The sequence below is a fragment of the Streptomyces sp. NPDC054842 genome (assembly GCF_053611025.1).
Genome location: NZ_JBSGZN010000032.1, coordinates 1 through 91047 on the forward strand (window position 1 = coordinate 1; position 91047 = coordinate 91047).

Consider the following 91047-nt stretch of genomic DNA (forward strand, 5'->3'; position numbering starts at 1 on the left):
GCCGACGGCCGCCCCGTCACCCCTTTTTCGTCACCCCTTTTTCGCTCATCAGGGTGACAACGCTCAAGATCCCTCCCGCCCCGTGCCCGCCGCAGGTCACAGTGGGTCAAGTCCTCCGCACGGCATGGGGGGCGAGCGGAGCTGCGGCGCGCCGCCGGCGGGGGGCGGCGCGCAGGCAGGTCTGCCGAGGGGGAACGGGGGTACCCGCACATCGAACCCGAACTGCCCAAGAGGGCTTGAGAGTTCAGGAGTTGATGATGGCGGGCTTCGGAAACGGCACGCGCAGGCACCCCCGTTCACGTGGCCGGACGTGGTCACGGACCGGGCCGGATCGCGCGACGCTGGGCATCATCGGACTCGTGTGCGCGGTCGCGGGATTCTTCGCACTGGGGATCGTCCTGGGGCCGGTGGCCATGGTCTGCGGCTGGCTCGCCATGGGCCGCAGCTGGGCCGGCGCCCGACCGCTGCCGGCACTGATCGCCGTCGTCCTGGGCGCGATCGACACGCTCCTCGCCCTCGTCTGGCTCATCGGCGCGGCAGGCCCCGGAAACGGCCTGCTCTGACCACCGGGCCGGAACCGTCACCCCCGCGGGCACGTCGTCCCGCGGGCGGCACGGGGGCACAGCCACCGGTGCCGGGCCCCTGACGCCAGGCGCCCCGGTACCGGGCTCACGCTTGCACGGCGAATCCGGGAATCCGGGGTCTTCACGAGGGCCGACGCGGCAGCCCCGCCGAAGGCCGACGCGGCAGCTCCAGCCGGCCCTGGGCCGGCTGTGCCGGCTCGGTCGGCGCCGGCACCGGATGCGCGGCCCGGGACAGGTCCGCGACCTGCGCCCGCAGCGCCCGCACCTCCTCCGTGAGCGCCTCGATCGCCGCGGTCTGCCGGCGCTCCTCCACGTCGTCCTTCTCGAAGCGCGCGATGAACCACGCCGCGATGTTCGCCGTGACCACACCGAGCAGCGCGATGCCCGAGAGCATCAGGCCGACCGCGAGGACCCGGCCGAGACCGGTGGTCGGGGCGTGGTCCCCGTACCCCACCGTCGTCATCGTGGTGAACGACCACCACACCGCGTCGCCCAGCGTTCTGATGTTCCCGTGCGGCGACTCCCGCTCCACCGACAGCACGGCGAGCGAACCGAACATCAGCAGGCCCACGACCGCGCCCACCACGTACGTCGTCAGCCGGATCTGCGAGGCCATCCGCGCCCGCCGCCCCACCAGCATCAGGGTCGAGACGAGCCGCAGCAGCCGCAGCGGCTGGAGCATCGGCAGGATCACCGCGCACAGGTCCATCCAGTGCCCGCGCACGAACTTCCGCCGGTCGCGGGCCAGTCCGAGCCGTACGAGGTAGTCGCCGGCGAAGGCGCCCCACACGACCCACTCGACCACCGTGCAGCCGAGCGTCAGGGTGCGGCTCGCGCCGCTGTCCACGATCGGCACCGCGTAGGCGAGGGCGAAGGCGACCGCCAGCGCCAGCAGCGGCCGTTGAGTGCGCCGCTCCCAGCGGGCCTGCGCCGATTCTTGCTTCATGTCGGCATCGTAGGAGCCCCGCTCGGGCGGACGTTCACGCGACGGCCCCGGAGGGCAGGCTGTGAGCCGGCGAAAAGGCGAGCGTGCGCGCACCGCGGTCACGTCCGCCGGTGAACCGGACGCGGACGACGGGACCGGCTGAGGCATGGAGCGGGGCGGCGGGATCCCCGATCCCGCCGCCCCGGAAGACGTCCGTGCTACGCGTCGCCCCCCGCGGCCCCCGGGTCCGCCGCCGTCACGTCGAGCAGCTGGTAGCGGTCGATCGCCTGCTTCAGGACCGAGCGGTCGACCTTGCCCTCGCGGGCCAGCTCCGTCAGCACCGCGACCACGATCGACTCGGCGTCGATGTGGAAGAAGCGCCGGGCCGCGCCGCGCGTGTCCGCGAAGCCGAAGCCGTCCGCGCCCAGGGACTGGTAGGTCCCCGGCACCCAGCGGGCGATCTGGTCCGGCACCGAGCGCATCCAGTCGGAGACCGCCACGAACGGGCCCTCGGCACCCGACAGCTTCCGCGTCACGTACGGGACGCGCTGCTCCTCCTCGGGGTGCAGCAGGTTGTGCCGCTCCACCTCGACGGCCTCGCGGCGCAGCTCGTTCCAGGAGGTCGCCGACCAGACGTCCGCCCGGACGTTCCAGTCCTCCGCGAGGACGCGCTGCGCCTCGACGGCCCACGGGACGGCGACGCCGGACGCCATGATCTGCGCCGGGATCGAGCCCGCGGTGCCCGCGCTGAAGCGGTGGATGCCCTTGAGGATGCCGTCGACGTCGACGCTCGAAGGCTCGGCCGGGTGCTGGATCGGCTCGTTGTAGACGGTGAGGTAGTAGAAGACGTCCTCGCCGTGCGGGTGCTCCTCGGTCGAGCCGTACATCCGGCGCAGGCCGTCCTGCACGATGTGCGCGATCTCGAAGCCGTACGCCGGGTCGTACGCGACACAGCCCGGGTTGGTCGAGGCGAGCAGCTGCGAGTGGCCGTCCGCGTGCTGGAGGCCCTCACCGGTCAGGGTCGTGCGGCCGGCGGTCGCGCCGAGCACGAAACCGCGCGCCAGCTGGTCGGCCATCTGCCAGAACTGGTCGCCGGTGCGCTGGAAACCGAACATCGAGTAGAAGACGTACACCGGGATCAGCGGCTCGCCGTGCGTCGCGTACGCCGAACCCGCGGCGATCAGCGAGGCCGTGCAGCCCGCCTCGGAGATGCCGTCGTGCAGCATCTGCCCGGTCGGCGACTCCTTGTAGGCGAGCAGCAGCTCGCGGTCCACGGCCTCGTACTGCTGGCCGAGCGGGTTGTAGATCTTCGCGCTCGGGAAGAACGAGTCCATGCCGAAGGTGCGGTACTCGTCGGGCGCGATCAGCACGAACCGCCTGCCGATCTCCTTGTCCCGCATGAGGTCCTTGAGCAGCCGCACGAAGGCCATGGTGGTGGCGATCGACTGCTGGCCGGAGCCCTTCTTCACACTCGCGTACGTCTTGTCCTCGGGAAGTGCCAGCGGCTTCGACCGCACGACCCGGGTCGGCACGTAACCGCCCAGGCCCTTGCGGCGGTCGTGCATGTACTGGATCTCCTCCGAGTCCCGGCCCGGGTGGTAGTACGGCGGGGCGCCGGACTCCAGCTCCCGGTCGGAGATCGGGATGTGCAGCCGGTCGCGGAAGCCCTTGAGGTCGTCGACCGTCAGCTTCTTCATCTGGTGGGTGGCGTTGCGGCCCTCGAAGTTCGGCCCGAGCGTCCAGCCCTTGACGGTCTGCGCGAGGACCACGGTCGGCTGGCCCTTGTGCGCCTTGGCCGCCGCGAACGCCGCGTACACCTTGCGGTGGTCGTGCCCGCCGCGGCCCAGGTGCAGGATCTGGTCGTCGCTCATGTTCTCGACCATGGCGCGCAGCCGGTGGTCGTCACCGAAGAAGTGCCGGCGGATGTAATCGCCGGTCTCGGTGGCGTACGTCTGGAACTGGCCGTCCGGCGTGGTGTTCAGCTTGTTGACCAGCACGCCGTCGCGGTCCTGCGCCAGCAGCGGGTCCCAGGTGCGGTCCCACACCAGCTTGACGACGTTCCAGCCGGCGCCGCGGAACTGCGACTCCAGCTCCTGGATGATCTTGCCGTTGCCGCGCACCGGGCCGTCGAGCCGCTGGAGGTTGCAGTTCACCACGAAGGTCAGGTTGTCCAGGCCCTCGCGCGCCGCGATCGACAGCTGGCCGAGCGACTCCGGCTCGTCCATCTCGCCGTCGCCGAGGAACGCCCACACGTGCGACTTGGAGGTGTCCGCGATGCCGCGCGCCTCCATGTAGCGGTTCATCCGCGCCTGGAAGATCGCGCCGAGCGGGCCGAGGCCCATCGACACGGTCGGGAACTCCCAGAAGTCCGGCATCAGCCGCGGGTGCGGGTACGACGACAGCCCGTACGGTGCCTTCGACTTCTCCTGCCGGAACGCGTCGAGCTGCTGCTCGCTCAGCCGGTCCAGCAGGAACGCGCGGGCGTAGATGCCCGGCGAGGCGTGCCCCTGGAAGAAGATCTGGTCGCCGCCGTCGCCCTCGTCCTTGCCGCGGAAGAAGTGGTTGAAGCCCACGTCGTACAGCGAGGCGGAGGAGGCGAAGGTGGCGATGTGCCCGCCCACGCCGATACCGGGGCGCTGCGCCCTGGACACCATCACGGCCGCGTTCCACCGGGTGGCGTTGAGGACTTTGCGCTCGATCTCCTCGTTGCCGGGGAAGAAGGGCTCGTCCTTGGTGGCGATCGTGTTGACGTAGTCCGTGCTGCGCATCTCGGGCACGGCCACGCGCTTCTCGCGCGCCCGCTCGATCAGCCGCAGCATCAGATAGCGGGCCCGCTCCCGGCCGCGCTCGTCGACGGCGGCGTCGAGGGAGTCGAGCCACTCCTGGGTCTCTTCGGGATCGAAGTCAGGTACCTGACTCGGAAGGCCGCCAATGATGATCGGGTTGCGATCGGATCCGGAAGCCACGCTGTTCCTTCACTGTCAGAGGGCCATTTTTCCCTGGGTTTCCAGGTGTCTGCACCGTTCCCCATCGTGTACCTCGGGAACGCGATCGTCATCTCTACCGAGAGGTAACCGTCACGTCCGTCCGGCCCGTTCGGGGCGGGTCGGGCCAAATCGCAACGATACGCCCAGCCGGTCACGCGTTCCGCAAAGCCATTCGACTCCCGTACCCTCGGAGGGTCCCGAATTCCGCAAACCGGGCAGAAGGGCGTGCTGTGCGTCACCGGCAGCTGTGATTCGATGCCAGGAGTTGCGTCGACACGGCCAGGGTCGTCACCGTTTCGGCGGTCTCGGCGGCCTGGTACTTGCGCGATCCGCCCGGCCCGTGTGGACTACGGCCAATGCTTCGCGCACGCGCGTGGCTGAAGACTCCTCCCAGCTCTCGAACGAGCAGGGGGGAGACCCCGACCGAAACATGATCAGGAGGCAACCCGTGAGCGCGACCGCGGACCACGCGGAGGAGAGGACGAACCCTGCCGCGAGGCTGGGGTTCCAGCCCGAGCAGGTGGTCCAGGAGATCGGCTACGACGACGACGTCGACCAGGAGCTCCGCGAGGCCATTGAGGAAGTCATCGGCAGCGAGCTCGTGGATGAGGAGTACGACGACGTCGCCGATGCCGTGGTGCTGTGGTTCCGCGACGAGGACGGCGACCTGACGGATGCGCTGGTGGACGCCACCACGTACATCGAAGAGGGCGGCACGATCCTGCTGCTGACGCCGAAGACCGGCCGCGACGGCTACGTCGAGGCGAGCGACATCGCCGAAGCCGCGACGACCGCGGGTCTGTCCCAGACGAAGACCGTCAGCGTGGGCAAGGACTGGAGCGGCAGCCGGCTGGCCACGCCGAAGGCGGCCAAGTCGAAGCGCTAGCTCCGCTTCTCCCTCCCCGGGGCGGTTCCCGTGAACCGCCCGCAGCAACGTGTGTGAGGCCCCCGCCGATCAGCCGCCGGCGGGGGCCTCACCCATGTGCGGCCACCCTTCCCGTGGATCACTGCGTAGGCTGGTCGTCACCCGAACAGCCCCCTGGAAGGGAAGCGTGTGACCATGGCGATCGAGGTCGGCACCAAGGCCCCGGATTTCGAGCTGAAGGACAACCACGGAGCCACCGTGCGGCTGTCCGACTTCCGCGGTGAGAAGAACGTGGTGCTGCTCTTCTACCCCTTCGCCTTCACCGGTGTGTGCACCGGTGAACTGTGCGCCCTGCGCGACGAGCTCCCGAGGTTCACGGACCGCGACACCCAGCTGCTCGCCGTCTCCAACGACTCCATCCACACCCTGCGCGTCTTCGGCGAGCAGGAGGGCCTGGACTACCCGCTGCTGTCGGACTTCTGGCCGCACGGCGAGGTCTCGCGCGCGTACGGCGTCTTCGCCGAGGACAAGGGCTGCGCCGTGCGCGGCACCTTCGTCATCGACAAGGAGGGCGTCGTCCGGTGGACCGTCGTCAACGCGCTGCCCGACGCGCGTGACCTGAACGAGTACATCGAGGCGCTCGACACCCTGTGATTCTTCGGTCGCAAGCCCTGCAGGGTACGGGAACCCGTCACTAGGATCGAGACGTTGATCCGAATACCGACGCACGACGGGGCTCCCCGCCCCTGGACACCATTTGGGAGGACTCGTGGGAGTCAGCCTCAGCAAGGGCGGCAACGTCTCGCTGTCGAAGGAGGCCCCCGGCCTGACCGCGGTCATCATCGGTCTGGGGTGGGACGTCCGCACCACCACCGGCACCGACTTCGACCTCGACGCCAGCGCCATCCTGACGAACGCGGAGGGCAAGGTCAGCAGTGACGCCAACTTCGTGTTCTTCAACAACCTGAAGAGCCCGGACGGCTCGGTCGAGCACACCGGCGACAACATCACCGGTGAGGGCGAGGGCGACGACGAGCAGATCAAGGTCAACCTCGCCGCCGTACCGGCCGACGTCGAGAAGATCGTGTTCCCGGTCTCCATCTACGACGCCGAGAACCGCCAGCAGTCGTTCGGCCAGGTCCGCAACGCGTTCATCCGCGTCGTGAACCAGGCGGGCGAGGCGGAGATCGCGCGCTACGACCTCTCCGAGGACGCCTCGACGGAGACCGCGATGGTCTTCGGCGAGCTCTACCGTCACGGCGCGGAGTGGAAGTTCCGCGCCATCGGCCAGGGGTACGCCTCGGGCCTGCGCGGCATCGCGCAGGACTTCGGCGTGAACGTCTGAGCCGAAGACGGGCCCCGCGGGGCCCCCTGGCTCACCCGTCCGGCGCCGCACACATCGAGTGCGGCGCCGGACGCGCTCGACGGCGGCGCCGGACCGCCGGACAACTGAAGTTCCATCTCGGGGAGGACCAGCATCATGGGCGTCACGCTCGCCAAGGGAGGCAATGTCTCCCTCTCCAAGGCCGCACCCAACCTCACGCAGGTGATGGTCGGGCTCGGCTGGGACGCGCGCTCCACCACCGGAGCCCCCTTCGACCTCGACGCCAGCGCCCTGCTGTGCAACGCGGGCCGGGTGCTCGGTGACGAGTGGTTCATCTTCTACAACCAGCTCAAGAGCCCCGACGGCTCGGTCGAGCACACCGGTGACAACCTCACGGGCGAGGGCGAGGGCGACGACGAGTCGATCCTGATCGACCTCTCCAAGGTGCCCGCCACCGTCGACAAGATCGTGTTCCCCGTCTCCATCCACGAGGCCGACAACCGCGGCCAGACCTTCGGCCAGGTCAGCAACGCCTTCATCCGCGTCGTCAACCAGGCCGACGGCCAGGAACTGGCGCGCTACGACCTCAGCGAGGACGCCTCCACCGAGACCGCGATGATTTTCGGCGAGGTCTACCGCTACAACGACGAGTGGAAGTTCCGCGCCGTCGGACAGGGGTACGCGTCCGGTCTGCGGGGCATCGCCCTGGACTTCGGGGTCAACGTCTCGTAGGCGGTATGCGGGGCCCGCCCGCGTCGCCCGGGGGGACCGCGCTCTACACTTCGAGGTCAATGTTAGGTAAAGCCGAGTACGGCGCGGGGAAAACCCTCCTCCGAGCTCCGCTTGGGGGGCGCCCCCAATACACGATTGGGTAGCCAGTGCTTCTGAAAACCTTCGGCTGGTCGTTTGCGGTCACCGCACTCGGCCTGGTCGCGGCGGTTCTCTACGGGGGGTGGACCGGCTTCGGCATCGTGGCGATCCTGTCCGTCCTCGAGATCTCGCTGTCCTTCGACAACGCGGTGGTCAACGCCGGAATCCTGAAGAAGATGAGTGCCTTCTGGCAGAAGATCTTCCTCACGATCGGCGTGCTGATCGCCGTCTTCGGCATGCGTCTGGTCTTCCCCGTCGTCATCGTGGCGGTGACCGCCAAGAAGAGCCCGATCGACGCGGTCAATCTCGCGCTGACCGACAAGGACCAGTACCAGCAGCTGGTGACCGACGCCCACCCGGCCATCGCCGCCTTCGGTGGCATGTTCCTCCTGATGATCTTCCTCGACTTCATCTTCGAGGACCGGGACATCAAGTGGCTCGGCTGGCTGGAGCGCCCGCTGGCCAAGCTAGGCAAGGTCGACATGCTGTCGGTCTGCATCGCGCTCGTCGCCCTGCTGATCACCTCCATGACCTTCGCGGCCCACGCCCACCAGCACGGCGGCGCGCACGCCGACAAGGCCGAGACCGTCCTGATCTCCGGCGTCGCGGGCCTGATCACCTACATGATCGTCGGTGGTCTCTCCGGCTACTTCGAGGACAAAATCGAGGAAGAGGAGGAGCGCGAGCACGAGGCCGAGGAGGAAGCCAAGAAGAGCGGTAAGAAGCCGTCGGCGGTGGTCCTCGCCGGCAAGGCCGCGTTCTTCATGTTCCTCTACCTCGAGGTGCTGGACGCGTCCTTCTCCTTCGACGGTGTGATCGGCGCCTTCGCCATCACCAACGACATCGTGCTGATGGCGCTCGGCCTCGGCATCGGCGCCATGTACGTCCGGTCGCTCACGGTCTACCTGGTCCGCCAGGGCACCCTCGACGACTACGTCTACCTGGAGCACGGCGCGCACTACGCGATCGGCGCCCTCGCCGTGATCCTCCTGGTCACCATCCAGTACGAGATCAACGAGGTCATCACCGGCCTCGTCGGCGTCATCCTGATCGCCTGGTCCTTCTGGTCCTCCGTACGCCGGAACAAGGCGCTCGCGGCGGCCGAGGGAAAAGGGGAGGGCTCGGACGACAGGACTGAGGTCTCGTCCGGGGTCTGACACGCACCGGGCCGGGGGGTTGGCACCCCGCCCGTTGAGGAACGCTCTGTGCGGGGCGGTCGTCGAGGACGAGTCCTCGGTGCCGCCCCGCACGGCTGTGCCCGCGACGACGTCACGGGCGCCGCACGCACCCGTGCCCGGGGCGGGGAACGGCACGGCCACGACGTAGGCAGCACGCACTGTGGGGGGCGCAATGAGTTTCTGGGAAGACCTGTGGCGCGGACGGTCGGCCGACTTCGACTCGGGCAGCGCCTCGACCAACTCCATCGAACTGACCAAGCGGCACCGGCAGGTGTCGCTCACCAAGCAGGGCGCGGCCACCGGCAACCTGCGCGTCAACCTGTCCTGGCGGATGCGCACCTCCGACATCGGCGGGCCCGAGCGCGGCAGCCTGCTGCGCCACCCCTTCCAGGCGTTCCGCCCGGAGGTGGTCCAGGCCCACACGCAGAGCATGGTCAACGTCGACCTGGACCTCGGCTGCATGTACGAGCTGACGGACGGTTCCAAGGGCGTGGTCCAGCCCCTGGGCGGCTTCTTCGGCGAACTCAACGCCCCGCCGTACGTCAAGCTCAGCGGCGACGACCGCTTCGGCTCCGGCTCCGGCGAGACGATCTTCGTCAACCTCGACCACCGCGACGACATCAAACGGCTGCTCGTCTTCGTCTACATATACGACCAGACCCCGGCCTTCGACCGTACGCACGCCATCGTCACCCTCTACCCGAGCAACGGCCCCCGGATCGAGATCGGCCTCGACGAGCGCCATCCGCAGGCCCGCTCCTGCGCGGTCGTGATGATCGAGAACATCAAGGGCGAGCTGACCGTGCGCCGCGAGGTGAGGTTCGTCTACGGCTTCCAGGCCGAACTGGACCGCCTGTACGGCTGGGGCCTCCAGTGGGGGCGCGGCTACAAGTCGAAGGTCGACCGCTGAGCGCCCTGTGCTGGCCTGCACCCGCCGCGGCGGGTGCCCGGGTCACCGGCCGATGAACTGAGGACCCTGCGGAGGCAGCTCGAAGTCCGGGTCGGGGCCGGGACCCACCGGCTGCGGATAGCCGTACGCGGGCGGCTCGGCGGACGCCGTCTGCTGCTGGGGATAGCCGTACGCGGGCGCCGGCGGGGCGGCGGTCTGCGGATAGCCGTACGCGGGCTGCCGGGCGGGCTCCGGCGGGTAGCCGTAGGCGGGCTGCGAGGCCTGCTGGGGCACCGGCGCGGGCTGCTCCGGGGGCAGCGGCACCGAGGTCTCCGGCGAGCCGGCGGGCGCCGCCCACGTCTCGTCCGTGGCACCGGCCGGCGCGGCCCAGGTGCCCTCGGACTCGCTGTCGGGCTCCGACTCGTCCACCGAGATGCCGAAGTCCGTCGCGAGCCCCTGCAACCCGTTCGAGTAGCCCTCGCCCAGCGCCCGGAACTTCCACCCGTCACCGCGCCGGTAGAGCTCCCCGCAGATCAGCGCCGTCTCCGCGCCGGTCTCCGGCTTGATGTCGAAGTACGCGAGCGGCTCACCGTCCCCGGCCGACGCGTCGTACAGCAGGATGCGCAGCTCGCGTACGCGGTCGAAGGTGACGCCGTCCGCCGAAGCGACCAGCAGAATCTGGCCGACCGCCGACTCGACCCCGGCCAGATCCGTCTGGATCGTGTCGGTGAGACCCTCGGCGACCCGCTTCTTGCCGAGCCGCCAGACCTTGGCCGAGGGGTGCCGGGGCTGGTTGTAGAAGACGAAGTCCTCGTCGGATCGCACACGACCGTCGGGGCCGAGGAGCAGCGCCGAGGCGTCGACGTCCGGCACGCCCTGCCCGGGCGCCCAGCGCAGCACGGCACGTACCGCCGTGGCGTCCAGCGGGACGTTCGACCCCTTCAGCATCGCGTGCGTCATGCGGTCATCCTGCCCCCTCGGGCCTGGTCACGACAACGCGGGGTACTCGGCTCCCGCACAGGAACAGCAGGCACCGGACACAGCCGAGTTACCAGAACTTCATGCTCGGCGGGAACTCTTGACATGGATATCTACGTACTATTACCGGCCACATCACGTCAGGCCGTCTAGCCACCACGGGGGAGTCTCATGCGTCATTTCGGGCACGTCGCCCCTGAGGTGCGCCAACGCCTCTTCCACCAGGAGCCCTGCGTCTTCGGCGCGGACTCCCCGGCCCCCGTCCTCGCCGCGGCCCTCGGAGCCACGCTCTACAGCCCCGCGACCCGGCCGCGCCTCGCCGACGACGTCGTCAAGCAGTCCGGGCGCGGCGTCGTCTCCATGGTCCTGTGCCTGGAGGACTCCATCGACGACGCCGAGGTCACCGACGCCGAGGAGAACCTGGTCGGCCAGTTCACCGACCTCGCCGCACGGCCCGGCGCCGAGCTCCCGCTGCTCTTCGTACGGGTCCGCGCCCCCGAGCAGATCCCGGACCTCGTCCGGCGGCTCGGCCCCGCCGCCCGCCTGCTGTCCGGATTCGTGCTGCCCAAGTTCACCGAGGAGCGCGGCACCCCCTTCCTGGAGGCCCTCACCGCCGCCGAGACGGCGAGCGGACGGCGCCTGTTCGCCATGCCCGTCCTCGAATCACCCGGCCTGCTCCACCTTGAAACCCGCCGGGAGACCCTGGAGGGCATCTACCGCACGGTCGACAAGTACCGCGACCGCGTCCTCGCGCTGCGCCTCGGCGTCACCGACTTCTGCTCCGCCTACGGACTGCGCAGAGCCCCCGACATGACGGCGTACGACGTCCAGATCGTCGCCTCCGTCATCGCCGACGTCGTGAACGTCCTCGGCCGGGCGGACGGCACGGGATTCACCGTCACCGGGCCCGTCTGGGAGTACTTCCGCCTCCAGGAGCGCATGTTCAAGCCGCAGCTGCGGCGCAGCCCCTTCACCGGAGCGGCCGAGGAACTGCGGACCACGCTCATCGAGCACGACATGGACGGACTGCTGCGCGAGATCGCCCTCGACCGCGCCAACGGACTCCTCGGCAAGACCTGCATCCACCCCTCGCACGTCCTGCCCGTGCACGCGCTGTCCGTCGTCAGCCACGAGGAGTACAGCGACGCCCAGGACATCCTGCGGCCCGACCGCCTGGGCGGCGGCGTGCTCCGCTCCGCGTACACGAACAAGATGAACGAGGTGAAGCCGCACCGCGCCTGGGCCGAGCGCACCCTCCAGCGCGCCGAGGTCTTCGGCGTGGCGAACGAGGACATCGGCTTCGTGGAGCTGCTCGCCGCCGGACTGCCCGCCTGAACCGGCCCGTACCGACCGGCCGACCGACCCAGCAAGGAATCGATGAACAACGTGGTGTGGACGGGAACCTGGGTCGCGCGGCGGCTCGGGGTCGAACTCGTCGGTGACGAGAAGCTGCCCGACCTGCTGGGGCTCGCGCTGCGGCGCAACCCCAAGCGGGCGCACCTCCTCGTGTCCAACGTGCTCGGCAAGCACGTCCCGCAGTCGCCCTCCGTGGTCCACGGCCACGGCTTCGCCCTCGGCGGGCGTGTCCGCGACCTGCTGGGCGACGAGGCGGCCACGGCCGTGGTCGTCGGCTACGCGGAGACCGCCACCGGCCTCGGGCACTGCGTCGCCGACGGCATCGGCGCCGCCCCCTACCTCCACTCCACCCGCCGCCCCGTCCCGGGCGTCGCCCAGGCGGGCGGCTTCGAGGAGTCCCACTCCCACGCCACCTCCCACCTGCTGCTCCCCGAGGACCCGGCGCTGCTCGCCGGTCCCGGCCCGCTGGTCCTCGTCGACGACGAGTTCTCCACCGGCAACACCGTCCTCAACACCCTGCGCGCCCTGCACGAGCGCTACCCGCGCGAGCGGTACGTCGTCGTGGCCCTGGTCGACATGCGCTCCGCCGCCGACCTCGGGCGCCTGGACGACCTCGCCCGCGAGCTCGGCGCCCGTGTCGACCTGGTCACCACGGCCTCCGGCACGGTCGTCCTGCCCGACGGCGTCCTGGAGAAGGGGCAGGCCCTCGTCGCCGCCCACGAGACCGACCCGCCCGGCCGCCCCGCACCCGGGCGCGCGGGCACCGTCGGCCGCGTCGCACTCGGCTGGCCGGCCGGCGTGCCCGACGGCGGACGGCACGGATTCACCCCCGAGCACCGAATACGGCTGGAGTCCGCGCTGCCCGCCATGGCCGCCCGGCTCGCCGACGCCCTGCCCGAAGGGGCGCGCCGCGGCCGCGTTCTCGTCCTCGGCTTCGAGGAACTGATGTACGCGCCGCTGCGCCTGGCGACGGAGCTGGAACGGACCCTGGACGCCGAGGTGCGTTTCTCCACCACCACCCGCTCACCCGTCCTCGCCCTGGACGACCCCGGCTACGCCATCCGCAGCCGGATCGTCTTCCCCGCCCACGACCACCCCGACGACGGACCCGGACCGCGCTACGCCTACAACGTCGCCGGTGCCGGATTCGACGCCGTCGTCGCCGTCGTCGACTCCACGGGCGACACCCCCGAGCTGCACGCCCCCGACGGACTGCTCGCCCAGCTCGCCGCCCACATCCCGGCCGTCGTGCTCGCCGTCGTCCCGTCCCACGTCCCGTCGCAGGCGCCCGTCCCCGGAGCCCCGCCGCACGCGGCCCCCCGGCCGACCGCCACCGAAAGGCCCTCCATGCTGTCCGAGCCCCTCCGCGGCCCCGCCTTCTCCTCGTACGCGCCCGACGAGGTCGGCTGGCTGCTCCAGGACCTCTCGGACGTCCGCCTGGAGGCCCCGACCGAGGAGCGCGAGGAGGCCATCCAGAGCGGCGGCGCCCACTACGCCGAGTCGCTGCCCGTGGAGTACCAGCCCAGCGAGCAGTACCAGGAGCTGTTCCACGCCGCGCTCGGCACCTCCGCCGCCCGCATCGCCGAGGCTGTCGGCGCCGTCACCGAGCTGGTGCTCGCCGAACGCTCACCCAGACCCGTCCTCGTCTCCCTGGCCCGCGCCGGCACCCCCGTCGGCGTCCTGATGCGCCGCTGGGCCCAGCACCGGCACGGCCTGGACCTCCCGCACTACGCCGTCTCCATCGTGCGCGGCCGGGGCATCGACGCCAACGCCCTGCGCTGGCTGGCCGCCCACCACGACCCCGCCGACGTCGTCTTCGTGGACGGCTGGACCGGCAAGGGCGCCATCACCCGCGAACTCGCCCAGGCCGTCGAGGAGTTCGAGGCCCAGGACGGCGTCACCGGCTTCGACCCGGAGATCGCCGTACTCGCCGACCCGGGCTCCTGCGTCCGCACCTACGGCACCCGCGAGGACTTCCTCATCCCCTCCGCCTGCCTCAACTCGACCGTCTCCGGCCTGATCTCCCGCACCGTCCTGCGCGCCGACCTGGTCGGCGAACACGACTACCACGGCGCCAAGTTCTACCGCGAACTCGCCGGCTCCGACGTCTCCGCCGACTTCCTCGACGCCGTCGCCGCGCACTTCCCCGACGTCACCGACGCGGTCGACGCCCGCGTCAAGGACCTGCTGTCCGCCGACCGAGCCCTCACCTGGGAGGGCTGGGCGGCCGTCGAGCGGATCAGCGAGGAGTACGCCATCCACGACGTCAACCTCGTCAAGCCCGGCGTCGGCGAGACCACCCGCGTCCTGCTGCGCCGCGTTCCGTGGAAGATCCTCGCCCGCGCCGGAGCGGGCGCCGACCTCGACCACGTACGCCTGCTCGCCGAACAGCGGGGCGTCCCCGTCGAGGAGGTCGCCGACCTCCCGTACACCTGCGTGGGACTGATCCACCCCAAGTTCACCCGAGGCGCCACCGGTGCCGACGGCAAGGCGGTGACGGCCTGATGACCACGCCCCGGGTGCTCGTCGCCAGCGACCTCGACCGCACACTCATCTACTCCTCCGCCGCGCTGGCCCTCGCCATGCCCGACGCGGAGGCCCCCCGGCTGCTCTGCGTCGAGGTCCACGAGAGCAAGCCGCTCTCCTACATGACCGAGACGGCCGCCGGACTGCTCACCGAACTCGGCGGCACCGCGGACTTCGTCCCGACCACCACCCGTACCCGCAAGCAGTACCAGCGCATCAGCCTCCCCGGCCCCGCCCCCAAGTACGCGATCTGTGCCAACGGCGGGCACCTGCTGGTCGACGGCGTCTCCGACCGCGACTGGCACGCGCGGGTGACCGCCCGCCTGGCGGACGAGTGCGCCTCCCTCACCGAGGTGCGCGAGCACATGGCCGCCACCTCCGACCCGCTCTGGGTCCGCAAGCACCGCGTCGCCGAGGACCTCTTCGTCTACCTCGTCGTCGAGCGCGAGCTGCTCCCCGAGGACTGGGTGAAGGAACTCGCCGTCTGGGCCGAGAACCGCGGCTGGACCGTCTCCCTCCAGGGCCGCAAGATCTACGCCGTCCCCAAACCGCTCACCAAGAGCGCCGCCGTGCGGGAGGTCGCCCGCCGCACCGGCACCGACCTCACCCTCGCCGCCGGCGACTCCCTCCTCGACGCCGACCTGCTGCTCGCCGCCGACCGGGGCTGGCGTCCCGGCCACGGCGAACTGGCCGAGGCCGGCTGGACCGCCCCCGCGGTCACCGCTCTTCCGGAACTCGGGGTCGCCGCGGGGGAGCGGATCCTGCGGGAGTTCCTCGCCGCCTGCGACCGCCCCCGCCCGGCCTGAGGACCCGGACCCCGACGAAGACCAGCACGGCGAGCACGGCGACCGCCAGCACCGCCTTCGAGTACGCGGAGACGACATCCGTGACGGCCGTCCAGTTGTCGCCCAGCAGATAGCCCGCTAGCACGAAGGCGGTGTTCCAGATCGCGCTGCCCAGCGTGGTCAGCCCCAGGAATACCGGCAGCGGCATGCGCTCCACACCCGCGGGCACGGAGACCAGGCTGCGGAACACGGGGATCATCCGCCCGAAGAACACCGCCTTCGTCCCGTGCCGCAGGAACCACGCCTCCGTCCTCTCGACGTCGCTCGCCTTCACCAGCGGCAGCCGGGCGGCCAGCGCGACCGTGCGGTCCCGGCCGAGCAGCGCCCCCACGCCGTACAGGGCGAGCGCGCCGATCACCGAGCCCAGCGTCGTCCACACCAGCACGGCCGGCAGGCTCATCCGGCCGCTGCTCGCCGCGAACCCGGCGAGCGGCAGGATCACCTCGCTCGGCAACGGCGGGAACAGGTTCTCCAACGCGATGGCGAGGCCCGCGCCCGGGGCGCCGAGCGTGGCCATGAGATCACTGATCCACTGGGGCGCGCCGCCCTGAGCCCGGCCGGCCGCCGTGGTCGCCGCTGCGATGGCTGTCATGGGGCCACGCTAGAGAGGCGAAGCTGAAGAGAGCCTGAGAGACGGGGCGGGAACGGGCGAGGAGGGTCAGGGCGGGGGGCAGGGCGGGGAGGGGCAGGGGGCGGGAGCTCAGGCGGGGGCGGGGGCAAAGCGGGGCTGTGAGCTGGGGCTGGGGGCAGGGGCTGCGGCTCGGTGAGGCCGGGGCTCATGCGGAAGCACCCGGGCCGGGCCCAGGCGCTTCGGACGGACATGGAGGGGCGCCCGGGGCCCGCACGCGGTGCCCGGGGCCCGTAGGCGGGAACCGCCGAGCGGTGAGGGCCGGCGGGCGTCCGGCCCCCTCACGCACGGTCAGCCGCAGCAACCCCCGCCGCAGCAGCCGCCCCCGCCGCCCGCGCGAGGTGCCGGCGCGGGAGCCGAGGAGGAACCGCCGACCGCGACGGTCGACAGGAGCTTCACGGTGTCGTCATGACCGGAGGGGCAGGCCGCGGGGGCGGAGGACTCCGCCATCGGGCGGCTCATCTCGAAGGTGTCGCCGCAGGTCCGGCAGCGGTACTCGTAGCGAGGCATGCGCACAGGCTAACGGGCTCCGCCCGCGACGGGGAGGCGCGCCCGGGCGCGGACCGGCCCGGTAGAGGACCGGTGCGCGCCGGGGTGCGGGGCCCTCAGCCGGTGTGGGAGCCGGAACCCGGCGGCTGCCGGCGGCTGTCGCCCGACGAGCTGCCGATACGCCGGATGCCCTTGGCCTGCTCGGCGGCCGCGATCCTGGCGCGCACCCGCTCCTCGTTCTCCGCCTCGTCGGGATGGCGGGAACGCCAGTACGGATTGTCGTGCGGCAGGGCCGAACCGACTCTCCCGTACATGCCGAAGAACATCAGCATCACGCCCACCACGAAGCTGAACAGCACGTTCGGCATGCGGAAGGCGAGGAAGTTGCTGTCGGTGTCGAGCAGGGACAGGTTCACGAAGCCGCTGAGGATGAACAGGACGCCGACGACCATGTTGACCGTGGAGGCGAAGTTCCCCCCGATCACCATGCCGACGAACAGCAGCAGGCCGACGCAGATCGAGATGACGCTCAGCGTGCCGTTGGTGCTCAGCCCGGCGACCTCGTCCCCGCGGGTGTCGAAGAACCCGACCTTGTCGATCAGGCCCAGGATGCCGAAGGCCAGCAGGACGAGACCCATCAGTCCGGCACCGACCCGGTAGAACTTGCTGAGGTGGTGGTCGACCGGCAGGTGCTCGTCGAACCGGATACGACGCTTGGACTCCGAGCGAAGAGCGTGTGTGGCCATGTTCGCCTCCCTCTGCCACCAGCGGAGGTGTACGTATCCCTCAGGATCCGCCCGATCCACCCCGACCGGCAACATCAGGCCGCACCGGCCACCGGCGTCGGGACCCCGCACCCCAGCGCCCGCACGGGAAAACCAGATCCGGCACCCTGACTCGGAGCGACAGGAACGGCCCTCACGCCGCCGGACCGGGACCGGTCACGCCGTGCCGGGACGGGAACCGGTCAGGGGCCAGCCCGGGACGGAGGCCGGTCATGCCTGGTGGGATGGAAGCCGGTCGCGCGCGGTGGGATGGAAGCCGGTCACGCTCCGCTGAAGCGGGCGACGGGTCATGCCGCGGTTGAAGGGGGGATCACTCACGCCCCGCCGCCGCTCCCCGCCGGAAGGGGGATCGCCCACGCCCAGCCGACGCTCCCCGCCGGAACGGGCACCGCTCACGCCCCGCCGCCGCGCTCCTCGCGGATCAGCCCGACCACTCCGGCCACCGTCCGCCGTACCGCCTCGGTCTCCATGAGGAAGTGCCAGTAGTCGGGGTGGCGGCCCTCCAGCGCGGCGACGGCGCGGTCCAGGCGGGCCACGGAGTCGTCCAGCGGGCGGGCGTGCCGCGGGTCGGGGGTGTTGCGGCCCGTCATGGCGAGGCGCTGGGCGTCACGGATCGCGAAACGGGTGCGGTCGATCTCGTGCTGCGGGTCCTTCGCCACGGCGTTCAGCCGCCGGAGCCGGTCACCTGCGGCCGACACGGCCTCGTCGGTGTGGTTCAGCAGGGCCCGCGCCGTGGACAGCAGCGAGGTCGCGTCCGGCCAGCGCTGGTCGTCGCGCGCCGCCTGCGCCTCCTTCAGCTTCAGCTCGGCCTGCCGTACGTCCTCCGCGGCCAGTTCCGGCACGTGCTGCAAGTCCTGCCAGCAGGCGACCGTGAAGCGCCGCCGCAGCTCGCTGAGCACCGGTTCGACCTGCCCGGAGCGGGTCGTCAGCGCCTCGGCACGGGTGCGCAGCGACACCAGTCGGTGGTCGATCTCCGCGGCCCGCTCGGGCAGCCGCTGCGCCTCGGCCCGTACGGCCTCGGCCTCGCGGGCGACCCGCTCGGCGCGCTGCAGCGTCTCCGCCACGCCGTGCTGACCGGCGCCCTGGTTGAGCCTGGTCAGCTCGGGCCCGAGGGCGGCGAGCCGGGCGGCGAGGTCGTCGGCCCGCAGCTTCGAGGCCCGTACGGCGTCGAGGGCGTTCGAGGCGGCGAGCAGGGACTGGCGGGCGCGCTCGACGGACGGGGCGAGCCGGGCCAGTTGCGTCTCGGCCTTGCCCAGCAGGGGAGTGAGGCCCTGGGTGAAGCGGTCGAGCTCCTGCCGGACCCGGTCCAGCTCGTCCTTGGCGGCGGTGAGCTCGGTGCGGGCGCGGGCGGCGACGGAGGCCTCCAGGTCGTCCCGGTCCAGGTCCTGGGCGTCCACCGCGTCGATGTACTGGTGGCTGGCCTCGTCGATGCGCCGGCCCAGCGCCTCGAAGTCGGAGACCGCGCGGCGGGCCGCGGGGGAGTCGTCCACGGCACGGATGGTCTCGATCGAGATCCGCAGGTCGCGCTGCGCGGTGTCGAGCTCGTAGAAGGCGGACGCGGCGGCGTCCTTCGCGGCCTGCGCCTCGGCGCGCTGGCTCTCGGAGCGCCCGCCGAACCAGCGCCGGGTGCCGCCGCCGGCGAACGCGGCCGGCAGCGCGAGGACGGCGAGCAGCGGCAGTGCCATGAGCGTGAGCGCGTCGCGGGCGGCCAGCGCTGTGCCGGCGGCGCGGCCGGCCCGGGGGCCCGGAGGGCGGCGACGTGTCTGCTCCGCACCTGGCACAAACGGCGTGTACGGCTGCGAAGGTGTCGCCGTCACATCCCTCTCCCGTGCTGTCATCCGCCCTACCCGGTGTCATTCTCCCACCCAGTAGAGACGAACACACGGGCTCATCAGTTCGCGGTTCGGACCGTGACCTTCCCGTCCCCGGTCCGGGCGGAGACGACGTGGGTGCTGGCGGCGTCGCGGGGCACGGACACGTGGACGGCGCCGTCGTCGCTCTCGGTCGTCACCCGGTACGTCTCCCGGGGCAGCGCGATCGTGATGGAACCGTCCTGGGTGCGCGACTCCACCAGCTGCGGCACGGAGCCCAGTTCGAGGTGCACGGAGCCGTCGTCGGAGGTGGCGCGAATCCGGCGCGAGCCGACATCGAGGGCGCTGATCGAACCGTCGGCGCTGTGCAGGTCCAGCGGGCCGGTGGAGTCCGTCACGCGGACGGAACCGTCGGACGTGCGGATACCGAGGGGCGTCGAGAAACCGCGTGCCGTGACGCGTCCGTCGCCGTCCTCGACCTTGACGGCGATCCCGCGCGGCACCTCGATCCGGTGCCGGGCGGAGCAGTCGGCGACGACGCCGGAGCACTTCATCCGCAGGACGAGCCGGTCGTCCTTCATGGCCCACGTCACCCTGGGTTCCCCGCCCATGACGACGCTCCCCTTGAACCACCGGGTGACCTCGACGTGGTCGGCGTCGCCGGACTCCGCGACCACCAGTTCCAGGGCGGAGTCGTCGGAGTCGACGGTGAGGGTGCGGCCGTGCAGGGCGAAGGAGCGGTGCTCGGGCTTGTCGTCGTCCCCGGCGTCGGCCCCGCAGGCCACGGCGCCGGCACAGAGGCCGACGACCACGACGGAGGCGGCCACACCTCGGACCGCCCTACGGGTGCGGCGGGTACTGCGGTCGGGCGCTGTGCGGGCCGTACGGGCCATGTGGATCTCCCCCTGAGAAGAACGCGGAAGCGCGCCGGGCCCTCGGGGCACACGCTCTTCCGACGCCTTACGACCGTACGGATCCAGGGGCCCCCGGAGGATCCGGCCCGCTCCCGGATCAGGGGTGGGGATAACCCCCGCCCGGGCCCGGTATACGGGTTTGCGGGACAGGCCCTCGGGCAATGTAGGCTGTCGACTCGTCCTGGGCGCGTAGCTCAGCGGTAGAGCGCCGCCCTTACAAGGCGGATGTCGGCGGTTCGAAACCGTCCGCGCCCACCAGGAAAAAAGGCCCCCAGCCGATCATGGCTGGGGGTCTTTGACATCCAGATCTGACATCAGTGCTGTGGCTACTCGCGCTGTAGCCGCCGCGTGAGCAGCCGGTCCATGTGGCTGACGGCCTCGCGCTGCGTGTCCTGGACGACGTGCGTGTACACATTCATCGTGACGGCGATCTGACTGTGTCCGAGGATCTCCATCACGACGCGAGGAGCGACACCGGCCGCGGTGAGCAGGGTCGCGCAGCCGTGCCGGACGTCGTGGAGCCGGATGACCCGAAGGCCGACGTTCCCGGCGACCCGCAGGGCGAGCCAGAGCGGATCCTGCACGGGTGTCTTTTCCACCTCCTATGCTCCTGCACATGAGTAACAGTGCCCAGGAAGGCGAGTCAACGCCGCTCCGCTCTGTGTCCGCAGGCGGAGTGGTGATTGGTGAGGACGGCCGGCTATCGGCGGTCCGCCGTGTGGACAACGGCACTTGGGAACTTCCCGGGGCGTGCTCGAACTCAAAGGCCGAGGTCTTCGCGATCGGGTTCTTGGACGCCTTGGACGGCAACGGGCCTCACGTGTGGAGCCATGACGGCAGGCAGTTGCTTCATGGCTAGGGCGCGCTGATGTCGGCATCTGAGGGAGCAGGGCAGAAACCGAGGCAGCTGACGCAGTTGGGGGACGTGCACGACTTCCTCGACGAGGTTCGGCTGCGCCCTGGGATGTGGCTGCGGGGCAGTTCCTTGCAGCACCTTGAGTCGATGCTCACCGGATACCGAGTCGCCCTGGGAGTGCACGGCATCCCGGAGGACTTCGACTTCTGGAGCCCTGGCAGTCAGGGGCCGTTTGCGGAGTGGCTCTGGCAGCGCCTCGGCCATAAGTACCCCAGTGCTCTGGGATGGGCGGTCGAGATCGAGCGCGAGGCCGAAGCGACGAACAAGCCCGCGGTGGAGCTGTTCTTCAGCTTGCTGGACGAGTACCGCGCGGAGCGCAGCGAAGCCAAGGGATAGAACTTTCTCTACTTCATCAAGGCCCGCGCACGGCGCGGGCGCGCGCCGCCTTTGCGGCGCGGCCTGCCTCCTGTCTGCGCCCCGGCTGGCCGCGCCCGGCGGCGCGCTCCGTGCAGCGGGCAGAAGCGTGGAAGTCACCCGCGGGTCAAAGAGGTGCCTCCGGCGGGGCGCTCTGGCTCTGAGATGGCGGGGGCGCCCTTCGCGAGTGCCGGCCGTGGGTGGCGTGCGCGGGGAGCTCCCATCCCGTCTGCCGTCGCCCCAGGCAGAGCCGAGCAGACGCGGCCCATGGCGTCCAGGTCGTTCGTACAGTGGCGCGCTCCACCTGGACGCCATGAACCACGCCCGCTCCACGGTGTGTGGGTCGACGGCAGACGGGATGGGAGCTGGGGTGAGTGGTGGTGGAGGTTGTCCGCGAGGCTTGAGGAGGGGGGTGGATGCCACGGCCTTACTGTCCCTAACAAAGCCGTTGGACGTGGCGGTGGATGATCAGGCAGACGGCGAGTCCGAGGAACGCTTCGTGGATGTCGTCGCGTCGTTCCCAGCGGATCCGCAGGCGGCGGAAGCCGTGGAGCCAGGCGATCGTGCGCTCGACGACATAGCGAAAGATGCCCAGGCCAGTGCGCGGCTCGCCTCGCTTCGCGATCACGGGGCGGATCCCTCGCTGCCAGAGCAGGCGACGGTACTTGTCGTGGTCGTAACCGCGGTCGGCCAGCAGCGCGTCGGGCCGTCGGCGCGGTCTGCCGGCCTGGCCCGCGACGGCCGGGATCTTGTCCAGCAAAGGCTCGAGTTGGGTGACGTCGTTGCGGTCTCGGCCGGTCAGCGACACCGCGAGCGGGATGCCCTGTCCGTCGACGATGAGGTGGTGCTTGCTGCCCGGACGTGCGCGGTCGACCGGTCTGGGTCCGCTTTTGGGCCCCGCCGGGCCGCGCGGACGTGCGAGGAGTCGATCACCGCCGTCGACCAGTCCAGCTGGTCTTTCGACCGCAGCTTCTCCAGCAACAGCACGTGCAGCTGGTCCCAGACGCCGGCCTCGTTCCAGGCCGCCAGGCGGCGCCAGCAGGTCGTCCCCGAGCCGAAGCCCAGCTCCTGGGGCAGGTACTCCCACTGGATCCCGGTATGCAGGACGAAGAGGATCCCGCACAGGGCCTGACGGTCCGGCACTCAAGGTGTGCCCTCGACCTGCTTCGGGCCCGGCTCGGGCAGCAACGGCTCGATGAGCGACCAGAGTTCATCCGACACGATCCACGGTCGCGACTGGCGTTTCCCCACGACCAGATCAACGAGTGGACAAGCCAACAGTCACATGATCAACAGCTTGTGTTAGAGCCAGTAAGGCCCAGGTCAACCGGTGCGAAGCCAGAGACCTGGGCCTTGATCTTTCTCCGCGACTTCTCGCCGCCGTGCCACTCACGTGCCAGATGGTCCGTGCGGGGGCCGCTTCACCTTCTTGATCTGACCGTCCACGTAGTCCGCGATCTGGTGGTCGCGGCCGTTGACGAGGTGCTGATAGATCAGCGCGGCCCGCACGGATGAGTGGCCCATGCGATGCATCAGCTCGCGGGTGGTGGCGCCGCCAGTCGCGGCGAGGGTGTTTCCGGTGTGCCGCAGATCGTGGAAGTGGACGTCACCGAGGCCGGTCGCCTCGAGGGCACGGAGCCAGATACGCCGGAAGTTGTTCCGTCGGATAGACCGTCTGCCAGCAAGAACACAGGCGGCAGTCGCCGCCAAGTGCAGTCAGAGGTGGCGACGAAGACGATCCCGGCCAAGATCTCGCGATCGTCGGCCCGCCTCTTCCCTCCACTCTGCGGACGGACCACCTCAGTCGGCGGCACCACACGCCGAAACAGTTCCCACAGTTTCTCCGGCACCAGCCGCTCTACGAGACCTGCCATACCCCGGCAACGAGACAGACCCGCCATCAGAAACGGCGTCTTTTAGGCAGCCACTTTAGGACGAGCCTCTAAGATCATGGCCCCACCGTCTTGCTTTACGGGCAGGTCCACTGACTACCCGACTCGCCGTCAACTTACGGGGCCATGATCACTCGCCCCAAAGCAGCTCCAGCCCAAAGCCGTTCCGCCGACCTTCGCTTTAGCGTCAACAGCTTTGATCGAGCTTCGTGACAATGTGCTCAATTGTGGTTATGGCGCCTAGTGCATCATCCGATGAAATTGACGTGATTGTACCGCCCGGCAAAGGATCGAGGTCACATTGATGCACAATTCGGTTTCGTCGACTTACAACCACACCCAAAGCTGTTTTCTGCGTGTGGGAATCGCCAGGAAAGGCCGTCGACCAAATTTTTTGAATTCCCACCATTGCGAGAGCAGAGGCCACGTCGTCTGGACGTTGGTACGTTTCCAGACCGAGACGCTCAGCCACATATGTGCGAGAGGCCAACTCGACAGCAGCACTTCCAGGCGGGCCTGCAGACATGATTTTCCCAATGGCCGAAAAGCTCAAGCCGACTCTCGATGGAGCGGCCACCGCAAGTCGCCCCATTAGGATATCGACAGCGCGGTCAAGTACCACTCCATGGACATATGAATCCAGAGCGGCTACAGCGTGCACCAGAGCTGATCTGAAGTGGTCTTCACCGCCTATCAGGCCGTTCGTGATCGATGACAGTGACTGCCCGATACCGACCAGATCGCGAGCACGCTTCACTTCTCTTTCGAATTCAGGGAAGCGGCGGGTCGCCATTAGGCTTCCTCGCCTGTCAACGATTCCACGCGACTGGCCAAACCATCGAAGGTGTCGCGGAACTTTTCGATATTGACAGCCGTCAGCTCCCATACGCTGCCACCCCGATTTACATCTTGCTTTGTAAGCTCGAAAACGGGCTTGCGGCTTTGCTGCGAGTTGGCAATCAGCGTGTTGAAATCGGGAATTGATGCAAGTCGGTACGGAGGTTCTTCGCCAACTCCGCGGTACAGCGACTCGTCCAACATCAGACCGCTGGACCTCAAGGCGGGGACCAACGTGTCCTTGATAGCACCGTCCAGGGCATTGAAGTACTCCTGAAAGGCGATTGTCGGGGCTCCATTCTTGAGGCGATAACGCTGCACGATGGTGCCCAAGAATTTCAACTTCGGATGCGGAAAAACGTAATCGGCCTTTGCCAGCGCGTCCAACTCCGCAGCCCTCTCTGCCCAGCGAATCCACTTCGGCAACACGCGAGCCAGAGAATCCATTGCCATGACAGAGAACACGTCCGGACTTGCTGGAACAATGAAGTAGTCGGAGATAGATACGAGGTTTTGATTAATCGAGCCAAGCCCTGGACTCAAATCGAGAATTACATAATCCGCCTTATACCTATCCGCCGTGATCTCAAAAAGGTGAGAAAAGCTTCCTGGCAGGTTCTTCAGAGCTTGGATCGATTCAGAAAGCTGCTGGGCAACTCCAAGTGAAACCTCGTCCTCAGCCAAGCCCACATGGCCAGGAATGAGGAACAAACCGTCTCTCCCGGAAACGGGTACGCACTCCACAGGGGCGAGAGGGCGAGGGCGTGATTGGAAGGCGGGATCCAAAGCGTCGCGAAGGTTCTGGTTTGGGTGTTCCGAGTAAAACTTATCCAGCGCGTCGACTTGAGTGAGATCCAAAACCATACCCGTGAGATTGCACTGCGGATCCGCATCCACCATAATCACGGTCTTTCCGCGCTGAGCAAGCATCCAGCCAAGGTTAAAGCATGTAGTCGTCTTGCTTACGCCACCCTTGTTGTTGAACATGGCGATGATCTTTGCCACGGGTCCCCCGTTAGTTGCGACTCATTCTGTGAGTCTTGCTGCGGCTCGTCCCGGTTATCCTAGCCCTGGTTGCACGTCCGCAGTCCAGCGAAGTCTGAAATCCGTTTGTCGGCATCGTTTTCATGACCGCTCTATATGACCCGGGGGGCGTGCCGCAGTCACGCCACATTGACGACGACTAGGTCGACAACCGCCGCCACGATGCGACCTCGCCCGCGAAGTCTGCCCCGAACGCACGAGCGCCCTTCCGGTCAGCAGCAGGTCAGGACGCTGATCGTTTAGGCGGCGGCAGGTCACGGCCGCCGGTGATCAGTTGTGGCTGAGCTGGCATCACCGTCCGCTGGCGTTCTCAGTTTTCTTCGTCTCCGACCAGGCCGATAGCAAAGGGGAACGACTGCAAGACCTCTTGCCGCGCCTGCTCTTCCTCCGCTTCGGCCAAGCCTGCGGGTGCCTGCAAGAGCCGTTCGCGCTGGGGTGCTGGCAGTCGCAGCAGCACCCCGCCCACGCTCTCCATGATCTTCACGGCCGAGTCGGGATCCACCTCCTCGTCCTCGCAGCTGTCCAGCCACCAAACGATGTCAACGAGCGGACCGGGAGTGTGGGCACGAGTGGATCCAAGTCAGTCATTCGTGCAAGCTAACCGACCCCTACGACATCACGTCCGGCGTCGGTGAGTGTCCACAACTTCAGGACATCGCCTGCGTGGTTCCACGAGACCAACGGCACGTCGCTTCCCTCACTGCCGCAGTCGAATGCGTCGAAGCTGGGGGCCGGCAGTTGTGCCACATCGTGCGGTCACCACGCTCAGCGACGGCTCGGCGTAGTCGAGACACCGTTCGCCTGGGGCGTCGCTACAGCCGATGCGATGGGAAGCTGCGCCACCGCCCACATCCGCCCTTACGGATGTCGGCGGTCCGGGGCCGTCCGTGCCTACCTACTCCAGGAGCCCAACGGGGCCCAGGTCGGCCGGTGTTGCTCCGGTAATCCGGGCATTCGTCCCTCTTCGGTCGGCGTGCCACTGACGTGCCGGATGGGGCGCGCGGAGGCCGTCGTGCCGCACCCGCACGGGGACATGCCGGCGCCGCCGATCGCGTACGGTCGCGCCCGCTGCCTGAGGGAACCCTGTGCGGCCGTGAACTCGGGGCGGGGCCGCGGGGAACAACGGGTGACACGCTCGACCCCCACCCGCTGACGGAGGACCCGTGATTGGACTTCACCGGCGCTCGACCTCGGCGACGAGCGCGACGGCCATGTCATCGCGCGGTCCCTGGAACATCCCGAGCTGTTCGCCCGGCTCTACGACCGGTACGCACCCGACATCCACCGGTACGCGGCTCGGCGCCTCGGCGACCACGCGGCGGACGACGTCGGCTGACACGTTCCTTACCGCCTTTCGGGTGCGTGCCCGCTACGACTCCTCGCGGGCCAGTGCCCGGCCCTGGCTGTACGGAATCGCCGCGAACCTCATCGGCAAGCAGCGCCGGAAGGAAGTACGCGGCCTGCGGGCGCTGGCCAGGACCGGCCAGGACCCCGTCGAGGCCGGCTGGGTCGAGGACACCGCGGACCTGGTCGCCGACCCCGCCCCGCTCGCGGATGCGCTCGCCGCGCTGTCCGCCGCCGACCGGCATGTCCTGCTGCTTGTGGCCTGGGCCGACCTGACCTACCAGGAGGTCGCCGAGGCGCTCGGCCTACCCGTCCGCGCCCGTCGGGTCGGTGATCTTGCGAGCGCGGCCGGCCTCTCGCGCCTGGCCAGCGCGTCCTTGTCCCACCGCCCGTCACCAGTGGTCGAGTTGGGCTGTGTGAGGATGCCTCCGTGTCGGTCGGCCCTGGGGAGGGTCGGGTGGGGAAGAAGGGTGGGGCCCGTCGTGGGCGAGGTCGGGGAGTCCATACCGGACGAGGAGTGGGAGCGCTTCCTTCGTGACGCTGAGGCGAGGGCTCAGGGTGCGCCCAAGGAGCCGTCGGCGCGGGCCCGGATGGTGGCGCGGCGGCTGCGCGAGGAGACCGCGCCTCCCACGCCGTGGCGGAGTCACCAGCCGGCCCGGCGTCGAAGGGGCAAGGGCTGGTACGTGGTCGGCGTGCTGGTCGCCGTCGCCCTGCTGCTCGTGGCGTTGAACCCCGGGCGGGTGGCCGGATGGTTCGGGGGCGGAAGCGGTGAGCGTACGCCGCTCGCCGCGGAGTCGGAGTATCCGGATCAGCCGCCGCCCACGGAAGCGGTGGCCCCGCGACCGACCCTGAAGGAGCCGTTCAGGGGGTCGCCCGCGGCGCAGTGGGACGACGGGACGGCCGGCATCGGTGTGCCCGAGGCGCGGGCGACCGGGTGGATGAACAAGGCGCAGGTCGCGCAGGCGCTCGACAGGACACGGGACTTCCTCGACGCGTCCAGTCTGCGCGGTGAGCGGCCGACGAAGGCGATCGCGTTGATCAACCCGCATCAGCGGGACGTCCAGGACTACCTGGCCACCGCGTTCCGCGCACCCAGCAGCGAGGACGACCCGCTGCTTCTCTTCAGCCGGTTCGAGAAGACGAAGGTCCGGCTCGTCGGGGACGTGGTCAAGACGCGGGGCCGGATGACCTACCTGGAGGGCAAGCGCGGTGCGGTCGAGGTGATCACCGACGTCACGTACGTGTATCCCGTCGTGCGCGCCGCGGCGGGAAGCGACGAGGTCGCGCGCACCGTCGTGCGCCGCGAGGTGGTGCTGAGCTGGGACGACCCGGCGAAGGTCGTCGTCGAGCCGGGTACGTTCTCCCTCGTCTCCTACAAGTCGGACACCGCCAACGGCGGCTGCGACAACGAGACCGGCTACTTCATCCCCGAGTTCGACGCGGAGCGCGCGCCCTCGCCCAATGGAGACGGCCGTGAGGTCGACCCGTACGACCGGAGCACGTCGATGGATACCCTTGTGCGGGCGGCCGACGAGGCGGGCTGCGGGACCGCCACGCGGTCGTGACCGCGGAGCCGGGTGGAGCTGAACAGTCGTCGGGCCAGGTCCTGATGAGCGCCTGACTGATGAGCGCCTGACAAGGGCCCTGGGCCGCTGCCGGTCTCCACGGCCCAGGGCAACTCCCCTTAGGGTTCCGGCATGGACAGGTCACCTCGGTTGGCGGAGATCACCCCGGACAACATCGACGCCCACTCGGTCTGCGGGTCCGGGCGGACCAGGAGCACCTCGTCGCGCCGGTCGTGAAGTCGCTCGCCGAGGCGTACGTGTATCCGGACATCGCCTGGCCCCGCCTCATCCTCGACGGTGACCGGCCTGTCGGCTTCCTCATGGGCTTCTTCGGCATCGACTGGAAGGGCGACGGCAGTGGTACGGACATCCGCTCCGGCCTCTGGCGTCTCAACGTCGCCGCCGGCGAGCAGGGCCGGGGCTACGGGCGTTTCGCCGTCGAGTCCGTGGCCGCCGAGATCCGCCGTCGCGGCGGCACCCTGCTGACGACCACCTGGCACCCGGGCGAGGACGGTCCCGAGCGTTTCTATCTGGGGCTCGGGTTCCGTCTCACGGGTGAGACGAGCGGCGGCCAGACGGTCGGCGCGCTGGAGCTGCGTCAGCGCCACCACCGATCCGTCGGCGCGCAGTGAGCGGGGGAGGGGCCTCGGGGCGGGCCCGGGGCTACGAGCGGCTCGCGTGAGGGGGGCTCCCCGGTCCGCGGGCCCGGGCGACCGTCGGCTCGTGTCCGGGGTGGGGCTCTCCGCTGTGCGGGGCCGGGCTAGGACCGGCTCGCGTCCGGGGCGGCGCTCTCCGGTGCGTGCTTCAGCTTGCTGCGGGCGTCGACCTTCTCCCCGGTCGCGACCTCGTCCCAGAAGCGGTGGCAGGTCACGAAGACGGCCAACTCCCTTTCGCGCTGCCGGAGTTTCTCCACCTCGGCCTGTTCGTCGGGCGTCCAGCCGGGGGACGCGGGGCGTTCCACCTTGCGCCAGCCGTGCCCGTCGCTGAAGCCGTCCAGTGGCTCCACCGACCAGGGAAGTCGCTTGAGCAGGGCCAGGAGCTCCGCCCGGACCTGATGCAGCTCCTCCTGGCCGGCCAGGAGGTCACTCGGGAAGTCATAGGGGGTCGCTGCCACACCGCAATGGTACGCCTGTTCGATTTAGGGATGCGAGTTCCTCCGGTGACTTCGCGCGTGACTTCACACGAACGGGTGGGCGCCGGGTTCCGGCCACCGTCCCCGGCGCCCCGAGTGTCGTTCCGTATCGCAGGTCCCGGGTGCCCCGAGCGCGGCTCATACGGCGACGAGCGCCGGTCCGCTCCGAGCGGCCCCAACCGCCCTGTCACGGCGCTGAGTTCACCTCGCCGCCATTTTACGCAACCCGACTGTGGAGTCTGAACTGTTCAGGTCAAACTGGACAGGCCAGCCTGATGGTTTTACCGTGGACGCATGATCGAGGAGGCGGGCGCATGACCGGCGAAGGCGCGGGGATCTCCGACTCCGCCGCCCGGGCCGCGCAGGATCTCCGCGTGGTCTTCAGCCGGCTGCGGCGGCGTATCCGTGAGGTCGCCGAGACCCAGGAGCTCACACCGTCCCAGGTGTCCGCGCTGACCCTGCTGGGCAAGAGCGGGGCCGCCACGGCCAGCGGGCTGGCCGCCGCCGAGGGGGTCCGCCCGCAGTCGATGGCCGCCACCCTCGCCGCGCTGGAGCGGCACGGGCTCATCACGCGCAATCCCGACCCCGGCGACGGGCGCCGTCAGCTGGTCACCCTCACCGACGCCGGTCGCGAGCACGTCGAGGGCAACCGGCAGGCTCGCGAGGAGTGGCTGGCCCGGGCGTTCCAGGACCGCTGCACCGAAGCCGAGCGGCAGACCGTCATCGAGGCGATCGCCCTGGTGGAACGGCTCACCCGGCCATGAGCCCGTAAGTCACCTCGCCCCCGATGCCCCCCACACCCGCCGATGCCCCCATGCCCGCCGTGGCTCCACACCCCCACACCCCCACACCCTTGCGGAAGGCCCCCATGTCTCTCACCACCCTCGACCCCCGTACCGCGCTCGTCGTGATCGACCTGCAGAACGGGATCGTCGCCGCGCCCACCGTGCCGCTCGGCGGGACCGAGGTGGTGGCCCGGGCCGCCGAGCTCGCCGGTGCCTTCCGGGCCCACGGGCTCCCCGTGGTGCTGGTGCGCGTCACCGCGGCCGCCGACGGAGCGGACGCCGTGCCCGGCCGTACCGACCAGGGACGCCCAGGCGGCAGCCGGCCGGAGGGCTGGGACGTCATCGTCGACGAACTCGCCGGCCACCCCGGGGACATCACCGTGACGAAGCGCAACTGGGGCGCCTTCCACGGCACCGACCTCGACCTCCAGCTGCGCCGCCGCGGCATCACGCAGATCGTGCTGACCGGCATCGCGACCAGCATCGGCGTGGAGTCCACCGCACGGGCGGCCCACGAGCACGGGTACCACGTCACCCTCGCCACCGACGCCATGTCCGACCTCGACGCCGAGGCCCACCGCAACAGCGTCGAGCGGATCTTCCCCCGCCTGGGCGAGAGGGGCACGACCGCCGAGGTCATCGAGCTGCTGGCCAAGACCCGCGTCTGACCGGCCTGCCGGTGACCCCCGGGGGCCGTGCCCCGGCCCCCGCTCAGCGCGTCCGGTCGGCCAACTCCCGTACCAGGCGCGCCGTCACGGGCACCGGCACCCCGTGCCGGTCGGCCGCCCGCAGCAACGCCCCGCCGATCGCGTCGAGTTCCAGGGCGCGGCCCGCCTCCGCGTCGCGCTGCATGGAGGACCGCATGCCCGGCGGGAAGGAGTCGTAGCGGGCGAGGGCCTGAGCCGGGTCCGCCGGGGCGCCGCTCGCGCTGCTGACCGCGGCCGTCTCCTCGACCAGCGCCGTCAGCTCCTCGCGGTGGCCCGTGCGCACCTCGCCCAGCGGCAGCGCGTACCGCGTCGTCAGCAGGGCGAAGGGCGCCAGGAACGACATCTTCGCCCACAGCGCGGCGACCTCGTCGTCCAGCACCCGCACCGTCGGTCCGGCCGCCGCGAGTGCCCCGGCGAGGGCGTCGAGGTCCTCGCGCGGAACGGCGTCCCCGGTCAGGTCGATCTCCGCGAAGGGGCTGCCGTGTTCGATCACCCCGGGGGCCACGCGGGTCGACTCCACGCGGACGACGGCCGGCGCCACCCGGGCGGCGCCGTACCGGGCGCGCAGGGCCGCGGGGTGTTCGACACCGTTCAGGAACGGCACGACGAGGCCGTTCCCGCCCAGAACGTGCGCCGGTACGCGGTCCAGCGCCGCGTCCAGCGCCGTGTGCTTGACGGCGATCAGGCAGGCGTCGACCGGCTCGCGCAGCTCGGTGTCCGCCTCGACCGGCGCGGTGAAGTCACCGAACGTGCCGCTGCGCACCTGGACGCCGCCGTCGCGCAGCGCCCCCGCCGTCTCGTCGCCGGCCAGGCAGATCACCCGGTGCCCGGCCCGCGCCATGAGCGCCGCCAGCAGTCCGCCGACGCCGCCGGGGCCCAGTACCGCGACCGTCAGCGGCTTTCCGGGCAGGGGGCCGTGCTGCTCCAAGGGCTGGTTCTTCGTCATGTGTCCCGGTCCTCTCGTCGGTCGGCCCCGTCACGGTGGCCGCCTCGGTGTGGATGATCTCAGTCGCCGCAGCCGTACGGACGCGCCGGGGGCCGACAGGTGCGGGCGCTCGGTGACTCCGGCCCGCGAGGACGCCTGTCGGTGACGCCGTCCTGCCTGCGGTGGCCCCAGTGCTCGGAGAACGGCGCTACGACACGGCGGGCGCCGCACGTGATCTCCCCTGTGGCCATGTACTGAACAATCGCCGGGAACAGAAAGCTGTTCCCGGGCCGGGACGGCGATGTACGCGCGACACTGGACGCATGTGCCGCAGCATCAAGACGCTCCGTCCGCCCGTACTCCCCGAGGAGGCGACCGAGGACGACATCCGGGCCGCCGCCCTCCAGTACGTCCGCAAGGTGTCCGGCTTCCGGGCGCCGGCCGCGCACAACCGCGAGGTCTTCGACCGGGCCGTCGAAGCCGTCACCGCGGCGACGGCCGAGTTGCTGGACGGCCTGGAGGTGCGGGGACAGTCGGCGCCCCGCTCGGTCGCCTCGTAAGCGAAGTCACCCCGGCCGGCCCGGAGCCACCTGCGCCGGGCCGCCGGGCCGCCGTGCCGCAGAGTCGACATGTCGCTTCGGAGACATCGGAGTCGGAGGGTGATAACCCTGTCACCCGCTAGTGCTAGCACTAGCACTAGCACTAGCACTAGTGCAGGGCGCCCAAAGCATGCCCGCTCACGCAGGTCCCACCCGCTCACGCAGGTCCCACCCGCTCACGCAAGTCCCACCCGGTCACGCGGAGCCCGCCAGCTCACCCTCCCGCCGTCACCCCGACGCCCAGAGCCCGCCCGCCAGTGATCCCGCCCTCGGTCGCGCTCCCGCCCTCGGCCGCGCCCCCGTTCTCCGCCGCGGACCCCGTCCTCACCGCTGCGCGCGGGGTTGGCGCATGAGGAAGCCCGCGCCGGCCCCGGCGGCGAACAGCGCTCCGAAGGAGACGGCCGTGGCCAGCCACGTGGCACCCAGCCACTGGCCGCCGTAGTAGCCGAGGGCGACGCTGTACGCGGTCCAGGCGACGCCCGCCAGGATGGACCAGGGCAGGAACTCGCGGACGCGGCGATGGGCGGCGCCCGCGCACAGGGAGACGACCGAGCGGCCGGCCGGGGCGAAGCGGGCGACCACGACCAGGACGCCGCCGCCCCGGGCGAGGGCCCCGCCGAGACGTTCCTGCGCGCTGGTCAGGCGGCGCGAGCGGGCGATGGCACGGTCGAGGCGCTCGCCGCCGCGCCAGGCGAGGCGGTACGCCACCATGTCGCCCAGGACCGAGGCGGTGGCCGCGCAGAGGGCGAGGGCCAGGAGGTCGGGCACGTCGTGCGGGACCGCGGCGCCGGTCGCGGTGCCCGCGGCGGCCGCCGTCGCCGCGGCGATGACCAGGACCCCGCTGGGGAGCACAGGCAGGAAGACGTCGAGCAGGACGGACATGGCCACGACGGCGTAGATCCATGGGCTGCCGGTCAGCGACCCCACACTTTCAAGCACCGCACACTCCCCTGGACTCCCCCGTGGGCACGACCACGCCGCGACGTCGGGAGGAGCGGCAGGGCGGCCTGTGACAGCCATACAGCGTACGCGTGAGGTGTGACAGGAGATCCACGGGGGGCGCATGTGTTCGCCACATCGCGTTCACCCGGGTGCGCCATCGGTACGGCGTCCAGCACGGACTTCCCGTACGAACGAAACGGACGAACTGAATCCGGTGGAGTGACGACGAGGAAGCGGGACTGACGATGGTGGCAGCGATATGCGCCGGGGTGCTGGCGGCGACCGTTTTCGCGGCGGGCGGCGCGCCGGCGCAGGGCATGCGGGGGCCGGACGGGCCCGACCGGGTGCAGGCGGCGCCGGACGGTTCCTGGATGCGGACGGCCGGCCGGTTCGCGCCTGCCGGTGCCTTCGCCTCCTCGGCGGCGCTGACGTACGACACGGACCTCGTGCCGGCGGGCGCACGGGTCGAGGTGGGCCAGCGCGGCGACGGGCGGGGCGCCACGGCCGTACGGCTGCGGATGGCGGGCGTGCGGCCCGGTCACACGTACGGCGTCCACGTGCACCGGAACCCCTGCGGCGCGGACCCCGCGGACGCGGGCGGGCACTACCAGCACCGCGAGGACCCGGTGCAGCCGTCGATGGACCCGGACTACGCCAACCCCGGCAACGAGGTGTGGCTGGACTTCACGGCCGACGGGCGGGGAGCGGGGGAGGCGCTGGCCGAGCACGACTGGGGGTTCCGGAGGGGCGGGGCGTCCTCCGTCGTGGTGCACGACCAGCCGGGGATGAGCGGCGGGCGGCTGGCCTGCTTCACGGTCCCCTTCGGCTGGTCCCCCGAAAGCGGCTGACGCCGGGACGTGCGGCAGGGCAGGGTCTCCGTGGCCAGGGCCGGGCCGGGTCTCCAGGCGGCGGGTCCGGCCGGATCTGCGCGGGTCGGGTCGGTCCGTGGAGCGGGACCGGGCCGGGACTCCGTGGAGCGGGCTGGGCCGGCGCCCGCCGGGACGGGGCAGGCGCCGGCTCGTGGTGTCAGACCGCGGCCGGTGCCCGGTCCGCGGCGGCCTTGTCCTCGTCGGCCGGGGACGTACGGCCCGCGAGGAGCCGGTCGACGCCGAGGGCGCCGGAGCCGGTGAAGACCAGCAGGAACAGGGACCAGCAGAACAGCACGGAGAGCTCGCCGCCGTTCTGGAGGGGCCACAGGGCCGACGGCTGGTGCACGTCGAAGTACGCGTACGCCATCGAGCCGGAGGAGACGAAGGCCGCGGCGCGGGTGCCGAGGCCGAGGAGCACCAGCGTGCCGCCGGCGAGCTGGATGACGGCCGCGTACCAGCCCGGCCAGGTGCCGGCGGGGACGGAGCCGCCGCCCTGGGCGCCGCCGAGGACGCCGAAGAGCGAGGCGGCGCCGTGGCAGGCGAAGAGCAGGCCGACGACGATGCGGAAGAGGCCGATGGCGTAGGGCTGGGCGCTGTCGAGGCGTCCGGTCATGTGGGGGGCTCCTTCGGTCGGGGCCGGTCCGCGGACGGACCGGTCTCGGGGAGTGAACCGAGGAGTCACAGGTTAGGTGCGCCTAATCAATGCTTGCAAGTTCAACATCAGGCCACGGCTCCGCCTCCGTCCGGGACTCCGTTCCGGACGTCGTCGCACGTAGGGCCGCCCGCGCGACCGCGTCGGCGTCCGAAAGCGTGACCGAATCCACCCCTGGCCGGGCGCCGGCGGCGGTCACCCAGTGCACGCCCTCCGTGGGCACGCCGAAGGCGAACCGCCGTGCGTGAGGCTCTCCCTGACTGTCTATCAGGTAGTACGGGCGGGGCGTCACGTCCAGCCCTCCGGTCTCGTAGCCGTCGACGGTGTGCGGGCGGCACCCGCCCGTCTTCAGCAGCCGGGCGAGGAGTTCGTCCGCCGTCCGCCGCACATCCGGCTCCGGCAGCCGCGCCTCGACGAGCGTCGTCGCGCGTACGGCCGAGCCCGGCACGTCGGGGGAGTCGGCCAGCCATCCGCCGTCCTCGGGCCGCACCCGCAGCCGCGGACCCACCACCGTCAGGACCCCCGCCTCGATCAGCGCGGCCATCTCCTCGATCCGGCGCCGGGGCGGGCCGATGGACAGGAAGGCGTTGAGCGGGGTGTACCAGCGGTCCAGGTGGTCCCGGCGCGAGGTGCCCGGGAGGCCGCCGTGGTCCACGACGAGCCGCAGTTCGTTGCGCAGGTCGCGCAGCACGTCCAGAGCGGCCTTGAGGGGACCGTCGACGTTGCCGAGGGCGGCCTGCGCGGCGTCCTCGCGCAGATGCGCCAGCAGCCAGTCGCGCCAGACGCGGGGACCCGCGAAGGACCGGCCGGCGTACGGGCGGGAGAGCCGGTCCCAGGACCAGCGGTCGGCGCCCGGAACGCCGAACTCGTCGAGCAGCGCGGCCTCTTGTGAGCCGTCGTGCTCCGCGCGGAGGAAGCGCTCACGGAAACCGGACCGCCCGTGTGCCGTCCCCCGAAGCCTCAACAGCGTCTCGTAGTACACCGTTTCGACCTCCTTCGCGATCAGGGGCCATATCTCGCCGAGGAAGTCCGGTGCCTCGCCGGAGTCCGCGCGCTCGCGGAAACGGGAGATCACATCCGGGGTGAGGACGAGGGGAGTGTGCCGGCCGCAGGGGCCTTTCGCGTTGTCGCCGCGTGCCTGGTGGGGGATGCCGCGTCGGGAACCGGCGTACAGGCGCGGCTCCTCGCCCGAGGGCAGATAGCGCAGTCCCCGGGGCGTCCGGACGAAGCGCCCGCCGCGGCCCGTCGTGAACAGGGCCGTGTGATCGAAGAAGTTGAGGCCGAGTCCGCGCAGGAGCACCGGCTCGCCGGGCGACATCGGGGCGAGGTCGACGTCGGCCGGGTTGGCGGGCGGCACGTGACGCAGCCCGTGCCGGTCCGCGTACGCGCCCAGTCGCCGCTGCCCGGGGCCGGCGAGCACCGGCAGATGGCCCTGGGCGAGGACCACCGCGCTCAGGCCCTCCAGGGAGCGGCCGTCGGAGAGGGTGACCGTCTGGCGGCCGTCGGGACCGTCGTCCAGGCGGACGGCGTGCGCGGCGTGCGCCTCGACGCGGACGCCGGCCGGGGCGCTGCGCACCGTGCGCGCGAAGACCCAGGCGAGGTAGCGGCCGTACTGCGCGCGGGTCGGGTAGTCGTCGGGGCCGAGCCGGTCCTCGGTGCCGGACTCGTCGGCCCAGGTGTGCAGGCTCGGGCCGGGGCGCACCGGTCCCGCGCACCCGACGCTCTCGTCGGTGAACAGGGTGACCTGGGAGGCAACGGTGTTCATCAGCAGCTCGGACGGCTGGGTGGTCCGCCAGACCCGGCCGGGTCCCGGCGGCGACGGGTCGATCACATGGACCGTCAGACGGGTTCCGGGCGCCAGCAGTTCGGGTGCGGAGGCGCACAGGCGCTCCAGGACGCTGGTGCCGCGGGGTCCCGCGCCGATCAGGGCGACGGCGGCGGGCACGGTTTCCGCGGGTGCTGCAGACAAGGAGGTGACTCCCGGGCGTGGGGGGCGCAAGGGCGGCGGACCGCCCGCCGGAAGCGGACGGTCCGCCTCATCATGCCGCCGTACGCCGCGGTGTCCGAGCCCGGGACGGATGATCGGGACCGGGTGTGGGATGCCTCACGGGCATCCGGGACAACGCACCCGGCAACCCGGTGAAATGGCCCTATGAGGGGGTGAGTTGGGACTCCTCCACCGCGATCAGACGGGTGCTGTCGCCGTTCGCCCGGGCCTGCTCCAGGCGCAGCCGCGCCGCCCGGCCCCGCAACGTCAGCGTCATCAGCTGGTTGCCGAACCAGGGGCCGCCCGTCCTGCGCCAGGACACGGCGGGCCGGCCCTGGCGTCCGTGCCGGGACAGCAGGCGCCCGATGGCACGCCCCGTCCGGCTCCAGCCGAAGCGGAACCCGATCCGCATCGACAGCGGGATCGAGTTGTGGACCGGCGAGCAGGTCAGCTGCAGGACCCGGGCGTCCGGGGCGGCGTCACCGGGCCACGTGGGCTCGGCGACGTACGCGTGGTGCACGTCGCCGGAGAGCACCAGCACCGTCGCCGGGGCCCCCTCGCCGCTGCCCGCCTCGGCGATGAGCTGCCGCAGCGCCTCGAAGGACTCCGGGAACGCCGCCCAGTGCTCCAGGTCGGCCTTCCTGCGCACCTGTTCACCGATGCGCGCCCAGCGGGCCCCGCGCTCGCCCCGGCACACGCCCGCGTTCCACGTCTCGGCGTCGTGGATCAGGTGGGGGAGCAGCCAGGGCAGGGAGGTGCCGATGAGCAGGTGGTCGTAGGCGTCGCGCCGGTCCATCACCTGCTCGCGCAGCCACCGCTCCTCGCCCGCGTCCAGCATGGAGCGGTGCTGCTCGTCCAGGACGCGGGCCGCCCGGGAGTCGAGCATGACGACGCGGACGCGGCCGAAGTCGCGGCGGTAGCTCCAGCGCACGGAGGACGGCTCGGCGTCGGAGCGGGCGGCGTGGTCCCGCAGGACGTCCGTGCCGTCGGGGGCGGCGCGGACGGCGGCGTAGACCGGGTCGGCCTCCAGCTCGGCGGGGGAGAGGTTGCCGAGGTGCTGGTGGACCCAGTACGACATCAGGCCGCCGAGGATGCGCTCGCGCCACCAGGACGTGGCGCGGATGTCGGCCAGCCAGGACGCGCTGGTGTTCCAGTCGTCGATGACGTCGTGGTCGTCGAAGATCATGCAGCTCGGGACCGTGGACAGCAGCCAGCGGATCTCGGAGTCCCGCCACGACTCGTGGTACAGCCGGGTGTACTCCTCGTAGTCCGCGATCTGCTCGCCGGGAGGCTCGTCCAGACTGCGCCGGGTGGCGATCCAGTCGCGGGTCGACTCGGAGGTCTCGTCCGCGTACACCTGGTCGCCGAGCAGGAGCAGCACGTCGGGCCGCTCGGCGTCCGGCGTGGAGGACAGCCGCGCCGCCAGCGTGTCCAGCGCGTCGGGGCCCACCGGATCCTTCTCGTCCCCGGGCGGGGCCGCCCAGCGGCAGGAGCCGAAGGTGACCCGGACGCTGTCCCCGCTGTCCCGGTCGAGGGTGCGGATGACCGGGGGCGGGAAGGGCGAGTCCGCCAGCGGCCAGACGGGCGTGCCGTCCAGCAGCAGTTCGTACGTGGACGCCGAGCCCGGCTCCAGGCCGGTCAGCACCACGAGGGCGTAGTGGTGCCCGGCCACCTGGAAGGTGCGGGACTCCCCCTTGGCGCCCTCGGCGCACCGCACCTCGGCGGTGCACGGACGGCTCGTCTCGACCCATACGGTCGCGGACGAGTCGTCGACGAACCTGAGCAGGGGGCCCAGCAGGAGCTCCGACACGGCGATCACCTTCCTCCGTCGCCCCGTACGGTACGAAACGACGGAGGCACAGGACAGGGTTCCCCGTAAGTGGCGGGCTATGAGCAGCCGCTGAGCACCGAGGACAGCTTCGACTTCTCCGCGCTGTCGACCGAGAGGTTGTAGTAGTACTTCACCTGGACCCAGGCGCGCACGTAAGTGCAGGCGTAGGCGGTGCGCGAGGGCATCCAGGTGGCCGGGTCCTGGTCGCCCTTGGCCTGGTTCACGTTGTCCGTGACAGCGATGAGCTGCGGGCGGGTCAGGTCGTTGGCGAAGGCCTGGCGCTGCGAGGTGGTCCAGTTGTCGGCGCCCGAGTCCCAGGCCTCGGCCAGCGGCACCAGGTGGTCGATGTCCAGGTCGGAGGCGGCGGTCCAGGTCGCGCCGTCGTAGACCGAGTACCAGCTGCCGCGGACGGAGGCGCAGGCGGAGTCGGTGACGACGTTGGAGCCGTCGCGCTTCAGGACCGTCTCGCGGGTGTTGCACGCCCCGCTGATGGTGATCCAGTGCGGGAAGAGGTCGCGGCTGTAGCCGGTGCGGTCCTCGGTCGCCACGGTGAGCGAGGAGAGGTAGGTCCGCGCGGTGGAGGCGCTGACCGGGGTCGGCAGCGCGGCGGAGGCGGTGGGGCCGTTGAAAACGCCGGCCATGGCTATCAGACCGGTGGCGGCTGCGAGTATGCTCAGCCGTCGACGCGCGTAGACCTTGGGCATGCGAACTCCCTGCAGATGGTGGGCCGTTGGGGCGAGCGAGCACATGCTTGCGGCGTCGTGTTTCCGGGAGATGTGCGTCGGGTGAGAAGCTAATGACGCGTACATGACAAAGCAAGGGTCGTGACGGGACCAATGGCCCTGTGGGTCCTGCGCGGGCGTCCCGTAGGATGGACGGCGCAGAAGGGGAGTAGCTCTTCGCCGGACCGTCGACATACTGCTCAGCTCGTCTGAGCCGGCGCCCGGAGGCAGGTCCCGATCGCGGGACCGGCCAGCGAGACCTTCGGCAAGCAGTGCACCGCCCGCGCGTTCCCGCGCGGGTGCCCGCGTGTGCTGCCGTGCCGAGGTGTCGCAGCGCAGTACAGCACTCTCGGCGGGGCGGCCCCGACCGATTGAGGAACTTTGATCAGCATCAGCGTGACGGCGCTCGTCTTCGGCGTCGTCTTCCTTGCCGAGCTGCCGGACAAGACCGCGCTCGCCGGACTCGTGCTCGGCACGCGCTACCGCGCCTCGTACGTCTTCGCCGGCGTCGCCGCCGCCTTCGCCGTCCACGTGGCGCTCGCCGTCGCGGCGGGCAGCGTCCTGACCCTGCTTCCGCAGCAGATCGTGCACGCGCTCACCGGCGTGCTCTTCCTCGCGGGCGCCGCCGTGCTGCTGCTGAAGAAGGACGAGGACGAGGAGGAGGTCCGCAAGCCCGAGAACCAGAGCTTCTGGAAGGTCTCGGGGGCGGGCTTCATGCTCATCCTGGTCGCCGAGTTCGGCGACCTCACCCAGATCATGACGGCCAACCTCGCCGCCCGGTACGACGACCCGCTCTCCGTCGGCCTGGGCGCGGTCCTCGCGCTGTGGGCGGTCGCCGGGCTCGGCATCGTCGGCGGCAAGGCCCTGATGAAGCGGGTGCCGCTCGCGCTCATCACCAAGATCGCGGCCCTGCTGATGCTGGGCCTCGGCCTGTGGAGCCTGTACGAGGCGGTGGCGGGATGACCCGCCCGCGCCGACGGGGCGGGTGCGCGGCCAGTCCTCCCGTGCGGGTCGGTTCCGGTGCGGGCCGTCCCGTGTCGGGCGGGTCCGTTGCCGGTTGTCCGGCGTGGGTCGGTTCCGGTGCGGGGCGTTCCGTGCGGGTCGGTTCCGGTGGGGGCCGCCCCGCGTCGGGCGGGTCCATGGCCGGCCGTCCCGTGCGGATCAGCCCGGGCTCGGTCCGTGCCACGCGGACGGGATCCGGTCCCGGCCGTGCCGCGCCGATCCTTTCCCGTTCGGGGTGCCCCGCGTCGGGCAGCCCCGCGCGGGACGCTTCCGCGCCGGGGCGTCCCGCACTCGGCCTCCGCGCTCCGGTCGTCCTCCCCGATGCCGGCCACCCGCGACCCGGCTTCGTGAAGCCGCTGGTCGGGTGCGGTGGCGTCAGGGGCCCTTTGTTTTGTATCGTGAAGAAACAAAGTGGCTCCCGCCCGTTTCCCCTGACCGGCGGGCGGGGCCGCCTTGTCCCCGGGTGCCCCGTGCGGCTCCCCCTCCCGCGTCTTGGAGCATGCCGATGACGGCCACCACCGTTCTGACCGCCCGCGCCCTCCTGCTCGACATGGACGGCACCCTCGTCAACTCCGACGCCGTGGTCGAGCGCTGCTGGCGCCGCTGGGCCGACCGGCACGGGCTCGACGGGGACGAGGTCATGAGGGTCGTCCACGGCCGCCAGGGCTACGCCTCCATGGCGGTCCTGCTCCCGCACCGGCCCATGGAGCAGAACCACGCGGACAACGCCCGCATGCTCGCCGAGGAGACCGCCGACATGGACGGCGTCGTGGAGGTGCCGGGTGCGTCGGCCTTCCTCGCGTCCCTCGCCGGGCTCCCGCACGCGCTCGTGACCTCCGCCGACGTGGGCCTGTCCACCGCCCGCATGGCCGCCGCCGGACTCGGACTACCCGACCTGCGGATCACCGCGGAGTCGGTCGGCGCGAGCAAGCCGGACCCCGAGGGCTTCCTCAAGGGCGCCGCCGAGCTGGGCGTCGCGCCCGAGGACTGCGTGGTCTTCGAGGACTCCGGGGCGGGCATCACGGCCGGCAAGGCCGCGGGGATGCGCGTCGTCGGCGTCGGCCCCCGGGCCGCGGTCCACGGCCCCGACGCCCTGGTCGCCGACCTCACGCAGGTGCGCGTCGAGGCCGCCGCGGACGGGTCGATACGGCTGCACATCGGCTGACGCCGAAGCGTGGGCCCGGGTCCTGGGAGGACCCGGGCCTCTGTCGTTCCGGGCCCCGTCGTCCCCGGGCCCCCGTCGACTTCCGGCCCTGTCGGCCCCGGCCCGGAGGACACCGGTGCCGACGATTTTTCCGGTCTTCGTAAGCTCCGGCTCCCGTGCCCCAGGGCCGCCCGGAGTCGGGCACCCGGCGACTCCGCCCCGTCGGGTCAGGCCCCGTACGCCCCAGTCCCTGCCGCGCTACGGCTGGGACGTCTCCGACTCCAGGCGGGTGCGGGTGGCCGTGCCGTAGACGCCCGGCTCGTCGGCGCCGATTCCGCGGGCCCACTGGTAGCGGCGCACGGCGTACTCGACCTGCTCGTTGAAGTTTCCGTTGATGTCGCTGGAGTAGAGGCCCAACTGCCTGAGCCGTAGCTGGAGTTCGGCCACCTCGGCGCCCTTGTCGCCGCGGCGCAGGATCGGGGCGCGGAGTTCCTCGGGCTCGTCGGACGGGGGCCGGACCGAGCCGGTGGCCCGGGCGGTCGTCGGTGTCTCCGCGGGTTTCTTCGAGCGGGACGGGGTCGCCGACGGGCTCGACGGCGAGGCGGAGGGCGACGCGTCCGCGCCGGCCGACGCCGTGGGACCGCCGGAGGCGGCCGGCGAGGACGAGGTGCTCCTCGACGGGGACGCGTCGGCCCGCGGCGACGACTTCTCCGGCACGCTCGCGCGCACCGCCTGCGGCGCCGGGGCGTCCCGCTCCGGCGTGTCGTACGACAGGACCCCGCTCGCCAGCCCCGCGGCGGCCACCACGGCCACGACGGCCCCGGCCACCACCAGCAGCGCCGTACGGCGACGGCGCCGGGGCGGCTCCTGGTTCGACGGCGCGGTGCCCGGCCCGGTCGCCGGGTCCTGGAAGAGGCGCATGTCGTCCGGTGCGGGCTCCGACGTGCCCGCGGCCATCACCGGCAGGGTGTGCTCGGCCGGCGAGGACGTGCCGACGGCCGTCAACGGCATCGTGTGCTCGGCCGGCGACGGCGTCACCGCGGCCGTCAGCGGCATGGTGCGCTCGGCGGGCGCCTCGGGAGGCGGCGGGGTCGCGCGGGCCGGGGGCTCCTGCGCACGCGCGGCGGGGTGCGGCGCGTCGCCGGCCGGTTCCGCCGCCGCGTCCCGGGCGGGGTCCTCGTCCGCGTCCCGGGACGCCCGGCCCAGCTCCACGTAGGGCCGGATGCGCAGCGGGTCGAAGTCCTCCGCCGCTGCCGCCTCCGCCGTACGGGCGTCACGCAGGGCGTCCGAGGCGCGCCGGGTGCAGGCGCAGGACGGAGTTCCGTCGGCCTCCCGGTGCGTCCCGCACTCCGGGCAGACGTGCCCCTTGGTTCCGCTCACGTGTGGTCCCTCCCCCTCACGGACTCCAGAGAGTATCCAGACCGCCTCCACGGAATCTCCTCGGCACCCCGGGATTCCCGGCTTCGGGGAGGACTCAACAGGCCATAACGGGACACTCCGATCACGATGGGAGTTGACCAGGACGCCTGGGCGCACGGGAGGTCCGTATGAGCGGGGACGCACGGGGCACTGACGCGGTGGTGACGAAGGGGGGCGCCCCCGGCGAGGAGCACGTGCACGGCAGCGTTCTCGTGTCGATCGGCGCACTGCTGCTGGGCATGCTGCTGGCCGCACTCGATCAGACGATCGTGTCGACCGCGCTGCCGACCATCGTCAGCGAGCTCGGCGGCCTGGAGCACCTGTCCTGGGTCGTCACCGCGTACCTGCTCGCCTCGACGGCCGCGACGCCGCTGTGGGGCAAGCTCGGCGACCAGTACGGGCGCAAGCGGCTGTTCCAGCTCGCGATCGTGATCTTCCTGATCGGGTCCGCGCTGTGCGGCATGGCGCAGAACATGCCGCAGCTCATCGGCTACCGGGCCCTCCAGGGGCTGGGCGGCGGCGGGCTGATGGTGCTGTCCATGGCGATCGTCGGCGACATCGTCTCGCCGCGCGAACGCGGCAAGTACCAGGGGCTGTTCGGTGCCGTCTTCGGCGCGACCAGCGTGCTCGGACCGCTGCTCGGCGGGTTCTTCACCGAGCACCTGAGCTGGCGCTGGGTCTTCTACATCAACCTGCCCGTCGGTGTGGTCGCGCTCGCCGTGATCGCCACGGCCCTGCACATCCCGCGCCGCACCGCCCGCCACGTGATCGACTACCTCGGCACCCTGCTCATCGCCGCCGTCGCGACCTGTCTGATCCTCGTCGCGTCGCTGGGCGGCACGACGTGGGGCTGGAGCTCGCCGCAGCTCATCGGGGTGGCGGTGCTCGCGGTGGTCCTCGCGGTCGCCTTCGTCGCCGTGGAGCGCCGGGCGGCCGAACCGGTGCTGCCGCTGAAGCTGTTCCGCGTCCGGACGTTCACCCTGTCCGCCGTCATCAGCTTCGTCGTCGGCTTCGCCATGTTCGGCGCGATGACCTATCTGCCGACGTTCCTCCAGGTCGTCCAGGGCATCTCGCCGACCCTGTCCGGGGTGCACCTGCTGCCCATGGTGTTCGGCCTGCTGCTCTCCTCCACCGTCTCCGGCCAGATCGTCAGCCGCACCGGCCGGTGGAAGGTGTTCCCGATCGCCGGCACGGGGATCACGACCGTCGGGCTGCTCCTGCTGCACCAGCTCGACGAGAACAGCGGCACCGGCGAGATGAGCGCCTTCTTCTTCGTCTTCGGTCTCGGCCTCGGCCTGGTCATGCAGGTGCTCGTGCTGATCGTGCAGAACGCGGTCCCGTACGAGGATCTGGGCGTCGCCACCTCCGGCGCCACCTTCTTCCGCTCCATCGGCGCCTCCTTCGGCGTGGCCATCTTCGGCACCGTGTTCGCGAGCCGCCTGGGGACCAAGCTGGCGGCGGCGCTCAGCGGACAGCAACTGCCCGCCGGTCTCAGCGTGGACACCCTCAAGGCCGACCCGAAGGGCATCGCCGAACTCCCCGCCGCGCTGCAGGCGCCCGTCCTGCACGCGTACGCCTCCTCCATCACCGACGTCTTCCTGTACGCCGCCCCGGTGGCGCTGCTCGGGTTCGTGCTTGCCTGGTTCCTGCGCGAGGACAGGCTGCGGAGCTCGGTCACGGCCCCGGACGCCACGCAGACGCTCGCCAGCAACCCGGTCGAGCGGTCCTCCTACGACGAGGTGTGCCGGGCGCTGTCCGTGCTCGGCACCCGCGAGGGGCGGCGCGAGATCTACGAACGGATCACCGCACGGGCGGGCTACGACCTGCTGCCCGCCGCGAGCTGGCTGCTGCTGCGGATCAGGCGGCACGGCCGGGAGGAACCGGCGGCGCTCGCCGAGCACAGCGCCGTGCCCCTGAACGTGGTCATCGCCGCGGCCCGCCAGCTGGAGGAGCGCCGCCTGACCCGCCGCGAGGGGGTGGAGCTCACGCTCACCGACGAGGGCCGCGAGGTCGCCGGGAGGCTGTCCCGGGCCCGCGAGGAGTCCCTGGGCGAACTGCTCGGCGACTGGTGGGGCCCCGACCGGCCCACCGACCTGGTGCGGCTGGTCGAGGAACTGAACTCCGAGCTGTGCGGCTCCGACGCGGAGCGCCCGCACGGGGCGACGGCCCGTCCGTACAAGCCGGTGGCCTGAGCCACGGGGGGCCGGGTGCCGTGCCCCTTCCCGGCGCGGGACCCGGTCCCGCCGTCCTGCCGGGCGGGCCGTGACGGGCGCGGTCGGACCCGGCGGGCGGTGACCGGCGGTTCGTTCCGGCGGCCCGTCGGACCCGGCGGGCGGTGACCGGCGGTTCGTCCCGTCCGGCCGGACCCGCGACGCTGCCCTGATTCCACGCCGCCGCTCCGGATCAGACGTCGCCGCTCCGGCCCCCGCGACGCCACCCGGCCCCGGGCCGCGCCGCCGCGATCCCGACGACAGAACCCCGGGACTAGCCGGTCAGCTCCTTGGTGAACCAGTGGTCGGCGTACTCCTCGTCGTTGTGCCGCTCCGTCTCCCGGTAGCCGAGGCGCGCGTACAGCGCACGGGCCGCCACCAGGTCGCTGCGGGTGTCCAGCACGATCCGCGCGGCGCCGAGCGCGCGCGCCGCGTCCTCCGCGGCCCGCACCAGCAGGGCGGCGCCGCCCCGGCCGCGCAGTTCCTCGCGCAGGAAGACCCGCTTCAGCTCGGCCGTCGTCGCGTCCGTCATCCGCACCCCCGCGGTGCCGGCCGGCTCGCCCCCGTACCGGGCCACGAGCAGCACCCCGCCGGGCGGCGCGAGGGAGTCCCCGGTGTCGGCGGCGATCTCCCGTTCCAGTTCGGCCGGGTCGGTCCTGCGCCCCTCGTGCAGCAGGTACCAGCGGTCGCTGACCTCCGTGTAGTAGGCCCGCCACAGCGCGGCGGCGGCGGGCGAGGCGACGGGTTCCGGAGCGACGGTCCAGGGGGCGGGCGTACGGATCATGGCGGTCATTGTCACGGCCTGCCCCGCGCGGCCCGCAAACGGTTTACGGCGCGGGCGGCGACGCCGACGGGCCGCCCGGAGGGGGCCGAGGGGTCCGCCGTGCCCGTGGGACGGGGCCGGGGCCCGCCAGCGTCCCGGCACCGTTTGCGGCGCGTTATCGCGGCAACCCGGACGTTGAACCGGCCCGTTGGGTCGAAAACTCCGGAAGGCACCCATGTCCACAGGCGTGATCATCGCTCTGATCGTGATCGTGGCGGCCGTGGCCCTTGTCGCGGCCGTCCTGACTCTCCTCGCCCGCAGGCCGCAGGGCGGGCGCAGCCTCCAGCGGCGCTTCGGGCCCGAGTACGACCGTGCCGTCGCCCGGCACAACGGCGACACCCGGGCCGCCGAAGCCGACCTCACCGAGCGGGTGAAGCGGCACGGTTCGCTGCGCCAGCAGCCCCTGGAGCCCGCCGCCCGCGAGCAGTACGCGGCGCGCTGGGCCGCGGCACAGGAACGCTTCGTCGACTCGCCGCGGGAAGCGGTGGCCGAGGCGGACCGCCTGCTCGGCGAACTGGCCGGAGCGCGGGGCTATCCCGACAACGGCCGCTACGAGGAACAGCTCGAGGCCCTCTCCGTGCACCACGCGCACCACGTCCACGGATACCGGCGGGTGCACGGCGCCGCGCACGCGAGTGCCGACGGCGCCACCGGCCACGGCACGGGCACGGAGGAGATGCGCGAGGCGATGCTGGAGGCCCGCGCGCTCTTCGAGGAACTCGTCTCACCCAGCCGCAAGGACGACGTCCGCCACCGCGCGGACACCGGCACGGACGGTGCGGAGGTGGCCGCCGACGGTTCGGACACGGCTCGCTCCGGCACCCGCACGCACGTGCCGTGGACCTTCAACCGGCGCCACGCGAAGGGAAGTTGAGGAACATGGCAGACGTGACAGGCGAGGGCGCGGAGCGCCGGGGGACGGCACGGGGGTCCGAGGGCCCGGGCGTCGACGGCAGTACTCCCCGGACACCGGGCCGAGCGGGGTCGGCGGACCCCAGGAACGTGACCGGCGACGCCGTCACGAGCCGGGAGACCGCCGAGGCGCGCGGCACGGCCGCGGCCCGCGAGGCCGACGGCAGGACGGGTGCCCCGGGAGCCGACACGCTCGCGGGCACCCCCGCCACAGACACGACGGCGGGTGCCCCGAGGACGGGCACGCCGACGGGCGTGCTCGGCGCCGGGACGGCTCCGGGTCACCGGAGCACCGGTGACCGCGACCGCCGTGACGGAGTCGGCGCGGACGACGGCACCGCGGGGACGGAGTGGCGCGAGGGCACCGGAGCGGGCGGCCACGGTTCCGCCACGGGAGTCGGCGAGCAGGCCGGCGCCGCCGCCGAGGGCCGCACCAGGGCCCCGCACGAGACGGCCGTCACCGGTACGACGCCGGGCGGCACCGACCGCACGACGGGCAAGGACGTCACCGGGACCCGCACGGGCACCGGCGACACCGCCCGCGGCGGTGACTCGGCGCTGCTGCCGCACGACGAGTCCGACAAGCTCGCCAAGCGGCTCCAGCAGGCCGTCGGCGGGTTCATCGACGAGCCCCGGGCGTCCGTCGAGGAGGCCGACCACGTGCTGGAGGAGGTCGCCGCCCGGTTCACGGACGCGATCACCCAGCGGCGCCGCGCGCTCCGCTCGTCCTGGCAGACCTCGGGCGAGAGCAAGGGCGCGACGGCCGACACCGAGCAACTGCGGCTGGCCCTGCGGGACTACCGCGAGATGGCGGAACGCCTGCTGCACAGCTGACCGCGCGAGCCGGGCGCCGTACGGAGAACGTTCCGTACGGCGCCCGACCCGTGCGGCCCGGCATCCGGAGCGCGATCGGCCGCGGACGGCGATACGAGGCCCGAGCGAGCCACGCGACCCGGCCCCGCAACGGCGCGGAACGGTCGCGGGGCGGTCATGCGCGACGGGACCGGGCGGGCGTCGAGGGTGTGTTCCGGGAGGCGCGCTACGGGACCGGGCGGGCGTCGAGGGCGAGTTCCGAAAGTCGCGCTACGGGACCGGGCGGGCGTCGGGGGTGCGCTCCGGGACGCGTGCGACCGGACCGGGCGGGCGCCAAGGGTGCGGCCCGGAAGGCGTGCGACGGGACCAGGCGCCCAGGTGGCTCCGGAAGGCGCGGGCAGCGGCCTCGCGGTGGCCACTCCGGGGGAGGCCGGTCAGGGTGGCCGGTCAGGGCCGCCGGCGCTCGCGCCAGTCGCGGACGATCTTCTCGACGTCGTACGGCTTCAGGCCGAGCGGGGGTCCCGGCGGCGGCTTGAACATGAGCTCGCGGATCTTGGTGTTGATGTCCTCGACGATCCGGCGCACGGCCCGCTCCGAGGGTGCCGCCGACGCCGCCGCGAGCGCGTCCTCGGCCTCCTTGCGCAGGGCGAGGGTCGGGGGCAGCACCGACAGTCCCTCGCGGGCCATCTTCTGCTTGACCCACCACAGTTCGTCGTACGGGGCGTCGGTGACGTCGGGCAGCGGACGGCCCGCCCCCGCGAGGGCGGTGAACTCCCCGCGGGCCTCCGCCTCGCGAATCTGCCGGTCGACCCAGGACTCGAAGCTGACGCCAGGGGGCTTTCGCTCGGTCATGTGTCCATTGTGCCGGATGTCACCCGGTCGGCCCTGTGGCGCATTATCATGCGGCGGCGGCGCGTCGAGAACGCCTCGCGCAGGGACGGTCGGACAGCTGAGCATCGGAGGAGCGCACGTGCTCGAACTCACCATGGCCTCGGTCTCCGGGGCGGACGCCGGGGCGACGGCCGGCATGCTGATGGCCGACGCGCCCAGCGACCCGGGAGCCGTGCTGCGGGTGGGCCGGGACAAGGCGGTCTGCCGGCTGGCGACGCCCGACGACTGGCTGTTCGTCTCGCGGGTGCACCTGGAGTTCCTGTGCGGGCCCGACGGCACCTGGCAGGTGACCTGGCTGCGCGGCTCGCATCCCGACCCCTCCTCCGAGGTGCGGCTGACGCTGGCGGGCCTGCCCCCGCAGCAATTGCCGTACGGCGGGACGGCGAAGCTGCCCGCGGGCGGTTCCGGAGAGCTCGTCGTCCAGGACCGCACCGGCCCGCGCAGCGTCAACGTCGGCTTCTACCACGAGTTCTGACGCAACGTCAGCCACAGGTCCCGGCCGGCCGCCCGTCAGTCCAGTACGCGGGCCAGCGCGAAGCCGTCGTAGCCCTTGCTGCCCACCGTCTGGATCGCCGTGCCGCTCAACTTCGGGTGGGCGGCGATCAGTTCGAGGGCGGCCCGGGTGCCCTGGACGCTCGGGTCGCCGTCCGGGTCGGTGACCCGGCCGCCGCGCACCACGTTGTCGAGGACGATGAGGCTGCCGGGGCGGGTGAGCCGCACGGCCCACTCGATGTAGCGGGCGTTGTTGACCTTGTCGGCGTCGATGAAGACGAGGTCGAACGGCTCGGGGTGTTCGTCGGCGAGCGCGGGCAGCGACTCCAGGGCGGGACCCACCCGTACCTCGGCGATCTTGTCCAGGCCGGCGCGGGCGAGGTTGCCGCGGGCGACCTCGGCGTGGGCGGCGTCGTACTCGAGGGTGATGAGCCGGCCGTCGGCGGGCAGCGCGCGGCCCAGCCAGATGGTGCTGTAGCCGCCGAGGGTGCCGATCTCCAGGATCCGGCGGGCTCCCTGGACCTGGGCGAGCAGCTGGAGCAGCTTGCCCTGGTTCGGTGCGACGTTGATGGCGGGCAGACCGGCGGCGTCGCTGTCGGCGAGGGCGGCCGACAGCACCTCGTCGGGCGGGGAGAGCAGCTCGGTGAAGTAGGCGTCGACCGCGTCCCAGGACTGAGCCTCGCTCATGCAGCGTGCCTTTCGTATGCCTAGTTAGCTGACCTAACTAGTTCTGCCGCCGAATCTAGTCGCGTACGGGGCGGTTGTCAGCGTCTTTTCCCGTTCCCTCCCGGCGCCCGTCAGCCGATCGGCCCAGGGGTCCGCACCGGCGGGGGCCGGTCCCCGGGGCCGACCGGGAATGCGGCGCCGTCAGTGCCCGGCGGGCTCCACGGACGGGGCGGAACCGGGCAGCGGGCGGCCCGCCGACTCGGCCGTGAACCACACCGCGACGCCGCCGACCACAGCCGCCGCCATCATGTAGTACGCGGGCATCATCATGTTCCCGGTCGCCCCGATGAGGGCCGTGACCACGAGCGGGGTGGTCCCGCCGAAGAGCGAGACGGAGACGTTGAAGCCGATGGACAGCGAGCCGTAGCGCACCTTCGTCGGGAACAGCGCGGGCAGCGCCGCGGGCATCGCCGAGGTGAAGCAGACCAGCAGCAGACCGAGGGCGCCCATGCCGAGCGCGACCGCGAGCAGGCTGCCCTGGCGGATCAGCAGGACGGCCGGGACGGACAGCACGAGGAAGCCGAGGCAGCCGGCGGCGATCACCGGACGGCGTCCGACGCGGTCGGTCAGGGCGCCCGCGAAGGGCTGCACGACCATCATCAGCGCCATCACGCCGAGCACGACCAGCAGCCCGTGCGTCTCGTCGTACTTCAGCTCGCTGGTCAGGTAGCTCGGCATGTACGACAGCAGCATGTAGTCGGTGACGTTGAAGACCAGCACCAGGCCCATGCACAGCAGCAGCGCCTTCCACTGGCCCGCGACCAGCTCGCGCAGCGGCACCTTCGGGCGGTCGTGCTCCTTCTTCGCCGCCTTCGCCAGCTCGGCCGCGAACGCCGGGGTCTCCTCCAGCCGCATCCGCAGGTACAGGCCGATGACGCCCATCGGGCCGGCGATCAGGAACGGGATGCGCCAGCCCCAGGACAGCAGGTCCTCGCCGGAGAGCAGCGCGGTCATCAGGGTGACCAGTCCGGCCCCGCCGATGTAGCCGGCGAGCGTGCCGAACTCCAGCCAGCTGCCGAAGAAGCCGCGCCTGCGGTCGGGTGCGTACTCGGCGATGAAGGTCGAGGCGCCCGCGTACTCGCCGCCGGTCGAGAACCCCTGCACCAGCCGCGCCGCGAGCAGCAGCAGGGGCGCCCCGACGCCGATGGCCGTGTACGACGGAATGAGTCCGATCGCGAAGGTGCCGGCCGCCATCATGATCATGGTGAGGGCGAGGACCTTCTGCCGGCCGACGCGGTCGCCGAGGGGACCGAAGACCATGCCGCCGAGGGGGCGCACGAGGAAGGCCGCGGCGAAGGCGCCGAAGGTGGACAGCAGCTGCGCGGTCGGGTTGCCGGACGGGAAGAACACCTTGCCCAGCGTCACGGCGATGTAGCTGTAGACGCCGAAGTCGAACCACTCCATCGCGTTGCCCAGCGCCGCTGCCTTCACGGCGCGCCGGACGAGGGCCGGGTCGGTGACGGTGACCTCCTCCGGCCGGCCGGGGCCCACGGGGGCGGCGGACGGGACGGGAGCGAGGGGGGTGACGGTCGGCAAGATTCCGCTCGCCTGCCTTTCGACGGGGACAGGGACACGGCTCCTGGGAAAGCGAGCCGAAAACCGACCATAGGGGCACTTCCCCACCTTACGTGGCGTATGCATCTAGTCGCGGGACGTGCATGAACGCCGCATAAGCAGGCAGGACGCCGCGGCGGCGGCCGGCCTCCCCGGGGCACTCTGTGACCTTTGTCGCGACCGAGGACGGAACCGGAACGGGGTGCGCGGGTCGCTTTTCCGGGCGAACGCGACGCATAGGGTTCGGATACGGACATACGGGTGGTGACGACGGGGGCGGGGAGGTGAGGGACGGCGTGGCGGAAGCGGAGCGCGGAGGACGACCGGGCGAGGCCCTCGGAGCGGGACCCGGCGGGACGGCGGGCGCGCGGCTGGAGGCGGCCCGTGCGCTGCTCTGGCTGGTCGCGGCCGTCCTCGCGCTGCGGCAGGTCGCCGTCGTCCTCGGGACCCCGAGAGGGGACCGGCTGACCGACCTGGAGACCTGGATCGGAGCGGACGGCGTCCTGCACGTGAAGGGGTCCCTGTACGACTCGACCCGGTTCACCGGCACCCCGTTCGCCGGTCTGGTCCTCAAACCCCTCACTCGTTCGGCTGAACAATCGCTGGGCTGGGGATGGACCTTCGGCACGCTGCTGCTCGTCGCGGCGCTCGGCCTCGTCGCGGCGCGCGCCCTGCCGTCCCCGGTGACCCGCCGCACCCGGCTGCTCGCCGCGCCCGTCGCCGTCAGCCTGCTGATGCTGTCGCTGCCCGTGCGCAACACCCTCCACCTCGGCCAGACCAGCGTCATCCCGGTCCTGCTGGTGCTGCTCGGCTGCCTCGCCGTGCGCGGGCAGCGCCTGAGCGGTGTCCTGATCGGCGCCGCCGCGGCCCTCCAGCCGACGGTGCTGCTGTTCGCCCCGCTGCTCTGGTTCACCGGGCGCCGGCGCGCCGCCGTCTCCACCGCGGCCACGTTCGCCGCGTGCACGGTGCTCGCCTGGGCCGCGCTGCCGCACGACTCGTCCGCCTACTGGGTGCACCACCTGGCGGGCGCGGGCCTCGGCGGCCGGGCGGACGACCTCGCCAACCAGTCCCTGCACGGGGCGCTGCTGCGGCTGGGCCTCGAAGGGCCGCCGGAGACCGGCCTCTTCCTGGCCCTCGGCGCGGCCGTCACCGTCGTCGGCCTGCGCCGGGCGGTGCGCTACGCACGCGACGGGCAGCCGCTGCTCGCGGTGGCGGTCACCGGCTGCGTCGCCGTCGCCGTCTCGCCCACGACCTGGCAGCACCAGCTGCTGTGGGTGCTCCTCGCGGTGGTCGGCCGGGTCGGGCGCAGGGCCTCGGACCGGTACGTGTGGACGGCCGCGATCGTCCTGGTGACGACGCTCCCCGCGGGGATGATGCTGCCCGACCTGACGGTGCTGCACCCGCTGCGGGACAACGCGGTGCTGGTGGCCGCACTCGCCGCCGCCTGCGCCGTCCCGTTCCTGCCCCGCACCTCGCCCCGGTACAGCGACCCGGTCCCCACCGAGTACGCGGCGCCCGTCCCGTCCCGTTTCGGCCGGGTCCCGCTGCTGCCCGTCCCGGGCCGTGTGCCGACCCGCCCGAACCTGCTCCTCGAACTGCTGCTGATCCGGGTCGGCTACGCCGCGTACCAGCAGGTCAGGCTCGCCGCGACCGGCGGGACCAACGCGGGTGGCCGGGCCGGCGCCGAGCGGCACGGCGAGCAGATCCTCGCGGTGGAGCGGTTCCTGCGCCTCGACATCGAGCGCGGGGTCAACCACGCCGTCGTGAAGGCCGGCTGGCTGCGGGACTTCTTCGACTTCTACTACGCGTCGTTCCACTTCCTCGTCCCGCTGGCCGTCCTCGCCGTCCTCTACGCCCGCCGCCCCGCCGACCACCGCTGGGCCCGCTCGGCGCTCGGCTTCGCCACCCTGCTCGCGCTCGTCGGCTTCTGGCTGTACCCGTTGGCACCCCCGCGGCTGATGCCGGGGCTCGGCGTCATCGACACGGTGCACGGCGTCCAGGACTTCTCCAAGCCGGACTACGGCACCCTGACGGAGCTGACCAACCAGTACGCGGCGATGCCGTCCCTGCACTTCGGCTGGTCGCTGTGGTGCGGTCTGGTGGTCGTCGTCCTCGCCCGGACCTGGTGGATGAGGGCGCTGGGCACGCTGCACCCGCTGTTCACCCTCGCCGCGATCGTCGCCACCGGCAATCACTGGGTGCTCGACGCGGTGGGCGGCGCGCTGGTGGTGGCGGCGGGGTTCGGGATCACCCATCTGTTGCAGGGCCCCCGGGTCCGGCCGGCGGCGGAGCCCGCGGAGGCGCGCGGCGAGCCGGAGCCGGCGCCGGAGCCCGCGCGGCCCGGTGCCGCGAGCTGATCCGGTCCCCGGCCGGTCCCGGGCGCGACCCCGGGAGGTTGCGGGTTCGGCCCCAAGCACCTCCGCGGGCTCGGGTGAGGCAGGGGCGGAGCGTGGGGGACGCCCCTGCCTCCCGCGAGCCGGATCGGCGGTGCCGGGAGGCCGCCGGTCCGTGTCCGGGGGCGCGTCCGGCCCGCGGGGGAGCCGGACGCGGAGGTCCTAGCCGGGGGTGACCCGCAGCTCCTTCACGCCGTTCAGCCAGGCGGAACGCAGGCGGCGCGGGTCGCCGGCCGCGCGCAGGCCCGGCATCGCGTCGGCGATCGCGCGGAACATCAGGTCGATCTCCAGGGTGGCCAGGGACTTGCCGAGGCAGAAGTGCGGGCCTCCGCCGCCGAAGCCGAGGTGGGGGTTCGGGTCGCGGGTGATGTCGAAGACCTCGGGCCGGTCGAAGACCTCCGGGTCGTTGTTGGCGGAGGAGTAGAAGAGGCCGACGCGGTCGCCCTTCCTGACGCGGCTGCCGCCGAGCTCCACGTCCTGGGTGGCGGTGCGCTGGAAGGAGACGATGGGCGTGGCCCAGCGCACGATCTCCTCGGCGGTGGTCACCGGCCGCTCCCGCTTGTACAGCTCCCACTGGTCGGGGTGGGTGAGGAAGGCGTGCATCCCGTGGGTGATGGCGTTGCGGGTCGTCTCGTTGCCGGCGACGGCCAGCACCAGCACGAAGAACCCGAACTCGTCGGAGGCGAGGTTGCCGTCGTCCTCCGCCGCCACCAGCCGGGTGACGATGTCCTCGGCCGGGCACTGCTTGCGGTCGGCGGCCATGTTCATCGCGTACGAGATGAGCTCGGTCGCCGACTCGGCGCCGACCTCCTCGGTGATCGCGAACTCCGGGTCGTCGTACGCGATCATCTTGTTGGACCAGTCGAAGATCTTGGCCCGGTCGTCCTGCGGGACGCCGATCAGCTCGGCGATCGCCTGCAGGGGCAGCTCGCTCGCGACCTGGGTGACGAAGTCGAAGGTGCCGTCCCGGCCCGCGCCCGCGAGCGCCCGCTCCACGATCTGCCCCGCTCGGGTGCGCAGCGCGTCCTCCAGGGCGCGGATCGCGCGGGGGGTGAAGCCGCGCTGCACGATCTGGCGGACCCGGGTGTGCTCGGGCGGGTCCATGTTGAGCAGGATCAGCCGCTGCACCTCGATCTGCTCCCGCTGGATGTGTTCGTTGAACCGGATGATGGCGGTGTTGACCCAGGAGGAGAACAACTCGGGGTGCGTGGAGACGTACTTGACGTCCGCGTGCCGGGTGACGGCCCAGTAGCCGTCGTCGTCGAAGCCCGCGACGCCGCGCCGCTGCGGGATCCAGCGGACCGGCTCGGCCCGGCGCAGTTCGGCGAACTCCGGGTGGGGGACGCGGTGGTGGAGCACGTCGGGGTCGGTGAAGTCGAACCCGTCGGGCAGCGCTGGACAGGGCATCGGCAACTCCAGGTGTCGCGCGTCCTGCGGGGTGACGGCCGGATTCTGACGGTCCATCAGGAATGCGGATTGCCGTGAAGGTAGTAACGGGTTCTACAAGAGGCAAGGGGTACGGAGCCCCGAATCACGGGCGGAATCCGGGCGGATCGCGACTTCGGGAGGTGCACGACCCTTGCGGCGCGCGCCCTCCGCTCAGCAGACTGCAGGCAGAACTAGAACGCGTACTAGTTCAGCGTGGCGGGTGGCCGGGACGCCCGCGCCGCGCGGGTGAGCAGGGCCGAGCCACGCCGGGCCGGCCCGAAGGAGAGGACGACCCATGGCCGCGGAACCCGTGATCGTCGAAGCCGTACGCACCCCCATCGGCAAGCGCGGCGGCGCGCTCGCCCCCCTGCATCCCGCCTATCTCCTGGGCGAGACCTACCGCGAACTCCTCGGCCGCACCGGCATCCACGCCGACTGCGTCGAGCAGATCGTCGGCGGCACGGTGACCCACGCCGGCGAGCAGTCCATGAACCCCGCGCGCACCGCCTGGCTCACCATGGGCCTGCCCTACGAGACGGCGGCGACGACGGTCGACTGCCAGTGCGGCTCCTCGCAGCAGGCCTCGCACATGGTCGCCAACATGGTCGCCGCCGGTGTCATCGACATCGGGATCAGCTGCGGGGTCGAGGCGATGTCCCGCGTGCCGCTGGGCTCGGGGTCCAAGCACGGTCCGGGCAGGCCCTTCCCCGAGGAGTCGCACGTCGACCTGCCGAACCAGTTCGAGGCCGCCGAGCGCATCGCGCGCCGGCGCGGGCTGACCCGGGAGAACGTCGACTCACTCGGGCTCATCTCCCAGGAGCGGGCCGCGATCGCCTGGTCCGAGGAGCGCTTCAAACGCGAGACGTTCGCCGTGCAGGTGCCCACCACCGAGGAGGAGCAGCGCGCCGGGCAGGGCATGTGGCGCCTGGTCGACCGGGACGAGGGCCTGCGGGACACCAGCATGGAGGCGCTGGCCCGGCTGAAGCCGGTGATGCCGACCGCCCTGCACACCGCGGGGAACTCCTCGCAGATATCCGACGGCGCCTGCGCCCTGATGTGGGCGTCCAAGCGGATGGCGCGGGCGCTCAAGCTGCGCCCGCGGGCCCGTGTCGTCGCCCAGGCGCTGGTCGGCGCCGACCCGCACTACCACCTCGACGGGCCGGTCGACGCGACCAGGGCGGTGCTCGGCAAGGCCGGCATGTCGCTGAAGGACATCGACCTCGTCGAGATCAACGAGGCGTTCGCGTCCGTGGTGCTGAGCTGGGCCCAGGTCTTCGGGCAGGACCTGGAGAAGGTCAACGTCAACGGCGGCGCGATCGCCCTCGGGCATCCGGTCGGCGCGACCGGCGCGCGGCTCATCACGACGGCGCTGCACGAACTGGAGCGCCGGGACGCGGAGTTCGCGCTCATCACGATGTGCGCGGGCGGGGCACTGGCGACCGGGACGATCATCCAGCGCCTGTGACGCAGGCCGCCCCGGGCATGGCGAAGGCGGCGGCCCGGGGATCAGGGGCCGCCGCCTTCGCGTACGGGGGGTGCCGGGGGAGCCGCGCCCCGCGGGGTGGCGTCCGGCGTCGTGCCCGGGGCGCGGGTGGCGCCGGTGGGTGCGGCTCAGTACCAGCCGTGGCTCTGCCAGAAGTTCCACGCGCCGACGGGGCTGCCGTAGCGGTCGTTCATGTAGTCGAGGCCCCACTTGATCTGCGTCTCGGCGCTGGTCTTCCAGTCGGAGCCCTTGGCGGCCATCTTGTTGCCGGGCAGCGCCTGGACGAGGCCGTAGGCGCCGGACGCGGAGTTCGTGGCGGTGACGTTCCAGTCGCTCTCGTGCTCGACGATCTTGCTGAACGCGTTGTACTGCGCGGCGTCCGGGATCATCTTGTGCGCGATCGACTGGGCGGAGGAGACCGACGTGGTCGCTGCCTGGGCGGGAGCCGCGACCAGCACCATGCCGGTCGTGAGGGCGGCCAGGCCGGCGGCGGTGAGGGCCTTCTTCGGGGAGGCGACGCGGCGGATGACGGAGACGGACACGAAGCACCTTTTCTTCGGGGACGGTGGGGCGCCGGCATGCCGGGACCACGCGGAGGCGGCGGGGGCACACAGCGGCGCCGCGGCCCGGGAGGGCACGTCGGCGCCTGGCGACTCCTCCAGAGAAACAGGCCCGCGGGATGTCTGCAATGACCCCATTTACTAGTGGTGGTCGCACGCGGGGGAGAAGTGCCCTCCGTGACGTGGCTCTCAAAGCCCAGGTCAGCGCGCTGGGCGACGTGCACATGCCACCCCTGACGGCTACGGCCCGGCTTAGTGGAGGACCAAGGTCCTGTGTGCCGCCTCACTCCCGGGCTCACGGAGCGTGCGCACCCGGGACGGGGCGCGTCCGGTCCGTGTGACGTGGATCGCGGGATGTCAGGGCTCGAAGGTGACCGGGGTCTCGAAGGCGGCCCGCCGGGTGGCCCGGCGCAGCGCCCGCAGCAGGGGACCGCCCACGGTGAGGGTCAGGACGACGGTGACGACGGCCCGGCCGAGGTCCCAGCCGAGCGAGGTCGCCAGACAGTAGGCGAGGAACCGTACGAGGTTCTCGTGAACGGGGTCGTGGGGATCGAAGGCGACGCTGGAGGCCATCGCGTGCAGGAAGGGCCAGCCCGCGAGGTTCATGACCGTCCCGTACGCGACCGCCGCGAGGCAGCCGTACGCGGCGAGCATCGCCAGCTCGCCGCGGCCGCGCAGCCGGTCGGGGGCGGGCAGCAGCCCGGCGCCCATCGTGAACCAGCCCATGGACAGCATCTGGAACGGCATCCACGGACCGACGCCGCCGGTGAGCAGGGCGGACGCGAACATGGTCACGGCCCCGAGGACGAAGCCGAAGCCGGGCCCCAGCACCCGCCCGCTCAGCACCAGCAGGAAGAACATCGGCTCGATCCCGGCGGTCCCGGCGCCGAGCGGCCGCAGCGCGGCCCCGGTCGCGGCCAGCACGCCGAGCATGGCGACCGCCTTGGGGCCCAGGCCCGACTCGGAGATCGTCGCCGCGACGACGGCGACCAGCAGCACCAGGAGCACGGCGAAGAGCCAGGGCGCGTCCTGGCTGTGCGCGTTCACCTGGGCGCCCGGGTCCGCGAGGAGCGGCCAGCCGAACCCGCCGACGCCCACCGCGCCGACCAGCACGAGGGCGGCGACCGAGCGCGGGCCGAGGCGGACGGCGCGGGCCCGCGGCGGGCCGGCGGACGGGGATCCGCTCACGCGAGGGCCTCCCGGATCTGGGCGACGGTGAGCCACCGCTGTGGGGCGAGGATCTTCGTCACCTGCGGGGCGAAGGACGGGGAGGCGACGACCACCTCCGCGGTGGGACCGTCCGCGACGATCTCGCCGTCGGCGAGGATCACCACCCGGTGCGCCAGGTCGGCGGCGAGCTCCACGTCGTGCGTGGCCAGCACGATGGTGTGGCCCTCCGCCGCCAGGGCGCGCAGCACGGCCACCAGGCGGGCCTTCGCCGCGTAGTCCAGGCCGCGCGTCGGTTCGTCGAGCAGCAGCAGCGGGGGACGCGCCGTCAGGACGACGGCCAGCGCGAGTGCCAGCCGCTGGCCCTCGGACAGGTCCCGCGGATGCGTGCCGTCCTCGATGCCCGGCAGCAGCTCGCGCACCAGCGCCCGGCAGCTGCCCGGCCCGGCGCCCGCGTCGCGGTCGGCCGCCGCGCACTCGGCGGCCACCGTGTCCGCGTACAGCAGGTCCCGTGGTTCCTGCGGTACGAGGCCGACGCGGCGCACGAGGTCGCGCGGGGCGGTGCGATGGGGCACCGACCCGCCGACCCGTACCGTTCCCGCGGCCGGCTCGACCAGCCCGACCAGCGCGCCGAGCAGGGTCGACTTGCCCGCGCCGTTGCGGCCCATCAGCGCGATGGTCTCGCCCGGGGCGGCCGTCAGGTCCACCCGCCGCAGCACCTCGGTCCGGCCACGGCGGACGGCGAGGTCCTCGACGGCGGCCGTGGCCGGGGGAGCGGCGGCCACCGGCGTGCGCCTGAGCGGGAACCGGGGGCGGCGGGCCGCCGTCCCGACCGGCTCGGCGTGCGGGGCCGCGCCCCGCGCCGGTACGGGCGACGGTGCCGGGGTGTGCGCCGCGAGGCGGTCCCGCAGCGCCCCCGCCGTCCTGCGGGCGTCGCGCACGGTCAGCGGAAGCGGCGACCAGCCCGCGAGCCGGCCCAGCTCCACCACCGGCGGGTACACCGGGGAGACGGCCATCACCTCGGCCGGGGTGCCGAGGACGGGCGCGGCTCCCGGGGCGGGCAGCAGGACCACGCGGTCCGCGTACTGCACGACCCGCTCCAGCCGGTGCTCCGCGAGGAACACCGTCGTCCCTAGGTCGTGGACGAGGCGCTGGAGGACGGCGAGGACCTCCTCGGCGGCGGCGGGGTCCAGCGCGGACGTCGGCTCGTCGAGGACCAGCACCCGGGGGTGCGGCGTCAGCACCGAGCCGATGGCGACGCGCTGCTGCTGCCCGCCGGACAGCGTGACGAGCGGACGGTCGCGCAGGTCGGCGAGGCCCAGCAGGTCCAGCGTCTCCTCCACCCGCCGCCGCATCACGTCCGGGGGGAGCCCCAACGACTCCATGCCGTAGGCGAGTTCGTCCTCGACGGTGTCCGTGACGAAGTGGGACAGCGGGTCCTGGCCCACCGTGCCCACGACGTCCGCCAGTTCACGCGGCTTGTGCGTGCGGGTGTCCCGCCCGGCGACGGTGACCCGGCCGCGCAGGGTGCCGCCGGTGAAGTGCGGCACCAGACCGGCGACCGCGCCGAGGACCGTCGACTTGCCGACCCCGGACGGGCCCGCCAGCAGCACCAGTTCACCCTCCGGGACCTCGAAGTCCAGGCCTCGCACGGTCGGTTCGGCGGCCCCCTCGTACGTCACCGAGACGTCGGTGAAGCGGATCACGAGGACTCCTTGGGTATCGGGGCGACGACGGAGGGCAGCAGCCCGAGCAGGATGGCCGCCGCGGGCCACAGGGGGAGGGCGGGGGCGGTCAGCGGGACGACGCCGGGGTGCAGGGCCGCCGGGTCCTGCGAGCCGGCCACGACCATCGACGCGGCCACCGCGGCCCCGGAGGCCGAGACCAGCCAGGCCCGTACGCCCCAGGCGTCCGGCCGGTAGCGCGTGCGCAGCGTACGGCGCCCGCCCAGCCACAGGCCGCCGAGCGCGGCGGCCACCCCGGCGACGAGCACCGGCAGACCGTACGTCCCGCCCTCCGCGGTCAGCACTCCGTAGGTGCCCGCGCAGACGCCGAGCAGCCCGCCCAGGGTGAGCGCGGACGTGGTGCGGCGGACGGCGGCCGGGACCTCGGCGGTGCGCCCGTACCCGCGCGCGTCCATCGCCGCCGCCAGCGCGACCGAGCGCTCCAACGCGCCCTCCAGCACGGGGAGTCCGACCTGGAGCAGCCCGCGCAGTCCCCGGTCCGGGCGCCCGCGCAGCCGGCGGGCCGCCCGCAGCCGCTGGACGTCCGCGATCAGGTTCTGCGCGTATGTCAGGGCGACGACCACGGCGACGCCCGCCTCGTAGAGCGCGCCCGGCAGCGACTTGAGCAGCCGGGCCGGGTTCGCGAGGGCGTTCGCCGCGCCGACGCAGGACAGCAGGGTGGCCAGCTTGAGGCCGTCGTACAGCGCGAAGACCAGGCCCTCGGCGGTGACCGCGCCGCCGATGCGCACGCCCTGCGCCCAGTCCGGCAGGGGGACCTCGGGCAGTGCGACCAGGACCCGCTCACCGGGGACGGGGGAGCCGAGGAACACGGCGAACACCAGGCGCACGGCCAGTACGGCGAGGGCCAGCTTCATGAACGCGCCGTACGAGCGGGCCCAGGGCGCGTCGGTGCGGCGGGCGGCCACGACATAGCCGGCCACGCCGACGAGCAGGCCGAGCAGCAGGGGGTTGGTGGTGCGGGAGGCGGCGGTGGCCAGGCCCAGGGCCCAGATCCACCAGGCGCCCGGGTGCAGGGCGTTGCCGCGGTTGGCCTCCACCGTGAACGGGCGGCGGCGCCGGGGCGCGGTGCCTTGGAACCGCTCGCCGGGTTCCCGGCTCGGCCCGGTCCGCGACGCGCGCCGTCCCGTGGGACGGCGGTCCTCGGCCGGAGCGGGACGGTGGTTCTCGTCCGTCGTCACAGGTGCCACCTCACTCAGCGCCGGCGCCGGGCCTGCCAGATCGCGGCCGCCCCCAGCGCCGCCACCGCCGCGACGCCCGCGAGCAGGCCGGCCGAGGGGCCGGAGCCGCCGGAGCCGCCGGAGCCGCCGGAGCCGGACTCGGACGCGGACCCCGGCTTCGCCGTGGGGTCGGGTTCGCCGGCCGCGACCTGTTCGCCGCAGCCCGTCCGCGGGTAGCCCGCGATGGCGCACAGCAGCGCGTTGGTGTCGTAGCGCAGCGGCTTGGCGACGGCGGCGAGCGCGTCGGCCGTCGTCGCGTCGGTGCCGACGCGCGCGCAGGCGGTGCGGGCCCGCGGCGGCGTCTGCCCGGACGGCGCGTCCGCGGCCGTGCCGAAGTCCAGGACGAGCGCGATCCGCTTCCTGCCGTCGCGGGCGGGTGTCCGGCCGCAGACGGCGTCGAAGTCCGGCTTGGCGCGCGGCTTCGTGGCGCGGGAGGAGTCCTCGCTCACGGCGAACCGGAAACCCTGCACGTCGCCGTCGGCGGGCCGGGCGGTCGACGGCCCCTGCGTGGCGTAGGTCCAGGAGCCGCCGCTCAGGTCCCAGAACGACCAGTAGCGGTAGCCGACGGCCTGGGCCTGCCCCGCCCCGCCGAGCACCAGGAGCAGCACGGCGAGGACGGCGGCGGCTCCGCGCCGGGTCACGGCCGGCGCTTCCTGTTGCGGCCGCTGATCAGGAAGCCGATGCCGATACCGGCGACGAGGCCGACACCGACGATCCACCAGACGCCGAGGCCGCCGTCCTTCTCGCTGTCCTTCTCCTTCTCGCCCGGGGCGTCCGTCCGGTCGGCGGCCTGCGGCGCGGGACCGGTCGCGGCGAGCCGTGCGACGAGGTCCGCGCCGCCGAAGTCGCGCGGGTCGCCGCCGGTGGCGTGTGCCGCGAAGATCAGCTGGGCGTACGCGGCGGGCCCGGACTTCGCGGCCCACGCGAGGGAGTTCTTCTCCAGCCAGGCCAGCGGCTTCTTCGCGTCCTCGGTCCGGCCCGCGGCGGCGAGCGCCACGACCGCGTCCGCGGTGTTGCCGTGGTCGGGCTGGTCCTTCGCGCCGGGCATCGCCGACGTGAGGTGGGAGGTGCCGCGCAGGGCGCCGGCGAGGTGGGCCGCGCCGTTGCGGGCGGCGTCCCCGGGCGTGAGCTTCTTCGGGTCGGCGCAGTCGGTGCCGTCCGCCGCCTTGCCGGCCGTCGCCCCGAACCCCTTGCCGAGGGCGCCGAGGACACCGGCCGCCGTCGCGTCCTCGTTGGCCGCGAGGGCACCCTTCTTGCCGGGCTGGTAGGCGAAGGCGCCGCCGCCGTCCTCGTCGCAGGGGATCGACAGCTTCACCAGGGCGTCGTACGGGGACCTGCCGCCCTCGGCGACGTCGGCGGGCGCGTCGCCCGCGGCGGCCAGGGCGCCGATGACCACGGAGGTCGAGTTCGCGTCGCTGGCCCCGCCGGCTGCGAAGCCCCAGCCGCCGTCCTTGTTCTGGACGGACTTCAGCCAGGCGACGGCCTTGTCCGTCTCGGCGCCGTGGCCGCCGAGCCCGGCCAGCGCCTGCACGGCGGCGGCGGTGCTGTTCGTGTCCACCGTCGTCTTTGCGTCGCACTTCGCGGACGCGTCGGCGCGGTACGGGGCGAAGGCGCCGTTCGCGCACTGCTGGCCGGTCAGCCAGTCGACGGCCTTTGCGGCGGGCTTCACACCGGCCGTGTGCTGGGCGAGCAGCGTGAGCGACTGCCGCCAGACACCGTCGTAGGTGGGGTCGGCGGAGCCGTACAGGCCGGAGGGGAGCGCCTGGGACGGTGACGCGGACGGGGACGAGTCGTCGGCGAGGGCGGCGGGTGCGGCCGCCGTACCGATCACGGCGGTGACGGCGAGTACCGCGGCGCTGCGGCGAACGATCATGACTCTCCCTGCGGGGAGCCGGGCGGCACCGGGCACGCTTCGGTACCGGGTGGCTCCGGCTCCGTATCCCTCGACGGTGCCGGCCAGCGGCGGGCTGCCGGTGGCGCGAGCCGGTCACGTCCCGCGCGAGGCGATCCGGCTCACCGTCCGCCGGACGGTTCACGGTTGCGGGTCAGCGCCGGATTCGCACCGGCTTCCCCCCGTACGGGTGTGATGACGACGCGCTCACTCTACCGGCCCGCGGATCGGCCCCCGTGGGCCGCCCGGGGGGACGCCGCGAGCGAGGCCCGCAGAGGCGGAGCGGTGCGTTCCGGCCGGTGGGGACGAGAGGGCTGCCGGGTTCCGGCGCGACCTCGCCCGGCGGTCACACGGCCACGTACGTCACGGGGTCGCTCCCCGGCACCGTCTCCGCCCGGCCCAGCTTCACCAGCCGGCGCACATGGGCCTCGGCCTCGGACACCGCGATGTTCCGCGACGTGTACGGGATGCGGTCCCAGGGGCGGTTCCACTCCATGCGCTCGGCCAGCTGCCAGGCGGTGAGCGGGACGCGGAGCAGGGCCAGGAGCCCGGTGAGCCGCTCCTCGTGGTGGTCGAGCAGGGCCCGTACGCGTGTGGAGGCGTCGGTGAAGGCGTGCTGGTGGGCGGGGAGCACCTCGGCGGGGCCGAGCCGGCCGACCCGCTCCAGGGAGTCGAGGTAGTCGCCGAGGGGGTCGGTGACCGTGGCGTCGTCCGGGTCCTCGTACAGGCCGATGTGCGGGGTGATCCCCGGCAGCAGGTGGTCGCCGGAGAAGAGGCGCCCGCGCCCCGGGAGCCGGGCCGGGTGGTCCTCCTCAAGGTGCAGGCAGACGTGGCCCGGGGTGTGGCCGGGCGTCCATATCGCGCGCAGCCGCCGTCCGGGCAGGTCGAGCAGGTCGCCGGGGACGATCTCGCGGTCGGGGAGCGCGGGGGAGAAGCCGGGCAGGGTGCGGGGGCGGGCGGTGCGCAGCGGCGCCACGTGCTCTTCGGGCGCGCCCGCCGCCGCCAGCTTGTCCGCCATGTACGTGAACCACAGCTCGGGCCGGTACTCGCGCATCCGCCGGACCACCGAGGCGTCCGCCGCGTGCATCGCGATCCAGGCGCCCGACGCCTCGCGCACGGCGCCGGACAGGCCGTGGTGGTCGGGGTGGTGGTGGGTGACGACCACGCCGTGGATCTCGGCGACGGAAGTGCCGCAGGCGGCGAGGCCGGTGGCCAGGACGTCCAGGGAGGCCGGGTCGTCCCAGCCCGTGTCGACCAGGACGGGCCCGCGGTCGGTGTCCACGACGTACACCAGCGTGTGGCCGAGGGGGTTGTCCGGGATGGGCACCCTGATCGACCGTACGCCCCCGCCGTGATCGGTCACCTGCGCCATGGGCTTCCACCTATCGCCGTGTTCCCGTCACTATAACTAGAACCAGTTCCAATGGGAGCCCAAGTCGACCGCTGCGGCGCCGCTTTCGCCCGGGAGTGCCGCGGCTTCGTGCGCTCCGTGGACTCCGCGGACCGGAACTGGTATCAGTTCTCGTATCTGATGACTCGTCAGAAAGCGTCCTCCGGGGAGGCAGTCGCCATGACCGAGCTCGTGGAACACGGACAGCTGTTCATCGGCGGGGAGTTGACGGACCCCCTGGGCGAGGACGTCATCGAGGTGGTCTCGCCCCACACCGAGGAGGTCATCGGGCGGGTCCCGCACGCCTGCGCCGGGGACGTCGACCGGGCCGTGGCCGCCGCGCGCCGGGCGTTCGACGAGGGGCCCTGGCCGCGCATGACGCTCGACGAGCGGATCGAGGTGGTCTCCCGGATCAAGGACGGGATCGCCGTGCGGCACGAGGAGATCGCCCGCGTGATCTCCTCCGAGAACGGCTCCCCGTACTCCTGGAGCGTCCTCGCCCAGGCGCTCGGCGCGATGATGGTCTGGGACGCGGCGATCACCGTCGCCCGGGACTTCACGTACGAGGAGGCGCGCGACGGCGTCCTCGGGAAGATACTCGTCCGGCGCGAACCGGTGGGCGTCGTCGCGGCCGTGGCGCCGTGGAACGTGCCCCAGTTCGTGGCCGCCGCGAAACTCGCGCCCGCGCTGCTGACCGGCTGCGCCGTCGTGCTGAAGCCGTCCCCCGAATCACCCCTGGACGCCTACCTGCTGGGCGAGATCGCACGCGAGGCGGGGCTGCCCGAGGGGGTCCTGTCGATCCTCCCCGCGGACCGCGAGGTGAGCGAGTACCTGGTCGGGCACCCCGGCGTCGACAAGGTCTCCTTCACCGGATCGGTCGCCGCGGGCCGCCGCGTCATGGAGGTGGCCGCACGCCATCTCACGCGCGTCACGCTGGAGTTGGGCGGCAAGTCGGCGGCGGTCGTACTGCCGGACGCCGACCTCGACACCACCGTCCCGGGGATCGTCTCGGCCGCCTGGATGAACAACGGCCAGGCCTGCGTCGCCCAGACCCGCATCCTCGTACCGCGCTCGCGCTACGACGAGTTCGCGGACGCCTTCGCGACGGCCGCGGGGGCGCTGGTCGTCGGCGACCCGCTCGACCCGGCCACCCAGGTGGGCCCGCTGGTCGCCAGGCGCCAGCAGCAGCGCAGCCTCGACTACATCCGCATCGGCCAGGAGGAGGGCGCCAAGGTCCTCACCGGCGGCGGCCGTCCACCGGGCCTGGAACGCGGCTGGTACGTGGAGCCCACCCTCTTCGGCGACGTCGACAACTCCATGCGCGTCGCCCGCGAGGAGATCTTCGGGCCGGTCATCTGCCTGCTCCCGTACGGCGACGAGGAGGAGGCGGTGAAGATCGCCAACGACTCGGACTACGGGCTCAGCGGCAGCGTCTGGACCGCCGACGTCGAGCACGGCATCGACCTGGCCCGCCGGGTGCGCACCGGCACCTACTCCGTCAACACCTTCAGCCTCGACATGCTCGGCCCCTTCGGCGGCTACAAGAACTCCGGTCTGGGGCGGGAGTTCGGCCCCGAGGGCCACGGCGAGTACCTGGAGCACAAGATGATCCACCTGCCCGCCGGCCGGGAGGCGTAGATGGGCGACCGCTGGCACGTCGAGGTCGACCGCTCCGTCTGCATCGGCTCCGCCCAGTGCACCCACCTCGCGGCGGACGCCTTCCGTCTCGACGCCGGCCGGCAGGCCCACCCCGCCGCCCCCGACACCGACGCCGACGAACGCGTTCTGGAGGCCGCCGAGAGCTGCCCGGTCGAGGCCATCACCATCACGCTGCTCAACTCGGGCGAACCCGTGTTCCCGCCCGAGGAGTGAGCGCCGCGGTGTACCGCGGGGGCCGCGGGGCCGTCAGCCCGCGTGCGGCCCCCCGGCCTCCGTCAGGTCGATCAGCCGGCAGACCGTCTCGATATCGATCTTCACCTGGGCGATCGAGGCGCGGCCGGAGAGCCAGGTGATGAGGGCGGAGTGCCAGGTGTGCTCGATGACGCGGACCGCGGAGAGCTGCTCGGGGGTGGGGTCGTCCAGCCCCATCGCGTCCAGGATGATCACCGTCGTCTGGCGGGAGACCTGGTCGACCTCCGGGCTGACACTGCGGTCCGCGAAGGTCAGCGCACGGACCATGGCGTCCGCGAGGTGCGGCTCCCGCTGGAGCGCCCGGAACGCCCGCATCAGCGTCTCCGCGACCCGCTCGGCCGCGGTGTCCCCGGCCGGCGGCTTCTTGCGGAGGGTGCCGTGCATGTGCTCCAGCTGATCCTGCATCGTGGCGACCAGCAGATGCACCTTGGACGGGAAGTAGCGGTACAGCGTGCCCAGCGCGACCTGCGAGGACTCCGCGACCTCGCGCATCTGCACCGCGTCGAAGCCGCCCCGGCTGGCCAGCTGCGCGCTCGCGTGCAGGATGCGCCGGCGGCGCGCCTCCTGGCGCTCGGTGAGCGGGGGCGAGGCCGGCTGCGCGGCGGCGCGCGGGCTCGCGGACCGCGCGGCATCCCGCGCGGTGGTGGCTTCCGCCTTGGCTTCCGCAGGCATAAGTCCCGTTCCATGACATTCAGCGAGGGGGAGCGAGGAGTCAGCATGGCAGGGTGCCGGACATTCCCCAAGCTCTCGGCTCCGCCCGAACCGGGCGGCTGCCTGCGCGAGTCGGTCGACCGGGCCACGTCGTCGTGGCGTGAATCACCTGATCCACCGCTCACACCGGTCCTACCTGCCGGTAGATTCAATGCTCCTTGAACGATCAAGTCTGAAACTTGTTCTAGATTAGCGTCCCGGCGTAATCTCGCGGGACAGTGCAGGGAGAAGGGGGCCGTAAGTGACCGCTGAGGCCATGGAGGCGGGTCCCCAGGAGGACCCGGCCGCCGACGGCGGCCGAGCCCTGCGCATCGCGCTCCTCACGTACAAGGGAAACCCGTTCTGCGGCGGCCAGGGCGTGTACGTGCGGCACCTCTCGCGCGAGCTCGCCCGGCTCGGCCACCGCGTCGAGGTCATCGGCTCGCAGCCCTACCCCGTGCTCGACGAGGGCGAGGACCTGCGCGGACTCTCCCTCACCGAGCTGCCCAGCCTCGACCTGTACCGCCAGCCGGACCCCTTTCGCACCCCGAAGCGCGACGAGTACCGGGACTGGATCGACGCCCTCGAGGTCGGCACGATGTGGACCGGCGGCTTCCCCGAGCCGCTGACCTTCTCGCTGCGCGCCCGCCGCCATCTGCGCGCCCGCCGCGGCGACTTCGACGTCGTGCACGACAACCAGACCCTCGGCTACGGGCTGCTCGGCGACGTCGGCGCCCCGCTGGTGACGACCATCCACCACCCCATCACCGTGGACCGCGGACTGGACCTGGACGCCGCCGAGGGCTGGCGCCGCCGCGCCTCCGTCCGCCGCTGGTACGCCTTCACCCGCATGCAGAAGCGCGTCGCACGCCGGCTCCCGTCCGTGCTCACCGTCTCCGGCACCTCGCGCCAGGAGATCGTCGACCACCTCGGCGTCCCCGGCGACCGCATCCACGTCGTCCACATCGGCGCCGACACCGACCTCTTCTCGCCGGACCCCTCGGTGCCGCAGGTGCCCGGACGTATCGTCACGACGTCCAGCGCCGACGTCCCCCTCAAGGGCCTCGTCTTCCTGGTGGAGGCCCTCGCGAAGGTGCGCGCCGAGCACCCCGGCGCCCACCTCGTCGTCGTCGGCAGGCGCGCCGAGGACGGACCGGTCGCCCAGGCCATCGAGCGGTACGGCCTGGAGGGCTGCGTCGAGTTCGTCAAGGGCATCTCGGACGCCGAACTGGTCGACCTGGTGCGCTCGGCGGAGGTCGCCTGCGTGCCCTCCCTGTACGAGGGGTTCTCGCTGCCCGCGGCCGAGGCCATGGCGACGGGCACCCCGCTCGTGGCGACGACCGGCGGCGCGATCCCCGAGGTCGCGGGCCGCGACGGCGAGACCTGCCTCGCGGTGCCGCCCGGCGACGCCGGCGCCCTCGCCGCCGCCCTGAGCCGCGTGCTCGGCGACCCCGCACTGCGGGCCCGGCTCGGCCGCGCGGGCCGGGAGCGGGTGCTGCGGCACTTCACCTGGGCCCGGGCCGCCGAGGGCACTGTGACCCGCTACCGCCGGGCGATCGCCGACGCCGCCGGAGCGGCGCCGGGCACCCCCGCCGCCGCGGACCGCGTCCCGGCCGCCGTGGCGCCGGACGCGGCCCCCGTGCCTCCCGTTGACACCCTCGATCGCGAAAGCAGGGCCACGTGCTGACCGTCGACTTCTCCCGGTTCCCGCTCGCCCCGGGCGACCGCGTCCTGGACCTCGGCTGCGGGGCCGGCCGGCACGCGTTCGAGTGCTACCGGCGCGGCGCCCAGGTCGTCGCGCTGGACCAGAACGGCGAGGAGATCCGCGAGGTCGCCAAGTGGTTCGCCGCGATGAAGGAGGCCGGCGAGGCCCCGGCCGGCGCCACCGCCACCGCCATGGAGGGCGACGCCCTCGCGCTGCCCTTCCCCGACGAGTCCTTCGACGTCGTGATCATCTCCGAGGTCATGGAGCACATCCCCGACGACAAGGGCGTCCTCGCGGAGATGGTCCGCGTCCTCAGGCCCGGCGGCCGCATCGCGATCACCGTCCCGCGCTACGGTCCCGAGAAGGTCTGCTGGACGCTGTCCGACGCCTACCACGAGGTCGAGGGCGGCCACATCCGCATCTACAAGGCGGACGAGCTGCTGGCCAAGATGCGCGGAGCGGGACTGCGGCCGTACGGCACCCACCACGCCCACGCCCTGCACTCGCCGTACTGGTGGCTCAAGTGCGCGTTCGGCGTCGACAACGACAAGGCGCTGCCCGTGCGGGCGTACCACAAGCTGCTGGTCTGGGACATCATGAAGAAGCCGCTGGCCACCCGGGTCGCCGAGCAGGCGCTCAACCCGCTGATCGGCAAGAGCTTCGTGGCGTACGCGACCAAGCCCCACCTGCCCGCCGACGCCGCCGCGGTGGACGCTTCGTGACGACGCCGAGGACCGAGCACCTCGTCCTGCCGGGGGTCCTCACCGCGGAGGAGGCCGCCGCCACCGTGCGCGGCATCCTCGCGGTGCAGCGCCCCGACGGGGCCATCCCGTGGTTCCGCGGCCACCACCTCGACCCGTGGGACCACACCGAGGCGGCGATGGCCCTCGACGCGGCCGGCGAGCACGAGGCGGCCGAGCGCGCCTACGAGTGGCTCGCCCGGCACCAGAACGAGGACGGCTCCTGGTTCGCGGCGTACGCCGACGGGGACCCCGAGGACGTCACCGACCGCGGCCGCGAGACCAACTTCTGCGCGTACATCGCCGTCGGCGTCTGGCACCACTACCTGGCCACCGGCGACGACACCTTCCTGGACCGGATGTGGCCCGCGGTCTACGCCGCCGTGGAATACGTCCTCGCCCTCCAGCAGCCCGGCGGGCAGATCGGCTGGAAGCGCGAGGACGACGGCACCCCGGTCGGCGACGCCCTGCTGACCGGGAGTTCGTCGATCCACCACGCCCTGCGCTGCGCGCTGGCCGTCGCCGAGCAGCGCGAGGAGCCGCAGCCCGACTGGGAGTTGGCGGTCGGCGCGCTGCGGCACGCGATCCGCAGGCACCCGGAGCGGTTCCTCGACAAGGCCCGCTACTCGATGGACTGGTACTACCCGGTGCTCGGCGGCGCGCTGACCGGCGCCGAGGCCAAGTCCCGTATCGAGGAGGGCTGGGACCGGTTCGTGGTCCCCGGGTACGGCGTGCGCTGCGTCGTCCCCAACCCGTGGGTGACCGGCGGCGAGTCGGCCGAACTCGCCCTGGCGCTCTGGGTGGTGGGGGAGTCCGACCGCGCCCTGGAGATCCTCCAGTCCATCCAGCACCTGCGCGATCCGAAGACCGGCCTGTACTGGACGGGTTACGTCTTCGAGGACGGCGCGATCTGGCCCGAGGAGCTGACCAGCTGGACGGCCGGCTCCCTGCTGCTGGCCGTGGCCGCGCTCGGCGGCGACGAGCCGACCTGCGCGGTCTTCGGCGGCGAACGCCTTCCGGTGGGCCTGGACCCGGACTGCTGCCCGTAGGGCCCCCGGCGCGCGAAGGCCGCCGGCTCGCGGACGGCGGTGAACCGTCCGCGAGCCGGCCTCGGCCACCGGTCCGGAAATCAGTGCCGGTGCATGCGGTTGGCGATCGCGTGCCCGATGAACAGGTACACGACGGCTGCCAGACCGTAGCCCGCGACCACGCGGGCCCATGCCTCGTCGAAGGTGAACAGGTCACGTGACCAGCCGGCCAGCCAGGCCGCCACGTCGTGTACGAACTGCACCAGGTCGTTGGCGCGGTTCGCGTCCAGGAGATACATCAGGATCCAGAGACCGAGGATGACGGCCATGATGTCCGCGACGATCGCGATGACCGTCCCCGCCTGGTTGGAACCGTTGCGATATCGAGGGGACATGACTCACTGATGGCCCCGAATCCCTGTTTGAAACCTGGAGGATGACGGGCCCGGCACCCGGACGGATACGCCCAGGTGGCGCAGGCGCCGGGACCGGGTGAGGCTGCGGACAGTGCCGTCCGCTCCCGGGCCCCGGGAGGCAGTTCACCCGGAGGACCCCGTGCCGCAGCCCGCACCCGTACGCCGCCTGCTCCTGGCACTCACCCTCAGCTGCGCCCTGCTCGCCGGTACGACCGCCTGCGGCGGCTCGGACGACGACACGGCCACCGCCTCGGCGACCCCGAGCCCGACGGGGTCCGCGGAGAGGCAGAAGTTCGCCAAGACGCGCTTCGTGGCGAACGCGGGACTCGCGGCGGGCGCCACCTACCAGTGGATCGTGAAGCCCTGGCGGGCCGGCACCTTCAAGAAGGGCGCGGACGGCCGCAGGACCGCTCTCATCAAGGCGGGGCTCGCCGGCGCCTTCACGTACAACCGGCTCAAGGCCGCCCGCAAGAACGCCGAGGGCGACCCCACGCTCGCCAAGGCCGTCGCCCCGCTCACCGCGGGCATCGACGCCCTGAAGGACCTGCCGGCCAAGCTGCGCAAGGGGGACTCGGCGGACGCGGCGGCAGGCTCCTTCGACGACATCATCAACAAGGTGAAGGACGCCGGGAAGAGCGCCGGCGCCGAGGTCACGGACAAGGTGCCGTCGCCGTCCGAGCTGTCGGGCGGCTGAGCCGCGCCCCGGCCCGCCTCAGGAGTTGAGTTCCGCCAGCACCCGCAACGTGTGCGGGTCCGGCGACAGCAGCAGCAGGTCCGTCACCGGGCCCTGGCGCCACAACTCCAGCCGCTCGGCGATGCGTTCGCGCGGCCCGACGAGCGAGATCTCGTCGGCGAAGGCGTCCGGCACGGCCCGTACCGCCTCCTCGCGGCGCCCGGCCAGGAACAGCTCCTGCACGCGCCGGGCCTCCTCCGCGAAGCCCATCCGGGCCATCAGGTCGGCGTGGAAGTTGCGGGCGGCGTGCCCCATGCCGCCGATGTAGAAGCCGAGCATCGCCTTGACCGGCAGCAGTCCCTCGGCGACGTCGTCGCAGACCGCGGCGCGGGCCATGGGGGCGACCATGAAACCGTCGGGCGCCCCCGCGAGGGAGGACTCGTACACCTGGCTGCGCAGCGGCGACCAGTACAGCGGCAGCCAGCCGTCCGCGATCCGCGCCGTCTGCGCGATGTTCTTCGGCCCCTCGGCCCCCAGCAGCACGGGCAGTCCGGCCCGCAACGGATGCGTGATCGGCTTCAGCGACTTCCCGGTGCCGGTGCCGTCCGGCCCGCGGTAGGGCAGTGTGTGGAAGCGGCCGTCGAGCGCGACGGGGGCCTCGCGCCGGAGGACCTGGCGTACGACGTCCACGTACTCACGGGTCGCGGTCAGCGGCGACGCCGGGAACGGGCGGCCGTACCAGCCCTCGACGACCTGCGGCCCCGACAGTCCCAGGCCGAGCAGCACGCGGCCGCCGGAGAGGTGGTCCAGCGTCAGCGCGTGCATGGCGGTCGTGGTGGGGGAGCGGGCGGCCATCTGCGCGACGGCGGTGCCCAGCCGGACGCGGGAGGTGTGGGCGGCGATCCAGGTGAGCGGGGTGAACGCGTCGGAGCCCCAGGACTCGGCGGTCCACACGGAGTCGTAGCCGAGCCGCTCCGCCTCCCGGGCCAGCGGCAGGTGGTCCGCCGAGGGACCGCGGCCCCAGTAGCCGAGCGCGAGACCGAGCCGCATGTCCCCTCCAGGAACCGGACAGTGATGATCCGTCAGTTACGTTCCGGACAGGCAGTAGCTGACGGGCCATCAGAAAGCAGTCGGAGGGCGACTGTACGACAACGGCCCCCCGCCCGGAAGGGCGAGGGGCCGTACGGGCAGCGGGCGTCAGCCGCGCTGGATGCCCGTCGTGTCCTGCAGGACGCCACGGCGGCCGTCCTGCGTCTGCGCCACCAGGCTCGGACCGCGCTGCTCGACGGCCAGGTACCAGGTGCCCGGCGCCAGTTCGGCGATCGGCGACGGCGAACCGTCCTCCGCGTACAGCGGACGGGCCACCGGAACGGCGAACCAGAACGGCGAGAAGTCCCCGCCCTGCTGGGCGGCCGGGGCCTGCGGCGCCTGCGGCTGCCCGCCCTGCGGCTGGCCTCCGTACGGCTTCGGCTGCTGGGGCTGCTGCGGCTGGCCGTAGGGCTGGCCGGGCTGCTGGGCACCCGGGTAGCCGTAACCACCCTGCGGCTGACCGCCGTAGGGCGGCTGCGGCGCGGCGGGACTGGGGGCGCCGACCAGGGCGCCCTTGAGGGCCGGGACCAGGGGAGTCGCGATGGCGGCCGCCGCCAGGATCAGCGCGGCGATCAGGCTGAGGATCAGGCCGACACCGGCGTCGACGCCGTTGTCCGAACCGCCGCCGACGTTGTCCACGCCGCCGACCGGGTCGAAGATGTTCCCCAGCGCGCTCCAGGCCGAGAAGACGGCCAGTGCGACGCCGAACTGCCCGAGGTCGAGACCGGCGATCTTGCGCTGCTGCGGCAAGCCGCGCGCGAGGACGATCAGTACGGCACCGAAGATGCCCGCGAGCGTCACGCTCATCAGGACCGGGCCGCTCTCCCAGGAGTTCGGCACGTCGATGCTGTCAGGGGCGCCGTCGAGCGAGTAGATGCTGAGGAACGACGCGACGAACAGCAGTACCGCTGCTCCGATCACCACGCCGTCGCCTCTAGTGAGGGAGCGGATATTCACTTCAGGTCCTTCGTAGTCGTCTCGTCGTCATCGGTGGAGGCATCGCTGTCACCATGTCGCCGTCAGGCCGCGGTGGGAGCGCGGGGGTGGCCCCTCATCGTAGGGGCGACACTATCGCCCGTCCGATCAGGGTGTCCGGCGGGACCGGTGGACCGATCCCTACCCGCGCAGGAAACTCACGATTCCCTCAGAGATCCCCCGTGCTGCCTTCTGTCGCCAGGTCTCACTGGTGAGCAGTGCCGCGTCCTTGCTATCGCGCATGTTGCCGCACTCGATGAACACCTTGGGAACCGTTGACAGATTGAGACCGCCGAGATCCTCGCGCGTGACGAGTCCGGTGCCGCCGCCGACGTAGTTGGAGGGCGCGCTGCCCGTGACGCGGACGAAGTTGCCCGCGATCCGCTCACCGAGATCGCGCGAAGGGGCGACGATCGGACGGGTGTCGGCGGCGCCCGCGTGCACCGCCCCGGGGAGGATGACGTGGAAGCCGCGGTTGCCGGACGCCGAGCCGTCCGCGTGCACGGAGACCACCGCGTCGGCGTGCGCCTTGTTGCCGATCCGGGCCCGCTCGTCGACGCACGGCCCCCACGGCCGGTCGCCGTCCTGGGTGAACTCGACCGTGGCGCCCTGCTCTTGCAGCAGCGTGCGCATCCGGCGTGCGACGTCGAGGGTGAACGTGGCTTCGGTGTAACCCGCGTTGGTCGACGTGCCGGTGGTGTCGCACTCCTTGTGGTTCGTTCCGATGTCCACCTGGCGGTTGATCTCGGACGTGTGCCGGAAGTTGCCGGCGTTGTGGCCCGGGTCGATGACGACGACCTTGCCCTTGAGGGGGCCGGACGCGGCGGGCCGCGAGGCGGAGCCGGTGGGCGCGGGCGTGGGCGTGGACGACGGGTCGTCGCCGTCGCGCCCCTTGCCGTCACCCTTCCCGGAGGCCGTGGGCGACCGCGGCGCGGCCGAGACGGCGGGCGAGGACGAGGTGGCCGAGGGCCCCGCCTCGTCGGAACCGTCCCCGGAGTCGCCCACCGCCTGCCACAGCAGCCAGCCGGCCAGCGCGCCGGGCACCAGCGCGGCGACGGCGACGGTCAGCGGACCGCGCCGGGGGCGGCGTGGACGGGGCGGTTCGAAGTCAGGACCTGCGTACGACACGTCAGCGACTCTAATCGCGGGCCCGGGTCCCTGCTCCCGTTCGCCGCAGGACGCGCAGGGAGTCGGTCGCCGAGACCTCGGTGAAGCCGCCGGACTCCAGTGCCCTGAGGTAGACGCGGTACGGGGCCTGGCCGGTGAACTCGTCGACGGGGTCCGGGAACACGTCGTGGATGACCAGCAGGCCGCCGTCGGCCACATGGGGCGCCCAGCCCTCGTAGTCGCCGCTCGCGTGCTCGTCGGTGTGGCCGCCGTCGATGAAGACGAGGCCCAGCGGCGTCCCCCAGAGGGCGGCGATCTGCGGGGAGCGGCCGACCATCGCGACCACGTGGTCCTCCAGCCCGGCCCGGTGCAGGGTGCGCCGGAACGTGGGCAGCGTGTCCATCCGTCCGATCTCCGGGTCCACCGTCTCCGGGTCGTGGTACTCCCAGCCCGGCTGCTGCTCCTCGCTGCCCCGGTGGTGGTCGACGGTGACGGCGGTGACGCCCGCCTCCCGGGCCGCGTCCGCGAGCAGCAGCGTGGAGCGGCCGCAGTACGTGCCGACCTCCAGGAGCGGCAGGCCCAGCCGGCCGGCCTCGACGGCGGCGGCGTACAGCGCCAGCCCCTCGCCGACGGGCATGAACCCCTTCGCGGCCTCGAAGGCGGCGAGGATCTCCGGCTTGGGTGCCGCGGGCATGGGTGTCCTCCGTCGTGTACGAACCTCTGGGCGCCCCATCGTGCCGCACGCCCCGCGCGGACCGCCGGCCGCCCCGTCCCGCGGGCCCCGGACGCGCGTCACCCCCGTCGCTCGTGGCGGCGGGGGTGACGGTGAGCGGGGTCCGCGACGGTCAGGCGGGGACGCCCGCGTTCTCACCCGGCAGGGCGAGGTCCACCTCGACCGGCCGGTCGTCGCCGGCGTGGGTGGCCGAGGAGGCGAGCGGTCCGTGCCCCTCCGCCCGGGCGGCCAGCACGTAGGCGCCCTCGGCGGGCACGGCCAGCGCGTAGCCGCCGTCCCCGCCGGACAGCGTGGCGCCGGCCTGGCGTCCGCGGCGGTCGATCAGCGTCACCTTCGCCCGCGCCACGGGGGTGCCCGTGGCGTCCAGGACGCGTCCGCGGAAACCGCCGAGCACCTCGTTCGCCCGCTCCAGGGCGGCGTCCTCCTCGCTGCTGGCGCGCAGCTGCGGCGTGGTCGCCCGGCGCTGTCCGGGCAGGAACAGCGCCATGAGCAGGCCGACGGCCACCGCGCCGGTCGCGATCAGGAAGGACACCCGGAAGCCGTGCATGGTCGGGACGGCGACGCCTCCGACGTGGTGCGCGGTGTTGGCGAGGACCATGCCGATGACGGCGCTGGACACCGAGGTGCCGATGGAGCGCATCAGCGTGTTGAGGCCGTTCGCGGCGCCGGTCTCGGAGGCCGGCACGGAGCCGATGATCAGCGCGGGGAGCGAGGAGTACGCGAGGCCGATGCCGGCGCCGAGGACCACCGAGATGACGATGGTCTGCCAGGCGGCGCTCATCAGGCCGAGGCCGGCGCCGTAGCCGACGGCGATGATCAGCATGCCGATGATCAGCGTGACCTTGGGGCCGTACTTCGCCGAGAGGCGGGCGTAGACGGGGGCGGTGAACATCATCGTCAGGCCGAGGGGCGCCACGCACAGACCGGCGACGACCATCGACTGGCCGAGGCCGTACCCGGTGGACGTGGGCAGCTGGAGGAGCTGCGGCAGGACGAGGGAGACGGCGTAGAAGGCGACGCCGACCATGATCGAGGCCAGGTTGGTGAACAGCACCGAGCGGCGGGCGGTGGTGCGCAGGTCGACCAGCGGAGCCTTGACGCGCAGCTCCATCACGCCCCACAGGACGAGGACGACGGCCGCCGCGCCGAACAGGCCGAGCGTGGTGCCGGAGGTCCAGCCCCAGTCGCTGCCCTTGGTGATCGGCAGCAGGAAGAGGACGAGGCCGGCGGAGAGTCCGAGGGCGCCGAGCACGTCGAAGGTGCCGGGGGCGCGCATCGGGGACTCGGGCACGAAGACGAGGGTCAGGACGATCGAGACGACACCGAGGGCCGCGGCGAGGAAGAAGAGGGCGTGCCAGTCGGCGTGCTGGGCGACCAGGGCGGCGACCGGCAGGGCGAGTCCGCCGCCGACGCCGATCGAGGAGCTCATCAGGGCCATCGCGGAGCCGAGCTTCTCGCGGGGCAGTCCGTCGCGCATCAGGCCGATCCCGAGCGGGATCGCGCCCATGGCGAAGCCCTGGAGCGCGCGGCCCACGATCATCACCAGCAGTTCGCTGGTGAAACCGCAGACCAGCGAGCCGACAACCATCACGGCCAGGCTGGCGAGCAGCATCCGCCGCTTGCCGTACAGGTCGCCGAGCCGGCCCATGATCGGGGTGGCCACCGCTCCCGCGAGCAGGGTCGACGTCAGCACCCAGGTGGCGTTGCTGGGTGCGGTGCCCAGCAGCTCCGGCAGGTCCTTGATGACCGGGACGAGCAGGGTCTGCATCACCGCGACAACGATGCCCGCGAAGGCCAGTACCGGCACGATCGCGCCGCTCGGCCTCCGGGCGGGCTGTTCGGTCGTCGTGTGCGTCATTGCGTGGGGCCTCCAGGCCGGAAGGAGTACGGGAGCCGGTGATCCGTGCACGGGAAGTGCGCAGGGCGAACCCCCGTGGCCGGATATGTGCAGGGTGAACCCCGTGCGCCGGGGCAACTATTCCGATGCTTTGGCGTACTAACGAATTCTTGACCGTTCCATGGGGATCTGACCTGTCGTCAGAATGGAACCTGTTCTAGTCTGGCGCGCACTCGGGCCCGCCTGCCGCGGGCCCCGGGACCTTCCCAGGGACGGAGAGGGACCACATGAGGACGTACGTCGCCGGGGTCTGCATGACGCGGTTCGAGAAGCCCGAGACCCGGGAGTGGCAGTACTGGGACATGGCGAGGGAAGCGGGCGGGGGCGCGCTCGCCGACGCCGGGGTCACGTACCGGGACGTGGGCCAGGTGGTCGCGGGGTACTGCTTCCAGCCCTCGACGGCCGGGCAGCGCGCCGCCTACGAACTGGGCCTCACCGGGGTGCCCGTCTACAACGTGAACAACAACTGCGCGACCGGTTCGACCGCGCTGATGCTGGCCCGGCAGTTCGTCCAGGGCGGCGTCTCGGACTGCGTCCTGGCCCTCGGCTTCGAGCGGATGCGGCGCGGAGCGCTCGGCGGCGGCTCCGGAGGCGGCGACCTCGCCGCCTCCCCCGTGGCCCGGCACTACGGCGTGATGGCCGCCCGGCACGGCTTCGAGGCGACCCCGCCCACCGCGCAGCTCTTCGGGAACGCGGCACGCGAGCACATGGAGAAGTACGGCACCACCGAGGCACAGCTGGCGGCCGTCGGCGCGAAGAACCACCGGCACTCGGCCCACAACCCCCGCGCCCAGTTCCGGGACGTGTGGACCGTCGACGAGGTCCTCGCCGCGAAGACCGTCCACCGGCCGCTCACCAGGCTCCAGTGCTCGCCCACCTCGGACGGCGCGGCCGCCGCGGTGGTCGTCTCCGAACGCTTCGCCGAGCGACACGGCCTCGGCGGGCCGGCCGTCGAGATCGTCGCGCAGGCGATGACCACGGACACGGAGGAGTCCTTCGCCTCGGGCTCGTGCATCGACGTCGTCGGGCAGCCGATGTCCCGGGAGGCGGCCCGCCGGGTCTACGAGGACTCCGGGACCGGCATCGAGGACGTCGACGTCGTCGAACTCCACGACTGCTTCTCCGTCAACGAACTGCTCACCTACGAGGCGCTCGGCATGTGCGCGCCGGGGGAGTCCGGCCCGCTCGTCGCGTCCGGGGCGACGACGTACGGCGGGCGCTGGGTGGTGAACCCCTCCGGCGGGCTGATCTCCAAGGGGCACCCGCTGGGCGCGACGGGCCTCGCCCAGGTGGCCGAGCTGACCTGGCAGCTGCGCGGGCAGGCGGCCGAGCGGCAGGTGCCCGGCGCCCGGACCGGACTCGCCCACAACATCGGACTCGGCGGGGCGGCGGTGGTCACCCTGCTGAGGGCGGCGCGGTGACGAGGGGCGGGCCCGCTGGTCCTGACCGCTCCCGACGGCGGCCGGGGGGTGGGGCGTAGCTGCCGGTTGCCGTGGTGCCGTGGTGCCGGGCCGGGACCGGCGCTGGACCTAGGTCTCAGGACCGAGGCGCGGGTGCAGCGAAATTCCGATGCAAGGGGCGTAACCCGGTTGAGAGCATGACACCCATGCTCCGAGCCGCCCAGGACACCCGCACCGCACCCCGTCCCGCCCCGCCCCTGTGGGCGGTCGTCGCGCTCGCCTGCGCCGGGCAGTTCCTCGTGGTGCTCGACGTCTCCGTCGTCAACGTGGCACTGCCGTCCATGCGCGCCGACCTGGGACTGAGCGCCCCCGGCCTCCAGTGGGTGGTGAACGCGTACGCGATCGCCTTCGCCGGGTTCATGCTGCTCGGCGGCCGGGCCGGCGACCTCTACGGGCGCAAGCGGATGTTCCTCGTCGGGCTCGCCCTCTTCACGCTGGCATCCCTGGCCGGCGGGCTCGCCCAGCAGGAATGGCAGCTGCTGCTCGCGCGGGCCGTGCAGGGACTGGGAGCCGCCGTACTGGCACCCTCGACCCTGACCATCGTCACCTCCACCGTCCCGGAGGGCGCGGCACGCGCGCGTGCCATCGCGACCTGGACCGCCGTCGGCGCCGGGGGCGGCGCGGCGGGCGGACTCGTCGGCGGACTGCTGGTGGACGGCCTCTCGTGGCGCTGGGTGCTGCTGATCAACGTGCCCGTCGGCGCCGTCGTCCTCGCCGGGGCAGCCCGCTGGCTCGTCGAGAGCCGGGCCCGTGACGGACGCCGGCTCGACCTCCCGGGAGCCCTGCTGGTGACGGCGGGCCTCGCGACACTCGCGTACGGCATCGTGCAGACCGAGGCGCGGGGCTGGACGTCGGGCGCCACCCTCGTCCCGCTGTGCTCCGGGCTCGCGCTGATCCTCCTCTTCCTGGCCGTCGAGGCGCGGACCAGGGAACCGCTGATGCCGCTCCAGCTGTTCCGGCTGCGGGCCGTGTCCTCGGCGAACGTCGCGATGTTCCTCTGCGGCTCGGCCATGTTCTGCATGTGGTTCTTCATGACGCTGTACGCGCAGAACGTGCTCGGCTACTCCCCGCTGGACGCCGGACTCGCCCTGGTCCCCAGCTCGCTCGCCGTGGTCCTCGGCTCGAAGCTCGCCCCCCGCCTGATGCGGGCGATCGGGGCCCGCACCGTGGCGGTCCTCGGCACCCTGGTGGCCGCCACCGGCTTCGGCTGGCAGTCGGCGATGACCGCGGACGGGCCGTACCTGACCGCCGTCATGTTCCCCGGAATCCTGATGATGGCGGGCGCCGGCCTGTCCGCGACCCCGCTGGCCGCCCTGGCCACCTCGGGTGCCGCGCCGGGCGACGCCGGGCTGGTGTCGGGCCTGGTCAACACCTCGCGGACGATGGGCGGTTCGCTCGGCCTCGCCGTCATGTCGACCATAGCGGCGGCCCGTACGGCGGGCGGTGGATCGGCGGAGGCACTCACCGCCGGTTACGCCCTGGCGTTCCGCACCGGCGGCTTCGTCCTCCTCGGCGGCGCCGCCCTGATGCTGCTGTGGCTGCCGCGCAGGACGCCCGCGGGCTGAGGACGCGTCACCCAAGGCCCCTGTGGGCCGAGGACGCGCCCCGCAGGACGCCCGCGCTGAGGACGCGCCGCGCGGAAGGAATCTCCCGGCGCGCCGAAGCAACGAAATGCGGGGCTCATGGACTCCTTCACACATCTAGGAGGTGCCCATGGGGGATCGGAAGCAGGCTCGGGACGAGGAGTTCCAGAGCTTCGTGGTGGGCCGATGGCCACGGCTGATGCGGACGGCGTTCCTGCTCACGGGGGAGCAGCACGCGGCGGAGGACCTGGTCCAGACGACACTCGAGCAGACCTACGTGGCCTGGCGCAGGGTCGGCTCGGCCGACGACCCGGACGCGTACGTGCGACGCATGATGGTCAACGCGCACGCCCGCAGGCACCGCAAACGCCTCAAGGAGTTCCTGGCGCCGAAGGACGACGAGGGCGTGGCGCGCGAGCTGCCCGACACCGGCGACCGGATCGCCCAGGCGGACGACCGCGGCGCCCTGTTCACGGCGCTGGCCCAGCTCCCGCCGCGCCAGCGCCAGGCGGTGGTGCTGCGCTACTGGGAGGACCTCAGCGAGAGCGCGACGGCCGAGGCGATGGGCTGCTCGGTCGGCGCGGTGAAGAGCAACGCGGCCAAGGGGATCGCGAAACTGCGGGCCATACCGGGCCTCGCCGCAGTGGTGACCGACGGAGGGCGGAAGTGATGAGCGCGGACCGGGAGACGAGCCACGACATGACGCACAGGGACATCGCCCTTCTGCTCGCCGACGCGGCGGACGACGTCGAGATCGGCATAGCCCCCTACCAGGCCGTGGTGCGCGGCGGACGGCGCCGCAAGGCCCGCCGCTGGGCCGTGACGGCGGCGGCCGCCCTGGTGATCGCGGGTTCGACGGGGACGCTCGCGCTGGCCGCCGGGACGTTCGGCGGGGACCGGCGGGTGGAGCCGGCGGCGACCCGGCCCGCCACGGACGGGCACGTGTTCGTGCCGTGGACGACGACGCTGGCACGGGGGACCGACGCCGGACGCGACTGGTCGGTCACCTACACGGGTTGGGACGCACCTGAGGACCGTGCGCAGGCGGCACGGCAGCTGAAGGCGATGCGGCGGGCGGGCACGGTGCCGGGCGGGGTGCGCGAGGCCGCGGACCTGACCGGCCGGGACCGCTACTTCGTCGTCCTGCAACTCGGCGACGGGCCGCCCAGCGCCGTGCTGGAGGGAGAGGAGCGGCGGAGTGGCGGCACCCGGGCGGGCAAGGGCGTCCTGCCGGCCTTCGTGCCGCTGGGGCGCGGCACCGATCGGCTCGTCGTGGGCCAGGTGGCGCCCACCGTCCGCCGGGCCGAGGTCACGTGGGACGACGGCTCGACGACCCCGGTCGCCCGGGCGGCCCCGGGCACCGGCTTCACGGGCGGCTTCGAGTCCCTGATCCGCCGGGTGGACGGCTCGTCGTCCGACTGGTTCGTCTGCCTCGCCCCCGAGGGCCGGACCTTCGAGTCGGCGAAGGTGACGAAGTGAGAGCCCCCTCCCCGCGCGGGCGGAGGTGACGAAGTCAGAGCGGCGTCCCCGCGTCGGCGGAGGTGACGAGGGAACGAGGGCGGGCGCCCGGGCCCGGAAGCGGCGCGGGACTGGGAGGCGTGGGTCGTGTGGTGCCGGGCGGCCGTGACGTTGGGGCCTGCGTGCGGGGCGCGGCCGCCGTGGGGCTCACCTGGTGGTGCGGGCTGCCGGGACGTGGGGGCTTGAGCGGGCCGGCGGCGCGGGGCGGCCGGGAGGTAGGGGTCTGTGGGGCGGGGCCGCCGGGCGGCGCGGCCGTGATTCTGGGGGCCTCCGTGCGGGGCCGGGCGGGGCCGTGACGTTGGGGCCTCCGTGCGGGGCCGGACGGGGCCGTCGGGCGTACGCGCGTCCCGGCGTCAGACCCAGCCCTGGTGCCTGGCCTCCCGCAGGGCCTCCGTGCGATTGCGGGTGCCCGTCTTGCCGATGGCCGAGGAGAGGTAGTTGCGGACGGTGGACTCGGAGAGGTGGAGCCGCTCGGCGACGTCGGCGACGGTGGCGCCGTCCGCCGAGGCGCTGAGGACGTCGCACTCCCGGCCGGTGAGCGGGCTGGGCCCGGCGCTCAGCGCGGCGGCGGCGAGGGCGGGATCGATCACCGTCTCTCCGGTCAGCACCCGGCGGATGACGGCGGCGAGCTCCTCCACGGGCCCGTCCTTGACCAGGAAGCCCGCGGCCCCCGCCTCCATGGCCCGCCGCAGATATCCGGGACGGCCGAAGGTGGTCAGGATCAGCACCCGGCAGTCGGGCGCCTGCGTCCGCAGCTCGGCCGCGGCGTCCAGTCCGCTCATCCCCGGCAGCTCGATGTCCAGCAGCGCCACGTCGGGGCGGTGCGTCAGGACGGCGTCGACGATCCGGTCCCCGGCCCCGACCTGGGCCACGACGTCGAGGTCCGCCTCCATCCCGAGGAGCAGGGCGAGCGCGCCCCGCATCATGCCCTGGTCCTCGGCGAGCAGCACCCTGACGGACTTCGCTGGACGGTGGTCCCGGGGCATCTCGTTCACGGGGTCAGCGTAGAGGCCCCCGCCGGGCCGCGCGTTCCGGACCGACGGGTCGCGGGACGGTTCCGCCGGTCCCTCCCGGGCACGCCGGGCGGAGGGGCGTCGGTGGTCTCGGGGGACTCCCGGGGGAGTTCCGCCGTCACCAGGAAGCCGCCTCGCGGGCCGGGTCCGGCCTCCAGGAGGCCGCCCGCCGTCGAGAGACGCTCGGTGAGCCCCTTCAGCCCCGTGCCGCCGATGCCCGCCGCCGGGGAGACGCAGCCGGTGCCGGTGCCGTCGTCGGCGACCCGCAGGCGCACGCGCTCGGCGGTGCCGTCGACCGTGATCTCGCAGCGGTCCGCGTCGCTGTGGCGCATGACATTCGTGACCGCCTCGCGCACGACCCAGCCGAACAGCGCCTCGGCCCGGGGATCGAGCGGCGGACCGGACAGCCGGACGACCGGTTCCACGCCCGCCGCGGACAGGGCCGAGCGAGCCCGGTCCAGCTCCGTGGCCAGACTCCCCTCGCGGTACCCGGTGACCGCCTCGCGGATCTCCGTGAGCGCCTGACGGCCGACCGACTCGATGTCGGTGACCTGCGAGAGCGCCGCCTCCGGGTCCCGTCCGGCCAGCCGGCGGGCGGCCTCCGACTTCACGACGATCACCGAGAGCGTGTGGCCCAGCAGGTCGTGCAGGTCGCGAGAGAAGCGCAGCCGTTCCCGCTCCACCGCCCGGCGGGCCAGTTCCTCACGGGCGGACCGCAGTTCACGGACCGTCTCGGCCAGGGACAGGATCGCCGCCGTCACCATCGTCGACAGGAAGGTGCCGTACGCGACGTTCACCGCGCCCCACCCGTCCCGCAGCGCCGCGACCGTCCCGGCGACCGCGGTCAGGCCGAGCCCGGTCACCCCGAGCCACCGGCCCCGTACCGCCGCACCGGCGGCCAGCCCGAGCAGCGGGAAGAACAGCAGCCAGCTGCCCCCGTACCCGAGGGCGAGACCGCAGGTGACGACGCCCAGCAGGACGAGCGCGAGCCGCGTGGAGAACGCCTCCCGCCTCTCCTTCACGAACGCCCGGAACACCACGTAGATGTAGAGCGAGTTGAACGTCAACAGGCCCGCGCCGCCGATCCAGGGATTGGCGGTCTCGTCCTGGAAGAGGTTCGAGAAGGAGCCCATGCCCAGCAGGAGCCAGGGCAGCAGCGTGAATCCGCTCGGCGGCGGCCCGGCCCCGGCACCCGCACCGCACGAGCCCCGACCGGGCTCGTCGTACTCGCCGCCGTCCCTGTCGCCTCCCCGGCCGGCCGTGGGGTACTCGCCGCCGTCCCCCTGGTACTCCCGGCCGGAGCCTGCGTACTCACCCCGATCCCGGTCGCGCTCCCGGCCGGTCCTGGCGCCGTTCCCCTCGCACTCCCGGCCGGCCGTGGCGTACTCGTGGCCGTCCCCCTCATGCTCCGGGCCGTCCGTCGCGCGCGGTGCGCCCGCTTTCCGGTCGGTCCGGGCCGTCCGCCAGGTGTGCGGCCGGCAGTCGAGTCCTCTCGTCCAGGCCATGGTCCCCCCGTTTCGATGTCGTGGCTTTCGACGGTACGCAGCCGGGACGGCCGGTGGCAGAGGCGCTTGTACGGCGTCCGGCGGGACAAATGTCACCGGTGCCCGGCGACGCGCGGCTGGCGTACTGTCAGGAGCCTTCACAAGTCCTGGACGCTGGGCTATACAGGGGGTCGCCGGACTGGAACGCGTTCTAGAACGGGCGGGTTCGCCGGCCCAGTGTCGACCTCGGTGCGGCCGACGGTGCGGACGGCCGCACCGAGGTCTTACGCGCCAGTGATCAGGAGCGCCATGCCCATTGACGCCGCCAAGGCCCTCGCCGCCGGACCCCGGACCGCCGAGATCGCCTGGGGCCACAAGGACGTCCAGCTCTACCACCTGGGCATCGGCGCGGGCGTCCCCGCGACGGACCCCGACGAACTGCGCTACACCCTGGAGTCCCGGCTGCACGTCCTGCCGAGCTTCGCCACCGTGGCGGGTGCCGGCTCCCCTGGCGTGATCGGCGGCCTGTCGATGCCGGGCGTGGACGTCGACCTCGCGAACGTCCTGCACGGCGGTCAGAGCGTCGAGGTCCACCGCCCCATCCCGGCCGAGGGCAGCGCGGTCGCCACCTCGCGGATCGCCGCCGTGTACGACAAGGGCAAGGCCGCGATCCTCGTCCTGCGCACCGAGGCCGCCGACGCCGAGGGCCCGCTGTGGACGAACGACGCCCAGATCTTCGTACGGGGAGAGGGCGGCTTCGGCGGCGACCGCGGTCCCTCCACGCGTCCACCGGCGCCCGAGGGTCCGCCGGACGTCGTGGCCGAGCGCCCCGTCCGGGAGGAACAGGCCCTGCTCTACCGGCTGTCCGGCGACTGGAACCCGCTGCACGCCGACCCCGAGTTCGCGAAGCTCGCCGGGTTCGACCGGCCGATCCTGCACGGGCTGTGCACCTACGGCATGACGCTGAAGGCCGTCGTGGACACCGTGCTCGGCGGTGACGTGACCCGCGTCCGCTCCTACCGCACCCGCTTCACCGGCGTCGTCTTCCCCGGCGAGACCCTGCGCATCCGCATGTGGCGGGGGCGGGGCACCGTCCAGGTGGCGGTGACCTCGGCCGAACGGGACGACGCGCCGGTCCTCGCCGACACGGTCGTGGAGCACGACACCCCGGACACCCCGGGTGCCCACGACACCCCGGACGCCCGGGACACTCGCAACGGCCACGACACTCGGGACGCCGACGAAGGCGCCGCACGGCACGACAGCCGGGACACCCGGGACACGGTCGTCCGGCACGACAGCCGGGACGGTCACGGCGGTGCCGGCGGCCGACGCGACTGACCGGAGTCCGGTACGCCCCCAACTCGGCCCGCACCCGAGCTCCTTCCGCGCTCCCGCTCCTTCGAGACCTTCAACTGCACCCGCACTCCCGCTCCTTCCGGACCCCCAACTCACCCGCACCCTCGTTCCGCCCGTACCTCCGCACCTTCGTGACGTTCTTCCTGAGGGGAGCCGCACCATGCGCGCAGCCGTACTGCACGAGATCGGCCAGGACAAACTCGACGTCGCGGAAGACGTCGAGGCGGTGGGCTTCGGCCCCGGGAAGGTCAGGATCCGGGTACGGGCCACCGGGTTGTGCCATTCGGACCTGTCCGCGATGAGCGGGGTGCTGCCCCAGCCCGCCCCCTTCGTGCCCGGACACGAGGGCGCAGGGGAGGTCGTCGAGGTCGGCGAGGGCGTCGGCAACGTCAAGGCGGGTGACCGGGTCGTCGTCTGCTGGCTGCCGGCGTGCGGCGCCTGTCCCGCCTGCCGCCGCGGCCAGACCGAACTGTGCCTGGCCGGGTTCATGAACGCCGGCACCCCCAACTTCCGCTGCTCAGGCACCGACCTCTTCGGCTTCGCGGGCACCGGGACCTTCGCCGAGGAGGTCGTGGTGGACGCGGGCTGCGCCGTGCCGATCCCGGACGACGTGCCCTTCGACATCGCGGCGCTCATCGGCTGCGGCGTCACGACGGGCCTCGGCGCCGCCCTCAACACCGCCGACGTGGAGGCCGGTTCGTCCGTCGCCGTCATCGGCTGCGGCGGGGTCGGCATCTCGGCGATCCAGGGCGCGAGGCTCAAGGGCGCGGCGGAGATCGTCGCCGTCGACCCGGTGGCCTCGCGCCGCGAGTCCGCGCTCAGGTTCGGCGCCACGCGGGCGGTCTCGCCCGACGGACTGGACGGCGCCAAGCAGGAGATCACCGCCGGTGAGGGCTTCGACTACGTCTTCGAGGTCGTCGGCAGGTCCGCCACCGCCCGCACCGCCTACGACAACACCCGGCGCGGCGGCACGCTGGTCGTCGTCGGCGCGGGTGCCATGGACGACTTCCTGCAGCTCAACATGTTCGAGCTGTTCTTCGACGAGAAGCGCATCCTGCCCTCGATGTACGGCGGCGGCGACGTCCTGCGCTCCTACGAGCGGACCGTCGCCCTGTGGCGGGCGGGCCGCATCGACCTGGCCGGGCTGATCACGCACCGGGTGCCGCTGGCCGACATCAACGAGGCCCTGGACCAGATGCGGACGGGCACCGCCCTGCGCACGTGCATCGAGATCTGACCCCGCCACCAACCTGAGGAGCGCGATGGCACTGCCACTCGAAGGGCTGGCCGCGATCGTCACCGGCGCCGGACGCGGGCTGGGGCGGGCCGAGGCACGGCAACTGGCTCGCCTCGGCGCGGCCGTCGTCGTCAACGACTACGGGCAGCCCGGCCGGGACGGTTCCGGGCAGGCGTCGGCCGGCCCCGCCGAGGAGGTCGCCGCCGAGATCCGCGCGGCGGGCGGAACCGCCGTGGCCCACACGGGAGACGTCGCCGACCACGCCGAGGCACGCGCGCTGGTGGAACTGGCCGTCGAACAGTTCGGGAAGCTGGACATCCTGGTCAACAACGCGGGCATCCTGCGCGACCGGATGATCTTCTCGATGTCCGAGCAGGAGTGGGACTCCGTGATCCGGGTCCACCTCAAGGGCCACTTCAACACGACCCACTTCGCGTCGGTCCACTGGCGGCAGCGGTCCAAGGCGGCCGGGCGCCCGGTGTACGGGCGGATCGTGAACACCTCGTCCGAGGCCTTCCTCGCGGGGTCCGCGGGACAGCCCAACTACGCCGCCGCGAAGGGCGGAATCGTCGGACTGACCACGTCCACGGCCGTGGCACTGGCGAAGTACGGCGTCACCGCCAACGTGATCTGCCCACGCGCCCGCACCCGTATGACGGAGGACGTCTTCGCCGGGCTCGCCCGTCCCGAGGCGGGCCCCGACCCGCTCGCGCCCGAGCATGTCGCCCCGCTCGTCGGCTACTTGGCGTCGCCCGCGGCGGCCCGGGTCAACGGGCAGCTCTTGGTCGTGCACGGGGGCATGGTCGCGATTGTCGAACGCCCGCGTGTAGCCGCGAAGTTCGACACCAAGCAGGACGTCTTCACGTACGACGAGCTGGACGCGCTGCTCACCGCGCACTACGCGGGCCGCCCCGAGGGGGAGACGTTCGCGGCGGTCGAGGTGCTGGGGCTCAGGCACGGGAGCGGGTGACGCGCCCCCGGGGGAGGAGACACGGAACGGCCCCGCCGTCCTGGGACGGCGGGGCCGTTGCGTGTGCTGCCCCGCTACCGGCGGGTGGTCCGCCGCCCTCCCGAAGGCGGGCGGTGCGGAGTGCCCGAAGGCGGGCGGTGCGGCGTACCTCAGGTCGTCAGGACGCCGTGTCCGGCTGCCCGGACGGCCTGCGGTGACGGCCCTGAGGGGCCGCCATGTCGTCCTGGGCGGAGACAGGACCCCGGTGCCTGCCGTGGCCCTGGTCGGACTGCGCCACGGACCCCCGAGGGTCGGTTGCCGCCATCTCCGTCTTCTGTGCGTTGCTCATCGGAAGAGTTCACCCCGTCAACAAGATCCTTCTTACAGCCGGGGGAGTCTAACCGGCGGCCACCGTCCGCTGATCGGCGACCACCGCGTTCTCGCCGCCGGCCGCCCGCCCCTCACCGGCACCGGCTTCGCCCGCCGTCCCGACGGCGACCCACACCACGGGTTCCGGTACGGAACTCCCGGGCGGGGACGCGGCGTTGATGGCCCTCGTGAGGAACGGCGCATCGGAACCTTCAAGGTCCGCGGACTCAGCCGGGACCGTCTCGGGGGCGGTCACGGACAGTCGCGCCGTCGGCGGATCGGTGACCCGGGCACTCGGGGGCGGCTGTTCCCCCCGGGCGACGGGGAACAGCCGTGCCGTCGGCACATCAGTCAGGAAAGACGGGTCGCTCAGGTCGGACGGGTCGGCCACGTCCGACGGCTCGGCCGGAGCCGACGGTCCGCCAGGGTCCGACGGCTTGGGGAGGCCCAACGGGTCGGTCGGATCGGACGGGCCGTTCAGGACTGACGGCTGGGTAAGGTCCGACGGGTCGGTCAGGTCCGACGGCTCACTCGGGTCCGACAGGTCGGCCAGGCCCGACGTCTCGCTCAGATCCGACGGCTCGGCCAGGTCCGTTGACGCGGTCGGCCGCCCGTCCCCGCCCACCGTCGTCATAGGCATGGGCCCGCCGACCGAGAACGCGGTCCCGACGGATGACGCCGTCCCCACCGAGAACGCGGTCCCGACGGATGACGCCGTCCCCACCGAGAACGCGGTCCTGGCTGATGACACGGTCCCGGCCGACGTGCCGTCGGCCGGAGTCACCGCCGGGCGCCCGTCGATGGGCGTCACGCCGGGCTCCCCGTCCGGTGGAGTCACCGGGGCGATCCCGGCCAGGGGCAGCACCGTCGGATGCGCCACCGGAGACGTGATCGCCGGCTCTTCGCCCGGGACCGGGGCCGGAGGCGTCACCACGGACTCCCAGACGACAGGCGTCATCCCGGCGGCACGTGTGGCCGCCACGGTCACCTCCCCGCCCACGGGCGCCACCGACCGGCCACTCCCGGCCGTCGCCGCGGCTGTCGATTGCCCGGCCACGGGTGCCGCCGACTGACCACTCCCGGCCGTCGCCGTCGCTGACGCCGTCGGGTTCCCGGCCGCCGGGGTCGGGGGGCGCTTCCTCGCCGGGCGTGGGCGGCCGGCGAGCGGCGCCTGTTGCAGCGGCACCGGGCGGGGCGCCACGGGCTCGGCGGGTGCGGGGGCCGGCCCGTCGGAGGCGGAGGAACCCGTCGTACCGGGCGCCGGCGCGGTCATCCCGTCCGTGACGCCGGTGTCCGGCGTTCCCGCGGGAGCGGTGGTCCGGGCCACCCCGTACGCCACCGTGCCCGTGGAGTAAGGGAGTTGCAGCACCCCGTCCCTGGTCCACAGGCCGGCGCCCGCCAACCAGCCCTCGGGTGCCGCGAGATGGTGGACCTGGCGCTCGGCGGGCCGCCAGACCCCGACCCAGGTACCCGCGGCACCGTCGATGCGCAGCGCCACCGCGCAGCTCTCCGGCGTCAGCACCTGCCCCGGCTGGATCGCGAACGGCGTCACCGAGCAGTCCGCCAGCCGCAGCGACTCCGGGAAGCGGACCGGCAGCGTGCTGCCCAGCACACCCCAGCCGAGCCGGTCGTGCCCCGGCGACGGCGCGTCGGAGCGGATCAGCAGCAGCCCGCTGTCGGGGTCCGCGAGCAGCAGCCGGTCGTTGCTGTCCTCGGCGATCTGCAGCAGCGGGGACACCTCGCCGCCGCGCTCCAGGTCGACCACGATCGCCTTGGTCCGGCCCGCCGTCTCCCGGTCGAGGGCCAGCAGCCGTTCCGTACCGTCGAGCCAGACCCCGCCCGAACAGCGTCCGGGGATCTCGGCCAGGTGTTCGGGCCCGAAAGCGCCGCCCGCGACGAGCCACACGGCCGTGGAGTGCGGCCCGGAGGCGAGGGCGTACGCGCGCTCACCGCCCGGCGCGGGTGGCAGCAGCCGCAGCCGGGTGCCCTCGTCGGGGCACTCCACGGCGCCGAGCGGCAGCTCACCGGTCGCGGGGCCCGTGGGGTACAGCAGCGAGAACGCGTGCCGTCCGTCGGTCACCCGGTGGATGAGTACGCGTCCGTCGGTCATCGGCAGCACCTCGGTGCCGGGCTCCTCGGGCTGGTTGCCCGGCAGCGGCACGGCGTACGGCTCGGGGCCGTCCAGGGTCCAGCGCTCCGGGAACCAGGACTCGCCGTCGCGGGCGAGGCGTGCGCCGTAGCTTCCGTCAGCGGTGATCACGCATCCGGGCCGCGGGGCCCGCTCGTTCCCGTCCGCCGCGGACGATGGGGTTCCCCCCGGCTCCGGTGAAGTCGCGGGCCGGGGAGAGGCACAGGCCGTCATCGTTCGGTCACCTCCGGCGACGAAGCTAGTTTTCGCACGCACAGACGTGGGACCGCCGAGCGGCCGCTTCACACATAAGGGTGGCCCTGCCGCGATTCGCCTGAGGAAACGGGGACGCGTGTGCTGACCGGGGCGCGGGCGACCCCGAACGGGGCCCCTGGGACCACCGTGCCGGGCCCCGTACCGCCGCCTCCCGGCACCGCTCCCGGCGACCAGGAGCGCCCGCCCGGCCGCCCGCGGAGTCCCCGCCCCCTGCCCGGTGGGCCCCCCCCGGACAAGGGTCGACCGCGATGCCACAGCCCGAGTCGACGACGACCCGCAGCCGCCATCGAACGGAAGGGGCCGTGCCGGTACATCAGATGGCCGTCGGGTACGGGAGGTACGCAACCGAGGAACGCTGGTAGCAGAGGCCGACACCAACTACCGACGGCC

General features: G+C 72.5%; 77 protein-coding genes, 1 tRNA gene and 8 pseudogenes. 40 read left to right on the forward strand and 46 right to left on the reverse strand.

All coding sequences use genetic code 11. The annotated features are described in order from the left end of the window. The first annotated feature begins 254 nt into the window (after positions 1–254). Positions 255–563 (forward strand): small hydrophobic protein, encoded by a 309-nt coding sequence (locus ACWGIS_RS23840; RefSeq protein WP_453364559.1) that lies wholly within the window; start codon positions 255–257, stop codon positions 561–563. 142 nt (positions 564–705) lie between these two features. Here ACWGIS_RS23840 and ACWGIS_RS23845 read toward each other — a convergent pair whose 3' ends face one another. Both ACWGIS_RS23845 and aceE read right to left on the reverse strand, forming a co-directional pair. Continuing rightward, positions 706–1530 carry a potassium channel family protein gene (locus ACWGIS_RS23845; RefSeq protein WP_453364492.1) on the reverse strand — a complete coding sequence of 275 codons (825 nt, stop codon included), beginning with the start codon at positions 1528–1530 and terminating at the stop codon, positions 706–708. Between the two features lie 197 nt (positions 1531–1727). Beyond that, the gene (aceE, locus tag ACWGIS_RS23850; RefSeq protein WP_453364493.1) at positions 1728–4475 is read right to left on the reverse strand and encodes a pyruvate dehydrogenase (acetyl-transferring), homodimeric type; all 2748 of its coding nucleotides are present in this window, start codon (positions 4473–4475) and stop codon (positions 1728–1730) included. A 469-nt stretch (positions 4476–4944) separates the two neighbouring features. Here aceE and ACWGIS_RS23855 point away from each other — a divergent pair, with 469 nt between their 5' ends. From ACWGIS_RS23855 to ACWGIS_RS23880, 6 genes are all read left to right on the forward strand, one after another. Further along, positions 4945–5382 (forward strand): DUF3052 domain-containing protein, encoded by a 438-nt coding sequence (locus ACWGIS_RS23855; RefSeq protein ID WP_183116860.1) that lies wholly within the window; start codon positions 4945–4947, stop codon positions 5380–5382. A gap of 174 nt (positions 5383–5556) precedes the next feature. Then, a complete protein-coding gene (locus tag ACWGIS_RS23860) occupies positions 5557–6015 on the forward strand; it encodes a peroxiredoxin (protein ID WP_355787441.1) in 459 nt (152 codons plus the stop codon). Between the two features lie 115 nt (positions 6016–6130). Then, on the forward strand, positions 6131–6706 hold the full coding sequence (locus ACWGIS_RS23865) for a TerD family protein (protein ID WP_121403257.1): 576 nt from the start codon (positions 6131–6133) through the stop codon (positions 6704–6706). A 135-nt stretch (positions 6707–6841) separates the two neighbouring features. Continuing rightward, positions 6842–7417, forward strand: a complete 576-nt coding sequence (locus tag ACWGIS_RS23870) for a TerD family protein (RefSeq protein ID WP_355787438.1) — start codon at positions 6842–6844, stop codon at positions 7415–7417. 146 nt (positions 7418–7563) lie between these two features. After that, complete coding sequence (locus ACWGIS_RS23875; protein WP_453364494.1) at positions 7564–8712, forward strand: DUF475 domain-containing protein; 1149 nt, start codon at positions 7564–7566, stop codon at positions 8710–8712. Positions 8713–8905: 193 nt separating this feature from the next. Further along, positions 8906–9643 (forward strand): TerD family protein, encoded by a 738-nt coding sequence (locus tag ACWGIS_RS23880; protein WP_453364495.1) that lies wholly within the window; start codon positions 8906–8908, stop codon positions 9641–9643. A 42-nt stretch (positions 9644–9685) separates the two neighbouring features. Here ACWGIS_RS23880 and ACWGIS_RS23885 read toward each other — a convergent pair whose 3' ends face one another. Continuing rightward, positions 9686–10582 carry a TerD family protein gene (locus ACWGIS_RS23885; protein ID WP_453364496.1) on the reverse strand — a complete coding sequence of 299 codons (897 nt, stop codon included), beginning with the start codon at positions 10580–10582 and terminating at the stop codon, positions 9686–9688. Between the two features lie 189 nt (positions 10583–10771). Between ACWGIS_RS23885 and ACWGIS_RS23890 the strand changes: the two genes are divergently transcribed. The 3 genes from ACWGIS_RS23890 to ACWGIS_RS23900 are packed head-to-tail and all read left to right on the forward strand — an operon-like array spanning position 10772 to position 15288. Continuing rightward, positions 10772–11935, forward strand: coding sequence for an HpcH/HpaI aldolase/citrate lyase family protein (locus ACWGIS_RS23890; protein WP_453364497.1), 1164 nt, complete (start codon positions 10772–10774; stop codon positions 11933–11935). A gap of 42 nt (positions 11936–11977) precedes the next feature. Beyond that, positions 11978–14461 carry a phosphoribosyltransferase gene (locus ACWGIS_RS23895; protein ID WP_453364498.1) on the forward strand — a complete coding sequence of 828 codons (2484 nt, stop codon included), beginning with the start codon at positions 11978–11980 and terminating at the stop codon, positions 14459–14461. Beyond that, positions 14461–15288, forward strand: coding sequence for an HAD family hydrolase (locus ACWGIS_RS23900; RefSeq protein WP_453364499.1), 828 nt, complete (start codon positions 14461–14463; stop codon positions 15286–15288). Before ACWGIS_RS23895 ends, ACWGIS_RS23900 begins: the two co-directional genes overlap by 1 nt. Here the strand turns inward: ACWGIS_RS23900 and ACWGIS_RS23905 are convergent. From ACWGIS_RS23905 to ACWGIS_RS23925, 5 genes are all read right to left on the reverse strand, one after another. Continuing rightward, positions 15200–15919, reverse strand: a complete 720-nt coding sequence (locus ACWGIS_RS23905; RefSeq protein ID WP_453364500.1) for a DedA family protein — start codon at positions 15917–15919, stop codon at positions 15200–15202. The genes ACWGIS_RS23900 and ACWGIS_RS23905 overlap by 89 nt on opposite strands. Before the next feature lie 327 nt (positions 15920–16246). Continuing rightward, the gene (locus ACWGIS_RS23910) at positions 16247–16465 is read right to left on the reverse strand and encodes an FmdB family zinc ribbon protein (protein ID WP_453364501.1); all 219 of its coding nucleotides are present in this window, start codon (positions 16463–16465) and stop codon (positions 16247–16249) included. A gap of 95 nt (positions 16466–16560) precedes the next feature. Next, on the reverse strand, positions 16561–17190 hold the full coding sequence (locus ACWGIS_RS23915) for a DUF4383 domain-containing protein (protein WP_453364502.1): 630 nt from the start codon (positions 17188–17190) through the stop codon (positions 16561–16563). Between the two features lie 431 nt (positions 17191–17621). Then, positions 17622–19046 (reverse strand): hypothetical protein, encoded by a 1425-nt coding sequence (locus ACWGIS_RS23920; protein WP_453364503.1) that lies wholly within the window; start codon positions 19044–19046, stop codon positions 17622–17624. A gap of 74 nt (positions 19047–19120) precedes the next feature. Further along, complete coding sequence (locus ACWGIS_RS23925; RefSeq protein WP_453364504.1) at positions 19121–19933, reverse strand: DUF4097 family beta strand repeat-containing protein; 813 nt, start codon at positions 19931–19933, stop codon at positions 19121–19123. A gap of 204 nt (positions 19934–20137) precedes the next feature. Between ACWGIS_RS23925 and ACWGIS_RS23930 the strand changes: the two genes are divergently transcribed. Next, a tRNA-Val gene (locus tag ACWGIS_RS23930) sits at positions 20138–20212 on the forward strand. Positions 20213–20280: 68 nt separating this feature from the next. Here ACWGIS_RS23930 and ACWGIS_RS23935 read toward each other — a convergent pair. After that, a pseudogene (locus tag ACWGIS_RS23935) lies at positions 20281–20511 on the reverse strand (tyrosine-type recombinase/integrase); the annotation flags it as partial. 368 nt (positions 20512–20879) lie between these two features. On the opposite strand from ACWGIS_RS23935, the gene ACWGIS_RS23940 reads away from it, so the two are divergent. Then, positions 20880–21206 (forward strand): hypothetical protein, encoded by a 327-nt coding sequence (locus ACWGIS_RS23940; RefSeq protein ID WP_453364505.1) that lies wholly within the window; start codon positions 20880–20882, stop codon positions 21204–21206. A 454-nt stretch (positions 21207–21660) separates the two neighbouring features. On the opposite strand, the pseudogene ACWGIS_RS23945 reads toward ACWGIS_RS23940, so the two are convergent. The 6 genes and pseudogenes from ACWGIS_RS23945 to ACWGIS_RS23970 all read right to left on the reverse strand — a co-directional run bounded on the left by ACWGIS_RS23945 (position 21661) and on the right by ACWGIS_RS23970 (position 25499). After that, positions 21661–22475: pseudogene (locus ACWGIS_RS23945) on the reverse strand (IS5 family transposase). 138 nt (positions 22476–22613) lie between these two features. Further along, a pseudogene (locus tag ACWGIS_RS23950) lies at positions 22614–22892 on the reverse strand (tyrosine-type recombinase/integrase); the annotation flags it as partial. 8 nt (positions 22893–22900) lie between these two features. Continuing rightward, positions 22901–23098: pseudogene (locus ACWGIS_RS23955) on the reverse strand (transposase); the annotation flags it as partial. A 205-nt stretch (positions 23099–23303) separates the two neighbouring features. Beyond that, positions 23304–23909, reverse strand: a complete 606-nt coding sequence (locus ACWGIS_RS23960; protein WP_453364506.1) for a hypothetical protein — start codon at positions 23907–23909, stop codon at positions 23304–23306. Beyond that, entirely contained in the window at positions 23909–24958 is a 1050-nt protein-coding gene (locus ACWGIS_RS23965) for a ParA family protein (RefSeq protein ID WP_453364507.1), read from the reverse strand. Before ACWGIS_RS23965 ends, ACWGIS_RS23960 begins: the two co-directional genes overlap by 1 nt. 349 nt (positions 24959–25307) lie before the next feature. Continuing rightward, entirely contained in the window at positions 25308–25499 is a 192-nt protein-coding gene (locus ACWGIS_RS23970) for a hypothetical protein (RefSeq protein ID WP_453364508.1), read from the reverse strand. A 714-nt stretch (positions 25500–26213) separates the two neighbouring features. Here ACWGIS_RS23970 and ACWGIS_RS23975 point away from each other — a divergent pair. From ACWGIS_RS23975 to ACWGIS_RS23985, 3 genes and pseudogenes are all read left to right on the forward strand, one after another. Further along, positions 26214–26655: pseudogene (locus ACWGIS_RS23975) on the forward strand (RNA polymerase sigma factor); the annotation flags it as partial. Between the two features lie 168 nt (positions 26656–26823). Then, a complete protein-coding gene (locus tag ACWGIS_RS23980; RefSeq protein WP_453364560.1) occupies positions 26824–27906 on the forward strand; it encodes a hypothetical protein in 1083 nt (360 codons plus the stop codon). 132 nt (positions 27907–28038) lie between these two features. Next, positions 28039–28538: pseudogene (locus ACWGIS_RS23985) on the forward strand (GNAT family N-acetyltransferase). 128 nt (positions 28539–28666) lie between these two features. Here the strand turns inward: ACWGIS_RS23985 and ACWGIS_RS23990 are convergent. Continuing rightward, positions 28667–29020: a hypothetical protein gene (locus tag ACWGIS_RS23990; protein WP_453364509.1), complete on the reverse strand. Its 354-nt coding sequence runs from the start codon at positions 29018–29020 to the stop codon at positions 28667–28669. A gap of 332 nt (positions 29021–29352) precedes the next feature. Between ACWGIS_RS23990 and ACWGIS_RS23995 the strand changes: the two genes are divergently transcribed. Together ACWGIS_RS23995 and ACWGIS_RS24000 are read left to right on the forward strand one after the other, a co-directional pair. Then, positions 29353–29802: a MarR family winged helix-turn-helix transcriptional regulator gene (locus ACWGIS_RS23995; RefSeq protein ID WP_453364510.1), complete on the forward strand. Its 450-nt coding sequence runs from the start codon at positions 29353–29355 to the stop codon at positions 29800–29802. A gap of 104 nt (positions 29803–29906) precedes the next feature. Then, positions 29907–30491, forward strand: a complete 585-nt coding sequence (locus tag ACWGIS_RS24000; RefSeq protein WP_453364511.1) for a hydrolase — start codon at positions 29907–29909, stop codon at positions 30489–30491. 43 nt (positions 30492–30534) lie between these two features. Here the strand turns inward: ACWGIS_RS24000 and ACWGIS_RS24005 are convergent, their stop codons facing one another. Next, on the reverse strand, positions 30535–31476 hold the full coding sequence (locus ACWGIS_RS24005) for a ketopantoate reductase family protein (protein ID WP_453364512.1): 942 nt from the start codon (positions 31474–31476) through the stop codon (positions 30535–30537). A gap of 302 nt (positions 31477–31778) precedes the next feature. On the opposite strand from ACWGIS_RS24005, the gene ACWGIS_RS24010 reads away from it, so the two are divergent. Beyond that, on the forward strand, positions 31779–32015 hold the full coding sequence (locus ACWGIS_RS24010; RefSeq protein WP_453364513.1) for a DUF2277 domain-containing protein: 237 nt from the start codon (positions 31779–31781) through the stop codon (positions 32013–32015). Positions 32016–32378: 363 nt separating this feature from the next. On the opposite strand, the gene ACWGIS_RS24015 is transcribed toward ACWGIS_RS24010, so the two are convergent. Next, positions 32379–32993 carry a DedA family protein gene (locus ACWGIS_RS24015; RefSeq protein ID WP_453364514.1) on the reverse strand — a complete coding sequence of 205 codons (615 nt, stop codon included), beginning with the start codon at positions 32991–32993 and terminating at the stop codon, positions 32379–32381. Positions 32994–33241: 248 nt separating this feature from the next. Between ACWGIS_RS24015 and ACWGIS_RS24020 the strand changes: the two genes are divergently transcribed. Next, positions 33242–33844, forward strand: a complete 603-nt coding sequence (locus tag ACWGIS_RS24020; protein ID WP_453364515.1) for a superoxide dismutase family protein — start codon at positions 33242–33244, stop codon at positions 33842–33844. Positions 33845–34022: 178 nt separating this feature from the next. Here the strand turns inward: ACWGIS_RS24020 and ACWGIS_RS24025 are convergent, their stop codons facing one another. The 4 genes from ACWGIS_RS24025 to ACWGIS_RS24040 form a co-directional block, all read right to left on the reverse strand. Further along, positions 34023–34478, reverse strand: a complete 456-nt coding sequence (locus ACWGIS_RS24025; protein ID WP_453364516.1) for a DoxX family protein — start codon at positions 34476–34478, stop codon at positions 34023–34025. An 82-nt stretch (positions 34479–34560) separates the two neighbouring features. Continuing rightward, a complete protein-coding gene (locus ACWGIS_RS24030) occupies positions 34561–36486 on the reverse strand; it encodes an FAD/NAD(P)-binding protein (RefSeq protein ID WP_453364517.1) in 1926 nt (641 codons plus the stop codon). A gap of 181 nt (positions 36487–36667) precedes the next feature. After that, a complete protein-coding gene (locus tag ACWGIS_RS24035) occupies positions 36668–38314 on the reverse strand; it encodes an alkaline phosphatase D family protein (protein WP_453364518.1) in 1647 nt (548 codons plus the stop codon). 77 nt (positions 38315–38391) lie between these two features. Then, complete coding sequence (locus ACWGIS_RS24040; protein WP_453364519.1) at positions 38392–39039, reverse strand: HNH endonuclease family protein; 648 nt, start codon at positions 39037–39039, stop codon at positions 38392–38394. 399 nt (positions 39040–39438) lie between these two features. Here ACWGIS_RS24040 and ACWGIS_RS24045 point away from each other — a divergent pair, with 399 nt between their 5' ends. Together ACWGIS_RS24045 and ACWGIS_RS24050 are read left to right on the forward strand one after the other, a co-directional pair. Next, a complete protein-coding gene (locus ACWGIS_RS24045) occupies positions 39439–40020 on the forward strand; it encodes a TMEM165/GDT1 family protein (protein WP_453364520.1) in 582 nt (193 codons plus the stop codon). Between the two features lie 538 nt (positions 40021–40558). Beyond that, a complete protein-coding gene (locus ACWGIS_RS24050; RefSeq protein ID WP_453364521.1) occupies positions 40559–41224 on the forward strand; it encodes an HAD family hydrolase in 666 nt (221 codons plus the stop codon). A 237-nt stretch (positions 41225–41461) separates the two neighbouring features. On the opposite strand, the gene ACWGIS_RS24055 is transcribed toward ACWGIS_RS24050, so the two are convergent. After that, positions 41462–42583: a peptidoglycan-binding domain-containing protein gene (locus ACWGIS_RS24055; RefSeq protein ID WP_453364522.1), complete on the reverse strand. Its 1122-nt coding sequence runs from the start codon at positions 42581–42583 to the stop codon at positions 41462–41464. A 167-nt stretch (positions 42584–42750) separates the two neighbouring features. Between ACWGIS_RS24055 and ACWGIS_RS24060 the strand changes: the two genes are divergently transcribed. Continuing rightward, entirely contained in the window at positions 42751–44814 is a 2064-nt protein-coding gene (locus ACWGIS_RS24060) for an MFS transporter (protein WP_453364523.1), read from the forward strand. 292 nt (positions 44815–45106) lie between these two features. On the opposite strand, the gene ACWGIS_RS24065 is transcribed toward ACWGIS_RS24060, so the two are convergent. Continuing rightward, a complete protein-coding gene (locus ACWGIS_RS24065) occupies positions 45107–45616 on the reverse strand; it encodes a GNAT family N-acetyltransferase (RefSeq protein WP_453364524.1) in 510 nt (169 codons plus the stop codon). 214 nt (positions 45617–45830) lie between these two features. Between ACWGIS_RS24065 and ACWGIS_RS24070 the strand changes: the two genes are divergently transcribed. Then, on the forward strand, positions 45831–46529 hold the full coding sequence (locus ACWGIS_RS24070) for a hypothetical protein (RefSeq protein WP_453364525.1): 699 nt from the start codon (positions 45831–45833) through the stop codon (positions 46527–46529). Positions 46530–46534: 5 nt separating this feature from the next. Then, the gene (locus tag ACWGIS_RS24075) at positions 46535–47401 is read left to right on the forward strand and encodes a hypothetical protein (RefSeq protein ID WP_453364526.1); all 867 of its coding nucleotides are present in this window, start codon (positions 46535–46537) and stop codon (positions 47399–47401) included. Positions 47402–47827: 426 nt separating this feature from the next. Here the strand turns inward: ACWGIS_RS24075 and ACWGIS_RS24080 are convergent, their stop codons facing one another. Next, positions 47828–48232, reverse strand: a complete 405-nt coding sequence (locus tag ACWGIS_RS24080) for a DnaJ family domain-containing protein (protein WP_453364527.1) — start codon at positions 48230–48232, stop codon at positions 47828–47830. A 118-nt stretch (positions 48233–48350) separates the two neighbouring features. Between ACWGIS_RS24080 and ACWGIS_RS24085 the strand changes: the two genes are divergently transcribed. Beyond that, entirely contained in the window at positions 48351–48746 is a 396-nt protein-coding gene (locus ACWGIS_RS24085; RefSeq protein WP_453364528.1) for a hypothetical protein, read from the forward strand. 35 nt (positions 48747–48781) lie between these two features. Here the strand turns inward: ACWGIS_RS24085 and ACWGIS_RS24090 are convergent, their stop codons facing one another. Next, a complete protein-coding gene (locus ACWGIS_RS24090; RefSeq protein WP_453364529.1) occupies positions 48782–49450 on the reverse strand; it encodes an O-methyltransferase in 669 nt (222 codons plus the stop codon). Positions 49451–49630: 180 nt separating this feature from the next. Next, positions 49631–51025, reverse strand: coding sequence for a glycine betaine/L-proline transporter ProP (gene proP, locus ACWGIS_RS24095; RefSeq protein WP_453364530.1), 1395 nt, complete (start codon positions 51023–51025; stop codon positions 49631–49633). A 314-nt stretch (positions 51026–51339) separates the two neighbouring features. Between proP and ACWGIS_RS24100 the strand changes: the two genes are divergently transcribed. After that, positions 51340–53400, forward strand: a complete 2061-nt coding sequence (locus ACWGIS_RS24100; RefSeq protein ID WP_453364531.1) for a bifunctional glycosyltransferase 87/phosphatase PAP2 family protein — start codon at positions 51340–51342, stop codon at positions 53398–53400. A gap of 198 nt (positions 53401–53598) precedes the next feature. Here ACWGIS_RS24100 and ACWGIS_RS24105 read toward each other — a convergent pair whose 3' ends face one another. Continuing rightward, a complete protein-coding gene (locus tag ACWGIS_RS24105; protein WP_453364561.1) occupies positions 53599–54843 on the reverse strand; it encodes a cytochrome P450 in 1245 nt (414 codons plus the stop codon). A 316-nt stretch (positions 54844–55159) separates the two neighbouring features. On the opposite strand from ACWGIS_RS24105, the gene ACWGIS_RS24110 reads away from it, so the two are divergent. Beyond that, on the forward strand, positions 55160–56329 hold the full coding sequence (locus ACWGIS_RS24110) for a steroid 3-ketoacyl-CoA thiolase (RefSeq protein ID WP_453364532.1): 1170 nt from the start codon (positions 55160–55162) through the stop codon (positions 56327–56329). A gap of 146 nt (positions 56330–56475) precedes the next feature. Here the strand turns inward: ACWGIS_RS24110 and ACWGIS_RS24115 are convergent, their stop codons facing one another. From ACWGIS_RS24115 to ACWGIS_RS24145, 7 genes are all read right to left on the reverse strand, one after another. Then, the gene (locus ACWGIS_RS24115) at positions 56476–56889 is read right to left on the reverse strand and encodes an aggregation-promoting factor C-terminal-like domain-containing protein (RefSeq protein WP_453364533.1); all 414 of its coding nucleotides are present in this window, start codon (positions 56887–56889) and stop codon (positions 56476–56478) included. Between the two features lie 375 nt (positions 56890–57264). Continuing rightward, a complete protein-coding gene (locus ACWGIS_RS24120) occupies positions 57265–58095 on the reverse strand; it encodes an ECF transporter S component (protein ID WP_453364534.1) in 831 nt (276 codons plus the stop codon). Beyond that, positions 58092–59780, reverse strand: a complete 1689-nt coding sequence (locus ACWGIS_RS24125) for an ABC transporter ATP-binding protein (protein ID WP_453364535.1) — start codon at positions 59778–59780, stop codon at positions 58092–58094. The genes ACWGIS_RS24120 and ACWGIS_RS24125 overlap by 4 nt, the downstream gene beginning before the upstream one ends. Then, positions 59777–60856 (reverse strand): CbiQ family ECF transporter T component, encoded by a 1080-nt coding sequence (locus ACWGIS_RS24130; protein ID WP_453364562.1) that lies wholly within the window; start codon positions 60854–60856, stop codon positions 59777–59779. The genes ACWGIS_RS24125 and ACWGIS_RS24130 overlap by 4 nt, the downstream gene beginning before the upstream one ends. A 155-nt stretch (positions 60857–61011) precedes the next feature. Next, positions 61012–61677, reverse strand: coding sequence for an SCO2322 family protein (locus tag ACWGIS_RS24135; RefSeq protein WP_453364536.1), 666 nt, complete (start codon positions 61675–61677; stop codon positions 61012–61014). Further along, a complete protein-coding gene (locus ACWGIS_RS24140) occupies positions 61674–62909 on the reverse strand; it encodes a prenyltransferase/squalene oxidase repeat-containing protein (RefSeq protein WP_453364537.1) in 1236 nt (411 codons plus the stop codon). Before ACWGIS_RS24140 ends, ACWGIS_RS24135 begins: the two co-directional genes overlap by 4 nt. A gap of 364 nt (positions 62910–63273) precedes the next feature. Continuing rightward, on the reverse strand, positions 63274–64299 hold the full coding sequence (locus ACWGIS_RS24145) for an MBL fold metallo-hydrolase (protein WP_453364538.1): 1026 nt from the start codon (positions 64297–64299) through the stop codon (positions 63274–63276). Positions 64300–64497: 198 nt separating this feature from the next. Between ACWGIS_RS24145 and ACWGIS_RS24150 the strand changes: the two genes are divergently transcribed. Further along, positions 64498–65955 carry an aldehyde dehydrogenase gene (locus ACWGIS_RS24150; protein WP_453364539.1) on the forward strand — a complete coding sequence of 486 codons (1458 nt, stop codon included), beginning with the start codon at positions 64498–64500 and terminating at the stop codon, positions 65953–65955. Further along, positions 65956–66189 (forward strand): ferredoxin, encoded by a 234-nt coding sequence (locus tag ACWGIS_RS24155; protein WP_453364540.1) that lies wholly within the window; start codon positions 65956–65958, stop codon positions 66187–66189. 33 nt (positions 66190–66222) lie between these two features. Here the strand turns inward: ACWGIS_RS24155 and ACWGIS_RS24160 are convergent, their stop codons facing one another. Then, positions 66223–66900, reverse strand: coding sequence for a TetR family transcriptional regulator (locus ACWGIS_RS24160; protein ID WP_453364541.1), 678 nt, complete (start codon positions 66898–66900; stop codon positions 66223–66225). Positions 66901–67180: 280 nt separating this feature from the next. Here ACWGIS_RS24160 and ACWGIS_RS24165 point away from each other — a divergent pair, with 280 nt between their 5' ends. The 3 genes from ACWGIS_RS24165 to ACWGIS_RS24175 are packed head-to-tail and all read left to right on the forward strand — an operon-like array spanning position 67181 to position 70412. Continuing rightward, positions 67181–68605: a glycosyltransferase family 4 protein gene (locus ACWGIS_RS24165; protein ID WP_453364542.1), complete on the forward strand. Its 1425-nt coding sequence runs from the start codon at positions 67181–67183 to the stop codon at positions 68603–68605. Then, positions 68599–69345 (forward strand): class I SAM-dependent methyltransferase, encoded by a 747-nt coding sequence (locus ACWGIS_RS24170; RefSeq protein ID WP_453364543.1) that lies wholly within the window; start codon positions 68599–68601, stop codon positions 69343–69345. Before ACWGIS_RS24165 ends, ACWGIS_RS24170 begins: the two co-directional genes overlap by 7 nt. Continuing rightward, on the forward strand, positions 69342–70412 hold the full coding sequence (locus ACWGIS_RS24175) for a prenyltransferase/squalene oxidase repeat-containing protein (RefSeq protein WP_453364544.1): 1071 nt from the start codon (positions 69342–69344) through the stop codon (positions 70410–70412). Before ACWGIS_RS24170 ends, ACWGIS_RS24175 begins: the two co-directional genes overlap by 4 nt. A gap of 80 nt (positions 70413–70492) precedes the next feature. Here the strand turns inward: ACWGIS_RS24175 and ACWGIS_RS24180 are convergent, their stop codons facing one another. Beyond that, complete coding sequence (locus tag ACWGIS_RS24180) at positions 70493–70786, reverse strand: hypothetical protein (RefSeq protein WP_355784178.1); 294 nt, start codon at positions 70784–70786, stop codon at positions 70493–70495. Positions 70787–70946: 160 nt separating this feature from the next. On the opposite strand from ACWGIS_RS24180, the gene ACWGIS_RS24185 reads away from it, so the two are divergent. Beyond that, entirely contained in the window at positions 70947–71501 is a 555-nt protein-coding gene (locus tag ACWGIS_RS24185; RefSeq protein ID WP_453364545.1) for a hypothetical protein, read from the forward strand. Between the two features lie 18 nt (positions 71502–71519). Here the strand turns inward: ACWGIS_RS24185 and ACWGIS_RS24190 are convergent, their stop codons facing one another. The 5 genes from ACWGIS_RS24190 to ACWGIS_RS24210 form a co-directional block, all read right to left on the reverse strand. Then, entirely contained in the window at positions 71520–72530 is a 1011-nt protein-coding gene (locus ACWGIS_RS24190) for an LLM class F420-dependent oxidoreductase (RefSeq protein WP_453364546.1), read from the reverse strand. Between the two features lie 147 nt (positions 72531–72677). Then, entirely contained in the window at positions 72678–73526 is an 849-nt protein-coding gene (locus ACWGIS_RS24195) for a hypothetical protein (RefSeq protein WP_453364547.1), read from the reverse strand. Positions 73527–73685: 159 nt separating this feature from the next. After that, positions 73686–74672, reverse strand: coding sequence for an N-acetylmuramoyl-L-alanine amidase (locus tag ACWGIS_RS24200; protein ID WP_453364548.1), 987 nt, complete (start codon positions 74670–74672; stop codon positions 73686–73688). A 10-nt stretch (positions 74673–74682) separates the two neighbouring features. Further along, positions 74683–75345 carry a class I SAM-dependent methyltransferase gene (locus ACWGIS_RS24205; protein ID WP_453364549.1) on the reverse strand — a complete coding sequence of 221 codons (663 nt, stop codon included), beginning with the start codon at positions 75343–75345 and terminating at the stop codon, positions 74683–74685. Between the two features lie 151 nt (positions 75346–75496). Beyond that, complete coding sequence (locus tag ACWGIS_RS24210) at positions 75497–77242, reverse strand: MFS transporter (RefSeq protein WP_453364550.1); 1746 nt, start codon at positions 77240–77242, stop codon at positions 75497–75499. A 266-nt stretch (positions 77243–77508) separates the two neighbouring features. On the opposite strand from ACWGIS_RS24210, the gene ACWGIS_RS24215 reads away from it, so the two are divergent. From ACWGIS_RS24215 to ACWGIS_RS24230, 4 genes are all read left to right on the forward strand, one after another. After that, entirely contained in the window at positions 77509–78702 is a 1194-nt protein-coding gene (locus tag ACWGIS_RS24215; RefSeq protein ID WP_453364551.1) for a thiolase C-terminal domain-containing protein, read from the forward strand. Between the two features lie 176 nt (positions 78703–78878). Next, positions 78879–80306: a DHA2 family efflux MFS transporter permease subunit gene (locus tag ACWGIS_RS24220; protein ID WP_453364552.1), complete on the forward strand. Its 1428-nt coding sequence runs from the start codon at positions 78879–78881 to the stop codon at positions 80304–80306. A 148-nt stretch (positions 80307–80454) separates the two neighbouring features. Then, positions 80455–80994 carry a SigE family RNA polymerase sigma factor gene (locus ACWGIS_RS24225; RefSeq protein ID WP_453364553.1) on the forward strand — a complete coding sequence of 180 codons (540 nt, stop codon included), beginning with the start codon at positions 80455–80457 and terminating at the stop codon, positions 80992–80994. Beyond that, positions 80994–81803 carry a hypothetical protein gene (locus ACWGIS_RS24230; protein WP_453364554.1) on the forward strand — a complete coding sequence of 270 codons (810 nt, stop codon included), beginning with the start codon at positions 80994–80996 and terminating at the stop codon, positions 81801–81803. Before ACWGIS_RS24225 ends, ACWGIS_RS24230 begins: the two co-directional genes overlap by 1 nt. Positions 81804–82195: 392 nt before the next feature. On the opposite strand, the gene ACWGIS_RS24235 is transcribed toward ACWGIS_RS24230, so the two are convergent. Together ACWGIS_RS24235 and ACWGIS_RS24240 are read right to left on the reverse strand one after the other, a co-directional pair. Continuing rightward, a complete protein-coding gene (locus ACWGIS_RS24235; protein ID WP_453364563.1) occupies positions 82196–82828 on the reverse strand; it encodes a response regulator in 633 nt (210 codons plus the stop codon). A gap of 5 nt (positions 82829–82833) precedes the next feature. After that, positions 82834–84360, reverse strand: a complete 1527-nt coding sequence (locus ACWGIS_RS24240; RefSeq protein WP_453364555.1) for an ATP-binding protein — start codon at positions 84358–84360, stop codon at positions 82834–82836. A 288-nt stretch (positions 84361–84648) separates the two neighbouring features. Here ACWGIS_RS24240 and ACWGIS_RS24245 point away from each other — a divergent pair. The 3 genes and pseudogenes from ACWGIS_RS24245 to ACWGIS_RS24255 all read left to right on the forward strand — a co-directional run. After that, positions 84649–85500: pseudogene (locus tag ACWGIS_RS24245) on the forward strand (MaoC/PaaZ C-terminal domain-containing protein); the annotation flags it as partial. Between the two features lie 358 nt (positions 85501–85858). Continuing rightward, complete coding sequence (locus ACWGIS_RS24250; RefSeq protein WP_453364556.1) at positions 85859–86935, forward strand: Zn-dependent alcohol dehydrogenase; 1077 nt, start codon at positions 85859–85861, stop codon at positions 86933–86935. 25 nt (positions 86936–86960) lie between these two features. Beyond that, positions 86961–87905: a 3-oxoacyl-ACP reductase gene (locus ACWGIS_RS24255; protein WP_453364557.1), complete on the forward strand. Its 945-nt coding sequence runs from the start codon at positions 86961–86963 to the stop codon at positions 87903–87905. Positions 87906–88062: 157 nt separating this feature from the next. Here the strand turns inward: ACWGIS_RS24255 and ACWGIS_RS24260 are convergent, their stop codons facing one another. Further along, positions 88063–88233, reverse strand: a complete 171-nt coding sequence (locus tag ACWGIS_RS24260) for a hypothetical protein (RefSeq protein WP_453364558.1) — start codon at positions 88231–88233, stop codon at positions 88063–88065. 1176 nt (positions 88234–89409) lie between these two features. Beyond that, positions 89410–90615: pseudogene (locus ACWGIS_RS24265) on the reverse strand (hypothetical protein); the annotation flags it as partial. Positions 90616–91047: the final 432 nt, after the last annotated feature.

Coding starts and splice junctions, on each gene's coding strand:
- ACWGIS_RS23840 (WP_453364559.1), top strand. CDS start 255: ATGATGGCGGGCTTCGGAAACGGCACGCGCAGGCACCCCCGTTCACGT.
- ACWGIS_RS23845 (WP_453364492.1), bottom strand. CDS start 1,530: ATGAAGCAAGAATCGGCGCAGGCCCGCTGGGAGCGGCGCACTCAACGG.
- ACWGIS_RS23860 (WP_355787441.1), top strand. CDS start 5,557: ATGGCGATCGAGGTCGGCACCAAGGCCCCGGATTTCGAGCTGAAGGAC.
- ACWGIS_RS23870 (WP_355787438.1), top strand. CDS start 6,842: ATGGGCGTCACGCTCGCCAAGGGAGGCAATGTCTCCCTCTCCAAGGCC.
- ACWGIS_RS23880 (WP_453364495.1), top strand. CDS start 8,906: ATGAGTTTCTGGGAAGACCTGTGGCGCGGACGGTCGGCCGACTTCGAC.
- ACWGIS_RS23885 (WP_453364496.1), bottom strand. CDS start 10,582: ATGACGCACGCGATGCTGAAGGGGTCGAACGTCCCGCTGGACGCCACG.
- ACWGIS_RS23890 (WP_453364497.1), top strand. CDS start 10,772: ATGCGTCATTTCGGGCACGTCGCCCCTGAGGTGCGCCAACGCCTCTTC.
- ACWGIS_RS23895 (WP_453364498.1), top strand. CDS start 11,978: ATGAACAACGTGGTGTGGACGGGAACCTGGGTCGCGCGGCGGCTCGGG.
- ACWGIS_RS23900 (WP_453364499.1), top strand. CDS start 14,461: ATGACCACGCCCCGGGTGCTCGTCGCCAGCGACCTCGACCGCACACTC.
- ACWGIS_RS23905 (WP_453364500.1), bottom strand. CDS start 15,919: ATGACAGCCATCGCAGCGGCGACCACGGCGGCCGGCCGGGCTCAGGGC.
- ACWGIS_RS23910 (WP_453364501.1), bottom strand. CDS start 16,465: ATGCCTCGCTACGAGTACCGCTGCCGGACCTGCGGCGACACCTTCGAG.
- ACWGIS_RS23915 (WP_453364502.1), bottom strand. CDS start 17,190: ATGGCCACACACGCTCTTCGCTCGGAGTCCAAGCGTCGTATCCGGTTC.
- ACWGIS_RS23925 (WP_453364504.1), bottom strand. CDS start 19,933: ATGGCCCGTACGGCCCGCACAGCGCCCGACCGCAGTACCCGCCGCACC.
- ACWGIS_RS23960 (WP_453364506.1), bottom strand. CDS start 23,909: ATGGCGACCCGCCGCTTCCCTGAATTCGAAAGAGAAGTGAAGCGTGCT.
- ACWGIS_RS23995 (WP_453364510.1), top strand. CDS start 29,353: ATGACCGGCGAAGGCGCGGGGATCTCCGACTCCGCCGCCCGGGCCGCG.
- ACWGIS_RS24000 (WP_453364511.1), top strand. CDS start 29,907: ATGTCTCTCACCACCCTCGACCCCCGTACCGCGCTCGTCGTGATCGAC.
- ACWGIS_RS24005 (WP_453364512.1), bottom strand. CDS start 31,476: ATGACGAAGAACCAGCCCTTGGAGCAGCACGGCCCCCTGCCCGGAAAG.
- ACWGIS_RS24010 (WP_453364513.1), top strand. CDS start 31,779: ATGTGCCGCAGCATCAAGACGCTCCGTCCGCCCGTACTCCCCGAGGAG.
- ACWGIS_RS24020 (WP_453364515.1), top strand. CDS start 33,242: ATGGTGGCAGCGATATGCGCCGGGGTGCTGGCGGCGACCGTTTTCGCG.
- ACWGIS_RS24025 (WP_453364516.1), bottom strand. CDS start 34,478: ATGACCGGACGCCTCGACAGCGCCCAGCCCTACGCCATCGGCCTCTTC.
- ACWGIS_RS24040 (WP_453364519.1), bottom strand. CDS start 39,039: ATGCCCAAGGTCTACGCGCGTCGACGGCTGAGCATACTCGCAGCCGCC.
- ACWGIS_RS24050 (WP_453364521.1), top strand. CDS start 40,559: ATGCCGATGACGGCCACCACCGTTCTGACCGCCCGCGCCCTCCTGCTC.
- ACWGIS_RS24060 (WP_453364523.1), top strand. CDS start 42,751: ATGAGCGGGGACGCACGGGGCACTGACGCGGTGGTGACGAAGGGGGGC.
- ACWGIS_RS24065 (WP_453364524.1), bottom strand. CDS start 45,616: ATGATCCGTACGCCCGCCCCCTGGACCGTCGCTCCGGAACCCGTCGCC.
- ACWGIS_RS24070 (WP_453364525.1), top strand. CDS start 45,831: ATGTCCACAGGCGTGATCATCGCTCTGATCGTGATCGTGGCGGCCGTG.
- ACWGIS_RS24075 (WP_453364526.1), top strand. CDS start 46,535: ATGGCAGACGTGACAGGCGAGGGCGCGGAGCGCCGGGGGACGGCACGG.
- ACWGIS_RS24080 (WP_453364527.1), bottom strand. CDS start 48,232: ATGACCGAGCGAAAGCCCCCTGGCGTCAGCTTCGAGTCCTGGGTCGAC.
- ACWGIS_RS24090 (WP_453364529.1), bottom strand. CDS start 49,450: ATGAGCGAGGCTCAGTCCTGGGACGCGGTCGACGCCTACTTCACCGAG.
- ACWGIS_RS24105 (WP_453364561.1), bottom strand. CDS start 54,843: ATGCCCTGTCCAGCGCTGCCCGACGGGTTCGACTTCACCGACCCCGAC.
- ACWGIS_RS24110 (WP_453364532.1), top strand. CDS start 55,160: ATGGCCGCGGAACCCGTGATCGTCGAAGCCGTACGCACCCCCATCGGC.
- ACWGIS_RS24140 (WP_453364537.1), bottom strand. CDS start 62,909: ATGATCGTTCGCCGCAGCGCCGCGGTACTCGCCGTCACCGCCGTGATC.
- ACWGIS_RS24145 (WP_453364538.1), bottom strand. CDS start 64,299: ATGGCGCAGGTGACCGATCACGGCGGGGGCGTACGGTCGATCAGGGTG.
- ACWGIS_RS24150 (WP_453364539.1), top strand. CDS start 64,498: ATGACCGAGCTCGTGGAACACGGACAGCTGTTCATCGGCGGGGAGTTG.
- ACWGIS_RS24155 (WP_453364540.1), top strand. CDS start 65,956: ATGGGCGACCGCTGGCACGTCGAGGTCGACCGCTCCGTCTGCATCGGC.
- ACWGIS_RS24160 (WP_453364541.1), bottom strand. CDS start 66,900: ATGCCTGCGGAAGCCAAGGCGGAAGCCACCACCGCGCGGGATGCCGCG.
- ACWGIS_RS24180 (WP_355784178.1), bottom strand. CDS start 70,786: ATGTCCCCTCGATATCGCAACGGTTCCAACCAGGCGGGGACGGTCATC.
- ACWGIS_RS24190 (WP_453364546.1), bottom strand. CDS start 72,530: ATGCGGCTCGGTCTCGCGCTCGGCTACTGGGGCCGCGGTCCCTCGGCG.
- ACWGIS_RS24205 (WP_453364549.1), bottom strand. CDS start 75,345: ATGCCCGCGGCACCCAAGCCGGAGATCCTCGCCGCCTTCGAGGCCGCG.
- ACWGIS_RS24210 (WP_453364550.1), bottom strand. CDS start 77,242: ATGACGCACACGACGACCGAACAGCCCGCCCGGAGGCCGAGCGGCGCG.
- ACWGIS_RS24215 (WP_453364551.1), top strand. CDS start 77,509: ATGAGGACGTACGTCGCCGGGGTCTGCATGACGCGGTTCGAGAAGCCC.
- ACWGIS_RS24220 (WP_453364552.1), top strand. CDS start 78,879: ATGACACCCATGCTCCGAGCCGCCCAGGACACCCGCACCGCACCCCGT.
- ACWGIS_RS24225 (WP_453364553.1), top strand. CDS start 80,455: ATGGGGGATCGGAAGCAGGCTCGGGACGAGGAGTTCCAGAGCTTCGTG.
- ACWGIS_RS24230 (WP_453364554.1), top strand. CDS start 80,994: ATGAGCGCGGACCGGGAGACGAGCCACGACATGACGCACAGGGACATC.
- ACWGIS_RS24235 (WP_453364563.1), bottom strand. CDS start 82,828: ATGCCCCGGGACCACCGTCCAGCGAAGTCCGTCAGGGTGCTGCTCGCC.
- ACWGIS_RS24240 (WP_453364555.1), bottom strand. CDS start 84,360: ATGGCCTGGACGAGAGGACTCGACTGCCGGCCGCACACCTGGCGGACG.
- ACWGIS_RS24250 (WP_453364556.1), top strand. CDS start 85,859: ATGCGCGCAGCCGTACTGCACGAGATCGGCCAGGACAAACTCGACGTC.
- ACWGIS_RS24255 (WP_453364557.1), top strand. CDS start 86,961: ATGGCACTGCCACTCGAAGGGCTGGCCGCGATCGTCACCGGCGCCGGA.
- ACWGIS_RS24260 (WP_453364558.1), bottom strand. CDS start 88,233: ATGAGCAACGCACAGAAGACGGAGATGGCGGCAACCGACCCTCGGGGG.